Origin of the sequence: Flavobacterium sp. CAU 1735, from assembly GCF_039888695.1 — a bacterium.
Taxonomy (GTDB): domain Bacteria; phylum Bacteroidota; class Bacteroidia; order Flavobacteriales; family Flavobacteriaceae; genus Flavobacterium.
In genome coordinates, this window is the sequence record NZ_JBDQQQ010000001.1 from 801,682 (window position 1) to 917,024 (window position 115,343).

111 protein-coding genes and 2 tRNA genes (2 of these 113 only partly in view) are annotated in these 115,343 nt (G+C 39.1%); 44 read left to right on the forward strand and 69 right to left on the reverse strand.

Features of this window, described 5'->3' with window-relative positions:
- Positions 1–1,178: the 3' portion of a B12-binding domain-containing radical SAM protein gene (locus AAFN64_RS03735; protein ID WP_347759319.1), read on the forward strand. Its footprint begins 1,024 nt before the window's first position; the window shows 1,178 of its 2,202 coding nt (coding positions 1,025–2,202); its start codon lies off the left edge, out of view; it ends in the stop codon at positions 1,176–1,178.
- 4 nt (positions 1,179–1,182) lie between these two features.
- Here the strand turns inward: AAFN64_RS03735 and AAFN64_RS03740 are convergent, their stop codons facing one another.
- Both AAFN64_RS03740 and AAFN64_RS03745 read right to left on the reverse strand, forming a co-directional pair.
- A complete protein-coding gene (locus AAFN64_RS03740) occupies positions 1,183–1,872 on the reverse strand; it encodes a response regulator transcription factor (protein WP_347759320.1) in 690 nt (229 codons plus the stop codon).
- Entirely contained in the window at positions 1,872–3,131 is a 1,260-nt protein-coding gene (locus AAFN64_RS03745) for a HAMP domain-containing sensor histidine kinase (RefSeq protein ID WP_347759321.1), read from the reverse strand. The genes AAFN64_RS03740 and AAFN64_RS03745 overlap by 1 nt, the downstream gene beginning before the upstream one ends.
- Positions 3,132–3,302: 171 nt before the next feature.
- Here AAFN64_RS03745 and AAFN64_RS03750 point away from each other — a divergent pair, with 171 nt between their 5' ends.
- The gene (locus AAFN64_RS03750) at positions 3,303–3,713 is read left to right on the forward strand and encodes a DUF1573 domain-containing protein (protein WP_300489747.1); all 411 of its coding nucleotides are present in this window, start codon (positions 3,303–3,305) and stop codon (positions 3,711–3,713) included.
- A 347-nt stretch (positions 3,714–4,060) separates the two neighbouring features.
- Positions 4,061–5,524 (forward strand): FG-GAP-like repeat-containing protein, encoded by a 1,464-nt coding sequence (locus tag AAFN64_RS03755; protein WP_347759322.1) that lies wholly within the window; start codon positions 4,061–4,063, stop codon positions 5,522–5,524.
- A gap of 88 nt (positions 5,525–5,612) precedes the next feature.
- Here AAFN64_RS03755 and rimO read toward each other — a convergent pair whose 3' ends face one another.
- Positions 5,613–6,932, reverse strand: coding sequence for a 30S ribosomal protein S12 methylthiotransferase RimO (gene rimO, locus AAFN64_RS03760; RefSeq protein WP_347759323.1), 1,320 nt, complete (start codon positions 6,930–6,932; stop codon positions 5,613–5,615).
- A gap of 578 nt (positions 6,933–7,510) precedes the next feature.
- Between rimO and AAFN64_RS03765 the strand changes: the two genes are divergently transcribed.
- The gene (locus tag AAFN64_RS03765; RefSeq protein ID WP_347759324.1) at positions 7,511–9,940 is read left to right on the forward strand and encodes a hypothetical protein; all 2,430 of its coding nucleotides are present in this window, start codon (positions 7,511–7,513) and stop codon (positions 9,938–9,940) included.
- A 340-nt stretch (positions 9,941–10,280) separates the two neighbouring features.
- Here the strand turns inward: AAFN64_RS03765 and AAFN64_RS03770 are convergent, their stop codons facing one another.
- The 3 genes from AAFN64_RS03770 to AAFN64_RS03780 all read right to left on the reverse strand — a co-directional run bounded on the left by AAFN64_RS03770 (position 10,281) and on the right by AAFN64_RS03780 (position 11,185).
- Entirely contained in the window at positions 10,281–10,472 is a 192-nt protein-coding gene (locus AAFN64_RS03770; RefSeq protein ID WP_347759325.1) for a hypothetical protein, read from the reverse strand.
- A gap of 187 nt (positions 10,473–10,659) precedes the next feature.
- Positions 10,660–10,878 carry a hypothetical protein gene (locus tag AAFN64_RS03775; RefSeq protein ID WP_347759326.1) on the reverse strand — a complete coding sequence of 73 codons (219 nt, stop codon included), beginning with the start codon at positions 10,876–10,878 and terminating at the stop codon, positions 10,660–10,662.
- A 58-nt stretch (positions 10,879–10,936) separates the two neighbouring features.
- The gene (locus AAFN64_RS03780) at positions 10,937–11,185 is read right to left on the reverse strand and encodes a helix-turn-helix transcriptional regulator (RefSeq protein ID WP_347759327.1); all 249 of its coding nucleotides are present in this window, start codon (positions 11,183–11,185) and stop codon (positions 10,937–10,939) included.
- An 80-nt stretch (positions 11,186–11,265) separates the two neighbouring features.
- On the opposite strand from AAFN64_RS03780, the gene AAFN64_RS03785 reads away from it, so the two are divergent.
- Entirely contained in the window at positions 11,266–12,042 is a 777-nt protein-coding gene (locus AAFN64_RS03785; protein WP_347759328.1) for a hypothetical protein, read from the forward strand.
- 100 nt (positions 12,043–12,142) lie between these two features.
- The gene (locus AAFN64_RS03790) at positions 12,143–12,481 is read left to right on the forward strand and encodes a hypothetical protein (RefSeq protein WP_347759329.1); all 339 of its coding nucleotides are present in this window, start codon (positions 12,143–12,145) and stop codon (positions 12,479–12,481) included.
- On the opposite strand, the gene AAFN64_RS03795 is transcribed toward AAFN64_RS03790, so the two are convergent.
- From AAFN64_RS03795 to AAFN64_RS03810, 4 genes are all read right to left on the reverse strand, one after another.
- Entirely contained in the window at positions 12,470–13,435 is a 966-nt protein-coding gene (locus tag AAFN64_RS03795) for an IS1595 family transposase (RefSeq protein WP_347759330.1), read from the reverse strand. The two genes, AAFN64_RS03790 and AAFN64_RS03795, sit on opposite strands and share 12 nt — an antisense overlap.
- Positions 13,436–13,580: 145 nt before the next feature.
- Positions 13,581–13,928 carry a hypothetical protein gene (locus AAFN64_RS03800; RefSeq protein ID WP_347759331.1) on the reverse strand — a complete coding sequence of 116 codons (348 nt, stop codon included), beginning with the start codon at positions 13,926–13,928 and terminating at the stop codon, positions 13,581–13,583.
- Between the two features lie 762 nt (positions 13,929–14,690).
- A complete protein-coding gene (locus AAFN64_RS03805) occupies positions 14,691–16,226 on the reverse strand; it encodes an outer membrane protein transport protein (RefSeq protein WP_300489757.1) in 1,536 nt (511 codons plus the stop codon).
- A gap of 34 nt (positions 16,227–16,260) precedes the next feature.
- Complete coding sequence (locus AAFN64_RS03810; protein ID WP_347759332.1) at positions 16,261–17,349, reverse strand: hypothetical protein; 1,089 nt, start codon at positions 17,347–17,349, stop codon at positions 16,261–16,263.
- Between the two features lie 101 nt (positions 17,350–17,450).
- On the opposite strand from AAFN64_RS03810, the gene proS reads away from it, so the two are divergent.
- From proS to typA, 5 genes are all read left to right on the forward strand, one after another.
- Entirely contained in the window at positions 17,451–18,929 is a 1,479-nt protein-coding gene (gene proS / locus AAFN64_RS03815; RefSeq protein WP_347759333.1) for a proline--tRNA ligase, read from the forward strand.
- A gap of 80 nt (positions 18,930–19,009) precedes the next feature.
- A tRNA-Glu gene (locus AAFN64_RS03820) sits at positions 19,010–19,081 on the forward strand.
- Between the two features lie 43 nt (positions 19,082–19,124).
- A tRNA-Glu gene (locus AAFN64_RS03825) sits at positions 19,125–19,196 on the forward strand.
- A 42-nt stretch (positions 19,197–19,238) separates the two neighbouring features.
- Positions 19,239–19,493: a 30S ribosomal protein S20 gene (gene rpsT / locus AAFN64_RS03830; protein ID WP_300491897.1), complete on the forward strand. Its 255-nt coding sequence runs from the start codon at positions 19,239–19,241 to the stop codon at positions 19,491–19,493.
- A gap of 148 nt (positions 19,494–19,641) precedes the next feature.
- Positions 19,642–21,441 (forward strand): translational GTPase TypA, encoded by a 1,800-nt coding sequence (typA, locus tag AAFN64_RS03835; RefSeq protein ID WP_300491899.1) that lies wholly within the window; start codon positions 19,642–19,644, stop codon positions 21,439–21,441.
- Positions 21,442–21,539: 98 nt separating this feature from the next.
- On the opposite strand, the gene AAFN64_RS03840 is transcribed toward typA, so the two are convergent.
- The 19 genes from AAFN64_RS03840 to AAFN64_RS03930 form a co-directional block, all read right to left on the reverse strand.
- Complete coding sequence (locus tag AAFN64_RS03840) at positions 21,540–22,115, reverse strand: alpha-ketoglutarate-dependent dioxygenase AlkB (protein ID WP_347759334.1); 576 nt, start codon at positions 22,113–22,115, stop codon at positions 21,540–21,542.
- Positions 22,066–22,566 (reverse strand): hypothetical protein, encoded by a 501-nt coding sequence (locus AAFN64_RS03845; protein ID WP_347759335.1) that lies wholly within the window; start codon positions 22,564–22,566, stop codon positions 22,066–22,068. The genes AAFN64_RS03840 and AAFN64_RS03845 overlap by 50 nt, the downstream gene beginning before the upstream one ends.
- A gap of 62 nt (positions 22,567–22,628) precedes the next feature.
- Complete coding sequence (locus AAFN64_RS03850; RefSeq protein WP_347759336.1) at positions 22,629–24,521, reverse strand: DUF349 domain-containing protein; 1,893 nt, start codon at positions 24,519–24,521, stop codon at positions 22,629–22,631.
- A 187-nt stretch (positions 24,522–24,708) separates the two neighbouring features.
- A complete protein-coding gene (locus tag AAFN64_RS03855) occupies positions 24,709–25,467 on the reverse strand; it encodes a shikimate dehydrogenase (protein WP_300490157.1) in 759 nt (252 codons plus the stop codon).
- Positions 25,468–25,539: 72 nt separating this feature from the next.
- Complete coding sequence (locus AAFN64_RS03860; protein WP_300490154.1) at positions 25,540–26,943, reverse strand: tetratricopeptide repeat protein; 1,404 nt, start codon at positions 26,941–26,943, stop codon at positions 25,540–25,542.
- A gap of 117 nt (positions 26,944–27,060) precedes the next feature.
- Entirely contained in the window at positions 27,061–28,248 is a 1,188-nt protein-coding gene (locus tag AAFN64_RS03865) for an aspartate aminotransferase family protein (protein WP_347759337.1), read from the reverse strand.
- On the reverse strand, positions 28,245–29,846 hold the full coding sequence (locus AAFN64_RS03870) for an OstA-like protein (RefSeq protein ID WP_300490148.1): 1,602 nt from the start codon (positions 29,844–29,846) through the stop codon (positions 28,245–28,247). The genes AAFN64_RS03865 and AAFN64_RS03870 overlap by 4 nt, the downstream gene beginning before the upstream one ends.
- 183 nt (positions 29,847–30,029) lie before the next feature.
- The gene (locus AAFN64_RS03875) at positions 30,030–31,301 is read right to left on the reverse strand and encodes an adenylosuccinate synthase (RefSeq protein WP_347759338.1); all 1,272 of its coding nucleotides are present in this window, start codon (positions 31,299–31,301) and stop codon (positions 30,030–30,032) included.
- A gap of 56 nt (positions 31,302–31,357) precedes the next feature.
- Positions 31,358–31,807: a transcriptional repressor gene (locus AAFN64_RS03880; protein ID WP_300490142.1), complete on the reverse strand. Its 450-nt coding sequence runs from the start codon at positions 31,805–31,807 to the stop codon at positions 31,358–31,360.
- 186 nt (positions 31,808–31,993) lie between these two features.
- The gene (locus AAFN64_RS03885; protein ID WP_300490138.1) at positions 31,994–34,213 is read right to left on the reverse strand and encodes a RelA/SpoT family protein; all 2,220 of its coding nucleotides are present in this window, start codon (positions 34,211–34,213) and stop codon (positions 31,994–31,996) included.
- A 127-nt stretch (positions 34,214–34,340) separates the two neighbouring features.
- Positions 34,341–35,885, reverse strand: coding sequence for a serine hydrolase (locus AAFN64_RS03890; protein WP_300490135.1), 1,545 nt, complete (start codon positions 35,883–35,885; stop codon positions 34,341–34,343).
- 23 nt (positions 35,886–35,908) lie between these two features.
- The gene (locus AAFN64_RS03895; protein ID WP_347759339.1) at positions 35,909–36,697 is read right to left on the reverse strand and encodes an RNA methyltransferase; all 789 of its coding nucleotides are present in this window, start codon (positions 36,695–36,697) and stop codon (positions 35,909–35,911) included.
- 110 nt (positions 36,698–36,807) lie between these two features.
- Positions 36,808–38,022, reverse strand: a complete 1,215-nt coding sequence (locus AAFN64_RS03900) for an outer membrane beta-barrel protein (RefSeq protein WP_347759340.1) — start codon at positions 38,020–38,022, stop codon at positions 36,808–36,810.
- An 11-nt stretch (positions 38,023–38,033) separates the two neighbouring features.
- Positions 38,034–39,365: a DUF58 domain-containing protein gene (locus tag AAFN64_RS03905; RefSeq protein ID WP_300490125.1), complete on the reverse strand. Its 1,332-nt coding sequence runs from the start codon at positions 39,363–39,365 to the stop codon at positions 38,034–38,036.
- Positions 39,366–39,397: 32 nt separating this feature from the next.
- The gene (locus AAFN64_RS03910) at positions 39,398–40,411 is read right to left on the reverse strand and encodes a MoxR family ATPase (protein WP_347759341.1); all 1,014 of its coding nucleotides are present in this window, start codon (positions 40,409–40,411) and stop codon (positions 39,398–39,400) included.
- Between the two features lies 1 nt (position 40,412).
- Positions 40,413–41,603 carry a DUF4350 domain-containing protein gene (locus AAFN64_RS03915; protein ID WP_347759342.1) on the reverse strand — a complete coding sequence of 397 codons (1,191 nt, stop codon included), beginning with the start codon at positions 41,601–41,603 and terminating at the stop codon, positions 40,413–40,415.
- Positions 41,604–42,362 (reverse strand): DUF4129 domain-containing protein, encoded by a 759-nt coding sequence (locus AAFN64_RS03920; RefSeq protein WP_347759343.1) that lies wholly within the window; start codon positions 42,360–42,362, stop codon positions 41,604–41,606.
- Positions 42,355–43,305, reverse strand: a complete 951-nt coding sequence (locus AAFN64_RS03925) for a hypothetical protein (RefSeq protein ID WP_347759344.1) — start codon at positions 43,303–43,305, stop codon at positions 42,355–42,357. The genes AAFN64_RS03920 and AAFN64_RS03925 overlap by 8 nt, the downstream gene beginning before the upstream one ends.
- On the reverse strand, positions 43,289–44,269 hold the full coding sequence (locus tag AAFN64_RS03930; protein WP_300490111.1) for a stage II sporulation protein M: 981 nt from the start codon (positions 44,267–44,269) through the stop codon (positions 43,289–43,291). Before AAFN64_RS03930 ends, AAFN64_RS03925 begins: the two co-directional genes overlap by 17 nt.
- A 28-nt stretch (positions 44,270–44,297) precedes the next feature.
- On the opposite strand from AAFN64_RS03930, the gene AAFN64_RS03935 reads away from it, so the two are divergent.
- Both AAFN64_RS03935 and AAFN64_RS03940 read left to right on the forward strand, forming a co-directional pair.
- Positions 44,298–45,041: an RDD family protein gene (locus AAFN64_RS03935; protein WP_300490108.1), complete on the forward strand. Its 744-nt coding sequence runs from the start codon at positions 44,298–44,300 to the stop codon at positions 45,039–45,041.
- Between the two features lie 25 nt (positions 45,042–45,066).
- A complete protein-coding gene (locus AAFN64_RS03940; protein WP_347759345.1) occupies positions 45,067–45,684 on the forward strand; it encodes a trimeric intracellular cation channel family protein in 618 nt (205 codons plus the stop codon).
- Here AAFN64_RS03940 and AAFN64_RS03945 read toward each other — a convergent pair.
- On the reverse strand, positions 45,674–47,458 hold the full coding sequence (locus AAFN64_RS03945; protein WP_347759346.1) for a gliding motility-associated C-terminal domain-containing protein: 1,785 nt from the start codon (positions 47,456–47,458) through the stop codon (positions 45,674–45,676). The genes AAFN64_RS03940 and AAFN64_RS03945 overlap by 11 nt on opposite strands.
- Before the next feature lie 139 nt (positions 47,459–47,597).
- On the opposite strand from AAFN64_RS03945, the gene AAFN64_RS03950 reads away from it, so the two are divergent.
- Genes AAFN64_RS03950 through AAFN64_RS03965 form a run of 4 tightly spaced genes read left to right on the forward strand, consistent with a single transcriptional unit; the run spans position 47,598 to position 51,895 of the window.
- Positions 47,598–48,545, forward strand: a complete 948-nt coding sequence (locus AAFN64_RS03950; RefSeq protein WP_347759347.1) for a FemAB family protein — start codon at positions 47,598–47,600, stop codon at positions 48,543–48,545.
- Positions 48,542–49,642 carry a DegT/DnrJ/EryC1/StrS family aminotransferase gene (locus AAFN64_RS03955; protein ID WP_347759348.1) on the forward strand — a complete coding sequence of 367 codons (1,101 nt, stop codon included), beginning with the start codon at positions 48,542–48,544 and terminating at the stop codon, positions 49,640–49,642. Before AAFN64_RS03950 ends, AAFN64_RS03955 begins: the two co-directional genes overlap by 4 nt.
- A 16-nt stretch (positions 49,643–49,658) precedes the next feature.
- Positions 49,659–51,140, forward strand: a complete 1,482-nt coding sequence (locus tag AAFN64_RS03960; RefSeq protein WP_347759349.1) for an O-antigen translocase — start codon at positions 49,659–49,661, stop codon at positions 51,138–51,140.
- Between the two features lie 38 nt (positions 51,141–51,178).
- The gene (locus AAFN64_RS03965) at positions 51,179–51,895 is read left to right on the forward strand and encodes a transferase (RefSeq protein WP_300491982.1); all 717 of its coding nucleotides are present in this window, start codon (positions 51,179–51,181) and stop codon (positions 51,893–51,895) included.
- A 9-nt stretch (positions 51,896–51,904) separates the two neighbouring features.
- Here the strand turns inward: AAFN64_RS03965 and AAFN64_RS03970 are convergent, their stop codons facing one another.
- Both AAFN64_RS03970 and AAFN64_RS03975 read right to left on the reverse strand, forming a co-directional pair.
- On the reverse strand, positions 51,905–52,396 hold the full coding sequence (locus AAFN64_RS03970; RefSeq protein ID WP_347759350.1) for a DapH/DapD/GlmU-related protein: 492 nt from the start codon (positions 52,394–52,396) through the stop codon (positions 51,905–51,907).
- Positions 52,397–52,612: 216 nt separating this feature from the next.
- Complete coding sequence (locus AAFN64_RS03975) at positions 52,613–53,767, reverse strand: glycosyltransferase (protein ID WP_347759351.1); 1,155 nt, start codon at positions 53,765–53,767, stop codon at positions 52,613–52,615.
- Positions 53,768–53,811: 44 nt separating this feature from the next.
- On the opposite strand from AAFN64_RS03975, the gene AAFN64_RS03980 reads away from it, so the two are divergent.
- Entirely contained in the window at positions 53,812–54,657 is an 846-nt protein-coding gene (locus AAFN64_RS03980) for a glycosyltransferase (protein ID WP_347759352.1), read from the forward strand.
- The gene (locus AAFN64_RS03985; protein ID WP_347759353.1) at positions 54,650–55,060 is read left to right on the forward strand and encodes an FdtA/QdtA family cupin domain-containing protein; all 411 of its coding nucleotides are present in this window, start codon (positions 54,650–54,652) and stop codon (positions 55,058–55,060) included. The genes AAFN64_RS03980 and AAFN64_RS03985 overlap by 8 nt, the downstream gene beginning before the upstream one ends.
- Here the strand turns inward: AAFN64_RS03985 and AAFN64_RS03990 are convergent.
- The 4 genes from AAFN64_RS03990 to AAFN64_RS04005 all read right to left on the reverse strand — a co-directional run bounded on the left by AAFN64_RS03990 (position 55,046) and on the right by AAFN64_RS04005 (position 59,135).
- The gene (locus AAFN64_RS03990; RefSeq protein ID WP_347759354.1) at positions 55,046–55,969 is read right to left on the reverse strand and encodes a glycosyltransferase family A protein; all 924 of its coding nucleotides are present in this window, start codon (positions 55,967–55,969) and stop codon (positions 55,046–55,048) included. The two genes, AAFN64_RS03985 and AAFN64_RS03990, sit on opposite strands and share 15 nt — an antisense overlap.
- Positions 55,970–55,975: 6 nt before the next feature.
- A complete protein-coding gene (locus AAFN64_RS03995) occupies positions 55,976–56,860 on the reverse strand; it encodes a glycosyltransferase family 2 protein (RefSeq protein ID WP_347759355.1) in 885 nt (294 codons plus the stop codon).
- 64 nt (positions 56,861–56,924) lie between these two features.
- Positions 56,925–58,241 carry a hypothetical protein gene (locus AAFN64_RS04000; protein WP_347759356.1) on the reverse strand — a complete coding sequence of 439 codons (1,317 nt, stop codon included), beginning with the start codon at positions 58,239–58,241 and terminating at the stop codon, positions 56,925–56,927.
- Between the two features lie 210 nt (positions 58,242–58,451).
- Entirely contained in the window at positions 58,452–59,135 is a 684-nt protein-coding gene (locus AAFN64_RS04005; RefSeq protein ID WP_300487202.1) for an ATP-binding cassette domain-containing protein, read from the reverse strand.
- 194 nt (positions 59,136–59,329) lie between these two features.
- On the opposite strand from AAFN64_RS04005, the gene AAFN64_RS04010 reads away from it, so the two are divergent.
- The 12 genes from AAFN64_RS04010 to AAFN64_RS04065 all read left to right on the forward strand — a co-directional run bounded on the left by AAFN64_RS04010 (position 59,330) and on the right by AAFN64_RS04065 (position 76,816).
- Positions 59,330–62,344, forward strand: coding sequence for a tetratricopeptide repeat protein (locus tag AAFN64_RS04010; RefSeq protein WP_347759357.1), 3,015 nt, complete (start codon positions 59,330–59,332; stop codon positions 62,342–62,344).
- 36 nt (positions 62,345–62,380) lie between these two features.
- Positions 62,381–64,138 carry a TonB-dependent receptor gene (locus AAFN64_RS04015; protein ID WP_347759358.1) on the forward strand — a complete coding sequence of 586 codons (1,758 nt, stop codon included), beginning with the start codon at positions 62,381–62,383 and terminating at the stop codon, positions 64,136–64,138.
- A 92-nt stretch (positions 64,139–64,230) separates the two neighbouring features.
- Complete coding sequence (locus tag AAFN64_RS04020; protein WP_347759359.1) at positions 64,231–64,680, forward strand: hypothetical protein; 450 nt, start codon at positions 64,231–64,233, stop codon at positions 64,678–64,680.
- An 11-nt stretch (positions 64,681–64,691) separates the two neighbouring features.
- Positions 64,692–66,323 carry an amidohydrolase gene (locus tag AAFN64_RS04025; protein WP_347759360.1) on the forward strand — a complete coding sequence of 544 codons (1,632 nt, stop codon included), beginning with the start codon at positions 64,692–64,694 and terminating at the stop codon, positions 66,321–66,323.
- Positions 66,324–66,329: 6 nt separating this feature from the next.
- Positions 66,330–66,572 (forward strand): DUF6576 domain-containing protein, encoded by a 243-nt coding sequence (locus tag AAFN64_RS04030; protein ID WP_347759361.1) that lies wholly within the window; start codon positions 66,330–66,332, stop codon positions 66,570–66,572.
- 227 nt (positions 66,573–66,799) lie between these two features.
- Positions 66,800–68,419: an asparagine synthase B gene (gene asnB / locus AAFN64_RS04035; protein WP_347759362.1), complete on the forward strand. Its 1,620-nt coding sequence runs from the start codon at positions 66,800–66,802 to the stop codon at positions 68,417–68,419.
- A gap of 230 nt (positions 68,420–68,649) precedes the next feature.
- Positions 68,650–70,590 carry a DNA topoisomerase (ATP-hydrolyzing) subunit B gene (gyrB, locus tag AAFN64_RS04040; protein ID WP_347759363.1) on the forward strand — a complete coding sequence of 647 codons (1,941 nt, stop codon included), beginning with the start codon at positions 68,650–68,652 and terminating at the stop codon, positions 70,588–70,590.
- A 163-nt stretch (positions 70,591–70,753) separates the two neighbouring features.
- Entirely contained in the window at positions 70,754–71,689 is a 936-nt protein-coding gene (mdh, locus tag AAFN64_RS04045) for a malate dehydrogenase (RefSeq protein ID WP_300487227.1), read from the forward strand.
- 139 nt (positions 71,690–71,828) lie between these two features.
- Entirely contained in the window at positions 71,829–74,786 is a 2,958-nt protein-coding gene (secDF, locus tag AAFN64_RS04050; RefSeq protein WP_300487230.1) for a protein translocase subunit SecDF, read from the forward strand.
- Positions 74,787–74,959: 173 nt separating this feature from the next.
- Positions 74,960–75,667, forward strand: a complete 708-nt coding sequence (locus AAFN64_RS04055; protein ID WP_347759364.1) for a MotA/TolQ/ExbB proton channel family protein — start codon at positions 74,960–74,962, stop codon at positions 75,665–75,667.
- A gap of 5 nt (positions 75,668–75,672) precedes the next feature.
- Entirely contained in the window at positions 75,673–76,068 is a 396-nt protein-coding gene (locus AAFN64_RS04060; RefSeq protein ID WP_300487233.1) for a biopolymer transporter ExbD, read from the forward strand.
- 61 nt (positions 76,069–76,129) lie between these two features.
- Complete coding sequence (locus AAFN64_RS04065) at positions 76,130–76,816, forward strand: hypothetical protein (RefSeq protein ID WP_347759365.1); 687 nt, start codon at positions 76,130–76,132, stop codon at positions 76,814–76,816.
- Between the two features lie 49 nt (positions 76,817–76,865).
- Here the strand turns inward: AAFN64_RS04065 and AAFN64_RS04070 are convergent, their stop codons facing one another.
- The 7 genes from AAFN64_RS04070 to AAFN64_RS04100 form a co-directional block, all read right to left on the reverse strand.
- Entirely contained in the window at positions 76,866–78,311 is a 1,446-nt protein-coding gene (locus tag AAFN64_RS04070) for a hypothetical protein (protein WP_347759366.1), read from the reverse strand.
- Positions 78,312–78,454: 143 nt separating this feature from the next.
- A complete protein-coding gene (locus AAFN64_RS04075) occupies positions 78,455–79,462 on the reverse strand; it encodes a hypothetical protein (protein WP_347759367.1) in 1,008 nt (335 codons plus the stop codon).
- 476 nt (positions 79,463–79,938) lie between these two features.
- Entirely contained in the window at positions 79,939–80,691 is a 753-nt protein-coding gene (gene tpiA / locus AAFN64_RS04080; RefSeq protein ID WP_300487242.1) for a triose-phosphate isomerase, read from the reverse strand.
- Entirely contained in the window at positions 80,691–81,191 is a 501-nt protein-coding gene (locus tag AAFN64_RS04085; protein WP_347759368.1) for a TlpA disulfide reductase family protein, read from the reverse strand. Before AAFN64_RS04085 ends, tpiA begins: the two co-directional genes overlap by 1 nt.
- A 59-nt stretch (positions 81,192–81,250) precedes the next feature.
- The gene (locus AAFN64_RS04090) at positions 81,251–82,327 is read right to left on the reverse strand and encodes an ABC transporter permease (protein WP_347759369.1); all 1,077 of its coding nucleotides are present in this window, start codon (positions 82,325–82,327) and stop codon (positions 81,251–81,253) included.
- Between the two features lie 13 nt (positions 82,328–82,340).
- A complete protein-coding gene (locus AAFN64_RS04095; protein ID WP_300487252.1) occupies positions 82,341–83,444 on the reverse strand; it encodes a BT_3928 family protein in 1,104 nt (367 codons plus the stop codon).
- 80 nt (positions 83,445–83,524) lie between these two features.
- Positions 83,525–84,067: a DUF1599 domain-containing protein gene (locus tag AAFN64_RS04100; protein WP_347759370.1), complete on the reverse strand. Its 543-nt coding sequence runs from the start codon at positions 84,065–84,067 to the stop codon at positions 83,525–83,527.
- A gap of 110 nt (positions 84,068–84,177) precedes the next feature.
- On the opposite strand from AAFN64_RS04100, the gene folP reads away from it, so the two are divergent.
- Together folP and AAFN64_RS04110 are read left to right on the forward strand one after the other, a co-directional pair.
- The gene (folP, locus tag AAFN64_RS04105) at positions 84,178–85,005 is read left to right on the forward strand and encodes a dihydropteroate synthase (RefSeq protein WP_347759371.1); all 828 of its coding nucleotides are present in this window, start codon (positions 84,178–84,180) and stop codon (positions 85,003–85,005) included.
- The gene (locus AAFN64_RS04110) at positions 85,002–85,643 is read left to right on the forward strand and encodes a hypothetical protein (protein WP_300487259.1); all 642 of its coding nucleotides are present in this window, start codon (positions 85,002–85,004) and stop codon (positions 85,641–85,643) included. Before folP ends, AAFN64_RS04110 begins: the two co-directional genes overlap by 4 nt.
- Here AAFN64_RS04110 and rlmH read toward each other — a convergent pair.
- The 9 genes from rlmH to AAFN64_RS04155 form a co-directional block, all read right to left on the reverse strand.
- A complete protein-coding gene (gene rlmH / locus AAFN64_RS04115) occupies positions 85,637–86,110 on the reverse strand; it encodes a 23S rRNA (pseudouridine(1915)-N(3))-methyltransferase RlmH (RefSeq protein WP_300487261.1) in 474 nt (157 codons plus the stop codon). The genes AAFN64_RS04110 and rlmH overlap by 7 nt on opposite strands.
- Before the next feature lie 45 nt (positions 86,111–86,155).
- Positions 86,156–86,527: a response regulator gene (locus AAFN64_RS04120; RefSeq protein WP_347759372.1), complete on the reverse strand. Its 372-nt coding sequence runs from the start codon at positions 86,525–86,527 to the stop codon at positions 86,156–86,158.
- A gap of 101 nt (positions 86,528–86,628) precedes the next feature.
- Positions 86,629–87,891, reverse strand: a complete 1,263-nt coding sequence (locus AAFN64_RS04125) for a YaiO family outer membrane beta-barrel protein (RefSeq protein ID WP_347759373.1) — start codon at positions 87,889–87,891, stop codon at positions 86,629–86,631.
- Positions 87,878–89,332, reverse strand: coding sequence for a glycosyltransferase (locus AAFN64_RS04130; protein ID WP_300487271.1), 1,455 nt, complete (start codon positions 89,330–89,332; stop codon positions 87,878–87,880). The genes AAFN64_RS04125 and AAFN64_RS04130 overlap by 14 nt, the downstream gene beginning before the upstream one ends.
- Positions 89,329–90,384: a HEAT repeat domain-containing protein gene (locus AAFN64_RS04135; protein ID WP_347759374.1), complete on the reverse strand. Its 1,056-nt coding sequence runs from the start codon at positions 90,382–90,384 to the stop codon at positions 89,329–89,331. The genes AAFN64_RS04130 and AAFN64_RS04135 overlap by 4 nt, the downstream gene beginning before the upstream one ends.
- A 215-nt stretch (positions 90,385–90,599) precedes the next feature.
- Positions 90,600–91,097, reverse strand: coding sequence for a helix-turn-helix transcriptional regulator (locus AAFN64_RS04140; protein ID WP_347759375.1), 498 nt, complete (start codon positions 91,095–91,097; stop codon positions 90,600–90,602).
- Positions 91,098–91,253: 156 nt separating this feature from the next.
- Positions 91,254–91,841 (reverse strand): hypothetical protein, encoded by a 588-nt coding sequence (locus AAFN64_RS04145; RefSeq protein ID WP_347759376.1) that lies wholly within the window; start codon positions 91,839–91,841, stop codon positions 91,254–91,256.
- A 154-nt stretch (positions 91,842–91,995) separates the two neighbouring features.
- On the reverse strand, positions 91,996–92,763 hold the full coding sequence (locus tag AAFN64_RS04150; protein WP_347759896.1) for a TIGR02757 family protein: 768 nt from the start codon (positions 92,761–92,763) through the stop codon (positions 91,996–91,998).
- A 20-nt stretch (positions 92,764–92,783) separates the two neighbouring features.
- A complete protein-coding gene (locus AAFN64_RS04155) occupies positions 92,784–93,455 on the reverse strand; it encodes an ABC transporter ATP-binding protein (RefSeq protein ID WP_347759377.1) in 672 nt (223 codons plus the stop codon).
- 140 nt (positions 93,456–93,595) lie between these two features.
- Between AAFN64_RS04155 and msrA the strand changes: the two genes are divergently transcribed.
- Positions 93,596–94,240, forward strand: coding sequence for a peptide-methionine (S)-S-oxide reductase MsrA (gene msrA, locus AAFN64_RS04160; protein ID WP_300487286.1), 645 nt, complete (start codon positions 93,596–93,598; stop codon positions 94,238–94,240).
- 45 nt (positions 94,241–94,285) lie between these two features.
- Complete coding sequence (locus AAFN64_RS04165) at positions 94,286–94,579, forward strand: hypothetical protein (protein WP_300487289.1); 294 nt, start codon at positions 94,286–94,288, stop codon at positions 94,577–94,579.
- Between the two features lie 114 nt (positions 94,580–94,693).
- Here AAFN64_RS04165 and AAFN64_RS04170 read toward each other — a convergent pair whose 3' ends face one another.
- The 7 genes from AAFN64_RS04170 to AAFN64_RS04200 all read right to left on the reverse strand — a co-directional run bounded on the left by AAFN64_RS04170 (position 94,694) and on the right by AAFN64_RS04200 (position 99,788).
- Positions 94,694–95,005 carry a DUF6787 family protein gene (locus AAFN64_RS04170; RefSeq protein WP_136402476.1) on the reverse strand — a complete coding sequence of 104 codons (312 nt, stop codon included), beginning with the start codon at positions 95,003–95,005 and terminating at the stop codon, positions 94,694–94,696.
- Positions 95,006–95,036: 31 nt separating this feature from the next.
- Positions 95,037–95,483, reverse strand: coding sequence for a DUF6146 family protein (locus AAFN64_RS04175; protein WP_347759378.1), 447 nt, complete (start codon positions 95,481–95,483; stop codon positions 95,037–95,039).
- Between the two features lie 104 nt (positions 95,484–95,587).
- Entirely contained in the window at positions 95,588–96,145 is a 558-nt protein-coding gene (locus AAFN64_RS04180; RefSeq protein ID WP_347759379.1) for a DUF937 domain-containing protein, read from the reverse strand.
- Positions 96,146–96,199: 54 nt separating this feature from the next.
- Positions 96,200–97,159, reverse strand: a complete 960-nt coding sequence (locus tag AAFN64_RS04185) for a D-2-hydroxyacid dehydrogenase (RefSeq protein WP_300487302.1) — start codon at positions 97,157–97,159, stop codon at positions 96,200–96,202.
- Positions 97,160–97,181: 22 nt separating this feature from the next.
- Positions 97,182–98,252, reverse strand: coding sequence for a 3-phosphoserine/phosphohydroxythreonine transaminase (gene serC, locus AAFN64_RS04190; RefSeq protein ID WP_347759380.1), 1,071 nt, complete (start codon positions 98,250–98,252; stop codon positions 97,182–97,184).
- Between the two features lie 8 nt (positions 98,253–98,260).
- Positions 98,261–98,662 (reverse strand): phosphoheptose isomerase, encoded by a 402-nt coding sequence (locus tag AAFN64_RS04195; protein ID WP_347759381.1) that lies wholly within the window; start codon positions 98,660–98,662, stop codon positions 98,261–98,263.
- A gap of 67 nt (positions 98,663–98,729) precedes the next feature.
- Complete coding sequence (locus tag AAFN64_RS04200; RefSeq protein ID WP_347759382.1) at positions 98,730–99,788, reverse strand: acyl-CoA reductase; 1,059 nt, start codon at positions 99,786–99,788, stop codon at positions 98,730–98,732.
- Between the two features lie 60 nt (positions 99,789–99,848).
- Here AAFN64_RS04200 and AAFN64_RS04205 point away from each other — a divergent pair, with 60 nt between their 5' ends.
- The gene (locus AAFN64_RS04205; protein ID WP_300487314.1) at positions 99,849–100,199 is read left to right on the forward strand and encodes a 4Fe-4S dicluster domain-containing protein; all 351 of its coding nucleotides are present in this window, start codon (positions 99,849–99,851) and stop codon (positions 100,197–100,199) included.
- A gap of 50 nt (positions 100,200–100,249) precedes the next feature.
- On the opposite strand, the gene AAFN64_RS04210 is transcribed toward AAFN64_RS04205, so the two are convergent.
- On the reverse strand, positions 100,250–100,792 hold the full coding sequence (locus AAFN64_RS04210) for a hypothetical protein (protein ID WP_300487317.1): 543 nt from the start codon (positions 100,790–100,792) through the stop codon (positions 100,250–100,252).
- 180 nt (positions 100,793–100,972) lie between these two features.
- Here AAFN64_RS04210 and ychF point away from each other — a divergent pair, with 180 nt between their 5' ends.
- The 6 genes from ychF to AAFN64_RS04240 all read left to right on the forward strand — a co-directional run bounded on the left by ychF (position 100,973) and on the right by AAFN64_RS04240 (position 108,407).
- Positions 100,973–102,067: a redox-regulated ATPase YchF gene (gene ychF, locus AAFN64_RS04215; RefSeq protein ID WP_347759383.1), complete on the forward strand. Its 1,095-nt coding sequence runs from the start codon at positions 100,973–100,975 to the stop codon at positions 102,065–102,067.
- Positions 102,068–102,175: 108 nt separating this feature from the next.
- Entirely contained in the window at positions 102,176–102,703 is a 528-nt protein-coding gene (locus AAFN64_RS04220; protein WP_300487321.1) for an NAD(P)H-dependent oxidoreductase, read from the forward strand.
- A gap of 51 nt (positions 102,704–102,754) precedes the next feature.
- Positions 102,755–103,447 (forward strand): TIGR02117 family protein, encoded by a 693-nt coding sequence (locus AAFN64_RS04225; protein ID WP_347759384.1) that lies wholly within the window; start codon positions 102,755–102,757, stop codon positions 103,445–103,447.
- Positions 103,447–103,752 carry a hypothetical protein gene (locus AAFN64_RS04230; RefSeq protein ID WP_347759385.1) on the forward strand — a complete coding sequence of 102 codons (306 nt, stop codon included), beginning with the start codon at positions 103,447–103,449 and terminating at the stop codon, positions 103,750–103,752. Before AAFN64_RS04225 ends, AAFN64_RS04230 begins: the two co-directional genes overlap by 1 nt.
- A gap of 107 nt (positions 103,753–103,859) precedes the next feature.
- Complete coding sequence (locus tag AAFN64_RS04235) at positions 103,860–105,716, forward strand: DNA topoisomerase IV subunit B (RefSeq protein ID WP_300487329.1); 1,857 nt, start codon at positions 103,860–103,862, stop codon at positions 105,714–105,716.
- A gap of 36 nt (positions 105,717–105,752) precedes the next feature.
- Complete coding sequence (locus tag AAFN64_RS04240; RefSeq protein WP_300487332.1) at positions 105,753–108,407, forward strand: DNA gyrase/topoisomerase IV subunit A; 2,655 nt, start codon at positions 105,753–105,755, stop codon at positions 108,405–108,407.
- 104 nt (positions 108,408–108,511) lie between these two features.
- On the opposite strand, the gene AAFN64_RS04245 is transcribed toward AAFN64_RS04240, so the two are convergent.
- Genes AAFN64_RS04245 through AAFN64_RS04275 form a run of 7 tightly spaced genes read right to left on the reverse strand, consistent with a single transcriptional unit; the run spans position 108,512 to position 112,806 of the window.
- On the reverse strand, positions 108,512–109,282 hold the full coding sequence (locus AAFN64_RS04245; RefSeq protein WP_136402491.1) for a TerC family protein: 771 nt from the start codon (positions 109,280–109,282) through the stop codon (positions 108,512–108,514).
- A gap of 51 nt (positions 109,283–109,333) precedes the next feature.
- Positions 109,334–109,705, reverse strand: coding sequence for a DNA topoisomerase IV (locus AAFN64_RS04250; RefSeq protein WP_347759386.1), 372 nt, complete (start codon positions 109,703–109,705; stop codon positions 109,334–109,336).
- Positions 109,702–110,277 (reverse strand): DUF1572 family protein, encoded by a 576-nt coding sequence (locus AAFN64_RS04255; protein ID WP_347759387.1) that lies wholly within the window; start codon positions 110,275–110,277, stop codon positions 109,702–109,704. Before AAFN64_RS04255 ends, AAFN64_RS04250 begins: the two co-directional genes overlap by 4 nt.
- Positions 110,278–110,283: 6 nt before the next feature.
- Complete coding sequence (locus AAFN64_RS04260; protein ID WP_136402494.1) at positions 110,284–110,502, reverse strand: DUF6095 family protein; 219 nt, start codon at positions 110,500–110,502, stop codon at positions 110,284–110,286.
- 2 nt (positions 110,503–110,504) lie between these two features.
- Complete coding sequence (gene murQ, locus AAFN64_RS04265; RefSeq protein ID WP_347759388.1) at positions 110,505–111,329, reverse strand: N-acetylmuramic acid 6-phosphate etherase; 825 nt, start codon at positions 111,327–111,329, stop codon at positions 110,505–110,507.
- 39 nt (positions 111,330–111,368) lie between these two features.
- On the reverse strand, positions 111,369–112,070 hold the full coding sequence (locus AAFN64_RS04270; protein ID WP_300487413.1) for a ZIP family metal transporter: 702 nt from the start codon (positions 112,068–112,070) through the stop codon (positions 111,369–111,371).
- A gap of 4 nt (positions 112,071–112,074) precedes the next feature.
- Positions 112,075–112,806: a class I SAM-dependent methyltransferase gene (locus AAFN64_RS04275; protein ID WP_300487345.1), complete on the reverse strand. Its 732-nt coding sequence runs from the start codon at positions 112,804–112,806 to the stop codon at positions 112,075–112,077.
- 185 nt (positions 112,807–112,991) lie between these two features.
- On the opposite strand from AAFN64_RS04275, the gene AAFN64_RS04280 reads away from it, so the two are divergent.
- Positions 112,992–114,158 (forward strand): THUMP domain-containing protein, encoded by a 1,167-nt coding sequence (locus AAFN64_RS04280; protein WP_136402497.1) that lies wholly within the window; start codon positions 112,992–112,994, stop codon positions 114,156–114,158.
- A gap of 17 nt (positions 114,159–114,175) precedes the next feature.
- Positions 114,176–114,409 carry a hypothetical protein gene (locus AAFN64_RS04285; RefSeq protein ID WP_300487415.1) on the forward strand — a complete coding sequence of 78 codons (234 nt, stop codon included), beginning with the start codon at positions 114,176–114,178 and terminating at the stop codon, positions 114,407–114,409.
- A gap of 86 nt (positions 114,410–114,495) precedes the next feature.
- Here the strand turns inward: AAFN64_RS04285 and AAFN64_RS04290 are convergent, their stop codons facing one another.
- On the reverse strand, positions 114,496–114,993 hold the full coding sequence (locus AAFN64_RS04290) for a hypothetical protein (RefSeq protein ID WP_347759389.1): 498 nt from the start codon (positions 114,991–114,993) through the stop codon (positions 114,496–114,498).
- 29 nt (positions 114,994–115,022) lie between these two features.
- Positions 115,023–115,343: the 3' portion of a hypothetical protein gene (locus tag AAFN64_RS04295; RefSeq protein ID WP_347759390.1), read on the reverse strand. The gene runs 279 nt beyond the window's last position; 321 of the gene's 600 nt are visible here — the last part of the coding sequence; its start codon lies beyond the right edge, outside the window — the gene reads right to left on this strand; it ends in the stop codon at positions 115,023–115,025.

Genomic DNA, 115,343 nt, shown 5'->3' on the forward strand with positions numbered 1-115,343 from the left:
GAATGTGGAGCGACGGACGCTGGAATAAACTAACAATGGCACATGGATGCTATTGGGGTAAATGCACTTTTTGCGATATTTCGTTGGATTATATTAAAGTTTACGAACCTGTCGCGGCCAAAATGTTAGTGGACAGAATGGAGGAGCTGATTGCACAAACCGGGCAAAACGGCTTCCATTTTGTAGACGAAGCAGCACCACCTGCCTTGATGCGTGCGGTAGCGCTGGAAATATTAAAACGAAAATTGGCGGTGACCTGGTGGACCAACATCCGGTTTGAAAAAAGCTTTACAAAAGACCTGTGTTTGCTGTTAAAAGCATCCGGTTGTATTGCTGTTTCCGGCGGATTGGAAGTGGCTTCCGACCGTTTACTGGAGTTGATTCAGAAAGGAGTAACGGTAGCTCAGGTAGCGCGGGTAAACCGCAATTTCACCGAAGCCGGAATTATGGTACATGCGTACCTGATGTATGGTTTTCCAACGCAAACGGCACAGGAAACTATTGATAGTCTGGAAATGGTACGGCAATTATTCGAACTCGGAATTTTACAATCCGGATTTTGGCATCAATTTGCGATGACGGCTCATAGCCCGGTAGGAATGTACCCCGAAAAATTTGGCGTACTAAAAGAAACGGAGGCAATCGGATCTTTTGCGAACAATGATATTGTCCATGTTGATAAAACTGGTACGAATCACGATAAATTCAGTTTTGGATTAAAAAAATCCTTGTTTAATTATATGCATGGAATCTGTTTTGATTATCCTTTGCAGGATTGGTTCGATTTTAAAGTACCGCGAACAAAAGTTTCGCCGGATTATATTTATAATGCTTTACAGGATGAAGATACTTTTACCGTAAAACCAACGGCTAAAATTGTCTGGACAGGTGGCAAACCGGCTGTATCGTATTTTACCAAAAACAAAAAAGGAAGACAGTTCGAAATGGCGAGTCTGACTTTTCACGATAAAAAAGAAAGTTTTGCGATTCAGGTCAATAAAGATGATGCGGATTGGCTAACAGCAGTTTTGCCAAAAATTTCGGTTACTCAAAATAAAATACTGACATTTAACGAGGTAAAAGCCGATTATGAAAATGCAGCTCGTGAAGATTTTGAATTGTTTTGGTATTCAAAACCAATTAATACCTTACGAAGCTCCGGTCTTCTGGCATTGTAGTACGTTAGGCTTTTATATTAAACTTAAAACCGATACCGTGTAGGTTTTCAATTTGTATACCGTCTTCTTCCGATAGCAATTTGCGAAGTCTGGAGATAAAAACATCAAGACTACGCCCCATAAAATAATCATCGGTACCCCATAAGGCCGTGAGTATCTGTTCCCGTTTTAGTACGGTATTTTTATTATCCAGAAATAATTTTAAAAGCTCCGCTTCGCGTTGTGTCAGTACTGTTTTAGACGAACCTTTACTCAAGGTATAATTTTCAGCGTCAAACTGGAAAGCGCCAACAGTATAGCTGTTTTTTTCGGGTACCACTTTCTTTTGCGAGCGTTTTAGGAAAATCTCAATTTTTAGCAACAATTCCTCGATACTAAAAGGCTTTACAAGATAATCATCGGCACCCAGTCGTAATCCTTTAATCCGATCTTCTTTTAGTGTTTTAGCCGAAAGGAAAATGATCGGGATTTCCGTATCGATTTGCCGAATGGCAGTAGCCAGTTCAAAACCGTCGATTTTCGGCATCATAATATCCAAAATACAAATGTCAAAGGAACCGGCTTTGAATTGTTCCAGACAATTTTCCCCGTTTGGACAATGAAAAACGTCATAACCGTTCAGTTCCAAATTATCTTTGGTTAGAAAAGCCAGGGTTTCATCGTCTTCAGCGTATAGGATTTTATATTTTGACATTATTTTTCAGGTATTATCAGGGTTATGGTTGTTCCTTTTCCAAGGTGACTTTTGGCTGTTATTTTCCAGTTATGAAGCTTACAGATTTTATGTACATAGTACAATCCTAGTCCAAAACCGGTCACTTCATTACTTTTCGTACTCGGAATCCGGTAGAATTTGTCAAATATAAAAGAAATATTTTTTTGAGAAATACCAATTCCGTTATCGGTAAATACCAGTCGGATGCGATGTGCTTCCCGACTAACCGTAATATGAATTTCCGGAGAGATTTCGCAATATTTTACCGCATTATCAATCAGATTGTACACGATATTGGTAAAATGGAATTCATCGCCATAAATCTGTAGTGATTCATCCGGATTTGTCACTGTAATATGGGCTTCCGGATAACGTAATTGTATGTTTTCGGTGACATCCTGTAATACGGAAGCCAACAAAATGTCATTTTTTTGAAGTCTTAATGGCGTATCGTCCGACTTCGCAATATTCAATATTTTTTCGATATGATGGTTCAGTTTTTTACTCTGTTCAATAATGATAGCAGCATATTTATCCAGTTTTGGATCCTTTTGTATCGGTTCCTGTTTGCTGAGATAATTTGAGGCAATCAAAATCGAAGAAAGCGGCGTTTTAAACTCATGCGTCATATTATTGATGAAATCGCGCTGCAACTCCGAATATTTTTTCTGCTGTAATAAGGTGAAAATAGAATATACATAGACAATCAGGATCACAATCAAGGCAAAAGAAAGCATAAACCAAAATTTCAGGGAACTGAAGAGATAGGAAGTTTCATTAGGAAAGCGAACCGCAAAATAATAAACCAGGTTTTTGTGTTTTGGAAAATAAACCGAATTTTCCTTTTTGGAAGTATCGCTAATCGCGACATAATTTCCATAAACCATCTCATCACTTTCGCAATTGTACATGGCATATTCGAAATCGGTGGTAATATTAAACTTTTTAAAAACCGTTTTTAAATAATATTCGAGTATTTCCGGTTCAAAATCATTGTCGACATTAACGATATAATAATCGTTTGAGACTTTATTAATCGGACTATTGGCCGGAAGTTCGTGATTCTTCCCTTCGTAAAGTTTTTTAGCGACTTCCAGTAATGCGATATGCACTTTCTGCGTGAACTTCTTCTCTTCCAGATTAAAAGCCTCTTTGGTCCAAAGCAATTGTGCGATGATAATCCCCACAATGGCTACCAATCCGAGAATAATAATACTGTTAAGTCGGTTAATTTTCAAAATCTGTACTGTTGAGTAGTGTAATATTACTGAAAAATATACTTTTTTTGCTCTGTTAACAAGTCATTAACAAACTTTTAAAAACGGTTAACAGCAACCTTGGCAAGACTGAGATACTTTTGAACTATCACAATGAACCAACAAAATAATAATAATTTAAAATACAAAATTATGAAAATGATCAAACTTTCAGTTTTAGCACTAGCATTAGGATTAATGTCATTTGCCGGAAACCCGGTTAAAACAAACGAAACGGTAGCTGTTTCTGTAAACGCAGGATCACCAATCCAATGGAAAAGTGAAACAATCGATTTAGGAGAAATTCCTCAGGGAAAACCAGCTAAAATCGACTTCGAATTTAAAAACACTGGTAAAACTGCAGTGATCATCACAAATGTTAAAGCGTCTTGCGGATGTACGGCAACCGATTATACTAAAACGCCAATTGCACCAAACGGAAACGCAAAAATCACAGCTACTTTTAACGCTGCTGCAAAAGGGGTGTTTACCAAAACGGTAACGGTTACAACCAATGCAGAAGAAGCACCAAAAGTGCTTGTATTCAAAGGAACAGTTATTTAGTTCATAATTATTAGATTGAAATGCGAAAACCGCCTTGGAATTTCCAGGGCGGTTTTTTTATGCCCGATTGTTCCGGTAATTTATTTTCTCGACGCTGTGATATAATAAAATTGATTTGAAATTTTATTGCTGCTTATTTTAATTTTGTTATAATTAAATAATTTTAATTGTTAAAAAAATGAATATAGTTTAGTTTTTGGCTTTTTTGGTTACATTTGGAGGCGTACGCATAATTGTTTTTTTAATAATGTAGTGGATGGAATAGAGGAGGTGAGCGGAAATAAAGCAATTATAGGGTATCCGAAAATAACCCATTGAAAATTGCGAATCCCTAACCAAAATACCCTATGAAAAAAACACTACTTGCCATAATGCTATTAGGTTCCTTTAGTGCTTTTACCCAAAATTTCACACTGGTTTCAAACTCGGGAATTGTTCCGGTTCAATATAGCACCTGTAAGTTTGCCGATATTGACGGCGATGGCGATCTGGATTTATTTGCCATGGGCGGAAGTCCGAATGCCGGTAGTAGTCGGATGTATAAAAACGACGGAACCGGTCATTTTACGCTTCACGATGATCAAACGTTTATCAAATGCCGTGAAGGCGGTGCCGCTTTTGGCGATGTTAACGGCGATGGATTTCCGGATTTGATCGTTGCGGGAAGTGCAAATGGCGTTAATGCAAAATTATATCTGAATGACGGTGCCGGCAACTTTAGTTTGTCGCCAAATTCGAACTTTATCGGGACAATGAACGGTGATGTGAATATGGCCGATTTTGATAACGACGGCGATCAGGATATTCTGATAACCGGAATGTATACCAGTAATGGTTTTGCGATGGCATTATATACGAATGACGGAACCGGAATATTTACACGTAATCTTCAAAGCGGACTGGAATCGTACGGTATGTATCTGGCTTCTGTGGTGGTGGCTGATGTGAATGGTGATGGGAAACCGGATATTGTAACATCGGGAAAAGTAGGTATTAATGCTACGGCTACTAATATCAGAATATTTCTAAATCAGGGTGGTGGCGTTTTTGCGCATCATCCGCAACCGGCTATAACGGCTTTATTGGGAAAGGTGGCTTTGGCGGATGTGGATAACGATGGCGATCAGGATTTACTGATAGCCGGGAATATGCCTTCATCGTCCGGAAATCCGGCACTTTGGTTCCGTATGCAATTGTATTATAATGACGGAAATGCGAATTTTACAATGGCCGAAGGAATGCCATTTGTAGGGATAGGTGATAATTTAGCGATCGCTTTTGCGGATGTCAATAATGATGGTTACCAGGATATTCTTTCGATGGGGCGGAAATATTCCGAAACCACAACAGGAAACAATATACAGGAGGCGAATTTATATTTGAATGATGGAACGGGTGGCTATATAAAAATGGAAGATATGCCATTTACCTCGCATTCTACCGGAAATATTGTATTTGCCGATGTGGATAATGATGGTGATAAGGATGTTTTGATCACCGGTATTGGTACCGGAACGACAGCGGTAGCCAAATTATACCGTAATGGTCAGGTTTTAAATATTGATGATCATAATACAAAAACGATAGCGGTTTATCCGAATCCGGTTCGTGATAACGTATATCTGACATTGCCAGATCAGGTTATTCAGGAAATTCAGGTATATACGCTTAGTGGTGCCTTGGTGGGAACCGAAAAACCAAATGCAACAATGGCTTCTTTAGACTGTAGTCGTTTGAGTAGTGGGGTGTATTTGGTAGCGGTAACAACAGTCGATGGAAATAAAAGCTGGACTAAAATCGTAAAGCAATAAAAAAACACACCTGACAGGTTTTTAAAACCTGTCAGGTGTTATAATTATAATTAAAAAAGCTGTCTAATTTTAGACAGCCTTTTGATTTTTATGCTTGTACCGGTTCCCCGTATAAGTCGAATTCTGTGGCATCCGTGATTTTGATCATTGTGAAATCACCGGTTTTTAAATAATGTTGCGTTGCATCGATCAACACTTCGTTATCCACGTCCGGACTGTCAAATTCGGTACGTCCGATAAAGTAACCACCTTCTTTACGATCGATGATACAACGGAACGTTTGTCCGATTTTTTCCTGATTCAGATCCCATGAAATTTGCGCCTGAATATCCATAATTTCAGCAGCACGTTGTTGTTTTACTTCTTCCGGCACATCGTCTTCCAACAAATACGCATGGGTATTCTCTTCGTGTGAATAGGCAAAACAACCCAAACGCTCAAAACGCATTTCTTCGACCCAGTTTTTCAGGATTTGGAAATCTTCTTCGGTTTCACCCGGATAACCTACGATTAGCGTAGTACGGATAGCCATTCCCGGAACCGCTTCGCGGAAATCTTTTAGCAGTTTGGTCGTTTTTTCATACGTTGTTCCACGACGCATCGATTTTAGAATATTATCCGAAATATGCTGTAATGGAATATCGATATAATTACAGATTTTAGGCTCGCGTTTCATCAGGTCCAACACGTCCATCGGGAATCCGGAAGGGAAGGCATAATGCAAACGGATCCATTCGATTCCTTCTACTTTTACCAGATTTTCCAGTAACTCGGCTAAATTTCGTTTTTTATATAAATCCAACCCGTAATAGGTTAAATCCTGAGCGATTAAAATCAGTTCTTTTACACCTTTGGCGGCTAAACCTTCGGCTTCTTTTACCAGTTTTTCAATCGGTTGCGAAACGTGTTTTCCGCGCATTAGCGGAATCGCGCAAAAACTACACGGACGGTCACAACCTTCGGCAATTTTCAGATAAGCATAATTTTTAGGCGTTGTCGTTAGACGTTCTCCTAAAAGTTCGTGCTTATAATCGGCTCCCAAAGCTTTTAAAAGCAAGGGTAATTCGGTAGTTCCGAAATAACGATCCACATCCGGGATTTCTTTTTCAAGATCCGGGCGGTACCGTTCCGATAAACATCCGGTTACAAAAACCTTATCTACGATACCCTGTTCTTTTTTGTCGACATACTCCAGAATCGTATTAACAGACTCTTCTTTGGCATTATTGATAAACCCACAAGTGTTGATCACAATAATGTTTCCTTCATCATTTTTAGGGGCTTCGTGTTGCACGTCCTTACCGCTGGCTTTTAACTGACCCATCAGTACTTCGCTGTCGTAAACATTTTTAGAACAACCTAAAGTGATGACATTGATTTTGTTTTTCTTTAAAGACTTGGTTCTCATAGAATTGAAAAATTGGAGTGCAAAATTACGTTTTTTATAATTAGCATCACTATGGTTTGCTAAAATTTATGATTTTTTAATGGTAAAGTGTTGATTAATAGGTGGTAAGGGGTGAGAGGCGCAACATTAGTAGTTTTCTTTTTTTAGGAAGGTTTTTATTGTTGAAATCCTTCAAAAATCAAAAATAAAACAGACAATATAAGACAACTCGGGTTAATGTGTATGAAATTTTGAAAAAAAGATTTAAACGGTTTGATAACCGTTTTTTTAGATTTTATATTTATAGGTATAGATCGTTTGTTTTTTGAACAATGGTTTTTGTTTGTGCTAATTTAAACAGCAAATGACTTTTTTAAATAAGACACTTCTACTTTTATCGATTACCTCCTATGTTACGCCAATTGAATACCTCCTTTTTAGATATTGGTTTGGTGTATCGGTTGTATAAAGAAACAGTTGTACAACATATTGATTTTGAAACTTTCCCCGGAAAATAGAATACTACAAAATAGCAAGATAGGCATTTAGATGCTTGTTCTATTTATGGTAACGGAATATTAATCATAAAAAATAAAATCATGAAAAACAAAATCACATTATCGGAGAAATTATGGATAATAGTTTTCTTTTTTACAGGGAATCTTTTATTGTTAGCGCAGCAAGCCCCTCGAATTGAATGGCAAAAAACATTGGGCGGAACTCAAAATGATAGGGCACAATCAATACAAAATACTTTTGATGGTGGGTATATTACGGTTGGCAGTACCCGTTCTACAGATGGAGAGGTCACGGGGAACCATGGGGAAGCCGATTTTTGGGTTGTAAAATTGAATAAAAATGGGGAGCTGGAATGGGAATACGCCTTTGGAGGTTCTGAAGATGATATAGCAAACTATGTTCAACCAACTTCAGACGGAGGATATGTTATCGTCGGTTATACCCGTTCTGATGACGGAGATGTTACCAAAAATCATGGAGGAGCCGATGTTTGGGTGGTAAAACTGGATCGTAACGGTAGTCCGGAATGGGAGAAAACATATGGAGGTACTAAAGATGATGTTGCAACTCACGTTGCTCCTACGTTTGGCTCTGGATTGATACTGGCAGGTTATACTTTTTCTAATGATGGCGATGTGGCAAAAAACCAGGGAAAATCAGATTTCTGGATTTTACAATTGGATAGCGATGGTGAGATAGAATGGGAAAAAACATACGGCGGATCCGGTTATGATGAAGCAAGTTTTATTAAGCAGACTCCCTATGGGCAATATATTGTAGCAGGAACTACGAATTCCAACAATGGCGATGTTACAGGAAATCATGGTAAGGACGACTTTTGGGTGTTAAAACTAAATGGTTCCGGAAATAAAATTTGGCAAAAAACATTTGGAGGCTCTCAGGACGACCAGGCAACAGCTCTTTGGGAAACTTTTGATGAAGGCTATATTATATGTGGGAGTACTGACTCAAGTGATGGAGATATTACATATAATCACGGTATGCGCGATTTTTGGGTAGTGAAATTAGATGACGAGAGCAATCTGGAATGGCAGAAAACCTATGGAGGAACACATAGTGAAGAAGCAAACGGGATACAGCAATTACCCGGAGGAGGGTATATTGTTACAGGCGCAACGATGTCTGATGATGATGATGTGCATGGTAATCACGGAAATTGGGACTTTTGGACGATACAGTTGGATAGCAAAGGAAAAATAGAATGGAGTTCTACGTATGGGGGAACTGGTTATGATGGTGCAAACCATATCGAACAGGTAGTGACCGGAGGGTATGTTATAGCAGGTGTTACGTTTTCCAATAATGGAGATGTCACGGGGAATCATGGTAAATCGGACTTTTGGGTGGTAAAGTTAAAAAGTGATATTAACCTGGTATGGGAAAATACTTTTGGCGGATTAGAAAATGAACAGGCGAAATCAGTATCGGCTACCTTGGATGGAGGAAGTATAACTGCGGGCTATACCGAGTCGAATGATGGTGAAGTTACAGGGAATCATGGTAAAACGGATTTTTGGATTACCAAACAAGGGGAAGAGGGTAATCTGGAATGGCAAAAAGCTTTAGGAGGAACACAGGACGATCAGGCCAATGCGACTGAATTGGTTGGTACAGGATCTGTGGCGGTGGGCTATACAGAATCAAACGATGGAGATGTTTCAGGGAACCATGGTAAAGCAGATTTTTGGGTGGTCAAACAAGATGCAAAAGGAAATTTAGAATGGCAAAGAACATTTGGAGGAACCGATGTCGACAAAGCTTATTCTGTCGAGCATACGTCTGATGGAGGTTATATAGTAGTTGGCCTTACTTTTTCCAATGATGGTGATGTTACTAGAAATCAGGGGAAATCAGATTGTTGGGCTGTAAAATTAAACTCCAAAGGGAATTTAGTCTGGCAAAAAACATTTGGCGGAACTAATTTTGATTATGCAGTTTCTGTAAGAGAAACAACAGAAGGCGGATATGTAGTCGTGGGATATACTTATTCTGATGATGGTGATGTTACCAAAAATAGAGGCGATGCAGATGTTTGGGTTGTAATGCTAACTAAAGCGGGAACCATAGCGTGGCAACAAACATATGGAGGTTCAAGTAATGATTTCGGATCAGCTATTTATGAAACGGGTGATGGAGGATTTGTGGTAATAGGGACAACAATGTCTAATAGTGGCGATGTTTCGGGAAACCACGGCTATTCCGATGTGTGGATGCTGAAAATAAGCGGAACCGGTAATCTGGAATGGCAAAAATGTTTCGGAGGAACGGATTATGACTATGGAAGAGATGTTTTACAAACAAGAGAAGGGAACTATATTTTTGTAGGAGAATCGCGATCAAATGATGGTGATATTATTGGTAATCATGGCGACTGGGATAGTTGGGTTGTAAAAACGAGTAATAATGGAAGTTTACTATGGCAAAGGGCATTAGGAGGAACTCGTGTAGATGAGTCAAAATCGATCTTTAAAAATTTAGCGTTGTCCTAAAGTAATGTGTAAAATTTAGTAACAAATATGGGAGGTAATTTTTTGTAGAAAAGGTGATTAAACAAATTTAAATTTCATCATATAATAATTATGATGAAATTTAAATTATATTTATATAGATTTTTAGGTAAATTTATTCCATACTTTAAACATAAAATTATGGTCATTGATTATTACACTAATAATTGGGTGTTTTTAACATGTAAAACATATAATCACACTGCTGTTCCAAGAAAGGATGAAAGTGTTGTGCTTTTTGTAAATGGACAAAATATAATATATACTGTTATCACTGTTCGTTATGAAAGTGATAATATTAAAATATTACTACAATAATTAATTACATATCCTTCTGTATATCAGATAATACTTTTATAAACTCATCTACATCTAATTTATCTAATACAATATATCTTTTTTCGTATATTTCTGAATTAGATATACCTATCTGAATAAATACTAACCCTTCATCATTTAAATAACAATCCATTTCATTGTCATGTTGATCCATAAATACTTTTCTTGTTGCCATAATTTCTATAATTTAATTTTCATAAAAATAATATCTTTTTGAATCGTTTAAAAAATATGTTATTAACATGGTGTTGTTGAATTTTGATATTCACTTTTTACATTCTTATACACATTACTTGCTTATTTTTTTTAATATATTACATTTCTGTAAATAGTATATAAAGAAATAAAGTCCTTTTGAGACTTTATTTCTTTGCTTTAAAATAATTATCCGATCTTACTCTTAAACCATCATCACCTTCTGCTTTTGTTTTGAAATTCTCTATTTCTTTTATATATTTTTCAATATATTCTACTTCATAAATTCCTTCTTTTTTTAAGTTTTCTAAATGTTTTAAAATGTCCCTACATTTAGTTTTTATTACATTTATTTCAATATTAATTTGTCCTTGAGTCTTTGCCATAATTAAACTTTTTAATAATTAGATATTCTAAAGGTAGGGTTTTACTTTTAAGATAGGTTTAAAAATCTAATAATTCACTTATACTTATTTCTAAACCATCACATATTTCAAGAAGGTATAAATAAGTTGGATTAAATTCACCAGTTTCTACCTTATGTATAGATTGTTGATCTTTCAATATTTTCACACCTAATTTTGCCTGTGATAACCCCTTGTCAATACGTAATTTCCTTATCCTCATACCTAATCTTATCAATTCTTTTGATTTATCCATATCACATATTTTTTCAGCAATGTGGAGTTTCAAAACAATATTTTTAACATACTATAATATGTTATTTTGATTTTTTTATTATGTTTGTCTGTATAATCTTAAACTATTTAATTATGAAAAAATTAATAATTATTGGTATTACCCTATTTACAAGCATATTTTACTATGGATGTAAAAAAACATCTGATAAAGAAGCTACTAATCTTAGTAATGAATCAAAAGAATCAAGTTTGGTAATTCCATTAAAAGGGAATGAATATTTTAAAAAAACGACAAATTACTTTTTAGGAAAGTCTTGGTTAACTTTTAAAGATCAATCAGTTGAGTTTATGATTTGTTCTTTAGATGGTTGGGGTAATACAATCAATAAACGTAATATAATGGGAAAATATAAAGTAACAGGTAATACAATTGAAATTGATTTTGGACGTGAATCTGTTAATATTGAATATTTAACAGGTGGATTCAATCCAATTAGAAAAGATGTAGATTATCCTTTACCATCTATACTATCTTTTTCGATTAATAATGGTAAAGTAATTATTGATGACTGGAGATTGCTTGAACCAGAACCTACTAAACCGGTTGTAGTTGAAAAAGTTGATACTAAGGATGATATTAAAGTTAATAATACAGATATAGAAGATAATACTAATATAAGTAATGATGTAGAAAATCGGGAAGTTACAGCAATAAAAGATAAAGTTTATTTTTATAAGGATTTTGATTATGAAACAAAAACAACATCTTATTTTGTCAAAGGTCAAAAAGCAGAATATACAGAATTAAATGATGATAATTTTTCAGGAGATTTTATACATGTTAAATTTGAACATAACGGAAAAGTAACAACCGGATATGTTTTAAAAAATGATGTAGATTTTGAATAATTTTTAAACTTAATCATAAACATTACATATAATGTTTATGATTAAGTTGTTTGTATACAAGTTTTTAAGTAAGTTTATAAAATCGTATAAACAAAAATATATGCTTGAAGTAATAGGTAAGATTATAAATATAATCAAAATAAATTTATCTAATAATGGATATACTGTTGAACATAGTCTTGCATTAAATGATAATGATATAGCTTATGTAATTAAGCTAACCATTCCATTAAACACACAGCACTATATCTTAAGTGTTAAAATTATTAATGATGATGGAAATCCTAATGTTTTATATAGACTATATGTTGATGACAATGTAAACTTAGGATATTTTGATTCACAACATTATGAAAATCTTAATAATGAAAGAAAAAATATAAATACTATTCTTTATTCAATAATTGAGAATAATAAATTTTTATTTTTAGGAACATAGAATTTTATAATTATTTTCAATTTTTCTAAAATTATAATTAGCACTTGATGATTTCATTAAATAGTCCCACATTATATCCTCTGAATTATTTTTATCTTTCAATATTTCAATCATCATAAACCAATTAAGGTAGTTATGTAAATATTTTGTTGATACATTATTGAAATTAAATTTAATCCAATCCTTTAATCTTCTTGTCAAATTATTTACATTTTGAACATGTACATTACCATTATATTTTTCTTTTGCTATAAATGTTTCATGTTGGATATCTAAATCACGAAAGAAGTTTTTAATAATCCTTGAATTATCAGAGTAAATAATATTTGATTTATTGAACCTGTCCAAATTCAATTTCTTTTCCAATGCAGATGTTGTAATTCTGCCTAATTTAATCACTTTTAAATCAATTGATTTATATCTATCAGCAGTTACCATTACAGAAACTTGTTGATTGCTTATACCTCTTAATTTTCTATCATATTTGACAACTCCACGTTTACCCTTCTCATTAAAACGAAAGTAAGTATCATCTGTTTCAACAACACCTTTAAACTGTTTTGTATATAAATCATTAAATGCTGATAGCACTTTGTGTCTCCAATCTAATGCTGTTTGTTTTGAAATTTTCAATTCAACACAAATCTCACGAATTGTCTTAGATTCAAGCATCAAACGAATAAATCCATCCCATAATTCTTTTTTATGAACTCTATGTAAGCTTGTTCCTGTAAATTCATTGAATGTTTTACCACATTCAACACATTTAAAACGGGTGCCACCACCAGCATAATTTGCATGTTTATATAATTTATTAGACTGACAATAAGGGCAATTGTTTACATGTCTATGTTCCAGGATTGGACGTGATGAAGATAATACAGATTGTAGTTGATTTAATAAATCACGTTGCTGTTTATAACTCAAAGATCTGAATTGATTAATTATATTCATTTTGGCGGGTAATTGATGTTAAACATGGCTAACATACGGAATATCATGATGTTAAACAAAAAAAAATACTTAAAATTCCATGAAAAATATGAATTCTAAGTATTTTAAAGCTTATAGTAAAAAGTGATAAGTATAATTTCAATAATTACTCATCTTCATCAATTGTTTCTTCTCTATTTGTATCAAGTTCAGGATTATCGTATCGAGGATTATTTGTAATATTGATTGTTACATTAAGACGTTCAAGAACGTTATCAACTGTAAGGTCGATATTAGGATACACTCTAACTAAAACTTCATTTTCAGCAGTGCTTTCCTCGTTATCCCTACATATCAATGTTACACTTATTTTTCTAGTTCCATAAAGAGAAACTCCAATTATTGTATATTTTCTGCCAAGATTACAACGTTGAGCAATTGCTTCGTAATCTATTCCAGCAATGTCAGCAGATGCATGACCAATTCTATCATTGTATTGAGTTGATGGTTTCATTTTTTTATTTTTTTTAATTGAAAAATAAATATAAATAAAAAACAATAAGAAATACCAGTAAAATATTCTGACTATTTGTTAAAATATCACTTTATAATCTTTGTGTTCTATTTCTTTTAGAAAAACCAATGGTAATTTACATTTAATTACACACTATTTTAGGACATCACTAAAAATTTAAAAGGAGAATATCTGGTTTCGGGTTTTACATCGTCTACTGACGGAGATGTTACAGGTAATCATGGTAAGGAAGATTTTTGGTTAATAAAATTAAAAAGCGAAGTTAATTTAACAAACAATGAATCGTCTGGTGGCGGTGGAGTACCTAATGCAATTTATGCTCGACCTGATTTTTATGGAGGCAATACGGCAACATGTGTTGTTACACCGAATAATAAGGATACAAGGGAGAATTATGGTTTGGATTACTTTCGAAATGGAAATGATAAAATAGAAAAGATGGATGATTTGGAATCGTTACAATTTAGTATGTACCCTAATCCATTTCAGGATGTATTATATAGTAAAGATGCTTGTCGGATAGAAAATCTGAGTATAAGGAATCTTTTAGGTGAAGTGATAAAAGAGGTAAACGGGATTAATAAAAAAGAATATATATTGGATACTGATGATGTGCCTAAGGGAATTTACATTCTTATGGTAACTACGGGTAATAAAAGGCATATCCAAAAAATAATAAAAAATTTAAAAAAAAGAGCGACTTCCGTGAGAAGCCGCTCTTTTTTCTTGTGTCATATTTTTTTAGAAACCAACCGTATAGGTAAGTGTAAAGGAATCTATTTTACTATTAATTCTTGCAGAATCGGTCATGCTGGATAATAATGGAACGTCCATTTCTCTTTGTGAATGACCATAGGCAAAATCCAATCGGGCAGAGCCAAAGTTATAACCAATACCGGCAGAATATCCTTTTAAGTCACCTACGATTTTTTCGTCTTTATACGGACTTTCTTCAAAACGGTATCCGCCGCGAAGGCTTACCTGTTTGATTTTGTATTCGGCACCCACGCGGAATTCCTGTGCGGTGGTTAGTGTATTTTTATAAACATCGTTTAAAGAGCTATTATACGAATTGTTTGGTTTGAATTTGATATTGCTGTAATCTTTAACGCCATAATCAAAGCTGATCAAGCCGGATTTTCCGAAGATATACGCCAAACTTCCTGTGAATTTACCCGGTGTTTGAAGCGTATAAGTTGGATATACGTTTACGATATTCGGATTAAGCGAAGCCGATCGCGTAGCACCCGGACTTGTTGGTGAATTGGCCGGAGCAACATAAGTAGTGTATAAACTTTGTGACAATTCGTCTGTTAAACGATACCATGTTGGCGATTCGTAAGCCGCACCTAAACGTAATTCATCGGTAATTTTAGCGATAGCACCAATGTTAAACGAGAAACCACTTCCGTAGGTGTGTGTATCGTTGTTAAATTGAATCTGACGAATCGTAGCGTAATTCGGATCGGTGTTTACCGGGCCGTTATTGGATTCGTAAACCGTTGAATTTTTGGTATAATCGGTAAAATGGGCATTCAGATTAAGTCCGATGTAAAGGCGGTCTTTATAGGAACTAGCAAAGTTAAAAGCCAGTTTTCCGTTATAGCCGTTTGTGTTAACATAATTCTGATGCGCATAACTTCCGGTTTGCGGAACATTGGAAACATAGTTCGGGTTGTCCGGATTAAACGGATACGTGCTGGTGTCGATAAGATAGGTCTGGTAAGCTAAATAAGCCTGTTGATCCTGAAAGCTCAGTTCGTCATATCGGTAATTGTTATCGATTACACCAACCGGTAAGCCATTAGCCTGATTTAAGAAAAACTGATCGATTGAACGGGTGCCGGTTCCTCTGTAATTAAAACTATTGTCAAAGTTATTGGCATTGTCATAGGCAATCCCGAAAGTGAATTTGGTCCATCCGCTACTAAGATCCTGATTGTGGAAAACAAAGATACCACCGGCCTGATTCAGGTCGAATGAAGTATCACGGTCATTTGTAGTTGTCCCGAAATAACGGGAATTACTTTTGGTACTTAACAAATTTAAAGTAGCCGCAGCAGTATTGTAGTTAAAGATAGCACCACCGGCCGGGTTAACATGTATGGCCGACATATCGCCACCAACGGCTCCAAAGGCACCGCTCATACCGCGGAATCGGGCAGTTCCGTTTAAATTGTCCATAGCATACCGCAGTCCGTCAGATGGAGCCAGCTCCTGTGCGGAGGCTATTACTGCGGATAGGGCAGTAATAGCTGTAAATATATATTTTTTCATGAGGATGTACTTTTTTAAAACTTACAGGATTTGATTAACGTCTTCCGCCACCGCCGGATCTTCCACCTCCGCCACCGCCGCCGAAGCTTCCGCCACCACGGGAACCACCAAAATTACCTCCGGAATTATTATAGCTTCGCGTAGGAGCAGAATAGTTACTGTTGCTACGGGTTCCGCTATTGTTGGAGTTGTTGTAATTGTAATTACGGGTTCCGGAGTTGTTGTTATTGTTGTTGTAATTATAATTACGGGTTCCGGAACTGTTAGTGTTGTTGTAATCCCGTGTAGCGCCATTGTTATAATTTCGCGTTCCGTTATTATAGTTACGGGTTCCGTTGTTGTAATTGTTGTAATCTCTTGTTCCGGTACCATAAGTTCGGTTGAAGTCAACATCTCTGCGGCTGTTGTAATTACGGGTTCCGGTGTTATTGTATCCGTATACGGAGTTGTTGTATCGTCCGTTATAGTAGGCCGATCCGCCTCTTGGTCCGCCATTATAAACACGGTTGTTGTAGTAACCATTGTACCATCCTGGGCCATACCAGTTGTTCCAACCCCATCCCGGTCCGTACCAGTTATTCCAGCCCCATCCGTAGTTTGGTCCATACCAGGAATTCCATCCCCATCCCAGACCAATGCTCCATCCGGAACCGTAGTAACCGCCATTCCATCCCCATCCATAATAAGGAGTGTACCAGGAATTCCAATAACCTCTGTTCCAGTACCATGGGTCGTTGTTGTATACGTTAACGGTAATATTACTTGAATTGTCACCCCATCCGGCATATCCGGTAGTACCGGCATACTGATCGCGGTTGGTGGTTACATTTGAAATAGAATCCTGCTGATCTTGAGAAGAGTAATTGTCCACATCTGTAAAAACACCGTTATTAGCATCTTTCTGAAGGTCGCTGAAGTAGTCTTTGTAATTATTGGCTTGCGCCATGTTCTGTTCGCTGTATCTGTTGTTGTAATCGCTTCGCGGTCTTTCAGAACCGTAAACACCGTCATGATCGTAGTAAGACGCGTTTTGGTAAGAACCACAGGAGGATACCACAAGTCCGAAGAATCCAATTACGGAGTAAATGGATAGTTTTCTGCTGGATAGGTAATAAGTTTTCATATCTCTGGGTATTTTTATTGTTGGACAACACAAAAATAGTTAGTTTTGTCAAACTATTTAGTTAAAATAAGTAAAACAATATTTGTGCCAAACTAATCAAAATGAGTAAGAACTTAACAAAACGATCAGAGGATTATTCGAAATGGTATAACGAACTGGTTGTCAAAGCAGACCTGGCTGAGAATTCAGGAGTTAGAGGTTGTATGGTTATTAAACCATACGGTTATGCTATTTGGGAAAAAATGCAAGCCGAATTGGATAGAATGTTTAAAGAAACAGGACATCAGAACGCATATTTTCCGTTGTTTGTTCCCAAAAGCATGTTTGAAGCCGAAGAGAAAAATGCAGAAGGGTTTGCGAAAGAATGTGCGATTGTAACTCATTATAGACTGACAAATGATCCTGAAAATAAAGGGAAATTAATAGTAGATCCGAATGCGAAGCTGGAAGAGGAATTGATTGTTCGTCCAACCAGTGAAGCAATTATCTGGAGTACGTATAAAGGATGGGTGCAATCCTATCGCGATTTACCGTTGTTAATTAACCAATGGGCGAATGTAGTGCGTTGGGAAATGAGAACGCGTTTGTTTTTAAGAACGGCCGAATTTTTATGGCAGGAAGGACATACGGCACATGCTACCAAACAGGAAGCATTGTCGGAATCGGTACAGATGATGAATGTATATGCCGATTTCGCGGAAAACTTTATGGCTATTCCGGTAGTAAAAGGAATTAAAACGGAAACCGAGCGTTTTGCAGGAGCGGATGAAACCTATTGTATTGAAGCATTAATGCAGGATGGAAAAGCGTTACAGGCAGGTACGTCACACTTTTTAGGGCAAAACTTTGCGAAAGCGTTTGATGTGAAATTTTCGAATGCCGAAGGAAAACTGGAACATGTATGGGGAACGTCATGGGGAGTATCTACCCGTTTGATGGGAGCCTTGGTCATGACACATTCCGATGACAATGGTTTGGTATTACCGCCAAACTTAGCGCCAATCCAGGTAGTTATTGTTCCAATTCATAGAAACGACGAGCAACTGGAAGCGATTTCGGCTCAGGTAAACGAATTGGTAAAACAATTGCGTAAACTGAAAATTTCCGTAAAATACGACGACCGTACGACGCATAAACCGGGATGGAAGTTTAATGAATATGAATTAAAAGGAGTGCCGGTGCGAATTGCTATTGGTCCGAACGATTTGGAGAATGGAACCTATGAAATTGCCAGACGTGACACGTTGACAAAAGAAGTGGTTGCCAAAGACGGTGTTGTGATGTATATTCAGGACTTATTAGAGACGATTCAGGAAGAAATGTTTGCACGTTCGTTAGAGTTCCGAAACGCGCATATAACCGAGGTAAATACGTTTGAGGAGTTTAAAGACGTGCTTGAAAATAAAACCGGATTTGTTTCGGCGCATTGGGATGGAACGGCAGAAACCGAAGAAAAGATTAAAGACCTTACCAAAGCTACGATTCGTTGTATTCCATTGGATAGAAAAGAGGAAGAAGGCAAGTGTGTGCTAACTGGTTCTTTATCAAAAGGAAGAGTGCTTTTTGCGAAAGCGTACTAAAAAAAAATCGAAAAAAAATAGAGTTGTTCTTGCGAGATTGAAAAAATGTTGTACTTTTGCATCCGCAATAAAGCAATAAAGGTCCGTTCGTCTAGGGGTTAGGACGCCAGGTTTTCATCCTGGTAACAGGGGTTCGATTCCCCTACGGACTACAAAAAAGTATTACGCGGTTAATACGAAATTTATTGGAATAATGGTCCGTTCGTCTAGGGGTTAGGACGCCAGGTTTTCATCCTGGTAACAGGGGTTCGATTCCCCTACGGACTACGAAAAAAAGAAATGTAAAAAGACTTAATCAATTTTAAGAAAATGGCAAATCATAAGTCGGCTTTAAAAAGAATCAGAAGCAACGAAAAAAAGAGAGTATTAAACAGATACCAACATAAAACTACACGTAACGCTATCAAGGCTCTACGTTTAGCAACTGATAAAGCAGAAGCGTCAGCTAAATTGTCTGCTGTTATCGCTATGATCGATAAGTTAGCGAAGAAAAATGTTATCCACGATAACAAAGCTTCTAACTTAAAATCAAAACTAACGAAGCACGTAGCTAAATTAGCATAAGCTAATTGAAACACGATATAAAAAACCAAGCTCTCTTTGACGAGAGCTTTTTTTGTTGTTATTATTTTGTTATTTTTTGCTAACTACTTAAAAATTAGCGTGTTTATATAAAAAATAAATTGTAATTTCGCACCCTCAAAAATTATTTATGACTTCTATCAGAAACATTGCGATTATCGCTCACGTTGACCACGGTAAGACTACTTTGGTTGACAAAATCATGTATCACTGTCAGCTATTCCGTGAAAACGAGAATACTGGAGACTTAATTCTTGACAACAACGATTTGGAACGTGAAAGAGGGATCACAATTACCTCTAAAAACGTATCGGTAACCTACAAAGGGACAAAGATTAACATTATCGATACTCCGGGCCACGCCGATTTTGGTGGAGAAGTAGAACGTGTATTAAACATGGCTGATGGTGTGTTGTTGTTGGTGGATGCCTTCGAAGGACCAATGCCACAAACACGTTTCGTATTACAGAAAGCGATCGACTTAGGATTAAAACCATGTGTGGTAGTAAACAAAGTGGATAAGGAAAACTGTACTCCGGAAGAAGTTCATGAAAAAGTATTTGATTTAATGTTTGAATTAGGAGCAGAAGAATGGCAGTTGGATTTCCCAACCGTTTATGGTTCTGCTAAAAATAACTGGATGTCGACTGACTGGAAAAATCAGACGGAAAACATCGAGCCTTTATTGGATATGGTGTTGGAACACATTCCGGCTCCAAAAGTATCAGAAGGAACGCCACAGATGTTGATCACTTCTTTGGATTTCTCCAACTTTACAGGACGTATCGCTATCGGACGTTTACAAAGAGGAGAATTAAAAGAAGGTATGAATATCTCTTTGGTAAAACGTGATGGTAAGATTATCAAATCTAAAATCAAAGAATTACACGTTTTTGAAGGAATCGGAAGACGTAAAATTGAGCAGGTTGTTGCCGGAGATATTTGTGCGATCGTAGGATTGGAAGGATTTGAAATTGGGGATACTGTTGCCGATTTTGAAAATCCGGAAGCATTGGCAACCATCGCAATCGATGAGCCAACAATGAGTATGTTGTTTACGATCAACGATTCACCATTCTTTGGAAAAGAAGGAAAATTTGTGACTTCCCGTCACATTAAAGATAGATTAACGAAAGAGCTAGAGAAAAACTTAGCTTTACGTGTGAATGAAACCAATAGTGCCGATAAATTTTTGGTTTTCGGACGTGGTGTACTTCACTTGTCAGTATTAATCGAAACCATGCGTCGTGAAGGATACGAATTGCAAATCGGACAGCCACAGGTAATCATCAAAGAAATTGATGGTGTTAAATGTGAGCCGGTTGAGGAATTAACGATCGACTTACCAGAAAACCTTTCCGGTAGAGCGGTAGAATTCGTTACTTTACGTAAAGGTGAAATGTTGAGTATGGAGCCAAAAGGTGACCGTATGATCATTAAATTCTATATTCCGTCACGAGGAATTATCGGATTGCGTAACCAATTGCTAACGGCTACGGCTGGTGAAGCGATTATGGCACACCGATTCTTAGAATACCAACCGTTTAAAGGTGAAATCGCAGGACGTATCAACGGATCGTTAATTTCGATGGAAAACGGTAAAGCAATTCCATATTCAATCGATAAATTACAGGATCGTGGTAAGTTCTTCGTAGATCCGAATGAGGATATCTATGAAGGTCAGGTGATCGGTGAGAACTCACGTGGTGATGATATGGTTGTGAACGTAACCAAAACGAAAAAATTAACCAACGTACGTTCTTCCGGAGCAGATGATAAAGCCAGAATTATTCCGGCAATCAAATTCTCTTTAGAGGAAGCGTTAGAATACATCCAAAAAGACGAGTATGTAGAGGTAACACCAAAATCATTACGTCTTCGTAAGATCTATTTGAATGAAAATGACAGAAAACGATTTAAAATCGACTAATCATAAAAATAAAAAACCGCTTTTAAAGCGGTTTTTTTTATAGCTATAAAATGACCGGATTTCCGGTCTTTTTTGTAGTGTGTTATTTTTGCCGTTGTTTACTTATCGATGATCTTTCGGAAGGTAATGGAAACTCTTCTCTGACGCAGGATAATTTCGTCATTTATTCCGCGATCTTTTTTTACGGCTTTAATACCGTGTTTCCATTCGTATCGACTCTCTCCGGATAATAATAATAATAATATACTTCTTGGTTCCAATAAAAGCGGCACTTTAGTATCGTCTTTGGTAAATTCCATCACACAAGCCGAATGTAGGCTTACCGATAGTATGATGTCGTCAAACGATGCGGTGGAATCGATGTGTGACGCAATTCCCTGGCCGGGTTCGTATTCATTAATGATCACTTGATTAAAAGAATAATCCAAATCGAAATACTTCTGAATCTTTTTCTTTAGATTTTCGAGCCAGTCGGGTAATTTTTCAAATAGAGAATTGTCAATGACTTTGCTTTTGTAATTATACCGGTAGCCATAGTGTTGTACGCGTCTTTTAAGACTGGTATCCCATGGACTGGAATCAATATGATCAAGTAAAAGATTCTCTTCGGAAACGGTTAGAAAATCATTTTTCAGGAGTAAGCCATTGATGTTTGTTTTGTTCAAATTCGCCACTTGAAATACTTTTTAAGAAATGTAAAAAATCGTTGTATACGGGTTTAAATCCCGAATCTAAATTGTTTGATACCCAAATTCTGTTCGCGTTTGCGTCTTCATTTGAATTGTATGCAAAAAAAAGCATTTCATCTCCGCTATCGGCATAATCGGCTAAAACATAGATGCCGTTCGAATCAAGAAGCGGATAGTCGGTAATGGCCATTCCTTCCCAATAGCCAAAGCCAAATATACTGATACTTCCGCCATCGTTAAAAGTTAGTATTGCGTCTCCAAATTGGCTTAAAAAGTAAAAATAGCCTTCATCAGTAATGAAGGTTGCCTGGTTTTGCAATTCTTTAGTGTCTTCAAGGTATTTGTTTTTTTTAAGTTTTGGATTGGCAGTTTCCAAATAGATGGTGGTGGTTAATGAAGCAACGACTTCGCTAATGGTATCTTGTATGTTGATCATGCTTTATTTTTTATGCGATACTATAAAAAAAGACCGGAATTTCCGGTCTTTTTTGTGTTATGTTATTCCTGTTGTTTTAAACTACGGATTTGTTTTAGTTTTTCTTTCCAGGTTTTTAATTCTTCTTTATGACGATCAATGTTTTTGTTGATCTCTTTGATAAACGGATTGTCCGGCTTAGCATTAGAAATAAACTGAATGTTGTTTTCCAATTGGAAGATTTCGCCTTGTACTTCATCAATCTTACGCATGATAAAGATTTGCTCGTTTTCCAGTTTTCGGGAATCATCACTGTCGGCAAGTTGCTCCAAACGGTTGTTGAATTTCACCATTTCAGCTTCTTTTTTCGATAAGCTTAACTTGTCAAACAAAGCGTCCAGTATTTTATTGAATTTTCCTTCGATATGACGACGGGCGTGTGGTACGCGTCCAAAACCTTTCCAGTTCTCGATATGCTGTTTAATGGCATCAAGGTCGGCTTTGTGTTCGCCGGTCAACTGGAAGTCTTTTAATTGCTCCAGGTAGTCCTTTTTCTTTTCAAAGGCATCAATTTCTTCCGAATTGGCTTCGTTGCGTTTGGCGTGTAATCGATCGAAATAATGATTACAGGCGTCTTTAAAGTCTTTCCAGATGCTATCGGAATATTTACGCGGCACATGTCCGATCTTCTTCCAGTCTTCCTGGATTTGCTTCATGATCGGTGTTGTGGCATTAAAATCTTCGTTATCTTTTAAAGAATTGGCTTTTTCAACCAAAGCCAGTTTTTTATTCAGGTTGTCCTGTTGGTCTTTTTTAATGTCTTTGTAGAACGAGTTCTTCTGAGCGTTAAAATTACGAACAGCGTTCTTAAAAGCAGTCCAGGTGTCTTCGTTTACTTCTTGTGGCACTTTTCCGGTTTGGAAAAAAGCCGTTCGTAAAGCTTCTATTTTTTCAATCTGACCTTGCCATGCGCTATGAGCAGTAATGGTTTCGTTGGAAACAGCCTCAATTTGTGCAATGATTTCTTTTTTCTTAGCCAGATTTTCTTCTTCTTTTTCTTTGGCTTTAGCAACAAGTGCTTCGCGTTTGTCGTGTAACTGACGCGTTAGTTCGCTAAATTTATTCCATAATTCCTCACGGTGTTCGCGGGATACAGGGCCGATTTCTTCTTTCCAGATTTTGTGTAACGACTGTAATTCGCGGAACGCTTTGGTGACATCACTTTCGTTGACCAATTCTTCCACACGGGCAATGATTTTTTGTTTTTGCTCCAGATTGTGTTTAAAGTCTAAATCACGCGCTTCGCGATCCAAATGCAGATGATCGTAAAAACGCTCGATATGAAAATGGAAATTATTCCATACGTGGTTGTATTTGTCACGAGGGATAGGGCCGGCATTTTTCCAGCGCTCACGCAATTCATTTACGCTTTTTAACGTATCCTGAATGCTTTCTCCCGGATTGTCGATCAGACTTTTCAGTTCTTCAATAATCGCCTGACGAACATCCAGATTGTGTTTCAGGTTGTTTTGAAGCTGTTTGAAGTGCTGATTTTTTAAGTCTTTATAGTGATTGTAAATAGAGTCGAATTTGTTCTTTAGCGGATAGTGATAGTCAAAACCGGTCACATCACCGTTATTTTCATGGCTGTACTCATCTCTTTTCTCATCGATAAAGTGATGGTATTTGTCCATAAAATCTTTTCTGATTTCCTCTACGTGGTTTCGGATGGATACCGCCTTCTGATTGGCAACCAGTTTTTCAAGTTCGGCAACCAATTCCTCCATAGACATGGCTTCATAGTGAAGCATCGGGATATCATGACCTTCGGAAATGGCATCGTCTTCGCCTTCCTCGGCATTGGAATTCTCGATGGCTTCTATGGCAGATTGTTCTGCTGTTGGAACGGTTTCTTCGCCTTTAATTTGTTCCTGTCCGTCTGCCTCTGGCAGGTTATCATTCTTTTCTTCTAACATTGTTGAAATGCTTAAGTTTAACATTAATTGAGTGGAAAGATACTAAAAGCATACGGAAAAGGCAAAAGAAAAATGGGATAAAGTGCGTATTTTTTGCTATAAACCGATAATTGACGTCAGTTTTTTTTGCACTTTTGGAATTGCTGTAACCAAAAGCGAAAAAATAAAGACGGTGTAAAAGCCGTCTTTATTTTTGTTTTTCTGTCCAGATGTCCCAGGCTTTTTCCGCCTGAAAAACGAGCATTTCGTAACCGTTTTTAATTTTGGCTCCTTGTGATCGCGCTCGTTTTAAAAATTCGGTTTCTTCGGGATTATAAACCAGATCAAACGCAATGTGTTTGTCGGTAAAAAGGGAGTAATCCAGTTCCGGGCAATCCTGTATATTTGGAAATGTACCTAGTGGCGTGGTATTGATAATGATTTGATATTCGTTAAAAAGAGTATCGTTCAGTTCGCTATACGAATATTCACATTCGGTAGCATTCCGGGAAACGAAATCGTATTCAATTTTTAATTTCTGAAGCGCATAGGCTACGGCTTTGCTGGCACCGCCGGTACCGAGAATCAAGGCTTTCTGATGGTGCTTTTTAAGCATCGGTTTCAATGCTTTTTTAAAACCGTAAAAATCGGTGTTATAGCCTTTGGTTTCGCCTTTTTTGGTGATACGAATGGTATTTACGGCGCCAATTACGGCTGCATTTTTAGAAAGTTTACCTAAAAACGGAATGATAGCTTCTTTATACGGAATGGTAACGTTCATTCCTTTTAGGTTTTTAGTTTCGGAAAGGATAGTAGGAAACGCTTCGATAGTATCGATATCAAAATTGACATAACTATGGTTGTTAAGTCCGAGGTTTTCGAATTTTTCGGTAAAATATTTTTTCGAAAATGAATAACTGATGTTTTTTCCGACTAAGCCGAACTTCCTTTTCTTAACTTTTTTCATAATAAAAAACGGTTAATTAAATGAATCAATTAACCGTAAAGATACTGGTAAAATATGGTATTTGGATGCGTCTTATTCGTTTAATTTCTGGTACTTTTCAATCTGTGTTCGAATCGCTTTCTGATTCCAGATTACCGGGAATAATTCTTCCAATAGTGTATGATTGTTAAAGTTTAATCGCAATCCGTTGCTTAGGTGGACTTTGCCTTTTTCTTCGTCGTGAAGCATATAGTACAATCCGGCCAATCGGTATTCGATTTCATATTCTTCTGGGAAAAACTCCGAAGCCTGTAATAAGGTTTGTACGGCACTGTCGAATTCACCTAAAAATTGTAATAAGTCAACCCAGAACAACCAGGTGTCTAATTGATAATCGCCAAACTCTACGGCTTTGCGGTAGCCATATTCGGCTTCCTCAAAAAAGCTCAACTGTTTGTTGATCGCGCCATAGCGTTTCCAATACAGTTTGTTTTCATTGTCGATACCGATCGCTTTGTTAACATAGTACAAGGCTTTCTGGAAATTGCGCTGACGGATATAGAAATCGGTAATGGCAATCCAGGCTTTGTCCAACAACGGATCTTCGTGTACCGTTTTTAGATAAAACTGTAAGGCAACATCGGTTCTTCCAAGACGTTCGTGGCATTTTCCGATGCGTAAAAGTGCAAAAGACGTCGGATCGTCCAACTCCATAGTGATGTTGTAACAATCGATCGCTTCCTGGTATTTTTTTAGTTTTTCAAGTGCTTTTGCTTTTTCAAGATACGCACCTAAAAAACTTTCGTCAATCAGTGTAGCATAATCGAAAGCGCGAACCGCCTGCTCGTAATTTTTTACCGTATAATACTGGCGACCTAACTGATGCCAGGCGACTTCGCTATACGGATTACGGTCGATAAAACCGTTTAAGAAAAGAATCGCATCGTCGTTTTGATCCAGAAAATCGAAACAGTAGACTACGTTGTATAAAGCGGAATGATCTTCGGTATCGTTTTCCAGACACTTGATGAAATTTTCCTTGGCTAGTTCCAGATTGTCCATAAAAAGGTACTCCATGCCGATAAGCGAATATACGTCGGCATAATCGTCGGTATAGCGTAAAGCGATCTGTAAAAGTTCCACCGCTTTGTCGTGCTGATCTTTTTTGGAATAAATATTGGCTTTCTGGATATAGATTTCTTCGTTGGTTGGTTCGATAGCGTATAAATCATTTAATAATTTTTCGGCTATGTCCAGTTTGTCGTCAAAAACCAGAAGCTCCACCTGAACCAGTTTTAAACCGGTTGATTTTGGGTGCTGTTCCAGTCCAAGTTTTAGGGCTTTTTTGGCTAAATTAATTTTACCCGTATCGAGATAATGAAGAATGATATCTTCAAACTCTTCGGAGTCAAAGAAGAATACCTTGTTGGTTTTCAACATCGATTCGAACTTTGATAAGGATAAACTATTATCTTCTTCCTCGTGACTCAAATTCATACTCCAGTTGTTTAAAATTATCCTTATTAAAATTAGGAAAGGTTTGTTATTTTTTCAGAAATCGAAATGCTATGTTGTGAACAATTTAATTAACAATTTTAGTTTATTCACAAGGGGTTACATCTCGTTCATGACTTCATTCATAGCTTCAATAATGATGCCACATCCTTCTTCGATTTCTTCGTTGGAAAGCGTCAGGGGAGGCGTAATACGTATGGCACGGCCTTCAAACAGCAACCAGAACAAAATCAACCCTTTTTCCTGACATTTAAAAATGACTTTATTGGTAATTTCAGGACTTTCTGTCATGGGAGCGAGCATTAAACCTTCGCCGCGGATTTCAGTGATCAACGGATGTACCAGTAATTTACGGAATAATTTTTCTTTTTCCAACGCCTGTTGCATCAGATCCGTTTCAACTAATTCCTGTAAGGTCGCTAAACACGCTGCTGCGATCACTGGATGACCACCAAAAGTTGTAATGTGTCCTAGTTTAGGATCGTGGCTTAAAAGATCCATATGCTTTTCGTTGGCCGTAAAAGCGCCAACCGGCATACCGCCACCCATTCCTTTGCCCATAACCACAATATCCGGAACGACATCGTAATTCTGGAAACCGAATAATTTTCCGGTACGTCCGAAACCGGGCTGGATTTCGTCCAAAATCATCATGGCACCCACTTCGTCGCAACGTTGGCGTACTTTCGTAAGAAAGCCGTCAAACGGTTGTACAAAACCGGCACCACCCTGAATGGTTTCCAAAATGATTCCGGCGGTTTTGGATGTTATTTTTTGTAAGTCTTCTTCGTTGTTAAAAGTGATAAAATCCACGTCGGGAATCAAAGGGCGGAATACTTGTTTGCGCTCTTCAAAACCCATTACGCTCATCGATCCCATAGTATTGCCGTGATAGGCGTTAAAACAGGAAATCAGCTGACTTCTGCCGGTCACACGACGGGCTAATTTTAGTGCGCCTTCCGTGGCTTCCGTTCCGGAATTAACCAGGTAGGTCTTGTTTAGTTCGGTCGGCATATTTTCAGCCAACAATTTACAAAGAAGAACCGACGGATCCTGGGCATATTCACCATATACCATTACATGGGCGTATTTGTCCAGTTGATCTTTGATCGCATTGGTTACACGCGGATGTTGATGGCCTAGTGTACAAGCCGAAACTCCGGCAACAAAATCGAGGTATTTTTTTCCTGTAGTATCGTAAATATAAGAACCTTTGGCGTGCGAAACTTCCATGGCTAACGGGTGCGGGGAAGTTTGCGCCTGGTATTTATAGAAATCCTGAATCATTTTTTCTTGGTGTTTTTCGCTTTCGCTTTTTCTTTTTTGGGAGGTTTACCGTATTCTAATGTCTCTTTCGTGGCCTCCATTGGTTTTTCATTTTCGAGATCTTTTGCAAGACTCTCTTTTAATATTTGTGCGTCCAAAGCGAGTTCTTCCGGAGGGAAAATGTCATCTTTGGATTTGATGCGTTCGTCGCCACGCCAGACAAAGCCACGCAGTTTTCGTGCGTTTTCCGGAAACTGATCCGGTGGATAACTGTCGCTTTTCGGGTCGACAAAGGCGGTCATGGTTTGAATTTTATTGTCTTCCAGTTCAAGATGTATCCGACTACTAACGCCTTTATCGATCATTTCCAGCTCGTTTTTGTCGTTATACATATAGTAGATCTTTTCGGTATTTTTAACCAAATCGACAGTGGAAAGTTTATTGTCTTTGAATTTACCAAATAAGTCCTGTCCTTTTACTTGATTAAAGCCGGTTCCTAATGTATCTTTCTGTACGATAAAAGCATTGTTGAGTACTTTTAAAGAATCCAGTTTTTCCGTTTTATTATTACCGATAAGATGAATGACGTCGCCGGTCATTTGGCTTTCGTTGTTCCAGAGTACCGGTTTTCCGATAAGTTGCGTCAATCCTTTTTTCTGATCGGAATGGATCGAATCGCATTTCCCGCTCATATCGATTTTGTAGATACGGGCGTTGTTAAAACCACGGATAATCCGTTCGCCCTGTTTTCCGGTAACCAGTAGTTTTTTGGCATGGATATACACCGAATCGTTTTCGACCAGACTGGAAAGTAAGGCCTTTTTGGTGATAAACATGGAATCCTGTTTTTTATACACTTCGGCATAATGTCCCCGGACAATCATTTTGTTGATGGTGTCGGTGATTTTGACATTGTCAGTGGCGGATGAGAAATCCCGCTTCCGGTCGTAAAATATTTTATCGCCCTTTATGAGTCTGTTGTCGTATTTAATCGTGGAGTTTTTGGTTAGAGTCGCCAGATCCTTTTTGGTGTCGTAAAATCCTCTTTCGGTATAAATGACATTGTCTTTACTCGTAATTGTAGACGGGCCGAAAACATAGGCATGTCCCGAATTGTCGTAAAAATCCAGGTGATTGGATTTGATCACACATTGCGGATTGGTTACGGTGACTGCGGTAAGGAACTGATACTTTTTTTCGTTCAGGTAATAGCGCCCGGATTTACTTTTCAGGGTATTGTCTTTGTTGATAATGGTACCGTTGGAATTGTAGTATGCCTGTTGGATATTCCGATCAAAATTTAACGTATCGGTGGTTAAGGTCGATTCGGGAGAACGCAAAACAACCTCGCCGGAGGCATAGGCAAACTTTTCATTACCGTTGTATTCGGCATAACGGCTGTTCATGAAAATAGTATCGCCCTGGTTCATAATTACATTACCAAAGGCTTTGGCATAATTTTCTTTTTCGAAAAAGTACAGTTTGTTACAGTTGATCAATACACCATCGTGTTCGATCTGAACATTACCGGTAAGAATAGATGCTCCCGGGATTTCATTTTGATTACTGTCGGTGAAATCCGTATGGATGATCTGGATTGTTTTTTTTTGTTGTGCCACTGCCGAAGTAGTACACCAAATAGTGAAACTTATAAGAAAAAGAAAGAATTGCTTCAAAGTCTGAAATTTTGTGCCAAATTTAAGTAAAATCTACGAACGGGATTTTTAATTAAGAATAATTTATTAAATAATTAAAATATGCGAAAAATAAAAAAACGCCTCCGTTTGGAAGCGTTTTTCAGATTATTTCAGAATCGTTTGTGTTCTGTCGGGACCAACCGAAATCACTTTGATTGGCACTTCCACTTCACTTTCGATAAATTCAATGTATTCTTTTAATTCGGCCGGAAGTTGTTCGTATGTTGTCATTCCGGTAAGGTCGGCTTTCCAGCCTTTTTTCTCCACATAAACCGGAGTTACGTTTTCCGGTTCGATGTTATACGGTAAATGGTTGATGGTTTCGCCGTTATAGTTGTAACCGGTACATACTTTTAGGGTATCAAAACCGGAAAGTACATCACCTTTCATCATGTATAATTGTGTAACACCATTAACCTGAATCGCATATTTCAGGGCTACAAGGTCTAGCCATCCGCAACGGCGGGCTCTTCCTGTGACTGATCCAAATTCGTTTCCAACGCGTGCCATGGTCTGTCCGATCTCATCGTGAAGCTCGGTTGGGAATGGTCCGCTTCCTACACGGGTTGTATACGCTTTAAAAATACCGAAAACATCTTTTACCTTGTTCGGAGCGATACCCAAACCGGTACAAGCACCGGCAGCAGTAGTATTAGAAGACGTTACAAACGGATAGGTTCCGAAATCGATGTCAAGAAGGGAACCCTGAGCACCTTCGGCAAGGATTGATTTTCCGTCTTTCATCGCCTGATTCAGGAATGCTTCGCTGTCGATAAACGTAAGTGTTTTTAAAACCTCGATGGCAGCAAAAAACTCATCTTCCAGTTCTTTTAGGTTGTATTGCATGTCTACGTCATAAAACGAGATCATGGCTTCGTGTTTGTCGGCCAAAGTACGGTAACGTTCTTCGAAATCGGCAAGTTCGATATCACCTACACGCAAACCGTTTCTTCCGGTTTTGTCCATATAAGTCGGTCCGATTCCTTTAAGGGTGGATCCAATTTTGGCTTTCCCTTTTGAAGCTTCCGAAGCGGCGTCTAATAAACGGTGTGTTGGTAAAATCAAATGTGCTTTTCTGGAAATAAGCAAACGGGATTTGATATCCATGTTGAATTTTTCCAGGCCTTCCAATTCTTTCTGGAAAACCACCGGGTCGATCACGACACCGTTTCCGATGATATTAACGGAGTTTTTGTGGAAAATACCGGAAGGAATGGTTCGCAGTACGTGTTTAATTCCATCAAATTCTAAAGTGTGTCCGGCGTTTGGTCCGCCTTGAAAACGAGCAATAATGTCGTATTTTGAAGTGAGTACGTCAACGATTTTTCCTTTTCCTTCGTCTCCCCACTGTAATCCTAGTAGCAAATCTACGGTCATTCTGTTGTTGTTTGTTGTTTTGTGTTTAATATAGTTATTTGTCGTATGCGTAGTTGTTAATTCTCTTTGTGCTGTTTTTTCTGTCCGTACAGGTATAACGAGTGGTTGTGAATTTCGATATCGAAAATCTCCTCAATCGTTTTTTTAATGGTCTGTATTCTCGGATCACAAAATTCGATCACTTCGCCAGTATCGGTCATGATAATGTGATCGTGTTGTTTGTCAAAATAAGACTTTTCATAATGCGCCTGATTTTGTCCAAACTGATGTCTTCTAACCAAACCGCATTCCAATAATAATTCTATCGTGTTGTAAAGCGTTGCACGGCTCACACGATAGTTTTTGTTTTTCATTTTGATATATAGGGATTCGATGTCGAAATGCTCGGCGCTATCATAAATTTCCTGAAGAATAGCATAACGTTCCGGTGTTTTACGGTGTCCTTTTTCTTCCAGATATTTAGTGAATACGCTTTTTACAATTTCTTGATTCTTATTATTTTCCATAGTAGGTTTGGTATGAAATACCCGCAAAGATAAGCTTTATTTTTTGGAGTGTAAAGTTTTAATCTGGTAATGTTCCGGAATCGGAAAATTTTAGTTTTTTATTAACGAAAAGTGAGAACATCTTAAAAACAAATAAGTACTTAACGGGAATTAAGTACTTATTTGAAGTATAAATAAAAAGCTTTTTTAGTTTTTATGAACGCGGGTGACTTTGTCGATACCGTCAATTTTTTTGATGTTGTCGATCAGTTTTTTCAGGATCGTATTGTTTTGAACGACCACGGTTACCTGTCCGTTAAAAATTCCGGCTTCACCGCTAAGGGCGATGCTCTGAATGTTTACGTGCATCTGATTGGAAATAACCTTGGTTAGCTCGTTGGTTAAACCTAAGGTGTCCATTCCGGTAATTTTAAGGATGGCTTTAAATTCTTCCTGAGACGAATCGATCCATTTGGCCGGAATGATCCGGTAGGCATAATTCGACTGTAAACTAATGGCATTCGGACAGTCTTTACGGTGCACTTTAATCCCTTCGTTGATCGTGATAAACCCGAAAACATCATCACCCGGAATCGGATTACAGCAGCTGGATAGTTTGTAATCCAGTTTTTCCTGTTCCTTGCCGAAAACGAGTAAGTCGTAATTTTTTATAATCTCATTACGGTGCAGCTGTTCCGGTGCGACATTAGGAGAACGTTTGATCTTGTTTTTAAAGAAGTTGATCAAGGTATTGTTTTTCTGCGCGGCAAAATCTTTTAATTGCTGGTTGTCGATCAGACCGGCTCCGACACGGTAAAACAAATCCAGACTGGTTTGCAGTTTGAAATAGTTCACCAGTTCGTTAACGGTGGTCTCGTTAAGCGTAATTTTTAAATGTTTTAATTTACGCGTTAGCAACTCTTTACCATCTTCGGCGATTTTCTTGGTGCTTTCGTTAAGCACGCTTTTAATTTTATTGCGCGCACGCGATGTGGTTACGTAATCCAGCCAGCTTGCCGTAGGCTTTTGGTTTTGTGAGGTGATTATTTCAACCTGATCACCGCTATTTAGGACATGATTAAGCGGTACGAGTTTTCCGTTAACCCGTGTTCCGCGGGTATGCATTCCGATTTCGGAGTGAATACTAAAGGCAAAATCCAGTGAAGTGGCACCTTTTGGCAGCGATTTGATTTCGCCTTTTGGTGTAAACACATAGATTTCTTTGGAATACAGGTTTAATTTAAAATCCTCTACAAAATCGACGGCATTGGTTTCTGCATTTTCCAACGCTTCGCGCAATTGGTTTAACCATACGTCAAGACCATTTTCCTCAGTGGCACCTTGTTTGTATTTGTAGTGCGCGGCATATCCTTTTTCGGCAATTTCGTCCATACGTTCGCTACGCACCTGAATTTCCACCCAACGTCCTTTTGGTCCCATAACGGTAATGTGCAGGGCTTCATAACCGGTTGATTTTGGCGATGAAATCCAGTCACGCAAACGGCTCGGACTCGGACGGTAATGATCGGTTACGATTGAATAGATTTTCCAGGCCAGAAATTTTTCTTCCTGAGGCTTGGATCTATAGATAATCCGCAGGGCAAATTTGTCGTAAACTTCATCAAAGGTCACTCCCTGAACCAACATTTTACGTCGGATGGAGTAGATGGATTTAGGACGTCCTTTCATCGTATATTCGATACCTTCTTCGTCCAGGGAATTTTTAAGAACATCGGAAATGGATTTAATGTAAGCTTCCTGTTCTTCTTTGGTCTCTTTCATTTTGCTTACAATATCCTGGTATACATCCGGTTCGGTGTATTTTAGTCCAAGATCTTCCAGTTGTGTTTTGATGTTGTACAACCCCAAACGATGCGCCAGCGGAGCATAAATATACAGGGTTTCCGAGGCGATTTTAGCCTGCTTATAATCAGCCATGCTTTCCATCGTCTGCATATTGTGTAAACGATCGGCAATTTTGATTAGAATTACGCGTACGTCGTCGTTTAATGTCAATAACATTTTTCGGAAATTCTCGGCTTGCATCGAGATTTCCTGATCGGTTTTTACCTTGGCTATTTTGGTTAACCCATCGACAATTTGCGCGATTTTAGGATTGAACATTTTTTCGATGTCTTCAATCGTGATATCGGTATCTTCGACCACATCGTGCATTAGTGCTGCGGCAATGGAAGTGGCGCCAAGTCCGATTTCGGAGGCGACAATTTTAGCCACGGCAATAGGATGGAAGATATAGGCTTCTCCGGATTTACGACGTTGATCTTTGTGTGCATCGACAGCAACATCAAAAGCTTTACGGATCAGTTTTTTATCTTCTTCGGTAAGGGTTTGGTAACTAATGCGAAGTAGTTCTTTGTATTCTCGCGCAATTGCTTTGTTTTCTTGTTCTAAATCAATCTCAGTCATAACAATTCATTCAATTCCTAAATTTAGTGTAAAGAAATAACTTTTGCAAGTACAGTGCCCCGAATAGCTGCTAAATAATGTTAAAATTTGAGCCATAAAAAAACGCTCTATAGAGCGTTTTGAGAATTTATTTGACCCGATTGAAATCCAGATCCTGAAAATCATAACTGAAATCCGTTAGTGGTGAAATGGCATCCATTTTAATATTCTGTAAGTTACCGTCATTATCATAGGTCAGGTACATAAAAGCATCGGCATTAAAATAGCGGTTAAACCATTTTACGGCGTAAATATTGTCTTTGTAAAAGAATATCTCTCCGGATAACTGCGGTGACCGTTTGGAAATAAAATGCAATTTTTTTCCTTTTGTTACAATGGATACTTCGCCAAGCCAGTTGTCTTTAAAAACACCGGTCAGTTTGTCGTAATTGTGTTTGAGCTTGCGATTCTTCAAATTCGATGCGACAGTTTCCCATACTTCGTTGGTTACTTTATCGGCTTCGGCTTCCCGTGATATTTTTTGATGACTGTATTTGGATACATAATCGGTATACGGGATATCCAGATAGCTGTCTTTTATGGTATTGGTAATGGCATTAAAAGCGGCACCCGACTGTTGGTTGGTAAAAACAATAATACCCAGTTCCAGTTCCGGAAGCAGGGTTACCTGTGTTACGATACCTTCCAGTCCGCCGGTATGCGAAACCTGTAGTTTTCCTTTAACATCGTTTAATTGCCATCCGAGACCGTAGGCTGTAAACAATGTATAATAAGGAGGCGTGGTACTGTTTGGTAAAATGGTTTGTGGTGTCCACATTTCGTCGTGTTGCTGTTCGCTAAACAACTGTTTCTCCTTGTTTGGACCATATTTTCCCTGTTGTAACTGCACTAAAGCCCATTTGCTCATGTCGTTAACGCTGGAGTAAATTCCTCCGGCAGCATCGAGAATGGTACTTTTATACCGTTTGATAACTTGTAACTTACCGTCTATCGGTACATGAGGAACGATGGTATTGGTGGTGTCTTTTAAGCGCGACCAGGTTCCCACACTATTCTTCATTTCCAACGGTTTCATGATACGTTGTTCGATAAAGGCAGCCCAACTTTGCCCGCTTACTTTTTCGATCACCTCGCCGGCAATTACATAAAGCAGGTTGTCGTAATCGTATTTGGTTCGGAATCCGGAAACCGGTTTGAGATATTGAATGTTTTTTACAATATCCTTAGCGGTAAAATCATGACCGTCCGGCCAGATCATTAAATCGCCGGCACCAAGACCCAAACCGCTACGGTGTGTTAGTAAATCCAGAATGGTAAATTCGTTGGTGACATAGTCGTTATACATCCGGAATTCCGGGATGTATTTTTTTACCTTATCATTCCAGTCGAGTTTGTGCTCGTCTACCAGTATGGCTAATGCGGCAGTGGTAAAAGCCTTACTATTGGATGCAATTCCGAATAATGTATTTTCGTCTACTTTTTCTTTTGTTTTGATCGATTTTACTCCATAACCTTTGGAATGGATCACTTTTCCGTTTTTAACAACGGCAACAGCAATTCCCGGAACGTCAAAAGTCGTCAGGGTTTTTTCTACCAGTTCGTCTATTTCGGGAGAACTGATTTGGGCATAAATTGAAAAACTGGACAAGAATAAAAAGAAAAACTTTTTCATAATCATGCAATAATTAATTTTGGTTATGTGAGACGTTGTCTTTTGGCTTCAAAGATTAGAATTGCAGCGGCAACGGAAACATTCATGGAATCGATCTCACCTTCCATAGGGATGATAATATTCTGTTTACTGGCGGTACGCCATGCTTCGGTAAGTCCGGTAGCCTCGGTACCGACTACAAGCGCGGTGGCACCGGTATAGTCTTGTGTATGATAGTGTGTTGAATCTTGTAATGTTGCGCAGTAAATAGCGATTTCCTGTGCTTTAAGATAAGCGATAACGTCTTCGGTCGATCCGGTTGCTATGGGTCTTGTAAAAAGACAGCCCACGCTGGAACGGATGATGTTCGGATTGTAAAGGTCGCTTTTGGGATTGGCAATAATAACGGCATCCAGATTGGCGGCATCGGCAGTTCGTAATAAAGCACCGATATTTCCCGGTTTTTCCGGAGCTTCTGCTACCAGAATAAGCGGATTTTTCCGAAGTTTTAAATCGGATAGCAACAAGGATTTCGATTCGGCAATGGCCAGAACACCTTCGGTGGTATCGCGATAGGCCAGTTTTTGGTAGACTTCTTTGCTGATTTCGATAATTTCAGTATCCGGTTCTGTTAGTTCATGAACTGCAGAAAGTGAAATTATTTCCGGAGAAAATAAAACAGTAATAAGTCGGTAGCCACCTTTTTGTGCCAGCATTATTTCCCGCTGACCTTCAATAAGGAAAGTGCCGGATTGTTTCCGGTTTTTGGCTTTGTCCTGTAACTGGAGCAACGATTTTATAAAAGGATTTTGGACACTACTGATCTGCTTCATTGGTATGCGGTGAAAAATGCGTTATTTTTTTAGGGTAAAAATAAACTTAAATTTATAAATATAACAAGGATAGCCGGAGGAATAACAGCTATCCTTGTTATTTTTGTTTTTTAGAATAATCGATATCCTAAGATAAATGAAGTGGTATTGTATTTACTGTCGTATTTTGTTTCATTGTTAACAAGACTACGATTCGTTGCATAACGCAATTCAAAACTGAAACGCTCTAAGAAACGGAAACCGGCACCGATACCAAAATTATAAACAGGATCTACATTAACTTCAGTAGGTTGCGTGTAAACGGTGTAGACCAGTTTGGATCCCAAATCAATATTATAGCTAAAGATACCGTTGATAAATAAAGCGGATTTGTCGTTTAAGTGCATATAATAACGAACACCTACCGGAATGTCAAGTGATTTATAATCAAGTGAATGCGTGAAACCATCCTGAACGATTTCAGATTTGTAAGACTGGAAACTTGGTTCCAGAATCAGACTCCATTTATTTCCGTATAACGGTAAAATATATTCTAATTCAGCGCCAATTCGGAATGTCATTTTGTTACCAAAATCAACATACGGCTCGCCAAAGTTTTTAGAATTACTGTCAAAAGAAGCTGACGTAGTGTTTAAACCGATTCTCGCACTAAGGTGTAAAGCGCTTTTTCGAACAATCTCCTGTTTAAAAGTAGAAGCGGCTCCGGATGGATTTTTACATGTATTGTAGGCTTCAAAAATATCAATCAGGTCGTTGTCACGGTAGCGAAGTTTACGCAATATCTCACGAGTGATAGATTCGCACTTTAAGTTGGTTAGGATCTGATTTTTATAGTCTTCATTGGCTCTGATTTGAATATTTTCATCCAAATACGATTTGAAAATAAGCGGTTCGATTTCGGAACCATTATAAGAATAGAAGAATTTATACGAATTCTCGTCTTCAAATAGGTAAAGTGATGCATCACCTTCAACCAAAACTCTTAGGAATTGTCCTTCTTCATTGAAAATAGGTTCCGGAGATCGGCTTAAAGAAGCCATTTTTTCAGAGGAGCGATCCAGTTTGATCCAGGCGCTGATAAACTTAACTTTTTGATTGGTAAAACCAAATGCTTTAATATTGGACCAATTGGCCGTTTCTACTGTACCGTTTTCGTCTCGTTTGTATTCGATTTCTTTAGGATTGTTACGCCAGTCAAGATTTTTAATCCAACAAGTTACACGTTCATTACCGTTTTTAATAATATATCCTTCTTCAAATTTGATTTGTGCCTGCGTGGTAAGAGTAGTAATCAGTAATAAGGCAAATAGTAAAATTTTTTTCATTAATGTTTGTTTTAAAGTATTCCTCTTGATTTAATTTCTAAATATTTATTGATAGTGTCGAGTGTTAAGTGTTCGGGTTGGGTTAATACGGAATAGATACCGTATTTTTTAAGTTCATTTACAATCAGGCGTTTTTCGAAGGCAAATTTTTCGGCAATAGTCTGGTCGTATACATCCTGTACGGTGGTTATTTTTTTATCGATCAGTTGGTTGAGTTCGGTGTTGTTAAAAAAGATCACAACCAGTAAATGGTTTTTGGCAATGCCTTTTAAATAGGGAAGCTGGCGGTAAAGTCCGTCGAGCGTCTCAAAATTGGTATACAAAAGAATAAGACTTCGCTGGTTGATATTTTTTTTGATGTCCACATACAACCGACTAAAGTCACTTTCGAAAAAATCCGTTCGGATATTATAAAGGGCTTCCATGATGAGGTGCATTTGCGATTGACGTCGTTCGGCCACTACGCGGTTTTCAATTTTTTTAGAAAACGTCATCATCCCGGCTTTGTCCTGTTTTTTCAGGATTACATTCGACAACGCAAGCGAGGCATTAATCGAATAGTCTAACAAACTTAATCCGTTAAAAGGCATTTTCATCGTACGCCCTTTATCAATGATCATATAGATATTCTGCGATTTTTCGTCCTGATACTGGTTGACCATCAGCTGGTTTCTTTTGGCTGTGGCTTTCCAGTTTAGCGTACGAATATCGTCGCCCGGCACATATTCTTTGATTTGTTCAAATTCCATCGTATGACCGATCCGTCTTATTTTTTTTACCCCATATTGAAACAGGTTATTCGAAAAAGCCATCAGATCGTATTTACGCAACTGAATAAACGACGGATAGGTGGGAAGGGTTTGATTGTGATCAAAAGTGAATCGTCTGGAAACAAGACGTAATGGTGAGGCAACATAGACATTCAGATTGCCAAAGGAATATTCGCCCCGTTCGGTTGGACGGAGGAAATATTGGAAATCATCTTTCTCGTGTCGGTTTAATTTACGTCTGACATCAAAATTACGTACCTGAAACTGGAACGGAATTTCATCGATAATCTTTAGCCAGATATCAAAAGAATACGCACTTTTCAGTTTGATCGTAACGGGATTCTCATCGCCATTGGACAATTTTTCCGGAAGTACACGCGAGGCTTTTATCCCTTGCTTTGCGGTGAAGAGCAACAGGATGTCAATACCAGTAAAGGCGAGTAACAACCAGAACAACAACCAGCTTACACGATACAGTTCTTCGAAAAAATAAGCCAGCACAAAGCTTGCTATAATCCCGAGGAGCGTATAGAAAAAGAAGTTGTTGAGGTATAATCGTTTAAAGAAATTCAAAGCTATAATGATAAAAAATGAACAGTAACGACCTATCTTGGAATCTCAACCGTATCGACGATTTGTTTGATAATTTCGGCACTGGTGATGCCTTCCATTTCGCGTTCCGGACTCACCACCACACGGTGTTGTAATACCGGTATCGCCGCTTCCTTGATATCTTCCGGGCTTACAAAATCACGACCGCGTAAGGCGGCAAATGCTTTTGAAGCATTTAAAATGGCAATCGAAGCCCTTGGAGAAGCGCCCAGATAGAGGAACGCATTTTCACGGGAATTCAGTACAATTTTAGCAATATATTCGATCAGATTCGGTTCAATACGGATTTGTTTGACCAGACTTTGGTAGTTCAGGATATCGCTTTGCGCAATGATTTGCTGTACCGATTCCAGTTTGTTACGGTCTTGCAAGGCATTTTCACGTTGAATAATCGCGATTTCCTCTTCCAGATTCGGATAGTTGATGTTGATTTTAAAAAGGAAACGATCGAGTTGCGCCTCCGGTAAACGATAGGTACCTTCCTGTTCGATCGGGTTTTGAGTCGCGATTACCAGAAAAGGTGTGTCCAACACATAGGTTTTACCGTCAATGGTAATTTGGCGTTCTTCCATCACCTCAAAAAGTGCCGCCTGCGTTTTAGCTGGGGCGCGGTTGATCTCATCGATTAATATGAAATTGGAAAAAATAGGCCCTTTTTTAAATTCAAAAGCCGATTTGGATAAGTCGAAAACAGAGGTTCCCAGAATATCCGAAGGCATCAGATCGGGTGTAAACTGAATCCGGTTAAACTGTAAGGCCAGTGTTTTTGAAAGGAGTTTGGCGGTAATGGTTTTGGCAACGCCGGGAACACCTTCCAATAATACGTGGCCGTTGGAAAGGATCGCCGCTAAAAGCTGATCAATCATTTTCTCCTGACCTACGATTACGGTAGCCAGTTCCTGTTTGATTCGGGTTACACTTTCTAAAAGTGCCGAAAGATCCAGACGGGTTTCAAAATTTACATTTTCGGTTTGTGCTTCGATTGGGGTATTTTCAAAAGTATCCATATTACTTTAATTTTTCTATTGCTTTACTAATTTCAATGACATCGGCCTGAGTACTCACAAGCTCATTCCGGTGTTTTTGGATCAGGCGTACTACATTTTCGATCAGTACGGGATCTTTTCCGGTTTTCTGATGTAGCCTTTTAACAAAGGTTTCGTCCAGTTGGAACGTATCGATCAGGTATTCCGATCGTATTTTTTCGAGAAAATAAATGATCTTTTTTTCAATTATCAGATGATGACTACCTTCCTGAAGGTATAGATTTCCGATTGTTTTGGTAAAATCGACGGTCGTATTCGGTACCGGTTCTTTTATCGGAATGATCCGTTGACGGCGTTTAGCATTAAAAAACATAAATACCAGCATGCCGATCAGGAAAAGATACCAGGCCCATTTTAATGCCGGCTGACTCAGGATATAGCGCATCGGCGAACCGGAAATATTCTGATCGTTATAACTAAACGACTGCCAAAACAGTTCTCCTTTTGGGATATACGATAAAATCGCACTACAATATTCGGCATTTTTATCTTTTAACAATACATAATTTGAAAAAGCAGCCGGCTGTGTATGCAACAGAAAATAACCGGTACCGTAAGGAACCCGGATAAAATTGGCGTGCTTAATGCTATCCGTTTGCTGATAGCCTAAAACATCGGTTGTAGTCGAATCGATCGACTGAAAACTCACATTTCCGCTACCTTTTCCAAAATTATAGTGTTGATTCTTAACGTTATTCGCGCTTAGTTTTTGTCGCATATTGTCCTGTAAAGACATATTTGTGGAGCAATCAAATTTTAGGGAATCCATTAATTTTTTCGGAAACGATTGCATACTTAAAAAAGCCGTATTACCATGATCAACGAAATACAACAATTCGTCTGCCGATGTATCGTCGAGCGTATTATCGTCGGAAATCATCAGTAGCGTTCCTTTAACGACATAAGTCGAATCGGAATAACGGTATTTCGGATCCAGAAATTCATAAACCGTAGTGCCGAAACGAGTTATTTTTTGGTTCGGAAAAAGGCTTGGGATTTCCTTATTAAATACATAAAGTCCAAACGGTATTTTATCCTGAATCGTATAACTTGGCGTCCAGTTAATCGGCTTTGGTCGGCCGGAATCAATAACAATAATTCCAACAATGATCAAAACCAGAAAAGCGATATATAGTTTTAAAGTCCGATTCATTTACAGGGAATTAAAAGTGTTTATAAACGCCTTTTCCGATTGATTAAAAGTCGTTTCGTTGAGTTCGAATTCGCCATACCAGCTATAGTCGTATATATACGAAAGGTAGGAAAAATCGTGCCGTAATTTCGGATTGCCGATTTCATACAGATAATCGGAATTGGTTTTTTCAATATCCCATTCGATAAGCGATTTGTCGGATAAACGTTTGAGCAACCACAGGTAATAATAACGAATCGCTAGTCGGTAATCGTTATTGTTTTTGGAATCCCGTATCGCTTTTTCGAAATTAATAGAATGTATGTCTTCGTCGATCGTATCGGAAGTCGTGATTTTCTTTTGTGATGATTTTCCGAAAATCCAGTTGCCTTCCTTATTCAGTATTGTTTTAACAATCATATAGACCACAAATAGTACGATTAATATGGCTATAACTTTTAGAACAATCTCAAGTGCTGTCGGATTGGCACCGTCTACTCCAAACGAAAAAATACGTCCCAGCCAATATTGCAACCAGGCTTTAAACGAACTCCAGGCACTGGTGTCGGGCGCTACGGTTTCGTATTGAAAATCCGTTCCGGAATAGTTTTCCTTAAAATTAGAATGGAAGGGTAACGGTTGAATAGCCGTTGTGTCCGACAATGTTTGTATCTGCCGGTTTTGCCGGGTAATAACAGTCGGATCCTCTAGTTCGTCCACTTGTGAATAAGTGGCAAACGAGGATAAAAACAGGATGATATAAAGGAGCAACTTATTCACTTTGTGTACCAATCAAATCAATGTCGCTTTTTGGAGTATTGTTTTCCAATTCTTCGCGGATGCTGTAATAGATCACTCCATTGTTGATCAGTAGCAGATTCTGCATAAAGAAATTTAAGATTACCGACAGCACAAATGTCAATAACATCATAATAATAAAAAACGAAAACGGACTGGAAGATTCCGAATTAATAGTCCCCGGGTCTTCAAGAGTGGTAAATACCGAAGCTACTCCGATAATATACGGAATCATTGAGATCGTCCCTACGATAGCCTGTACGATCAGGTACATAACAAAAGTAGAACCGATTATAGGCCAGAATTTGCTTTTCATCATCTGGAACGCTTTGCTTAGCGAAACAAAATAATCGTCGTCGGTTGAAATATAATTATAAAAACTCAGCGATAACCAGGAACCTGCTGCCGGAATCAGAATAAGTATCATCGGAATTCCGATCAGGATAAAAACCAAAGCGAACGATAACATAAAAGCCAGCACGATTAACGGTATAGCAGTAAACATCGAAAGGATGAAAAAAAGAAGCACTTTTCCAATTTTAGATTTGACTACCTGAGTGATTTCTGCCGTGTCAAAATCTTTTTTTCGGGATAACAAATCGAGATAGACTACCGGATAGAGATAGCTGATCAAGCTGATAATTAGTAGCAAAAGAGCCGACAATCCGCCGAATCCCAAAAACAGCGAAAAGTTTTCTGCAATAAAACTGTCGAACTGATTCCCGGGCCCACCATTACTCAAACCGGAAAGCGTTCCTTCGTAAAATACTTTGAAAAGGAAAAATACCAGAACCAGTAAAATCAGCACAAAACCACCGTTTACAATCAGGTAGTTTCGGAAATAATGTCTTCCGTATAATTTAAAAAAACTAAAAGTATCGCCGACTAATTCGTTGAAATTTCTTTTTTTATAAAGTTGAAACATGTTTTCGAGTTAATTTTTTATGGAGAATATATGGATAAATCAGATAGTAAAAAGAAATAAGTGCCAGTGTACCGAGAATGATCAGAACATTTAGCGCTCGCGGCATATCAATCGAATACCGGGTGATAAAACCTTCGAGAAAACCAGCGGCAATGGTAAACGGCATCGTGCTTAAAAATATTTTAAGACTGTTTTTTAGTCCGGTCTTAAACGAAGTAAGTCTCGAAAATGTTTTTGGAAACAATATGCTGGCACCAAGGATAAAACCGGCAGCCGATTCGATTACAATGGCAAAAATTTCCATGGAACCGTGAATCCAGATCCCGCGTACACTTTCCCAAAATACCTTTTCCTGATAAAAAAAGTACTGGAATGATCCGAGCATAATCGAATTCTGAATCAGTACAAAAAAAGTACCGATTCCGGCAAAGATTCCATAGATATAGCAACGCATACCGACCATCAGGTTGTTAATTGTGATGCCGATAAAACTACCCCAGTTGCTTCCGCTTTTATAAATCGCGACCGGATTGCCTTCCTTAATGTTTTCGAGTGTCATGTTCACATAACCGTCGCCTAAAATAAGCCGCACAAAAGTAGCGTCATTATGCGCCGAAAGTACGCCAATACCGGTACAGGCAAAGAATAAAATAAAGGCATAAAGCAGGTAACGACGGTATTCGTATACCAAAAGCGGGACTTCGGTTTTAAAAAAATGAACCAGCCTGTTGGTTTCTTCTCTTTTGGTTTTATAAACTTTCTGATAGGTTTGTGAAGCGAGATAATTAAGGTAAACTACCGTCTTACTTTTGGGATAGTAGGTCTGTGCATATGCCAAATCATTCATCAGATGGATATACAAACTCGCCAGATCATCAGGATTTTTCTTAGATTTACCGAAAATTGCTTGCTCAAATTCAAGCCATTTTTCTTTATTTTGTTTAATAAATGCAACTTCTCTCATACATTCGCAAAAAGCTAAAGTATAAAATATGTCAGAATTATCAATAGTAACAACGCAAAATGTTAATATAAGTTTTAAAACAGCCTCAGTTGGTACAAGAATTGTGTCCGAACTTTTGGATATGCTGGTAAAAATTGCCTATGTTGTGGTGGTAATCTACGTGTTTTTCTATTTGCTGAACATTCAAAAATTCTTTGAAGGCGCTGATCCGTGGACGTCGGGAGCGATTATGATGTTGTTTGGATTGCCGGTAATGTTGTATTCGCTATTGCAGGAAAGCCTGATGGAAGGACAAACGGTAGGGAAAAAGATAATGAAAATAAAGGTGATTAAAATTGACGGTTATCAGGCCGGTTTTGGCGATTACCTGATTCGCTGGATATTCCGGATCGTGGAATTTGGTATCGGAAGCGGTGTAATCGGAATGGTAGCAATTCTGGCGAGTAATAAAAGTCAGCGGTTGGGCGATATGGCCGCGGGAACTGCAGTGATTAGTCTAAAACGGAATATTAATATCGATCATACCATTCTTCAGGAAATAGACGAAGGGTATGTGCCAATTTATCCATTGGTGATTAAACTTTCGGATAATGATGTCCGGATTATCAAGGAAACATTCGAATCGGCATTACGTGTCGACGATTTCAAACTGATCTATCAGCTACGGGAAAAAATCGAATCGGTAACGGGCATTAAAAATCAGTCCGGGAATGACAGTGATTTTATCAGGACAGTTTTAAAAGATTACAACTACTATACACGCAATATGTAGCGTTAGAATTACTAAAAACAATACTATGTTTCATTTATTGGATATTTTGGGGACGATGGCCTTCGCATTGTCGGGTGCCTTGACGGCGATGAATAAAAAAATGGATCCGTTTGGCGTGTTTATCATTGCCTTTGTAACGGCTGTTGGTGGTGGTACCGTACGCGATGTATTGATTGGCTGGACACCGGTTGGCTGGATGCAAAATCTCGATTATGTCTATATGATTACGATCGGTTATTTTCTGGCCTTGGTTTTTCGCAAAAGTCTCGATAAACTGCGAACCTCTTTGTTTTTGTTTGATACGGTAGGTTTGGGCGTTTTTACATTGATTGGTCTTGAAAAGGGAATCGCGATCCACCTGCATCCGATCATTTGTATCGCATTAGGTACCATGACAGCTTGTTTTGGTGGTGTTATCCGTGATATTTTATGTAACGATATACCGGTAATTTTTCGAAAAGAAATTTATGCGACCATCTGTATCATAGGTGGAATTGTCTTTTTTCTGCTGCGCAAATGGAACGTACAGGAAGATGTGTTGTATTTGACAACATCGGTAGTGATCATCGTAATTCGTTTGATGGCCGTCAAGTTCGAATGGTACTTACCAACGCTGGAACACCGGAATCCACCTAACGAGTAAGGTATACAAAACCGGTCAGATCGTTCGGATAATCGGGATCGTTTAGTTTTAAAATATAAAAATAAGTGCCTTCCGGAGCGAGTTCGTGACCCACGCCGTCCTTTATAAGTCCGTTCCAGTCTTCTGTATACTGATCACCTCGCCATACCAGTTTGCCCCATCGGTTGTAAATATAAATTTCGAAGTTTAGGAAAATGGTTCGCAATCCTTCAATAAAAAAGGTGTCATTAAGACCGTCTCCGTTGGCCGAAACAGCGTTATAAACCGTAGGCGGACAATTATAGGTCAGTAGCATAAACGACGTTACTGTATAGCAGTTCGCATCGCCAACACGTACAAACACTTCTTTTGGCGATTGCTCCGACAGATAATGATGACTATTATATATCGGGTTCGTATTCTGATTGGCATCTTCGGCTGTTTCGTGGAAACTTACGGTTTGCGAAGGATCGGTTTTAACCAGCTCATCATAACCCGAAAAATCGTAGTAACCCGATCCGTAGCCTTTGTTGCAAACTTTTAAAGCCGGTAACGGATTGACTTGTGGCGATATGTTAAGGGTGGCTGTAGTGGAAGCTTCATTGTTGTTTTCGTCGATTTCGACTACCGTATTATCCGGGTCTACTACAATTTTTAAGGTAAAAGGAGAAACAATAGCTTCCGGTAAAACGACTGTAACCGAACGGGTTTCGTGTCCGTCTATAGGAATCGTTGTCAATGTCTGATAAGTGCCGACAAGTGTCTCGTTGGCATATATTTTTATCCGAGTGCCCTGCGGTAATGGATTGGTGCTTTCCCGGTTATAAACGGTAAAATCGACGGAAATGGTTTTGGAATTACAACGAACACCGATGTTGTCGATACTTACGGAAGCATCGGGTAACTGACTGTTTAGTTTGGTTACAATAGCATTAATCATCACAAAATCCTGACCGGATGTCAATTGTATTGTGGCTGAGGTATCGCCAATGTCAATATGATCCTGAATATCGTAAACGTCCAGATCCATATTGTACAAGGTTGAACTTCCGGTGATACTATTGGAGCCATTAAAAGCATTGTTAGCCGGATTTAATGGCGGATTGCTTAGGATGTTCCCATTAATGCGAAGCGTTTCGTTAACCAAAATGTTTTTGTCGCCTTCCCAGGCCAGAAAACCGATTTTAGCATTTTGATTATCGATAACATTCAAATTTGAAAGCGTAATGTTAACCACATCCGGAACCGCCTGCATTCCGTCGTATATATTTAACTGGTTTAGAGGTAAAGCCTCATTTTTGTAAATGATGATAATAGCCCAACCTGCAAAATTGGTTCTACTGAGAAAATGTTGCGCGATATAAGGAGTAACATCAAGATCGGAGATGGTATATTGACCGTTACCAAATTCTTGTACCAGGTCGGTAATGTCTTTAAAAGCGCTGAAATTGTCCAGGAGAATTCCGTTTGCATAGTGCTGATAACTAAACGTACGGTCGGGACGAATAGGCGTATTGTTGAGTTTAATGTCGAAATCACCTGGTCCGGAACCTGCCCAATATAGATAGGCTTTTTCGATGGTATTACCGGATGCGAGATTTAATGTAGCCGATGAACTGGTGAAAATAGCGGGCACCACCTGAAAGGAATTTTCCTCCGGATTAAGCGTGTTTCCTATAAAAGTAAAATCATAACGTCCGTTAAACTGATTGTAAAGACTAATGTCCTGTGCTATTATCACGGGTGAAAATAGTACAGAAAACAAGAATATAAGACCGCGTAATTTTTGATTCAAGGACATTAATTTTAAAATTGACGGTTCTAAATTTAGTAATTATTTGAATGCCAAAAAACTAATGGATGCCAAAATGAATGAAATCAAAAACAAAAAATTGGCAAAAAAGTAGTAAATTTCCAAAGTTTATGCAGCTTGCGTGGAAAATTTTAAGATAAGAAAATATAGCGAAAAAGATTATAATTTATGGAATGATTTTGTAAATCAGTCCGAAAATGGTACATTTCTTTTCCTTCGTGATTTTATGGAATACCATAAAGATCGGTTTGAAGATGGCTCTTTAATGATCTTCGAAAAGGAAACGGTAGTGGCCTTATTACCGGCTAATCGAAAAGGGAATGAATTGCATTCGCATGGCGGACTAACCTATGGCGGATTACTCGTTCAAGAAAACCGCGGACATGCTTATCTTGAAAGTCTGTTTACCGCATTATGCGATTATCTTAAAGCGGCATCGCTGGAACAGTTGGTGTTCAAATCAAGACCCTCTTTTTATACGGCAGGTTCGAATCGCGAATGGCACAATTTCCTGATTCGAAATGGTGCTGCGCTTTATCGTAGCGATATAAGTATGGCGATCGATTATCAGCGACCGTTACAAATTGGAAAAAGCAAATTAAAACGGTACCGAAAACCGGAAAATGAACTGCTTGAAGTAGTACAGGAACAGGATTTTGCCCCTTTCTGGAATGAGGTTCTCGAACCGCGACTATCCGAAAAATATGAGGCTAAACCGGTGCATACATTAGATGAAATTACGCTTTTGCATCACAAGTTTCCGGAAAATATCCAACAGTACTCGGTATATCGGGACGGTCGGATTGTAGCGGGAATTACGCTGTTTGTCGATACGTATGTGGTGAAATCACAATACGGCGCCACTACGGCAGAAGGCGAACAACTGCGCGCACTGGATTACCTTTTTATCACACTGATTTTAAAATTTAAAGCAGAAGGGAAATACTTTTTCGATATGGGAACCGTTAGTCAGAAGGAAGGGAAAACCTATAATCCCGGATTGTTAAAACAAAAGGAAGAGCTGGGATGCGCTATGTATACCCAGGATTTTTACAGTTTACCGTTATGAAAATACCTTTTTTAGATTTAAAAAAACTGAATAAACCGTATGAAACCCGGTTTCAGGAAAAGTTTAGTACTTTTCTGGACAGTGGCTGGTATATATTAGGAAACGAAGTTCGGACATTTGAAGCCGGTTTTGCGGACTATTGTGGCGTAAAACACTGTATCGGTGTTGGCAACGGACTTGATGCTTTGATACTTATTTTTAAAGCCTATATTGAACTGGGAAAATTGCAAAAAGGCGATGCCGTACTCGTGCCGGCCAATACCTATATTGCAAGTATTCTGGCAATTTTACAGGCCGAATTGGTTCCGATTCTGGTCGAACCGGAGCTGGAAACCTATAATATTGATCCGACGGAAGCCGAAAAACTGCGAACCGAAACTACCAAAGCTATTTTGGCGGTGCATTTATACGGACAATTATCGGACATGGTGCCGATCCACAAATTGGCAGAAAAATACAATTTGCTGGTTATCGAAGATGCGGCTCAGGCACACGGAGCGGTTTTAAACGGACGAAAAGCCGGTAATTGGGGACATGCCGCGGGGTTTAGTTTTTATCCGGGTAAAAATCTGGGTGCTTTGGGCGATGCAGGAGCGATTACAACCAACGATTCCGAATTAGCAAAAATGCTATATTCCCTACGGAATTATGGATCGGAGATCAAATATGTAAATGATCATATAGGCTATAACAGCCGTTTGGACGAATTTCAGGCGGGGATATTAAATGTCAAATTACCGGACGCCGATGTGGAAGCAACGGAAAGAAGGAGCATTGTAAAACGCTATCTGTCGGAAATTCAAAATCCGAAATTGGCATTGCCGTATTATGATTTTTCAGAAAACCATGTTTTTCATCTGTTTGTGATCCGTACCGAAAATAGGGAAGCACTGGCCGAATATTTAAAAGAAAAAGGAATCGGAACGTTAATTCATTATCCGGTTCCGCCGCATCAGCAAAAAGCATTGCCGCAATTTCACGGTTTGTCGTTTCCGATAACCGAAAAAATCCATCGGGAAGTGCTGAGTTTGCCGTTAAATTCGACTTTAACAACCGCAGAGGTCGATGCGATCATCCTTGCGTTAAACAACTATTAAGAGCGGAAAACCGTTTATGTCCGAAAGCCAATCTGCATATCGTCATATCTTAAAAGCGACTTCTATTTTTGGAGGCGTTCAGGTATTCAATATATTGGTTTCGGTAATCCGGTCAAAAATTATTGCCGTACTGATTGGTCCGGCCGGAATGGGAATCGCAGGATTATTAAATGCAACACTTAATTTGATCAGCGGATTTACCAACCTCGGACTGGAGACCAGTGCGGTAAAAGATATTTCCCAGGCAGGAACTGAAAACAATACTCCTAAAATAAGCCGGACAGTTAGTGTTTTGTCCCGGTTGATTTGGCTCACAGGAACGCTTGGGTTTGTGGTAACGTTATTGTTATCGCCCTGGTTGAGTTATCTGTCTTTTGGGAATTACGATTTTACCTGGGCTTTTGCCTGGACGGCCATCGTTTTGCTTTTTAAACAATTAACCAGCGGTAATATTGCAGTATTACAGGGACTTCGGAAGCATAAATATTTAGCGCAAGCCAACTTATATGGTAGTGGCGTAGGACTTGTGATCAGTGTTCCGTTGTATTATTACTGGAAGTTGGACGCAATTGTCCCTTCGATTCTATTGTCGGCAGTGATCAGCTTTGTGTTTTCAATGCTGTATTGTAAGAAACTGGCAATTCCTTCGGAGGTGGTAAAGAGCCGTGAAGCCTTACGCGAAGGGAAAGAGATGTTGAAATTGGGCTATGCCTTAAGTTTTATGGGCTTATTGGTTATAGCGGCGTCCTATATTGTCCAGATATTTATCAGTCATTCGGGCGATGTGGAAGAAGTAGGACTGTTTAATGCCGGAATTACAATTATTAATTCCTATGTTGGAATTATTTTTAATGCGATGGGAACGGACTATTATCCGAGACTGGCGGTGATTGCAAACGATAATGCGAAAGTTAGAGAAAGTGTTAATCAGCAGGCATTGATAGGTGTTTTATTGCTAACTCCGGTGATTCTGATTTTTATTATGCTGATGCCACAGTTGATTCATCTGTTGTATTCTACAAAATTTACACCGATTATAGCAATGGTCGGCTGGGGAATATTTGGGATGTTTTTTAAAGCAGTCTCCTGGTCGGTAGGCTATATTTTAATTGCAAAAGGGGATACCGGTATTTTTATTAAAACGGCAATCGGATTTAATACTTTTTCGGTTCTATTGAATATTGCCGGTTACTATTACTATGGTTTGGAAGGCTTGGGAGTGAGCCTTTTAATTTATTATGTACTACACCTGATCATTGTAACAGGGATTGCGAAATACCGTTATAATTTTTATTTCGAACGGGAGTTTTATAAAATCGGAACCTGTTGTTTCGCATGGATACTCCTGATCTATTTTGCGATGTATCTGGAAGATGGTATATTGCGGTATGTAATAATGGGGATCTTGGTACTGATTTCCGGACTGTATTCCCTGTACCAACTGGACAAAAAGATAAAAATACTTGGGCTACTAAGACAATATATAACAAAAAAATGAGCGTGTTAAAGACTATAAAGAAGCAATATAAAAGGAAGATGGGTAAGTTGCGCTTTCTTTATTCCGTTAACTGGACCAAAACACTTTATTTCAATTTTAAAAAATTTCCGTTTGATGTAGCGAAAAAACTACCGGTCTTTTTTTACGGAAAAGTACATTTTCATACCATCGAAGGTCAGATAGAGATTAAAGGACCAATTACCAGAGCGATGATTGGCTTTGGACAACGTTTTGAAAAAGCTAAAAAAGAAAAAGGCATTGCAGAGTTCTGGCTGGAAGGGCAATTAGTGTTTAACGGACCGGCGCATATGGGAAAAGATGTCCTGTTTTATATCGGGAAAGAGGCCTATTGCGAATTTGGCTATATGGCTTGTCTCGGATCCGATGTTAAACTGGTTTGTACCGAACGGATTACGCTTGGCGACTGGTCGGGTATAGGCTACGAATCGCAGGTTATCGATACCAATTCTCATCCAATGATCAATACACTAACCGGTGCTTTATATCCAATGACGGGTGCGATTGCCATCGGAACGCACAATGCGGTTTCGAACCGGGTTTCGATTATGGCGTTTACCCGTACACCTGATTTTTGCGTCATCGCTTCCAATTCATTATGTACCAAAGACTACACGGATTTGGGAAGTAATGTACTGATTGGCGGTGTACCGGCCAAATTGATTAAAAACAATTATAGTCGTGACTGGGACAACGAAAAAGAGCTTTTAAAGCAATATAAAATCATCAAACTATAACAGGAAAACTTATAGGTTTTTTTTCTGAAAACGCGCCGGATTACCAAACCAGACTTCGTTTTCGGGAATATCCTTATTGACAAACGACATCGAGCCTAACACACTATTGTCGCCTATGGTTATTCCGTGTTGCAATACACTGTTCGTGCCAATAAAGACATTGGCACCGATAGCCGCGCCACCAATTTGCTGCATATTATTGTCCAGATTGTTGGTCATCATTTTGGGACAGATATACGTATTGTCTCCAATTGTAACGCCACGGGCAATAATACTGTCATAGCGCACCGTTACATTATTACCAATTGTACAATTTCCGGAAGAAGAAACCCGGGAATCGATATAACAGTTCGCACCAATTACGGTACCTTCTCTTAATTCTACATAACTTTTGATAACGGTATTGTCTCCAATAATCACATGGTCTTCAATAATACAAAAATGGCCAATAGTTACATTTTTGCCTATTTGCGCTTTGTCGGAGATGATGTTTGTATTCATGTATGAGGAAGAATTAACGTTCTGTTTTTTTGGAATCTTTAAAAAGCTAATATAAACAATATGATCAGAATTTGAAACAGCTTTTAAAGGATTCTTACTGAACTGATACTGTATTTTTTAGAAGAAAAAAAACGATTTTTTATGGGATTCAGATCTGGAAAACAGGAAAAATAGCAGTTATTACCAACAGAATACTACAGAATAGTGCTTTCCTGGTTAGGATTTGCTTTTAGTCCACGTATCTAAATATCGGTTTGCAATTGTGGTATAATAATGCTCCTTTTCGATAAACTGTCGGGCGCGTTGTCCGATGGCGGTAATTTCCTGCGGATTTTCGATTAGAAAAGACAATTCCGAAACAAGTGCTGCTACATCGGGAATAGCATTAATAGCTACTTTTTCGGACAATTTATAGTGTTCGGTAAACTCCGTTTCGGCACCGGTAAAAACCACTTTTCCCTTAGCCATCGCTTCGAGCGCGTTATAACCCTGATCAAAACCATACACCTGATCCAGTAGGATATGGGCTTTGTTATAGGAGTTGATATAAACAGCATACGGAACATTTTCGGTCACAATAACCTCAATTTGTTCCGGGTATTTTTTTTGAATGATTTCCAATGCGGCTTCAAAATAAGAAATCCCTTTTTTGGTATAACTCAGTCGATTGATACCCAAAAAAATAACAATCTTGTTGGTAATTGCGCTGGAAGTAAAGGGGATTGCATCACTATTAATCGGATTGGGAATAAATGCAACGGTATAGCCCATGGCTTCCATTGGGATTTTATAGTCCAGATCGGAAACAATCAGTGTTTTACAGTTTTTCGAAACCCAATTAAAAAGTTTCCGGTAATTGGGATAGGTATATTTTAATGAATATTCAAATTCCGGTTGTAACGACCGATCTTTTAGATACGGCGTTAAAACGGAGTATTTCAGTTTGTCCTGTAGCAGATAATCGTTTACCGGTGTTTCGTCTCCGCAAATCAATAACGAAGGATTGGCTTTCGGATTTTGATCAAATAACTTTTTATAAAGCTTCCGACTCCAATTCGGATGGGTTTCAAGCGCATCGGAATTGATTAATTGGATATGATCAAAGCCTTTTAATTGGGGGAGAAGCCGGTAAAAACGAATAGCTTTTTCGGTCATTTCCAGATCCAGACCAGTAAAACGGTAAATCGCATTTTTAATTTTTCGGGCTAACCAGTATTGTGTCGTCCATTTCGTACGAATCGAGTAATCAACAGCATAATTTTTAAAGTGATCACCGGAACCCACCAGGACTACCTGATGTCCCAAAGTCATAAGGCCTTCCTTTAATGAATTATGGAGTCGGCTGTATTCCCCTACTAAAAGTATTTTCATTACCGATGCAGAAATTTTTATATTTGTGTAAATATAAAAACAAATTGGAGAACGCATTTAAAAATGATGATTTAGAGATCCTGATTTCGACCATGAATAGAGATTCGCTGGATTTTCTGGATCGTATTTTTACTGCTTCGCCTTTTTATTCGTTTCGGATTCTCATTGTTAACCAGACCACAGCCGCACACCAACTGTATTCGGATTATCCCAATGTAAAGGTGATCAATGTTTTTGAAAAAGGACTTTCCAAAAGCAGGAATATAGCTCTTCATCAGGCAACCGGAAAAATTGTACTGATAGCCGATGATGATGTATGCTATCCGGAAGGATTCCGCGAAATAATTGTGAATGCGTATAACCAAAACCAATCGGTTCCGTTAATTTGTTTTCAGACACTTACGACGGACGGAAAGCCATTTAGTCGTTATCCGAAGCGCCCCGTTTTTTTAGGAAAAAATGATCTGGATAAAGTATTATCGATTGAAGTGACGGCTCAAACGGAAGCACTTCGGGAAAAGAATTGTGTTTATAACGAATGGTTTGGACTCGGCGCCCGATTTCAGGATGCGGAAACGTTATTTTTTCTCCGGAGTGCGTTGTATAAGGGACTGAAAGTTTTATTTTACCCCGAAAATATTGTCATTCACGAAAGCTATTCCTCGAGTGATGACGTGGCTTCCGATCGGTTGATTTATGCAAAAATGGCTGGTTTTTACAAGCGTTTCGAAACCGGAGCCTACTATTACCTTTTAAAATACCTATTTTTTTTAGGTCGGAAAAAATATGTACCATTGTCCGGAATCTATCCAAAATTTAGAATCGGATTACAGGGAATCAGGGATTACAGGGAAATTTTAAAAAAGAAAGAAGACACTTTATATGACTGAAATACTAGCGATAGGAGAATTTATCGATATCCCGAGGATAGCAGATCAGAGAGGGAATTTGGCGGTAGTGGAAAAAGATACGATCCCTTTTGAGATCAAACGAGTTTATTATTTATATGATGTTCCGAGTGGAGCTTACCGCGGAGGTCACGCCCATATTGCTCAAAAAGAATTTCTGATTGCATTGAGTGGTAGTTTTGATGTGTTGCTGGACAATGGCGACAAAAAGGAAAAAGTAACACTGAACCGTCCCAATAAAGGCTTATTGATCAAAGAAGGAATCTGGCGGGAACTGGATAATTTTTCTTCCGGAGCCATATGTCTGGTGGTTTCTTCCGATGTTTATTCAGAAGAAGATTATATTCGGGAATATGCCGATTTTACAGCGTCAAAACGCACTTAAACGGATATTTTTCTTTTCCAGGTAATTTTTAAACCGATGTAGCAGTATTAAAGTCGGAGCCGGAAGTTGTAGTAACAACCGTTGTTTAAAAACTAAATTACTTTGGTCTATGGACTGAACCAGTTGGTTGTAATTTGTCCGGTCACCATAGATTTTACACTTAATGGCTAAGGAAAACCGATTGAGGTCGATTACCTTTTTGGCCGTAGGATTGCTTTTTTCGATTTCGGAAAACTGCTCAAAATCGCAATAACGTTCCCTTTGGAATGCCCGATTGGACAAACTTCCGCTCACAAAAGCATAGCGTGACGTAATACCGTTATACAATCCTATTTTATAACGAAATCCGATACGGATAAAATAGTCCGTATCCTCTCCATTGGAAATCGTTTCATTAAAAAAACCGACGGTTTCTATGACGTTCCGGTGTATGGCGAGAGATGATATAGCCAATATACTTCGGGTGAGACTGGTTTCAAAAAGATCGACTTCCTGTAGCAAATCCGTTGTTAGATTACTATGACTAGCCAGGAAAACTCCGTTGGCCGTTTCAATTTCCTGTAAAGTACTAAAAACACTCAGATGATCAAACGCGATAATGGTATCGTATAACTTTTCGAGATGTTGCGGATACCAGAAATCATCGGCATCGATAAAAGCAAAATAGGAACCGGATGCTTTTTGCATAGCCAGATTCCGTGCGGCAGAAACACCACGGTTTTCAGTTGTAAATAACTGAATCCGTTTATCGGTATAAGACTCTACTATTTCCAGACTGCGATCCGTTGAACCATCATTTATAATAACGACTTCAAAATCAGTAAACGTCTGGTTCAGAATACTGTTTAAAGTGCTTTGAATATGCGCTTCTTTGTTGTATAAAGGGATGATGACGGAAAAAAAAGCCATACGACACTATTTGATCACACAAATATATCCCAATCGATACAAATCCAGGCAAAACAAACTTCTGTTTTTTCCCAGAATCATTTTTCGTAAAACGGGTTCGGACAAATTAAAGAACAGGCCAACAACACTGTCGAGATGCAAACGTCTTAGTCGGTTGTAGTTTTTTAGCAGCGAATTAATATTTTCGATACCGGGTAATTCCGGAAACATATTTTTTCGGAGTTTAACGGCTTCAAGTGATTTTTGAAAAAAGATTTCGTTTTTGTCCAGGCCAAGATGCAGAATCGGATTGTCGATATGCAGTACCGGAATGGCTTTCTGATACAACTGATACGAAAAAAAACTATCCATACCGTAAATGTTTTTTTCGGGGAATTTGATACTTAGAAAAGTATTTTTATCCGTTAGAAAATTACTGGAAAAGATATAATGATACGGTTTTTGATTTCGGGATTCGGCCGTTTGTGATTCGCGCGAATGGCCAAAAGTCCATCGTAACATGGTCGTCTGATTATCATGATGATCGGTATATTGGCATCCGCCAAAAATAACCGGGTTTTGCGAAGCGATGAGTGCAACGTATTTTTGTAAAAAGGTTTCCGAACCGGGTAATACGTCCGAGTCAACAAACAAAAGCCAATCGTATTTTGCTTTTAAAGCCAATGACGTCCGGGTTTGAGTATCGCCCATATTGGCGTCACTTCTAAAATAGGAATAGTTGTCAAATTCGTCACATAAGGCTTTGTTATTCTGTGAAGCCACATTATCAGAAGAACAATCGTCCCAGCAGATGATCTCAAAAGGCAATTGTAATGCATTTCCCTGTTTTATAAGGGAGCGGGTTAAATCGCTTACATCATCGTTATATGTAGGTATCAGTATGGAAAGCATATCGGATTAGTGGTCTTTCAAATAAAATAGAACTTTACAAAGTAACGTTTTTTTTAGTAATGTTTTAATGATTCAACAAACCTTTCCTTTTGAAAAACAGCATAACGGTAATTACCATTAAAAATTCGAACGGATAGCTAAATCTGGAATTATTACCATAGGTAACCATAGCCTGAAGTAAGGCTGTAGTATGGATGATCACACTAAAAAACAGATCCTTAGTGATAGTTTTCCGAATAAAAAAATCATGCAGCTGTATTGGAAATAAAAGAACAAAAACCAGTTTTAGGTACTGTAGTATTGCCGACTGGAGGCACCATAGTCCAATAAAACACTTGTTAAAAAGAGGGAATTTAAAATCAGGGTAATTCCAATAGATACCTGTTTTCCAGAAATCGATCCAGGAAATACAGATCTGATATAAATAATCGATCGGATTGTTACGGATGGCGGTTTTACTAAATTCACTTAACTGAAAAGACAAGTCGGCAAAAGAGAGCCCGGTTGCGGTTCGCAATTCATCATAGGATAACCAGATACTCATGGCTACGTCTTTAGTTTCTTTTTTTGCCATTTCCCGGTTTTTTACATAAATATCCCTGATAATATGGAATGTATCCGGTGTTTTTTCGGCAAAAGAAACACAATTCTGAGCAATGTTATAACCATAAAAAGTAGTGGAAACAAAATACCCGGTATTCATTTTGGTGACATAAGACCAACCGAAAAAACTGATTACAGGAAAAATAAAGATGACCATTCGTTTGTTTAGAATCGTAGGAATGGAAAATTTTTTAAAAAGGGGAAAGACATAAAAAATAAAAGGAAGGAAAAAATAAAAAGGTTTGATCAAGACTAAAAAACCAAACGCCAAGCTAAGAACAAACATTTTTTTAAAGGAATAATTACCATAAAAAAAGCATTTCAGATACAGCGTGATAATAAGTGAGATCATAAAAAGCGTCAGCGATTCGGTAAGTATGGCTGTTTCGTAAAAAATAACATGCAGCCAATTGTTTAAAATTAGCGCGGTAAAAAAAGCGACCACAGTAGTAAATCGCAATAGTAACATACTCTTATAAATCAGAACAGTTGTACAGATACCAAGTGTAAATTGCAATAAAAGGGTTACCGATAAATTATTTCCGGATAGCAATAATAACAACGGATAACCGGGGCTTCGTTGGCCATTGTATCCGGACAAATCAAAGGTGGCGAGTTGATTCCCTAAGGCAATGTAACCTTCAGAATCCGGAAATAGCGTAACATGCCGGTACAGATAGAAGATGACAAGACGAATTAATATACCCGATAATACTAATAAAAGTACCGGTTTGCTTTTAATGCATTTTAAGAAATAGCCCTCATTATTGATAGTCATTTTGCACGGAATTAAAGAGGGGAAGCGATAAAAACGGATTAATGGTTAAACCGCGATCTAAAGTTGGAGTGTTTTTTTATTTTTTGAATACAATTTGAATAAAATGAGATAGTAGTGGCTCGTATTGTCCTGGTTGTTTGCGATTTTATGCAAAAAAAATGCCCTTTTGATAAAAAGGGCACTGATCTTATATTTTGCAATTGTTGGTGTTTATACCGTTCGTTGTACTACTTCAAACAACGTTTTGTCCTCACATTTTAGTGTTTTGGATGGATATTTCATTAACAGCGCATAATCATGCGTAGCCATTAAAATGGTTTTTCCGTTTTGATTGATTTTTTTCAAAACCTCCATAACTTCCACACTGGTTTGCGGATCCAGATTTCCGGTTGGTTCATCGGCTAAGATCAACTCCGGATCGTTTAATAAAGCCCGTGCAATCGCGATACGCTGTTGTTCACCGCCCGAAAGCTGATGCGGCATTTTATTTACAAAATTACGCATGCCCACTTTGTCTAGTACTTCCTCAATCTGTACCTGCATTTCTTCTTTTTCGGCCCATCCGGTTGCTTTTAAAACAAACTCCAGATTGTCGTGAACATTGCGATCCGGAAGCAATTTAAAATCCTGAAAAACAATACCCAGTTTACGTCTCAGATACGGGATTTCCTTTTCTTTAAGCGCCTTTAAATCATAATCGACTATGGTGCCTTCGCCTTCCGTTAGCGGTAAATCGGCATACAATGTCTTCATAAAACTACTTTTTCCGGAACCCGTTTTTCCAATGATATAAATAAAATCACCGTTTTTAACCTCAAGGTTTACATGGGTTAAAACAGCATTATTTTCCTGGTAAATGGTTACATCGGTAAGGGAGAGAATAGTTTGTGACATAAGTCTGTATGTTTTATTTTGGTAAAAATAAGAAGTTAAGGGAGTCCTACAAAATTAAAAACGAAATTTACGACAAATTATTTCCGTAAGAAATTATTTGGTTTGGTTTTTGAGGGAACTCCTGCAATAAACAAAACCGGACAAACGTTAATACCAGTATATTTTGATATATTTGGTTTTTAAAAAAAGGAACAATGCGAAAATTAGATAGGCTATTATTTATTTCCCTAACGCTGGGTGCGATGAACCTCGCGGCACAACAATCGAACATCTATACGCACGATTTAGTGGACTACCAAAAAGCGTTGTCGCTTTACAAAGACAAACAATACCAGGCGGCTCAAATCCTTTTTGATAAGGTGAAAAGCGCCAACAACAGTTCGGAAGTAAAAGCCGATTGTGCCTATTATAGTGCCAATTGTGCGATTCGCCTGGAGCAATCGGGAGCCGATCAGATGATGGAAAATTTTGTCGAAAATTACCCGACCAGTACGAAGCAAAATCAGGCCTATATCGAAGTGGCGCATTATTACTTTGAACAGGGAAACTACGTTCAGGCGCTGAAATGGTTCGATAAAGTCGATGAAAATGCCATGACCTTAAGCGATAAGGAACGCTATAATTTCCAAAAAGGCTATTGTTACTTTACCGCAAAAAATAAAAAAGAAGCCGAAAAATATTTTAATAAAGTCGTTAATTCCAAAGAATACGGCTCGCAGGCCAAATACTATCTGGGTTATATGGCCTATGAAACCGATAACTACAAAGACGCTACGCAGTTTTTTGATCAGGTAGCGGATAAGGACAAATACAAAGAAAAAATGTCCTATTTCCAGGCGGATATGAACTTTAAGCTGGGGAGTTTTCAAAAAGCAATCGACGTGGGAGTTCCGCAATTGTCCAAATCCGATGCCAACGAAAAATCCGAATTGTCCAAAATTATCGGGGAAAGCTATTTTAACCTGAAACAATACGACAAAGCCTTACCGTATTTATTGGAGTACAAAGGCAAAAAAGGCAAATGGAACAACACCGATTTTTACCAGTTGGGTTATGCCTATTATAAAGCCGGCGATTATGAAAATGCAATCGCTCAGTTCAATAAAATTATCAACGGACAGGATGCGGTAGCGCAGAATGCCTATTATCATTTGGCGGAGAGTTACCTGAAAACCGATAAAAAACAACAGGCTTTAAATGCATTCAAAAATGCCTCTGAAATGGATTTTGACGCCAAAATCCAGGAAGATGCCTATCTGAATTATGCCAAACTGAGCTACGAAATCGGAAACCCGTACCAAAGTGTACCGGAAGTTTTGATGGGCTATCTGAACAAATATCCGAACACCGCTTATAAAGCCGAGATTGAATCATTGTTGATCAACTCGTATATCACGTCAAAAAATTACAAAGAAGCCTTGGTATTGCTGGAAAAAAGCAAAACACCGGAAAACAAACTGGCCTATCAAAAAGTTACGTTTTACCGCGGACTGGAATTGTATACCGACGGGAATTATAACGAGGCATTGGCTTTGTTTAAAAAATCGATTGCCGAACAGCGCGATGCGAAGTTTACCACGCGTGCTACGTTCTGGAAAGCCGAAACCGAGTATGTGTTAGGGCAATTCAATGATGCATTGATCAGCTTTAAACAATTTTTGGGTAGCGCGGAAGCGAAAAACACACCCGAATATAAAAATGCCAATTACGACCTGGCGTATACCTATTTTAAACAAAAAGAATACGAACAGGCGGCAAAATATTTTCAGGAGTATATCAATAGTGCAAAAGACGACAAAGTACGTCTTAACGATGCCTACCTGAGAATGGCCGACAGTTATTTCGTGACAACCAAATACTGGCCGGCGATGGAAGCTTATAATAAAGCGATCGAGTTAAAAAGTGTCGACGCGGATTATGCCTACTTCCAAAAGGCGATTTCTTATGGATTTGTATCCCGAAACGATAAAAAAGTAGAGGAGTTAAACGGATTCCTAAAAGCCTATCCGAAATCAAAATATGCGGATGATGCTTTATATGAAATGGGAAATACCTATGTAACGTTAAACAATACCGAAAAAGCCTTACAGGCCTACGACCGACTGATTACGGATTATAAAGACAGTTCGTATGCGGCAAAAGCCATTTTAAGACAAGGGTTGATTTATTATAATGCGGAAAAAGACCAACAGGCATTAACCAAACTGAAAAAAGTGGTAGCCGATTATCCGAGAAGTCAGGAGGCGATGGAAGCGGTTTCGACGGCACGTCTGATTTATGTCGATCTCGGAAAAGTAGACGAATACGCAAGTTGGGTAAGAACCCTGGATTTTGTAGAAGTTACGGATGCCGATCTGGATAAAACAACCTACGAAGCTGCCGAAAAACAATACCTGCAAAATAATTTAAAACCGGCGATTTCCGGATTTACAGGCTACTTGGCAAACTTCCCGAATGGAATTTCGGCTTTAAAAGCCAATTTCTATCTGGCGCAGGCCTATTTTGCCGAAGGTCTTGGAAATAATGCCATTCCGAATTACGAATTCGTGATCGGAAAATCCCGAAATGAATTTACCGAACAGTCATTGGCGCGTTTATCGGAAATTCATCTGAAGAAAAACGATTATGCTAAAGCGATTCCGGTTTTAAAACGATTGGAAACAGAAGCCGATTTCCCGCAAAACGTAACCTTCGCGCAATCCAATCTGATGAAATCGTATTACGAACAGAAAGATTATCCGAATGCGGTGGTTTATGCAGATAAAGTACTGGCAAATACTAAAATTGAAGACCGTATTAAAAGTGATGCACAGATTATTGTAGCGCGTTCGGCTATTAAATCGAACGATGAGGCAAAAGCCAAAACGGCCTACGCAAAACTACTCACCATAGCCAAAGGTGAGCTGGCGGCAGAGGCGTTATACTACGATGCGTACTTTAAAAACAAGGATGGTAAATTTGAAGCATCGAATACCGCCGTTCAGAAACTGGCTAAAGATTATTCCGGATACAAGTATTTCGGAGCCAAAGGTCTGGTGATCATGGCGAAAAACTTTTACGGCTTAAAAGACAGTTTTCAGGCGACCTATATTCTGGAAAGCGTAATCAAAAACTTTAGCACGTATCAGGATGTGGTAGAAGAAGCCAAAAAAGAATTAGACTTTATTAAATCGGAAGAAGCCAAACGCAATTCCTCAATAACCAATTAAAAGGAGCGTACTTTTTCTTACTAATAAATACAGCATATGACAAAGACCATTCAATATAAAATCGCATTCGTACTACTTTTAGCAGGAAGTCAGACACTTTTTGCACAAAAGAAAGACGAAAATCTGGGAACAGAAGTAGTAAACGTAGTAAAACCGTATACGCCAACCATTTCCGATGCTTTTAAAGTAAAAGAAACGCCAACGATAGACGACGAAGACAATACGCAGAAAAAAGAAATACAATACAATATTTTCTCCTTTCCGGTAGCGTCGACTTTCACGCCATCCAAAGGAAAAGCCGCCGGAGTAGACAAAGCCCAAAAGGAAAAATTGTATAACAATTATGCTACCTTGGGATTTGGAAATTATGCCGCGATAAACGGCGAATTGTTTGTAACCAAAAACCTAAGCAATAACGAATATGTAGCCGGAATGTTCCGCCATATGTCGTCACAGGGTGGTATAAAAGACGTGTTATTGGACGATAAATATTATAACACTTCGGTAGACCTGACCTATGGAAGTAAACAACGTGATTTCGACTGGAATGTCGATTTAGGATACCAACATCAATTGTACAATTGGTACGGATTACCAACCGATTACCTGACCTTTGACGATCCGAATATGTTGGCGGCCATCAATCCGCAGCAAACCTATCAAACCTTAAAATTAGGCGGGCGATTGGGAATGAAAGACAGTTATTTTAACGAAGCTACATTGCAATTCAAACGTTTTTGGGATGCGAAAGGAAGCGCTGAAAACCGTTTCTTTATCAAGCCTTCGATCGATTTCGAATTCAAAGACAATAAATTTAAAACCGATTTCGTAGTCGATTATCTGGGTGGAAATTTTGAAAAAGATTACTACAATCTGCCGGATAGCGAAATGAAATACAGTTACCTGAATTTTGGAGTGCAACCGAGTGTTTTATTAAAAGAAGGGGATCTTTCGGTTCAGCTTGGAGCGGGACTTTTTTACAACATGGGGAAATTGAATAACGAAAGTGAAGGGAAATTCTACGTATATCCAAATGTAAAAGCATCCTATAAAGTGGTGGGCGATGTGATGATTGCTTATGCCGGTGCCGAAGGTGGATTAAAACAAAATACCTATGCCGATTTTGTTGGCGAAAACCAGTTTGTAGCACCTAATTTAGTGATCGCACCAACCAGTGAACAATACGATATCTATGTCGGATTAAAAGGAAAACTGGCGAATAACGTAGCCTACAACGTTAGAGGTTCCTACAAAAGTGACGACGATAAAGCGTTCTTTAAAAGCAATATATACGATACGGCCAATACTAATACCGAAGGTTATGTTTACGGAAACTCGTTTGGTGTGGTGTACGACAAGTTAAAAACGATCAGCTTTTTTGGAGAATTAAAAATGGACTTCTCTAAAAATGTAAGCTTCGGAATTAACGGTACGTTTAACAGCTTTACAACCGATCTGGAACAGGCTTGGAATATGCCAACGGTAAAAATTGGTGCCGATTTCGACTTTAACATCACCGAAAAATGGTATGCCGGAACAAATATCTTCTTTGTAGGCGATCGTAAAGATCAGTTTATGTATACCGATGTTTCGTTAACCGAACCGATGTTTAAAACCGTAACTTTAGACAGTTATTTTGATCTGAATGCGCATGTGGGTTACAAACACAACGAACGCCTTACAGCCTATCTGAAAGCCAACAACCTGGCAAGTCAGAACTACCAACGCTGGCTGAATTATCCGGTACAGGGATTCCAGTTCCTGATTGGAGCCAGTTATAAATTCGACTTTTAATTAAAGTGTTCAAATAAAAAGGGAAAGCCTGCAAAGCAACTGTTTTTGCAGGCTTTTATTTTGTTTCTTTGTAAATCATTACAGGAAGAGAAATGACATTTAAGCAAAAAATTGTACAACATCATCTTGTTTTATTACAAGACAAAATTGATGTTTTTAGAGATATGATTTCCGGATTGGCAGAAGATGCGCAAAACGATGCAAAAGGATCGGCTGGCGATAAGCATGAAACGGCGCTGTCGATGATGCATTTGGAACAGGAAAAATTAAGTGCCAAGTTACAGGAAGCACTTCAGATGAAAGCCATATTGGAAAAGATCGATGCCGCAGCAACAACCTCAAAAATTGCCGTAGGAAGCGTGATCAAAACCAATGGGATGTATTTGTTTATGAGTGCGGCTTTACCCAAAATCGCTATCGACGGTGTCAATGTAATCGCACTTTCGCCCCAATCGCCATTGGGAGTAAAGTTAATGGGTGGCGGAATAGGTGAAACCTTCGAAATCAACAGTTCAAAATATACGATCGAAACTATCGATTAGATCTACCAAAAATGAAAGTGAAAAATATACTTCTGGCCGCATGTTGTCTTACTTCGGCCTTGATAAATGCTCAGAAAAAACAGGAAGCCGATTTGATTGTTTCCGATGCGAAAATCTATACGGTTAATAAAACGTTTCAAACCGCGGAAGCCTTAGCGGTTAAAGACGGAAAAATTATCGGGATTGGAAGTAAAGCGGACATGCTGAAAAAGTTTTCCGCTAAAAAAACGCTGATCGCCAAGGGTAAATATATGTATCCCGGATTCTACGATGCGCATGCCCATTTTTACGGACTGGGCATGAATATGCAGGCGGTAAATCTTAGAGGTACCAAGAGTTTTCAGGAAGTGATCGAAAGAATTCAGGCATTCCAAAAAGTCAAAAATCATACGTTTATCGTAGGCCGCGGATGGGATCAGAACGATTGGAAGGACAAAGAATTTCCAACAAAAGAATTATTGGATCAGTACTTTCCAACTATTCCGGTAGTGCTAACCCGTATTGACGGACATGCGATGTTGGTCAATACAAAAGCCCTGGAGCTGGCCGGAATTACAACCAAAACCAAAACATCAGGTGGACAGATTGAAGTCAAAGATGGAAAGTTAACCGGTATTTTGGTTGATAATCCAATGGAATTGGTATCGGCTATTATTCCAAAACCGACGCGTCAGACGCAAATTACGGCCTTACAGGAGGCGCAAAAAGAAATGTTTCACTACGGACTGACGACGATCAACGAAGCCGGTTTGGAGCGCGATGTTATTGATCTTATCGATAGTTTGCAACAGGAAAACAAACTGGATATCAACATCTATGCAATGGTTATGGCGACCCGCGAAAATGTGGATCATTATACGCAATTGGGAATTTATAAAACCGATAAATTAAATGTTCGTTCCTTCAAATTTATGGGTGACGGTGCTTTGGGGTCGCGTGGTGCCTGTTTGCATCAGGTGTATTCCGATAAGCCAAAACAATTCGGAGCCTTGTTGTCGCCAATTCCAACGATTCGGGAAATCGCCAAACAGATCGCCGAATCGGAGTATCAGATGAATTCCCACGCGATAGGCGATTCGACGAATACCGTATTATTGAAAATTTACAAAGAGGTCTTGGATGGAAAACCGGATCGTAGATGGAAGATCGAACACGCTCAGATTATGCGCGAACAAGACTTCGATTACTTTAAGCTGGGAATCATACCATCGGTACAACCTACGCATGCGACATCGGATATGTATTGGGCCGAAGACCGATTGGGTAAAAAAAGACTACAGTATTCGTATGCCTATAAAACCATGTTACAAAAGGCTGGATTAATCGCGTTGGGAACCGACTTTCCGATTGAGGAAGTAAACCCGATGTATACGTTTTATGCAGCTGTAGCACGAAAAGATCTTAAAAATTATCCGGAAAACGGATTCCAGTCGGAAAATGCATTAACCCGTGAGGAAACCCTAAAGGGAATGACCATCTGGGCGGCGTATTCTAATTTTGAAGAAAACGAAAAAGGAAGTTTGGAAGTAGGTAAATGGGCGGATTTTGTTATTTTCGATGCGGATATTATGACGATGGATATCGACGGTGTGCCTTATGTCGTACCGGTAAATACATTTGTAAAAGGGAAACAGGTAAAATAAGAAACCATGATGATGTTAGTTGCAATAGTGCTTTTTGTCGCCGGACTTGTATATGCTGTGATTCGTATTACGAGTCCGAAGTCGACACATACTAAAGAACAAAATTATACGCTTGATGAAAAGTATAACGCGGCCAAAATCGAAAAACAAAAGGAGATCGACCGTATACTGGAAAAAATAAATAAAAACGGCGTACAGTCGCTAAACAGTAGGGAAAAGCAACTGCTGGATGACTATTCTAAAAACTAAATAAAACCGGGCATTTGTCCGGTTTTTTGTTTTAAATACCTTGATATAAGGTCGGAACTTATAGATTTCAACCCAAACGCTACAAATCGGATGCTTTAGGTTATATTTTGTTTTTGAATTGCTTATTTTGATTTTAATTTTAAACCAAAATAAAGTTTTTACTTTTTAATTAAAACTGATATAGGCAATTTTGTGACGTAATAATAACCATTTAAAGCAAGAATAGTATGTGCGGGATAGTAGCAGTTATAGGAAAAGGAGTCGATGCGGAATTGGTACAACAATTGTCCAAAAGAATGTCGCATCGCGGTCCGGATGAAAGTGATTTGCATATCACGGAAAAAGGACATTTTTTAAGCCATGAACGTTTGTCGATCGTCGATTTACAAACCGGAAAACAACCAATTCAGGGAACCAATTCGGCCTGGATGGTACACAATGGCGAAATATATAACCATAAAAAACTACGTGATACCGTACTAAAAAACCATACGTTTCGCACTACATCCGATTCGGAAGTGATCGTGCATTTATATGAAGAATACGGCTATGAATTTTGTGATATGCTCGACGGGATCTTTGCCTTTGTTGTGATTGACGGTGATGATTTTATTGCAGGCCGGGATCCGTTGGGCGTAAAACCACTGTATTACGGAATCGACAGTCACGGAGCGGTTTATTTTGCCTCCGAAATGAAAGCCATAGCCGACCAGTGTAAGTCGTTTGCTGCCTTTCCGCCAGGACATTATTACTCCCCCAAAACAGGATTTGTAAAATACTACCAACCGCAATGGGAAGATGCCGCAAAAGCCGTAGAACCGCTTGATTTAAAAGCGATACGGGAAACGCTTACCGAAGCGGTACGCAAACGATTGATGAGCGATGTGCCCATTGGTGTTTTACTATCCGGTGGATTGGATTCGTCATTAACATCGGCTATTGCGTCCCGATTAATGACAGAAGCCGGAAGTCCGAAACTGCATTCGTTTTCGATAGGATTGGATGGAAATGCACCCGATGTGGTTGCGGCTCGTGCCGTAGCCGAATACCTGGGAACAGAACACCACGAAATTTACTTTTCGGTGGAGCAGGGAATCGCCATTCTGGATAAACTGATCTGGCATCTGGAAACCTACGATGTTACCTCGATTCGCGCCAGTACGCCGATGTATTTCCTGTCGAAAGCCATCACCGAAAAAGGAATAAAAGTAGTATTGTCCGGAGAAGGAGCCGATGAGATTTTTGGAGGGTATCTGTATTTTAGAAATGCGCCATCTGTAGCCGATTTTCAAAAAGAAACGATCGAACGCGTACAGAAATTAGCGACTGCCGATTTACTACGTGCGGATAAATCGACAATGGCACACGGATTGGAAGCGCGGGTTCCGTTTTTGGATAAAGCCTTTTTAAACCTGGCGATTAAAATCAGACCGGAAGAAAAACAACCGGCAACCTATGGCGGTGTGGAAAAATACATCCTTAGAAAAGCATTTGATACCCCGGAAAAACCGTATCTGCCGGATAGCGTTTTATGGCGCCAAAAAGAGCAGTTTTCGGACGGTGTTGGTTACAACTGGATCGATGCGTTAATCGAATATGGTACGGCACAGGTTACGGATGAGCAGTTGGCCAAAGCAGCCGACGTGTTTCTGCACAATACGCCAACCACAAAAGAAGCGTATTACTACCGAACCATTTTTCATAAACATTTCCCACAAGCCAGTGCGGCCAAAACCGTACGCAAATGGATTCCGAAATGGCAGGAAAACCAGGATCCAAGCGGAAGAGCCAATAAGGCTCACCTTAAGGCCGATACGAGTATCGCCACCCTGAAAGCGACATTATGATCTTTCATATGTGATTAGTTTGTTTGTTTGAAAAGCACCGGGAATTTACCGGTGCTTTTTTTGTTTTTTTATAGGGAATGAGAAATGTTAAAAAGTAAGAAAATTACGGGCTAATTAAAAGATTTTGTTGATAACTTACGCCTATTACGGGTTATTTTTAGTGTATTATCCTTTGCGTTTTCATATATTTGCCTGTTAGACGAAAAAATACATTTTTTAGAATATAAATTATGAGCGAAGAAGTTAAGAAAAACAATTATTCGGCAGACAGTATTCAGGCGCTTGAGGGAATGGAGCACGTTAGAATGCGTCCTTCCATGTATATTGGAGATGTAGGAACACGTGGACTTCACCATTTGGTTTATGAGGTTGTGGATAACTCGATCGATGAAGCTTTGGCCGGACATTGTGATACCATATCTGTAACGATTAATGAGGATAATTCCATTACGGTTGAAGATAACGGTCGTGGTATTCCGGTAGATATTCATAAAAAAGAAGGCGTTTCCGCATTGGAGGTTGTAATGACCAAAATTGGTGCGGGAGGTAAATTTGATAAAGATTCCTATAAAGTATCCGGAGGTTTACACGGGGTTGGGGTATCGTGTGTTAATGCACTATCCGACCATTTGCGTGCAACGGTTCACAGAGAAGGAAAAGTATACGAACAGGAATATGAAAGAGGTAAAGCGATTTACCCGGTAAAACAGATTGGTGAAACCGAAAAAAGAGGTACGATTGTAACCTTTAAACCGGATAATACAATCTTTACACAAACAACGGAATATTCTTATGATACCTTAGCGGCACGTATGCGCGAATTGTCATTCCTTAATAAAGGAATTACAATTACGCTTACTGATCGCAGAGAAACGGATAAAGAAGGGAACTTTGTGGGTGAAGTCTTCCATTCGAAAGAAGGATTAAAAGAGTTCGTTAAATTCCTGGATGGAAACCGTGAGCCAATTATCGGACACGTGATCAGTATGGAAAGCGATAAAGGAGAAGTGCCGGTTGAGGTGGCGTTAATTTATAACAGCAGCTATTCCGAAAATATCTTTTCCTATGTAAATAATATCAATACCCACGAAGGGGGAACGCACTTACAGGGATTCCGTAGTGGATTGACCCGTACGCTTAAAAAATATGCGGATGCTTCCGGATTGTTGGAAAAACTGAAGTTTGAAATTTCAGGAGATGACTTCCGTGAAGGATTAACAGCGATTGTGTCGGTAAAAGTATCCGAACCACAATTCGAAGGACAAACCAAAACAAAATTAGGTAACCGTGAGGTAGTATCACCGGTAAGTCAGGCGGTAGCCGAAATGTTGGAAAACTACCTGGAAGAAAACCCGAACGATGCCAAGATAATTGTTCAGAAAGTAATTTTGGCAGCGCAGGCGCGTCATGCGGCTAAAAAAGCCCGTGAAATGGTACAGCGTAAAACCGTTATGGGTGGCGGTGGACTACCAGGGAAATTATCCGATTGTTCTGAGCAGGATCCGGCAAAATGTGAGGTATTCCTTGTCGAGGGGGATTCCGCAGGTGGAACGGCCAAACAAGGGCGTGACCGTGCCTTTCAGGCGATTCTTCCGTTGCGAGGTAAAATCCTGAACGTAGAAAAAGCCATGCATCATAAAGTATTCGAAAACGAAGAGATTCGAAATATTTTTACCGCATTGGGTGTTACGATCGGAACAGCAGAAGATAGTAAAGCTTTAAACCTTGAAAAACTTCGTTATCATAAAGTGGTGATCATGTGTGATGCCGACGTGGATGGTAGCCACATTTCAACGCTTATCCTGACGTTCTTCTTCAGATATATGAAAGAATTGATCGAAAACGGATACGTGTATATTGCAACACCACCATTATATATGGTGAAAAAAGGTAATAAAAAAGAATACGCGTGGACCGATGTACAGCGGGATCAGATCTCGGAAAAAATGGGTGGCGGAACCGGTATTCAGCGTTATAAAGGTCTTGGAGAGATGAACGCGGAACAGTTGTGGGAAACGACCATGAATCCGGAATTCCGAACGTTACGCCAGGTTTCTATTGATAGTCTGGCCGAGGCCGACCGTATTTTTTCCATGTTAATGGGGGATGAGGTACCGCCGCGTAGAGAGTTTATCGAGAAAAACGCAGCATACGCTAAAATTGATGCATAAATTACAAATAGAAAAAGGATGTCAGAAAACGGCATCCTTTTTTATTTGACGGAAGTTTAAAAAAGTGTGATTTTTTTTAACCGTGTATTTTGCGTACATAAAATTTGTATATTGGGTAACTCAATAAATCAAAAATTAATTTAATACTTATTTTACGAATATTATGAAAGTAACAATAGTTGGCGCAGGAAATGTAGGAGCAACTTGTGCAGATGTTATCTCTTATAGAGGAATTGCAAGCGAAGTGGTATTGTTGGATATCAAAGAAGGATTTGCAGAAGGTAAGGCGATGGACATTATGCAGTGCGCAACAACAACAGGATTTAATACAAGAGTTTCAGGAAGTACGAACGATTATTCCAAAACAGCCGGAAGCGATGTGGTGGTGATCACCTCAGGTATTCCGAGAAAACCGGGCATGACCCGCGAGGAATTAATCGGAATCAATGCCGGAATTGTAAAATCGGTAGCGGAAAACGTATTAAAATATTCTCCGGATACCATTATAGTAGTAGTGTCGAATCCTATGGACACGATGACGTACTTAACCTTAAAAGCAACCGGATTACCGAAAAACAGAATTATCGGTATGGGGGGTGCTTTGGATAGTTCCCGTTTTAAATATTATTTGTCAAAAGCATTGGATAAACCGTCTAACGATGTTCAGGGGATGGTAATTGGAGGGCATGGTGATACCACTATGATTCCGTTAACGCGCTTGGCATCTTATAACGGAAGTCCGGTTTCAAACTTTTTAGCGCAGGACGTACTGGATAAAGTAGCGGCCGATACAATGGTTGGAGGAGCGACATTAACCGGATTGTTGGGAACATCGGCCTGGTATGCACCGGGAGCATCCGTTGCTTTCCTTGTGGATAGCATTTTAAACGACCAAAAACGTATGATTCCATGTTCGGTTTATTTGGAAGGCGAATACGGTCAAAATGATATTTGTATCGGTGTGCCATGTATTATCGGTAAAAACGGAATTGAAGAAATTGTAGATATCGCCTTAAACGATGCCGAAAAAGCCCTTTTTGCGAAGAGTGCCGATGCGGTTAGAGCTATGAATGGCGATCTTAAATCTGTTTTGGCATAGTCATTATGGAAGAAATAAAGAAAGGCTGCGTAGGGCAGTCTTTTTTTTTGATAATATTGGCAAATTAATTGGTTAATCTTTTGGTAAATTATATATTTGCTCGTTTTTGAAAAAAATGAATAATTAATATTTAGTAATAATGCAGAATAAAGGACTCATTAAATTTTTTGCAATACTTTTTGCACTGGTAAGTATTTACCAGCTATCCTTCACATTTGTTACCAATAATATCGAGAAAAAGGCGAAAACCTTTGCGAACGGAGACTCTAAAAAAGAGTTGTTCTATCTGGACTCTATTGGTAAAGAAAAAGTTTTTTTAGGTCATACTTTTAACGAAGTACGCGCTAAACAAATTAATAAAGGTCTTGACTTAGAAGGAGGAATCAACGTGATTCTTCAGATTTCGGTTAAAGACGTGTTGAAAGGACTAGCGAATAATTCTAAAAATCCAGTTTTCAATAAAGCGCTTGCAGAAGCAACCAAAAACAGAGAAGGTAACCAAAGTTATTTGGACGCTTTCTTTATCGCTTTTGACAAAGAATCAAACGGAACAACGAAATTGGCATCACCTGAAATCTATGGAAACAGAAATTTAAGTGATGTAATCAAATTCGATATGTCCGATGCACAAGTGAAAGCTGTGCTACGAAAAAAAGTTGAAGAGTCTGTAGAAAGTGCTTTCCGTGTATTAAGAGAGCGTATCGACAAATTCGGGGTTACACAACCAAACATCCAAAAATTAGGAGAATCAGGAAGAATCTTAGTTGAGCTTCCAGGTGCTAAGGATGTAGACCGTATTACAAAATTATTACAAAGTACAGCGCAGTTAGAATTCTGGGAAACGTATAAAACAGACGAAATCGGAAACTTCCTTTTGGCGGCTAACGAGACGTTAAAGAAAACAGAAAAAGCAACAGTTGAGACAAAAGAAGCTGCTAAAAAGACAGATATTGACTCATTGTTAACGAACAAAGCAACCGATTCGGCTGCGGCAAAAAAAGGAAACAATCCGTTATTGGATTTAGTAGTAGGTGGCGGACAACAAGGAAGTCCGGTATTGGCTTATTTTAATCCAAAAGATACTGCAAAAGTTAATTCGTATTTAAAAAGAGACGATATCCGTTCTTTATTACCGGCAGAACAGCGTTATGTACGTTTTGCATGGGGTAAATTAAATCCGAAAGCACCAAACGTAGTTGAATTATATGCGTTAAAAGCAAACAGAGAAGGCATTCCACCAATGAGTGGAGGTGTTATTACCGATGCAAGAGAATCATTTGACCAAATGGGACGTCCGTCTGTAACGATGCAGATGAACGCAACAGGAGCGAAGAAATGGGAAGAGTTAACCGGGAAAGCGTATACGCAACAAAGTAACATCGCTATCGTATTGGATAACATCGTATATTCTGCACCGGGAGTATCTTCAGGACCAATTGCAGGAGGACGTTCTGAAATTTCAGGAGTATTCGACGTAGCGGAAACAAAAGACTTAGCGAACATCTTAAGAGCAGGTAAATTACCGGCATCTGCAGAAATCGTACAATCAGAGGTAGTAGGTCCGTCATTAGGGCAACAAGCTATCGATAACGGTATTACATCATCATTAGTAGGTTTATTATTAGTATCCCTATGGATGGTATTCTATTATGGTAAAGCAGGTTGGTATGCCAACATCGCTTTAGCAGTGAACTTATTATTCCTTTTCGGAATCTTAGCAAGCTTAGGTGCGGTATTAACCTTACCAGGTATCGCGGGTATCGTATTAACTATGGGTACTGCGGTGGATGCGAACATCATTATCTATGAAAGAGCAAAAGAAGAATTGCGATTAGGGAAGTCGTTAGACGAAGCAGTACGTTTCTCATTTACATGGAGAGGTGCGATGTCGTCGATTACCGATGCGAACGTAACACACGTATTAACCGGTTTGGTATTATTGATCTTCGGAACAGGACCAATCAAAGGTTTCGCAACAACATTATTGATCGGTATCTTTACTTCATTGTTTACATCAATTTTCATTACCAGAATGTTATTAGACTGGGGTGTAAGCAGAGGAGCTAAATTACAATTCTCAACATCTGTTACGAAAAACTGGTTTACAAACTTCCATTTCGATTTCTTGAAAATTAAAAAATGGACGTATTTATTCTCCGGATTAGTAGTAGTAGTGAGCTGTATCTCTTTTGCAATTAACGGATTGGACGAAGGTGTGGATTTCGTTGGAGGTAGAACCTTCCAGGTGAAATTCGAAAAAGCTATTGAGCCATCTGAAATTGCGGATGCTTTATCAAAAGAAGACGTATTCGGAAGTGCTGAAGCAAAAGTATTTGGTGATGCAAATCAGTTAAAAATTACAACGAAATACAAAGTTCAGGAGACAAGTTCTGAAGTGGATAAAGAAGTAAACGAGAAGTTATATAATGCTTTAAAACATTATTACTCTAATGATATTTCGTATGACAAGTTTGTAAATACATTCGACGGTAAGAAAATCGGGGTATTACAGGCTTCAAAAGTAAGTGCAGCGGTATCAGACGATATCAAAACCAACTCCTATTGGGCGGTATTGGGATCTATGGCAATTGTATTCGTGTACTTAATGATCTCATTCCGTAAATGGCAGTATTCATTAGGAGCGATTGCAGCGGTAGCACACGACGTTATCTTCGTATTGGGTATTTACTCATTATGTTACAAATTCATGCCATTCCACATGGAAATGGACCAGCACTTTATCGCAGCGATCCTAACGGTTATCGGTTACTCGATGAATGATACCGTAATTGTATTCGACAGGGTACGTGAATACCTTGCCGGTAATACAAAAGGACACTTTAACGATATCGTAAACAAATCGATTAATACAACCTTATCAAGAACAATCAATACATCGTTAACTTTACTATTGGTATTGTTAATCATGTTCATCTTCGGTGGTGAGTCAATCCGTGGATTTATCTTCGCGATGTTGGTTGGTATTACAGTGGGAACTTACTCTTCTTTATTTATCGCTACACCGGTTCTTTGTGATACGGTTACAAGAAAAGAAAGAGAAGAAATCGAAGTGCGTCACAACAAGACAGAAGAATAACATTTTTTCAAAATACAGAAAAGGTCCGCTACTAGCGGACCTTTTTTTATGCGGTAATTTTTTTATATTTAAAATACGCTTTCCGCCGAAATTTCGTTATTTATGGTATGGTAGTTGCTATTTTAAAAAGCAAATACTTATATTTAACCCCTATAAAAACGAATTTGTAAAACATGATTTTTAATTTTTTGTTGCAAGCGAACCCGGTTCCGGCAGAACCAGTTGTAAATGAACCAGTAGTGGCCAATACAGCAATCGAATCCGTTAATTTTTTCCAGTTGATCATGAAAGGTGGGGTTATGGTAATCCCAATCTTTATCCTGTTTTTTCTTACGGTTTATATCATTGTGGAACGGTACCTGTATATCAAAAAACAAACAAAATTGGATAACTCGTTGATCAACGAATTAAAATACCAGTTAAATTCCGGAAATATCCAGTCGGCGGCAATGATTTGCGACAAATCGAATACGGCCTATGGAACAGTGTTGCGCAATGGTGTAAACACTATTGGCCGACCAATTAACGAGATTGACCTGGCTTTGGAAAAAAGCGCCAATATCGAAATGGGATTAATGGAAAAGAAATTGGGTTATTTGGGAATCGTTGCCGGTATTGCGCCAATCTTAGGGTTTATCGGAACCATTTCCGGGGTAATCAAGATTTTCTATACGATTTCGATCACCGAAAATATCAGTATCGGTAATATCTCCGGTGGTTTGTATGAAAAAATGATCAGTAGTGGTTTGGGGTTAATTGTAGGGGTAATTGCCTATGCAGCCTATCACTTTTTTAATATGATGATTGATCATTTTGCACTAAATATGCAGCGTCAGGGATTAGAATTTATCAATGTTATTCAACAGCCAAATACGAAATAAACACAATGAGAATCAAAAGAAATAGACGTTTTCACGCCGAAGTAGCAACCTCTGCTTTGAGTGATATTATGTTCTTTTTATTGCTGTTTTTCCTGATTATTTCCACGTTGGCGAATCCAAATGTGATCAATCTGATGTTGCCAAAGGCAGAGGCTAAGGAAACCACCAACAAGCAATTTATCAGCCTTTCCGTTACGGAAGATAAACACTATTTTGTTGACAAACAGGAAGTGCCTTTTGACGAACTGGAAACCAAATTGCTGGAAAAACTGGGTACACAAAAAGAACAAACCATAGTAGTGCGAATCCCGTATAACCTTCAGGTACAGGATTTGGTCGACCTATTGCAGATTGGTGTTCGAAACAAACTGAAATTTGTAATCGCAACCGCGAAGAGTTAATATAAAAAGTAAAGAAAGTGGCGAGAGTCACTTTTTTTATGCCTTTACCGATCAATACTTTATGAAACAATTTGTGTTATGGATGCTGCTTTTGGGAGGTGTATCAGGACCTAAAGCAGATTTTAAAATAGTTTTTGAAGAAGCGTTTACCAATGCCCGTTTAAAGCAATGGAATCAGGTTAATGGCAATTGGGAAGTCGATAGCAAAGAAAAGCTTGTAAAAGGCAGTAAAAACAGTGATTGGGCGATTCTGACAGCAAAGAAAGAAATGCCGGATAATTATGTATTGACCTTTTCGACTCTGGTTGAACCATCGGCTTATTTGTTTGAAGTGATGTTGAATCTGCAAAAAGAAAAATACCTCGGAATTTTGTACAACCAGTTGGAAGGAAGAGTAGCAATAGAAGATCGTTCGTTTTTTGTCAATCCGGAAAAGGAGCGTGGTTATATCCGAACAACCGGACATATCGGAAAATTGCCAAAAGTAAAAATCCCGATGTCGAAACAATGGTTGGACTGGAAGATTCAGAAAACCGGGACTACTTATTTTGTCTGGATCAATAACGAAGAGATTCTAAAATTTACGGAACCTACCGAAATGATCAAAAGCAACGGGAAGTTTGGTTTTGCCATAAATGGTTCGGCACAGCTAAAAAATGTCATTCTGTATAAGCAAAAGAAAGTGAAAGTACCGGAAGGATTCACCGGGAAGCCTTATGAACAGCCGTTTTTCCTGTTTTCAGAATAAAAAAAGCCCGTTGTAGTACAACGGGCTTTTTTAATGGGGATGTTAATTTTTATTTGCAATCATTATATTCGTTAACAATATTAATGAGATTTTCTGAGTTTTTCAAATCAAAAGCTCCTTTTTTTATCTCAGATGCTAAATTTTTACATCCGGATAGGTATTCTGCCAGTTGAATCGACAGTTTGTCGTTGTTTCTTTTGTCGACCATCTGTCCTTCCGATTTCGATTTTAATTTGATCACAAAGCGATCGTCTTCTACCGGATCAACCAAAACCGAATTGTCTTTGCTGGTATAGATAACCCGATAAAAATAGGCATTGTTAAAGCCCAGTGACATCGCATTGGATAGTTTTTTCATCGCATCGCCTTTTACTTTCATACCCTCGAAAGCTGTCTCGGTTCCGTCGCTGTTTTTAACGTAGAATTTGATATTGTCTTTTGCCTGTAACGTTATCGTGCGTTCTCTTCCTTTTTCGTTTTTGTATTTGATCGAAACATTTTTACCGTAATTATCGATCGCGTCCACAACCTGAGTATCTCCGGTCTGATTAATGTCCAGTTTCTCAAATTGCGCCGTGATAATTCCGTCATAACGCACGCCTTTTTCGTCAAAGGCATATCCGTTTACATTATAAATATTACGGCTGCGTTCTTTGGCTAATTTGATCTTTTCTTTTAATAAATTCTGGTTATAACTTTTAGCCTGGCGTCCCAGCGTAATATCGCGGTAAACCAGTTCGCCGACTAACTCTTTTACAAACGAACTGTTATCCGGTCCGGCAAAACGTTTTTCGGCATTGTAGCTAAACTTACTGTCGTTAAACAACGTTACTTCCACCTCGTTATTCATATTGCCTGTGGCGCGTGCTGTAGCGACCTGAATATTGTCCAGATCGTAAATACTAACGGTGTTATTATTACCAAAAGCAGTATAATTGGATGACATGGCCTTTCCTACGATATTCGTTCCGGCTGTTCCGCCAAACATAATCGTTCCGTCCATTTTGACAAAAGGACGGTAGCGGGCTATTTTTTCTTCCTTGTCTTTTTTGGAAGCGACAACCTCCATTTTGGTTTTTAATGTTTTGTCGCCAATGCTTTCCCGTTCGGTATTGAAAAAGGTTTCGATTTTAGCGGCATTAAATCCGTTTTTATCAAACAATCCGTATTTGGCAGATATAAGATGCAACATAATCCGTGTAGGACTTAATGAGTTGATCAATACTTCATACGGGATTTCTGTTTTTTTGGCTTCGTCGGCCGAGGTTAGTAATAACCATTGATTCAATATGGTTTTACCTTCGGACATGCCTTTGTATTCTACGGTAAATTGTTTGTTTCCGGCCAGGTCGAACAATTGATATTGATCGCGAACCGGTTCTTTAAAGATCGCTACTTCTTTTTCGTCTATCAATACCCGATCTTTTTTGGTTGTGATCTTTTGGGAGAATGAAAGAAATGGAAGTAATAGGAGAATAAGTGTAATTTTTTTCATGCAAATTTTTAATTATATGTTATTTTGTTGGTTGGTCGTTAAATATACTATAAATAATGTAATATATTGTGTTTTGCATGTTATGATAAAAAAAAGAGCCTGTTATGCATAACAGGCTCTTTTTAAGAACTTATAGTCATTCGTTAATTTCGGATGCTAGAATCGGGCTTTTTTGTTTTTCCATTGGCTAATAGACTTTGTTTAATGCAAAGATCAATTAAGCTTTTTCCGTTTTTAGACGTAACAAAGTTGGCAAATAGAAAACCGAATCTTTTGGGTATAGGAGGAGGTGCAGCGTTGGTTGCTGTAGAAGTGAGCATATGTTGTTCGATATATTGGATAGTTTTCGGGAGTATGTTGTCGGCTACTTCTTTTGGGCTGGTAGTTGATGACCAACCACTGGTATATGTAATAAAAAATAGATTTTTAAAAAAATCGTTTCGAGCGGTATTAATTCCTTCTTTTATCCGATACATTTTCCAGTCGAAGTCCCCAAAATTTTTTTTATTCCAGTCTGTCTTGATTGGTCGTATTGGATTGCCTGTAAAGAGATTAATTTCCCATTTTACGATCTGCCTTGATACGCTTTGATATACGGAACGCCATACCCGTTCGTTGCTGTGCTTCAGATACGTATTTCCATTCTTGTCATAAAGTTGCATGATAAGGACTTGGTTACGTACTGTACCAAGTGTAGTACCTGGTCCAAATACATTATGTGTACGTACTCTTCTTCGGATTATCTTTTTCATGATTTCATCAAACTTTTGTGCATTGGTACTGCAAGATTTATGGACATAAAGAAATAGGACTTCCGTTTGATGCTTGGCTACAAAACTTTCGAGAACCGGGAGTATATGTTTATAAAAATAGAAAGGTTCTCCATATTTTGGGAAAATCATTAATTGTGCATAAGCCGGTGCATACTGTTTAAACAAGATAGGGATATCATGATCACTAACGATAAGATCGTCATTGGTTTTATCTGAATATTTTAATTCAAAATCGAACATTCGCACGCCGGCTTCCAATTGTTTTTCAAGTCCTTCGTCTTGTCGCTGTAAGGAATTAGAACTGCCGGTAGTAAGAGAGCCTTCACTACCGACCAAAGTGATGTCTTTTAAAAGTGTTTTATTGTCCAACATTGACATCCAGTCGGTTTTAGGGACTTTAGTCAGCGCTTTTTTAAGAGTCTCATTATTTTCAGTTTCGGAACCCAATATTGGATTTGAAAAGTCCTCTGTGTCACATGAATAGAATAATAATGGCAATACCCAAAAAAAGAAAGAGTGTCTTAAACGAAAAAATGATGTGTATCTATACCTCATGATAATAATTTATATTGTTTAGAAAATGAACCAGAATCAGTATTTATTAAATGTGCGGTTATGACCACTTGGTGCTGTAATTCTAAATAAGGTTACTATCGATTGGGGTAAGTGAAAATTATAAAAGCAATATATGCAAAAATACTTTTTGGGAAAGTGTATGGTATTGAATACTAGTATTGTAGTCTCGAATTGGCTTAGTTTGGGTAGTTATAAAAAAAGTTCAGACATCTATTAGATGTCTGAATTTTTATAGGATCAAAAATAGTTAACCTATTGTATTGACTTAGAAAAAGGAATTAAACAGCATTGACAATAGCAGCAAAATCATCCGCTTTTAAAGCCGCACCGCCAATTAGTCCACCGTCTACATCGGGTTTCGAAAAGATTTCTTTGGCATTATCCGGTTTTACGCTGCCACCATATAAAATGGAAACGTTTTCGGCTACTTCGCGACCGTATTTGTCTTCTACCGTCTGACGAATAAATTGGTGCATTTCCTGCGCCTGATCCGGAGTGGCAGTTTCGCCGGTTCCGATCGCCCAAACAGGTTCGTAAGCCAATACGATGTTTTCCCAGGCCTGCGCATTCAAATGGAATAATCCGTCTTTTAACTGATTTTCCACGATGTTAAAATGTTGTTGGTTCTGACGGTCTTTTAACTCCTCACCAAAACAGAAAATCACGCGTAGTTCGTGTTTTAAAGCCGTATCGACTTTATTAGCCAGTAAAGCATCCGTTTCATGAAAATAAGAACGTCTTTCGGAATGTCCCAGAATTACGATGTCCACACCGATATTTTTTAGCATATCAGCCGAAATCTCGCCAGTAAAGGCACCGCTTTCAGCCTGGTGCATGTTTTGTGCCGCCACACCGATATTGGTAAATTCCAAATGTTGTACCGCAGAAGACAGATTTACAAACGTAGGCGCTACGATAATTTCCACCTCTTTATCGGAAGGCAATTTTTCGATCAGATCGTTTAATAAATCCTCGGTTTCATGTGCATTTTTATGCATTTTCCAGTTTCCTGCAACAATACTGTGTCTCATTATTTTAAAGTTTTTAAAGTCGTAATCAGGTTTTCGTCGTCGGCTTCAATAGCTTTGAACAACGCAATTTTTCCTTTTTTGTCCACTACCATATAACGTGGAATCCAGTCCAGTTTAATCGATTTTCCGAAAGCACCTTTCATACCGTCGGTCAATAGGTAATGTTCGCCGTTTACATTGTATTTTTCAATTCCTTTTTTCCAGGCTTCCGGTGTTTTATCGGCCGAAATAAACAAATATACCACATCGGTAAACTCTTTTTGCAGGTTGACCACTTTTGGCATTCCTTTGATACAATCCGGACACCAGGATGCCCAAACATCGATCACAACGGTTTTGCCTTTGTATTTTTTTAGCACGTCTTTAAATGTAATTTCCTGACCTTCCAGGCTAACCATTTTATAGTCCAGACTCTCTTTTGAGAATTCTTTCGGGGTTTGTGCATTTGTACAGGCGATCGATAAAACCAACATCAATGCCATAGCCACTATGTTTTTCATAAAAAGTTTTTTTAGTTTATTACGGATATAAAAATATAAAATCTTCTGTGAAGAAAATGTTATTGTAATTTGATTTTCGGATCCAGATACGCATAAATCAGATCCACCAATATATTGATCACTACAAAAGTAGTCGCGATCACCAAAACAGCGCCCATAATTACCGGAAGATCAAGGGTATTTAAGGCATCTACGATTTCTTTGCCGAGTCCGTTCCAGCCAAAAATATATTCCACAAAAACAGCACCGGCCAACATCGAGGCAAACCAACCGGAAACGGCTGTTACAACCGGATTTAAGGCGTTTTTCAGGGCGTGACGTTTAATCACCTGCAATTCGCTTAAACCTTTGGCTCTTGCGGTTCGGATATAATCCTGACTCATCACTTCCAGTAATGAATTTCGCATTAATTGAATAACAACCCCTAACGGTCGGATTCCGAGTACGACAGCCGGAAGAATAATATTTTTCCACTGAATATAGGTTCCGTTTCCAAAATCGTCCACTTCATATAGGCTACCGGTCATATTCAGATGCGTATAACGGTGTAACAGGAATCCGAAAAACCAGGCAAACAGGATCGCGCTAAAAAACGAAGGTACACTCATTCCAAGCGTACTCACCAAAGCGATTAACCGGTCGAGCCAGCTGTCTTTATAAACCGCCGAAACAATTCCGAGTACGATTCCGATCATGATGGCGATTACAATGGCAAAAAAGGCCAGAATTACTGTATTCGGTAGGGTGTCGCCAATAACCTGAGTGACTTTTTTTCCGCTTTTCTGAAAGCTTTCCCGTAAATAGGGCGTTTTTAAAACAACTTCGGAATTTCCAACCGAAAATAACGGTAAGACGTTGTATTTTCCTTCAGAAAGGAAGGTATAATCATCGCTGTTTTTGCTGTGGAAGGAAATCGGAGAAAGATCATTCAGGTAATACAAATACTGCGTTCCTATAGGCTTGTCGAAACCGTATTTCTTTTTGACCAACGCCAGCTGTTCGGAATTTTCATTCTGATCGAGCATCATTCGCGCCGGATCGCCGGGAAGGACATTAAATAAAAAGAAAATCACTGTTATCACTCCGAAAAGTGTTAACAGTGCATATCCGGTTTTATGAAGCAGGTAACGAAGCATCCGATATAGGGACTTATTTTAATACAACATCGTCGATATCGTTCCAGTGTGCTTTCTGAACAATCGTTCCTTTTTCCAATACTACGATACTAGGATTGGCTCTTTCGATGGTTTTTAAAGTTGTCCCGTCGCAGAAATAATAATCGAAAGTCAGTTTGTTGTCTGCTTTTACTTTTTGAATTACTTCTTCGTTAGAAGCCGTCATTCCAATTACTTTATAGCCTTTGGCGGTTGCTTTTTTATAGAATTCCTCGGCTTTTTGTAAGCCTTTGGTGTTCGCTTTATTCAGATCGTACGAAACCAGTATGATTAATTTTGGTTCGTTAAGCATGGCTTCCGTATAACTTTCACCGTCCTTTTCGATGCTAAAATCGTGGATAGGCGGTTCGTATCCTTTTGAAATTAATTTATCGTCACGACGAACAAACTCAGCACCTTCCGGTAGGTTCATCAATTGTTTTTCGTTGAAATTCTGTTCTTGTCCGTTTACTTTATACACAAAATTCATTTCATATACCGAACGCGGTGCGCCATCGGGAATTTCCATTCCTTTCTGAATGTTGGTTCCGACTTTATAAGCTCTGAAATCTTTTAACGGTAAATGATTCAAGACATAATAGCCCATAAAAAGACATAGCGAATAACTTACGAAAACGGTTAGGGCATTTACGGTACTGTTAAATAACGGCTGAATCAGTTTTTGATTAAAGAATAAAATCAGGATAAAAAACAATAATACGACGTCTTTCGTGAAGGATTCCCACGGTGTGAGTTTTAGCGCGTCACCAAAACAACCACAATCGGTTACTTTGTTGAAATAAGCCGAATAGAAGGTAAGGAACGTAAAGAAAACGATCATTAGTAGTAAACTCCACATGGTGAATTTTGGTTTAAACCCAATCAGGAGTGCGACTCCCAAAACCACTTCGAATACCACTACAAAAACGGCAATAATCAGCGCGTAGGGAATCAAAAAGGGAAGGTTTAAAACATTTTCGGCGAAATATTCTTCCAGTTTAAACGAAAAACCCATCGGGTCATTCAATTTGATCAAACCAGATATAATGAACAGTACGCCAACAAACAGACGTGAAAAGTGAACTAAAAATTTCTTCATAACGGTAATTTCTTTTTTCGTTTTTGTAAATATAAGTAAGAACCCAAGGAATTGGTTGTTAATATTTCCTAATTAACAGGCTATACGGCTTTTCCCAAATGTATCAGGGCAAAAACGGCATAGTTGAGCATATCCTGATAATTGGCGTCGATTCCTTCGGATACCAGGGTTTTTCCTTTGTTGTCTTCGATTTGCTTTACGCGTAATAATTTCTGTAAAATCAGATCGGTTAGGGAGCTTACGCGCAAGTCGCGCCAGGCTTCTCCGTAGTCGTGATTTTTGGCTTCCATCAGGTCTTTGCAGACTTTTACTTTTTCGTCGTATAAAGCCACAGCTTTCTCCACATCAAGATCGGGCTGATCGGCAACACCAAGATCCAACTGAATCAGTGCCATAATGGAATAATTAATGATACCAATAAATTCACCGGTTTCATCTTCGTCGATTTTACGGATATCATTTTCCTGTAGGCTGCGAATGCGTTGTGCTTTGATAAAAATCTGATCAGTTAGGGAAGGCAAACGCAAAATGCGCCAGGCACTTCCGTAGTCTTTCATTTTATTGCTATAGAGGTTGCGGCAAATAGAAATAACCTTGTCAAATTCCTGTGAGGTATTGCTCATTTTCTATGTATCTTTGTGTGATAATTTTTTCAAAAGTAAGGATTTTTCCGGATAAAAAGAGAAAGACCAGTCTACCCCGGGATTTCTTCCGGATTTCAAAAGTGAATCAGATGACAATCAATTGCAAAGGCCAACTGGTTAGTTTGGATACGCCACAATGTATGGGGATTTTAAATGTAACCCCGGATTCGTTTTACGATGGCGGAAAATATAAAAGCGACACGGCTTTTCTACAGCAAACCGAAAAAATGCTGACCGAAGGCGCAACTTTTATCGACATCGGAGCCTATTCGTCCCGACCGAATGCGGCATTTGTCACGGAAGAAGAGGAAGTAAGTCGTATTGTTCCGGTGATTCGTCTTATCGCCGATCGGTTTCCCGAAGCGCTTTTGTCGGTGGATACCTTTCGTGCAAAAGTAGCGGCCGAAGCGATAGGCGCCGGAGCAGCACTGATTAACGATATCGCTGCCGGATTACTCGACCCGGAAATGCTTCCCACAGTTGGCGCCTTGCGAGTACCTTATATTATGATGCACATGCGGGGCACGCCGCAAACCATGAATACGCTTACCGATTATACAGATATTGTAAAAGAAATGCTTTTTTATTTTTCGGAGCGTATCCGGGAAGCACGACGTTATGGAATTCATGATATTATAGTCGATCCGGGCTTTGGTTTTGCGAAAACTACAGCACAAAACTACGAAGTGTTGCAAAAACTGGAATTATTCCAAAATTTAGAAGTACCTTTATTATCGGCTGTTTCCCGGAAATCGATGATTTATAAAGTATTGGAAAACACCGCCGGTGAAGCCTTAAACGGAACAACCGTATTGAATACGATTTCGTTGTTAAAAGGCGCCCGATTGCTTCGGGTACACGACGTAAAGGAAGCGATGGAATGCATTCGTCTCGTACAAAAAACACAAGGATTATGATCAGATACAGTATTATTTTAGCAGCTTTTTTGCTGTTCGGTTGTGGAAAAGACAAGCAGATTTTATTGCCGAAATCGGGTAGGACCATTGTAAAAGAGGTAGCCGATATTTCGCCGATTTATATGTTGTTTCAGGTTAACGGAAACGATACGCTGCTTGAAGTGGATAAGCAAACGATTATTTCTACGACCAATTGGGTTTTTAATATCGACAAACGATTTCCGTTAAAAAAGATTATGCCTGAAGTGATCAAACTTCAAAACCGCAAGGGAAGTCATAAAGGGGAAGCGCAGGTTGAGAATTATTATTCCTATGCGGATAGTATCGGTAAAAACATGGCTTTTATTCCGTTTACGGATGTGGTATATACGTTAGGAACGCAAAAAGATTTTGCCGAGGACGGAAAAGCATCGTTGGTTTTAAAGTTTGATAAGCAGAACCAACTTACGGTTAACGGTATTGCTGTAAAACCGGAAGAATTTCATCGTACCGTAGAAAAAATGTATACCAAACCAACCGTTTTATTTCTACACTTCGACAAAGAGCTGTCGTATGATAATTATATTGCGGATAAGATATTGTTGTCGTGGTGGAAACAACCCAATGTAACCATTTCGAACAAGGAATATATTTATTGATGGTGATACGGTTCGTTTCTCAGAATCGTAAAACCGCGGTATAGCTGCTCAATAAAAAACAAACGCACCATTTGATGGGAAAAGGTCATCAGGGATAACGAAATTTTTCCCTGTGCTTTTTTGTATACGGCTTCCGAAAAACCATAGGGTCCGCCAATAACAAATACCAGCGTTTTAACACCGGAATTCATCTTTTTCTGTAATTCTTCTGAAAAACCAACACTGGAAAAGGATTTTCCGTTTTCGTCCAATAAAATCAATTGGTCGGTTGCTGATAATTTGGACAGGATTAATTCGCCTTCTTTTTCTTTCTGCTGACTTTCGGACAGGTTTTTGACGTTTTTGATGTCCGGAATGATTTCCAGATCAAATTTGATATAAAACGACAAACGTTTGGTATAATCGTCGATTAAAGTCTGCAAAGCCTTGTTGTCGGTTTTACCGATGGCCAGAAGTTTGATATTCATGGAAGGGGAATTTGCTGCAAAAATAAGCCGTAAACCTGAAAAAGGCTATTTTTCGATCAATCTTTTCACGCGTAAGATCAGTTCTTTCGGATTAAAAGGCTTGGCAATAAAGTCATCGGCTCCCAATTTAAAACCATTGGTCACCGTATTTTCTTCTTCACCCAAAGCCGAAAGAATAATCACCGGTGTATTTTTATAGTTTTCTTTTACGAAATTGGTGATCTCCAAACCGGATTTAAAAGGCAGCATGACATCCGTAATAACCAAATCCGGATTCACTTCCGGAATTTTTTCAATGGCTTCGGAACCATCTCTGGCGATCGTTAACACATATCCTTCTTTTTTTAAAATAAATTCAAGAATGTTCATGGTAAGGTTATCGTCTTCAACAATAAGAATTTTCTTTCCGTCGCTCATGGTAATCGGTTAAAAATAATTTTTTGTTTACTTTTTACAAAAATAAGGTTAATTCGTGTGAATACTGTATTACTGGTGTTAATTAACATAGTAAAACAGGGCTAAAATCGATAATGTAAGCTAAAGTTAAGTTCGGTTTCGTTCTGTTTTAAACCCGGTAGGTATTCCTGATTGTTATAATTAACCTGAATACCGGCCAGATAATTTTTCCACAATACGCGGTAGTAACCGGCACCAATACGGTAGGAATTCATCGCGATTCGCTGTTCCAACTGACCTAATACCGATCGTTCGTCCGGTGAAGTTCCATAACCCATTATCACAGTTGCATAATCAAAACGGGAATCGAAATAATAACGGGATGTTAGTGTAAAAGCAGGATATACCTTACTATTCTGATTTTGCAGGAACGTACGAAGGTTAAGCCAGTAGGAACCAATATACTTTCCGACACCAGCCACAACAGCGGTAAGGTTTTCGTCTACGGTTTTGGTATAACGCCCACCTAAATCAGCTTCCCAACCGTCGTTAAAATTGTAATAAAAGGAATAACCCACACGCCATTTCGGGAAAACCAAGTCGTCGCTATAAGCCGCTCCGACATACGAATAGGCTTTTTTCCCGGTAAAGAAATAGGATTCGGCTTCATACTGAAGTCCGCTGGCAATCGATGTTTTAAAAGACAAACGGTTGGCATAATTCACACGTGCGATCAATGAACCCCATTTGCGTTCGCGAATATATTGTGCGCTTCCCAGATTCCACGGGCCTACGCCATTCCTGTCGAAAAACGTAATACTGTAGTTGAGACCCACACGGTCGTTGTTGTTCTTTTTGTCCAACAGGAACAAACGCTGTTTGATATCCGTATCATTCGGGAACTGTTTGTCCATTGTTTTTAGATAATCGTAGGCTTTATCGTCTTCCTTTTGCAATTCGTAAATCGCAAGTTTTCTAAAATGAAAAGCCTTGTTTTCCGGATACAAAGCAAGCGCCTGATCGGTTACATTGGTCGCTTCCGGATAATTTTTAGCATTAACTTCCAATTGCGACCAATAGATATAGGCATCCTCATATTTCGGATTCTTTTCAACCACTCTTTTATAATAATAGCGCGCACTGTCGATACTTTCCGAAAGCTGGTAAGCGCGACCTAAAAACAATTGAAAATCGAGATAATCCGGAGCGGCTTTTATTCCGACATGTGCTTTTTTGATCGCTTCCGGATAGTTTTTTCGAATATTAATGTCTTTGATCACCTCGGTTAGAAGACTGTCGGTATTGATTTTTTGACCTAGCATACTGTTTGAGGCCAATACTACTATAGCAAAAAGGAATATTTTGGTATAATTATGCTGTTTCATTTTCTTTTTTATTTTGGCTGTTAAAACCCAATCGGGGCATGTCTCCCCATTTTTGTTCTTTCTGTCTGAAAAATTGCCAGTATCCTTTTAGAGAGGCATATATATTTACCGGATGATACGCAAATGGCTCAATAAACGCCATTCCGGTCAGGATCAGTATTTCTTTCAGATTGGCATAATTGCGATATAAAATCTCGTCCAGAAATATCGAAACCAACGTTAAGATCAGGTAGAATAAATATACGAATAAAGAAACGTAAAATAGAAAAACATAATCAATATCCAGTATATAAAAACCGATCAGTAATGAGAAAACACCTAGTAATTCGAGAATCGGAACCATAAATTCGAACGAAAAGAAATAGGGTAGGATTAAAAAGGCAGTCTTACCGTATTTCGGATTAAAAAACATCGTTCGGTGGATATATAAGGTCTGTACGAGTCCTCTTGCCCAACGGCTTCGTTGTCGGATTAAAACCTGTGCATTGGCCGGAACTTCGGTCCAGCATAGCGATTCCGGAATATATTTGATCAAAAATTTCTGCTTGGTATCGTACATATGCTTCCGCATCCGGGTAATCAGCTCCATGTCTTCGCCTAGCGATTTGTGCCAGTAACCGCCGGCTGCAATGGCGACTTCCTTATCGAACATTCCCAATCCGCCGGAAACCAGTAACAGTCCGTTAATCTGACTCCAGGCCATTCGTCCGAAAAGAAACGCCCGTACATATTCCAGTTCCTGAAAACGCGCATACCAATTGGTTGGAAAGTGGACTTTTACGAGAAAACCATCCTTTACCTCACAGGAATTGGATATCCGGATTCCGGCTCCGGTGGCAATTACCTTCCGCTTGCTTTCCATAAACGGTTTGGCCAGCTTGATAATCGTATCTTTTTTTAAAATGCAATCCACATCCGTACAAAGGAACAGCGGATGCTTGGCAGAATTGATTCCGGCATTGGAAGCATCGGCCTTACTTTTTCCATTTTCTTTATCAACCACCAATAATTTGGCATAAATAGGGTTGGTTGATTTATAATGTCCGCGTACTTTCCGCGTTTTGATCTTTTCTTTGTAATAGAAATCCACCTGAACCAGCTGAAATTCCCGGATTAGTTTTTCGAGCGTATCGTCCACACTACCGTCATTTACGATGATCACTTCAAAATTCGGATACGTAAGTGAAAGCAGGGATTTTACGTTGGAAACAATAGTCGCCCCCTCGTTATAAGCCGGAGCGATTACCGAAACCCCGATCATATTATTGGACTTTACCAATAAATCATCATGGATAAAATACTTGGCATTCAGGTGTTTTTTGATCGCCAGATACGAAAGCACGGCGAGAAACAGATAGAATAAAATATAACTGGAAGAGAAAATCGCTACAAATGTCTCGTAGAACCTTTCGAAAGCCTCCAAATAGTATCTCGAAATCATAAGTAAGGATTTTTAACGTGTTTTTTAATTTTAATAATTTCGAAATCTTCTTTGAAATTGGATTTCAGATAGGAAGAATCGAGGGTGTCGAGCGTTCGTACCGCTTCGAGTTTGGTCGCCGGATTAACGGATCGGTGTAAATAATCATCGATAAAGGCAATAGATTGTTGATTTCCGATAACGGCCAGTGTTTGCAAAATAGCGATTTTATTTTCAATTTCCTCAGACGCGAACATATCGATTAACAACGGTTCGGCTTCAAAAAGAAAGAGATCCTGTAAGGCAATGATCACCTCTTTTCGAATCATTTTATTATCCGATTGTAACAGCGATAATAAAGTGTCTTTTTCGACTGTATAATTGTAATACACCATAAAACGAATGCCAAGTTTTACGATCGACGGGTTTTGCGCGGTGATCCAATCTTTGATGTTTTTTGGAATCGGAAATTTTTTATGGTGCAGTAAGTCCATTACTTTTAATTCGTCGATAAGTGAAATCTCATACGGATAATCACTTAAAAAATCCAGTTTTTTCGAGGTTAACGATATAAACGCGATAAAAGCATTCGAACGCAGAATCCTGTTTTTATGATTCATGTATTTTTTGACCAGACTTTCACCTTCTTCGTATTCGAGTACCTGGAAATGGTAAATCCCTTTGCATTTAATATACCAACGACGACTGTTGATCAACTTTTCACTAAAATTAGGTAGTCCGAAACTCTTGTAGATATCCAGGATAGGCGCAGTAACTTCTCCTTTAATGTTTTGTTTGAGTTCGATAATACAGCTGGTAACCATACTCTTACACCACATACTGCCATACGGAATCTGTTTTTTAAAATCACGGATACGATTTTGGTAATCTTCGGCATCGGTAAAAAGCAATTCGGTAAGGAAAGCGGTAATTTTCTGGCGTACCGTCAAACGGTATTGTTTGCTGTATTCATACACGATACGATCGCTTATTGTGACAAGAATGACCACGATAAGGAAAATAACCAAAAAAGGTACGATAAAGTTAATTAAATAGTACTTAAATACTTCCAAACGAATGATTTAGGATGAGCGGCAAAGGTAGTAAATTTTACGAGGTCTTGACGTTAAATTTTTCTAAAACCAAGGCGAAATGTGATTTAAGTTGTTGATTTTTAGTAGTGTTATGGCTTTTTTTGTCTGGTCAGAAATTTCTGAAAATGATATAATAAGTTTCGTTTTTTAGCTAAAGCTGCTTTAAACGCCATCTTTCTACACCTGACAGGTTTTTAAAACCCGTCAGGTATGTAGTTCTCCAAACTATTTAATTTATCAAGTAGCTTTTCGAGTAAAGCCACTTTTTCTTTTTCGGACACGACCAATTGCTTTTCAGTTTCCAATAAACGTTCATAAAGCTTTTTGTTTTCATCGAGCGCTTCCAGCCATTTTTCAACAGGATTGATATTAAACGTTGGATAATTATTGTACAGTGAATTACCAGTAGCTGTATCACTATTGTTTACGGTATTGGAAATAATAGTGATTGCCGATTCTTCGTCAAAACTTTCGATAGCGTTAATCGGAATCTTTAAAATTTCGGAAAGCCTTTGTAGTATTTCTTTCTCTATGGTTTCTTTTTGTTCCAAAAGTGATATTTTTTGCTGATTCCAATCCTCGCCCATTTCAAATGCCAAGACTTCTTGCTTTATTTCAAGCATTTCACGAAAGCGTTTGAGATTACGTCCCTGATGAATTTTATTCTCTTTGTCTTTTGTCGTAGTAGTCATAGCATATAAGTTTAGAGTTTAGAGCGTGAATTAAAGATACACCCAAATAATGACGTATTAGAATTATCGGAGCGAATGGCCTAGAGATGGGGTTTGTTGTCTTGCTACTTGCTACACCTGACAGGTTTTGAAAACCTGTCAGGTGTAATAACTGTTTTATTTTTCCGGAACCAAAGGTTCTGCATTTTGATAATATTCAAAACCATTCCAGGTAAAATCGGTAGCATCGGTTCCGATATCCCAGGCAAAAATATCTTCCTGATAGGTTTGCACGCTTGTGATCATAAAACAACTACTATCGGGATAATACTCAAAATCATAAATATTGACGTTGTCTTTGTAGTAACTTTTATCGGTAAGGACACAGGTTAACACGCCCTCTTTCGGTTCGTATTTTTTATAACAAATGATATTGGCATTCGCATCTGTAACCGTAATCCTTTTGTCGGTTAGGATATGGTCGGTATATGTTAAATCTTCAGTGACCTGATAGGCGTTTTGTGTATAAATAAAAGTAATGGATGCCGTTCCGTTTTGTTCGTTTACAAGACGATCGATGTCCGCTTCTGAATAGGCATAAAAGGCAATATTTGACAATTCGCCATTGATATAGTTTTTTTTGTGGATAATGGTGTCATTTTCGGAATAGGTTTCAAAAAGATAGTCCGGAAGGTAATCGGATTTCGTTTTCTCGATCGTTATTTTGGTTCCGTTTGCGTTGGTATAGTGGTGAATGTCTTCCATAATTGCGATTTGGATTATGCTTTGAATAGCTTTTTCGATTCAAAAACTATTCCGGAATTTCTAAAAATACGGATTTAAAAAACGTACTTAAAAATTTGAATCTGCTACACCTGACAGGTTTTTAAAACGGAGGTATGAAGAGGTATTTAAAATCCTACTTAAACCCTTCAAAAACACCCAGTCCAAACAGTGCAAAGTCGTATTTTACAGGATCATTCGGATCCATAAGGCGTAGCTTTTTATCTAATTCGGCCAATGCTTTACCGTCGTTTTGTTTACGGGTTAAAAGTCCGAGTTTGCGGGCGACATTCCCGGAATGTACATCCAGCGGACAGGATAAGGTGGCTGGTGAAATCGATTTCCAGATTCCCAAATCCACACCTTTGTTATCTTTTCGGGCCATCCAACGCAGAAACATATTGATCCGCTTGGCAGCCGAACCATTTGCCGGATCGGAAACATGTTTTTGCGTTCGATTTTGGTGTTCAATTTCAAAAAAGACACGTTTAAATTCCGAAATTCCGGATTGCATGGAATCCGGTTGCTGATGTTGTGCGAACACCGCTTCGAGTCCGTTATGATTGTGGTAGATGTTTTGCAGGCTTTTGATAAAAAATACCATATCGGTACCATTAAACGTCCGGTGTACAAAACTTTCCATCCGTTCCAACTGATCGTCGGTATGCGACATTACAAAATCGTAAGGCGAATTGCCCATAAGCTCCATCATCCGCTGTGCGTTTTTGATAATCATCTTACGGTTTCCCCATGCAATCGTCGCACTTAGAAAACCTGCAATTTCAATATCTTCTTTTTGCGAATACAAATGCGGAATTTGTATCGGATCGGATTCGATAAAATCGGGATGGTTGTATAATTCAACCTTTTCGTTTAAAAACGATTGCAATTCGTCGAGTGCCAGTTCCGGATGTGTGGTTTTCATTATAGTGGTTGTCTACTAATTTGTCCGTCGACCATAACCAACTTACGATCGGCCATATTGGCCAATTCTTCGTTATGGGTTACGATGACAAATGTTTGTCCGAATTCGTCCCGTAATTTAAAAAACAACTGGTGCAGGTTTTCAGCCGAATGCGTATCCAGATTCCCGGACGGTTCATCGGCAAAAATCACAGCAGGTTTGTTGATCAGTGAACGGGCTACGGCTACACGTTGTTGTTCACCGCCAGAAAGTTCACCCGGTTTGTGATGCATACGATGGTATAAACCCAGATAATTCAATAATTTGATGGCTTCGTCTTCGACTTCCTTTTTCTCCTTACCGGCGATAAAAGCGGGAATACAAACATTTTCAAGTGCCGTAAACTCCGGTAAAAGCTGGTGGAACTGAAAAATAAAACCCAGTTGCTGGTTTCGGAATTTGGACAACGCTTTATCATTCATTTTCAGAATATCATCATTGTTGATGAGCAACGAAGTGCCGTTTTCCACTGTCGGTTTGTCCAGCGTACCCAGAATTTGCAATAGCGTCGTTTTTCCGGCTCCGGAGGCACCCACAATCGAAACGATTTCGCCCTTTTGGATATGCAGATCAACTCCTTTCAACACATGAAGTTTGTCGTAATATTTATGAATATTCTTAGCCTGTATCATTTTAGTGAATTTCTACAAAGAAACGAAGATTTTGAGTAAAATGAAATCCGTAGCCGATATAATTCCGTATAGATATAAAGTTTCGTTAACAACAAAATATCTCCTTTCGGATTTGATTAATTTTGATAAAAACTAAAGCTATGAAAAGTATTTTTGTATTACTCATTTCACTTGGCGCGTTGTCGTGCCAGTCCAGTGATAAAAAAATAAGTGCCGAAAAAAACAAAGCGATAAATACAATGAACGAACAAAAAGGATTGCAAGTGGCCACTGTGGCCGGAGGTTGCTTTTGGTGTACGGAAGCCCTGTTTTTGGAATTAAAAGGTGTTAAAAAAGTAGTATCCGGTTATACGGGCGGAACGGTTAAAAATCCAACGTATAAAGAGGTGTGTACCGGAACGACCGGTCATGCGGAAGCAATTGAGATCACGTTTGATCCGGGGCAGATTTCCTATGAGGATATTTTAGAAGTCTTTTTTGCGACACACGACCCGACGACTTTAAACCGTCAGGGTGCCGATGTGGGAACACAATATCGCAGCGAAATCTTTTATCATGATGAAGCGCAGAAAAAAGCAGCTGAAAATTTTATCAAGCTTCTAAATGATCAAAATATTTACGGTAAAAATGTGGTGACAAAAGTAAGTCAGGCGGTAACTTTTTATCCGGCCGAAGATTACCATCAGGATTATTACAATCAGAATAAATCACAACCGTATTGTATGGCGGTGATCAATCCAAAACTAGACAAGCTGCGTAAAAACTATAAATCCATGCTCAAATAATTTTGGCACTGATTTTGCGTTATATAGTCTTAAAAAAGTAGTAAAATGACTGAAATTCAGGTAAAAGCAGCCGCGGCAGACAAACAGCGGAAATTGATGTTGAGCATACTCTTCGACCTGATCGGGTGTATGACCTACCTGCTTCCGTTTTTAGGGGAGTTTCTGGACATTGCCTGGGCTCCGATAGCCGGTTTTATTCTGGCGCGGATGTATAAAGGGACGATCGGTACGGTAGGTGGTATTTTTGCCTTTGTGGAAGAGTTAATGCCGGGACTGGATTTTATTCCAACGTTTACCCTGACTTGGATTTATACGTATGTGATCCGAAAACAGGAATAGCGAAAAGAACATAGAATATAAAAAAAAGAGAGAAGAGGCTTATCAGAGCCTCTTTTTTATATATATACCTGACAGATTTTTAAACCTGTCAGGTGTTATTATTTGCTGTTATAATTACTCTTTCTTTTTAAAAAGGAATCCCAATCCCATATGACGAAGCATTTTTTTTACGAAATTCCAGAAAAAGGTAAATTGTCCGAAAATGGTTCCGATAATCACCAAAAGTACTTTATACACCGGAAGGATGATCACAATTCGCAAGGGCCAATAGAGCCACGGCGTAAGGTTGTCTTTGGTGATGCCAAGCCATTCCACTAGCGGTTTCGACAGGTAAGAAGCTGTTGATCCGGTTATGGCAAATACGGTAAAAATGATGACTAACTGGAAGTTGGAAGAAACGCCCCAACGTCGTTTTAATTTTTCCATTGCTTTTGAAATAGGCTCAAAAATACAATTTTTATGGTCGCGGCGCAAAGCCTCCGAGGCGAATATTGTTTTTTAATTGGAAATAGACTAAATAATTATAGAGTAAATAGTTCACTTCATAACCATAATCGGTGCCACTGTTATAATCGATGGTCATGGTAAATAAATTTTCCTGTCCCGGCTTTAAACCAGTAACGTGGGTATTCCATCCGGTTACCCACTGAATATTCCGGCTTTCGAGATAATTCTGATCGTAAAAACCTCTTGGTTTGGCTCTGGCGATTAACCAGGAATTGAAACCGGGATCGATAATGATAATCTCGTATTGTAGTTCGTCATTAGCGATACGAATGGTGTCATTTGTTGTAGCTGTCGGATCAATTTCGGCACGATCAGCCGCGGTAACGGGTCTGGGGCTATTACAGCTCCAAAGAACAATCAGGAAAAACAAAATTCCGGGGTAAAGTAGCTTTTTCATAGGATTGTTTTCCTATAAAAATACTAAAAATGCGTAGGATAACCATTGTTTTTAACAAAAAAAAGCCGGGCGATTCCCCGGCTTTCTATAAAATGATATGGTTTTTATCTTCCGAAAAGTTTTCCAAAAATCCCGCCAATTCCGCCTTTTTTAGTTACGGCTGCCATGGCATCACTCATGTCTACTTTTCCGTCGTTGTTCTGATCCAGGCCAAATTGACCGCCATATTTGGAAATGGCATCCATAAGTCCGGAGCTACCGTTTCCACCGGAAATAGCACTTACAATGTCGGAAATATCAAAGCCTTTTTGGTTCGGGTCTTTTGCTTTATTGATCAACGATCCTAATACATTTGGAATCAAACTGCCGGCCACACCCGATGCGGTTTCCGTGCTTAATCCGAATTTTTGTCCCAGATCACCGGTAAGTTGCTCGGATAATTGTTGTACGACCGGATTGGAACCCGATACGGCATTATTACCCTGAAACAGCCCGGCTAATTGCTCCATATTTCCTTCGGAAGCTATTTTCTGAAGCCCGGTAAAGATGGAACTTCCGGCTTGTTGCATAACGTCCTGGTTTAATTCGTTCGGGATGGCCTCGTTTTTAACAATGGCATCACCGCTGTATTGCTGCACTAATTGCGTTAATTGTTCGAGCATAGCGTTTGATTTAGAGTTGCTTATCAAATGTACGCAAAAAAACAATTGTTCGTATTAAGCATCATTTTTTAATAAACTGATAATCTGTTCGGCCAGTTCGATTCCGATGCGCTCCTGTGCTTCCAGTGTGGCTGCTCCAATATGCGGCGTTAGTGAAATCTTCGGATTCATCAATACCTGAATAGCCGGTGTGGGTTCTTCTTCAAAAACATCAAGCCCCGCAAAGAGTACTTTTTCATCTTCCAAAGCATCAATCAGTGCCACTTCGTCGATCACACCGCCACGGGCGCAATTGATAATGCCGACATCCTGTTTCATCAGATCAAATTCGGCTTTCCCGATAATGTAACCGTCCTGAGCCGGAACGTGTAGACTGATAAAATCCGAATGACGTAAAACATCTTCCATCGGTTCCGTTTCGATATCGACATTGATAAACTGACCATTGTAGAAATCGACTTTAATGGTCGCTTCTTCCACATAGGTATCGGTTGCGATTACTTTCATTCCCAATCCCAAGGCCATTCGGGCCACTTCACGTCCAATACGTCCGAAACCGATAATTCCGATCGTTTTGCCGCGTAATTCGATTCCGTTGGCATAGGCTTTTTTCAGGCTGTTAAACTGCGTATCGCCATCCAAAGGCATATTCCGATTGGCATCGTGCAAAAAGCGCGCTCCGGAAAACAGATGGGCAAAAACAAGTTCGGCCACCGATTCGGAAGAGGCGGCTGGTGTATTGATCACATGTAATCCTTTTTCACGGGCATAGGCCACGTCGATATTGTCCATTCCAACACCGCCACGACCAATCACTTTTAAGGTCGGACAACTGTCGATGATATCTTTTCGTATTTTAGTGGCACTGCGCACTAATACTACGTCGATTTGATGTTTGTTGATATAATTGGCAACCTGTTCCTGGGCTACTTTGGTAGTGATTACTTCAAAACCGCCTGCTTCCAAAGCCTTGATACCGCTTTGAGACAGACCGTCGTTCGCTAATACTTTCATATGTTGGGTGTCATTAAATTCGTTAGGCAATTCGTTCTAATTCTTTCATGGCGTCGACTAAAACCTGTACGCTTTCCAATGGTAAAGCATTGTACATCGATGCGCGGTAACCACCCACAGAACGGTGCCCGTTGAGTCCGGATACGCGGGCATTTTTCCATAAATTGTCGAAAAGGGCTGTATGGGCTTCGTTTTCGAGTAAAAAAGTCGCATTCATTTTCGAACGATCCTCTGTCGCAGCCGTTCCTTTAAACAACGGATTACGGTCGATTTCGTTATATAACAATGCGGCTTTGGCTTCGTTTACTTTTTCGATAGCCGGAATTCCGCCCAGATTTTGCAACCATTTTAGCGTTAGCAAAGAGGTGTAAACCGCAAAAACAGGCGGTGTGTTGTACATACTCTCTTTGTCGATATGTTGCTGGTAGTTTAGGATATTGGGAATGGTTCGCCCGGTTTTATTTAGCAAACCTTCTTTGATCACGACTAAGGTTGTTCCGGCAGGCCCCATGTTTTTTTGCGCTCCGGCATAAATCAGATCAAATTTTGAAAAATCCAGCGTACGGGAAAAGATATCGGAACTCATATCGCAAACCAGTGGGACATTCGTTTCCGGAAACTGACTCATTTGCGTACCGTATATCGTATTGTTGCTCGTACAGTGAAAATAATCGGCATCGGCCGGAATTTCGAATGTTTTCGGGATGTGATTATAATTTTCCGGTTTGGAGGAAGCGACTACCAGCGTATCACCAAAAGCTTTGGCTTCTTTAATCGCACCGCTCGCCCAGGTTCCGGTGTCGAGATAGGCCGCTTTGCCGTTTACGGTCATCAGATTATACGGAACGCGTAGGAATTCCATACTGGCGCCACCTTGTAAAAATACGGCGTGATAGCCTTTTCCGCTAAGTCCTAAAAGATCGAGTGCCAACGCACGGGCTTCTTCCATTACGGCGACAAATTCTTTGCTGCGATGTGAAATTTCTAATATGGATAAACCGGTACCGTTAAAATCTAAAACGGCTTCGGAGGCTTTTTGAAATACTTCTTGTGGTAAAATGCAGGGACCTGCACTGAAATTGTGTTTTTTCATTTGTAGTATTAATCTTTGAAAACCTGAATTACAACCTCTTTATCCACAAGATCGGTGAACTTACCGTTGTAGCGGGTTGCTTTAACTAAATGATTGTCGATCCAGTGGTAGTTGCCGCCACGCGGTTTACCCATCAGGATACTGTGATACCGGAAGCCGTGTTGCTGGAGCCATTGTTCGGTAACCTCACGGTGTGCTTCGGTTCGCGAGGTAAAAAAGCAAATTATATGACCTTCGTCATACCATTTGTTGATGGTTTCCAGCGCATCGGGAAAAGGAAGGCAAGTGGCCATTCGTTCCGGTTCCTCGTTTGGAATATCGTCGGTTATCGTACCATCGATATCAATGAGGTAGTTTTTAATCCCGTCTTTTAAAACAGGACTAACATTGTCTTTGTGTTCTAGTTGCATTGAAGTGTGTTTAGGAGCGTAAATTTCCTAAAAAAAATGCTCTTAATCACAAAAACATTGCTAAAAGTTAGATCTTTATCAGGAAATCGATAGTGTCTACGTTATCGGCATAGTCCCAAAGCTTTGGTTTCTGGGTCTGACCGAAAGAAATACTGTCGGAAATGATACCGTTTGAAACGATACATTGCAACTGGTCTTTGTCAGCTTCCAGTCGGGATTTCAGGTTTTCGGCCGAATTGTAATATTCATAAAAAACAGACGAAATAGGCGAGGCATAGCTGCTATCTTCCTTCAGTGTCAGAAACTCGTTGTCGAGCAGTTCAAACCGACTCATCAGGAATACCGCTTTGTTATAATCGTAGTTATTGGCGTATTTTTCGTAGTGGATGATGTCGCCGTATTCGAACATGGCTTCAAAAAACAATTTAAAATCATATCCTTTTGGCAGAAATAGTTTTGAGACGTTACGACATCCCAAACCAAAATAACGGAAAATATCCTCACCAAGATTGATCAGGTCTTCTTTGGTTTCGTTTCCGTTTAGTACGGCTACGGAATTTCTGTTTTTACGGATGATATTCGGTTTGTCTTTAAAATAATATTCGAAATAGCGTGCGGTATTATTGCTTCCGGTAGCGATTACAGCGTCGAAATGCTCCAGTTTGCCTTCGGTAAAGGTGATATAGGCTTCCAGTTCCGGATTAACGGCAATCAGGTATTGCGCCAGAAACGGTAATAATTTCTGATCGTTGGATGACGTCTTTACCAGTACTTTATGACCGGAAATCAGTACAGATAAAAAATCGTGAAATCCAACCAACGGGATATTTCCGGCCAGAATTAATCCTACGGTTTTGGGTTGGTTATCTGGAAAATCATAGCGGGACAACCACTGATCCATATTGGTTTTGGTTAGTGCTTCGGCCCAGGATTGTACCGCAAAATAAACCTGTTCAGGTGTAAACCATCCGTTATGGGATTGCGACAGATTGATCAAGTCGATAAAAGCGTCATAAAAACGATCGTTGTGTTTTACCGCCGGGTTGGGCGTGTTGCCGTTTGCGGTGAATTGGCTTAAAAAGGTGCCTAATTCAATAAAACTTGCTTTTTTATCGCTTTGTGTCATGTCTGATTTGTTTATGAATGGTTTTGATTGTAATTTTGTGCAAAAATAATAAAATTAGCTATGGCAATCATTATAACAGACGAATGTATCAATTGCGGGGCTTGCGAACCGGAATGCCCCAATACTGCAATCTATGAAGGAGCCGACGATTGGCGCTATAAAGACGGTACAAAACTAACCGGAAAAATTGTACTTCCGGACGGAACGGAAATGGATGCGGAAGCAGCTCAGACACCGATTTCAGATGATATTTATTATATCGTTCCCGGGAAATGTACCGAATGTAAAGGGTTTCACGAAGAACCACAATGTGCGGCCGTTTGTCCGGTTGACTGTTGTGTTCCGGACGATAATCATGTGGAAAGCGAAGAGTTGCTTTTACAGCGACAGTCGTTTTTACATAACGAATAAAAATACAAAACCCTCTGAATGTTCAGAGGGTTTTGCTTTTTTTGAGAGTATTAATTCCGAATGATTTCGGCTTTTTCAATAATCATAGTGTCTGTTTTCGGATCGTAGGTTTCCATGATCAGGTTTCCGTTCCCATCAAAATATCCGGATGAAATTTTATTTTTAGCTTTCATGATATAGTGGTTGGTCAGGGATGTTTCACGTAAAATACCCAATTGTTTTTTAGTATCGGGATTCATGATAACATAGCCTACTTTATCCAGCATAACCTGATAACGTTGACCGTTATAGTTATAATATGCTGAACGGTCTACATCTACATAACGGGTTACCCCGTCTACAGTAACCTGAACTTTAGACATCACCTGAGTTGGTCCCAGTTTCATTTCTTTGTTTAACGATTTGGAATTGGCATCTTTTAATTCAACGTCCTGAACTTTATCCAGCTCTTCCGTTTTTACAATTTTGCGCTCTCCGTCGGAATCTTTAACAGTACGAACCGTTGTTTTTACTTCCGATTGTACATTGGTATTCTGAGCGTATAGGCACGCAGAGAATGCTAGTAATATCAAACTTAAAATCGATTTTTTCATATTATTTTTTATTTTAAGGTTACTATTTAACAAATATAAGCTATTGCGACATAAAAATTAAACAAATTGTATTAAAATTTTTATAAAAATCTAAAAATTAGATGATCAAATGTTCAAAAGGAAATAGGTTGACTTTTAGGTAATAATCAATATATTTGCAGACTTTTTAAAACGCACATTATGAAAGCCGGAATTGTAGGATTACCAAATGTAGGAAAATCAACCTTGTTCAATTGTTTGTCAAATGCCAAAGCGCAAAGTGCTAACTTTCCGTTTTGTACAATCGAACCTAATATCGGAGTGGTAAACGTACCGGATCCGCGATTGGAAAAACTGGAAGAACTGGTACAACCGGAGCGCGTACAGCCGGCTACTGTAGATATCGTAGACATCGCTGGTCTGGTAAAAGGAGCGAGTAAAGGAGAAGGATTGGGGAACCAGTTCTTAGGAAATATCCGCGAGTGTAATGCGATTATTCACGTATTGCGTTGTTTTGATAATGATAACATTGTTCACGTAGACGGAAGTGTAAACCCGATCCGCGATAAAGAGACGATTGATATCGAATTACAGTTAAAAGATCTTGATACCGTTGAAAAAAGACTTGAAAAAGTAAAAAAAGCGGCTAAAACAGGAAATAAAGAAGCACAGGTGGAAGAAGGATTGCTAAACCGCATCCGCGAAGCCTTATTGGCAGCGAAATCAGCGCGTACCGTTGTACCGCAAACAAACGACGAAGAGGTTTTGATGGAAGGTTTTCAATTGATCACGGCCAAACCGGTATTGTATGTTTGTAATGTTGACGAAGGTGCTGCAGCAACCGGAAATGCCTATGTGGATCAGGTTCGCGAATTGGTAAAAGACGAAAACGCTGAGGTAATCGTTTTGGCGGTTGGAACCGAAGCCGATATTACCGAGTTGGAGACGTATGAAGAGCGTAAAATGTTTTTGGAAGATTTAGGATTAAAAGAACCGGGATCGTCTGTACTAATCCGTGCGGCTTATAAATTATTAAATCAACAGACGTATTTTACGGCGGGTGTAAAAGAAGTACGTGCGTGGACGATCAATATCGGAGATACGGCGCCAAAAGCAGCAGGTGTGATCCATACGGATTTCGAAAAAGGATTTATCCGTGCCGAAGTAATCGCGTATGACGATTATGTAAATTTTGGATCGGAAGCCAAAGTAAAAGAAGCGGGTAAATTACGCGTTGAAGGAAAAGAATATATTGTAAAAGACGGTGATGTAATGCACTTCCGTTTTAACGTATAAGTTTTTATTCCGATATAATATATAAGGTGCTGTTTTTATAGCACCTTTTTTTGTGGACTTCTGGCATTATTGTTACTTTTAACTTCTATATCAAAAAAACGACAACCTATGAAAATAATTGCTTTCGGCGGGAGTAACAGCCATAGCTCCATCAATAAGAAATTAGCAACCTATGTCGCGCATTTATTCGAAAACGCCGATATCGAGGTTCTGGATTTAAACGATTATGCTTTACCGGTTTTCAGTGTCGACCTGGAAAAGGAAATCGGACATCCGAAGCAGGCTGTCGATTTTTTGGAAAAAATAGGAAGTGCTCAGATTCTGGTCGTTTCGTTGGCCGAAAACAACGGGAATTATTCGGTTGCGTTTAAAAATATTTTCGACTGGTGTTCACGCAAACACAAAGATGTTTTTCAGGATAAACCATTATTATTGATGGCGACATCGCCCGGCGGACGAGGTGGTGCCAGTGTTTTGGAAATTGCAAAAAACAACCTGCCGCGATACGGTGCCAACATCATAGCAACTTTTTCATTACCGAGTTTTTATGAGAATTTTGATGTAGATAAAGATCAGATATCCAATCCGTTATATGACAATCAGGTAAAAGATGTTGTAAAGGAATTCGCATTCTGATAAAAGCGGCCTGTAATTTGAAGTGGTTTTTAAAACGTAATAGCGAACCGTATGAAAATCGTTCAAAAAAGCCTTCGAATTGTATTCCGATTCCTGCTTGGAATCCTCGCTTTTGTAATCGTGTATGTTGTGGCGGTACTGCTGTTATCAAGTATTTCCGTTAATTCGGATAGAGCGCATGATCAAGCCGAAATTCCCGTTTATATTATGACGAATGGCGTCCATACGGATATCGTTGTTCCGGTTAAAAACGCTATCGTCGACTGGACGCGGGAGATTCATTTCGAACATACCCGATCGCAAGACAGTATTGTGAATTATATCGCTTTTGGATGGGGGGATAAAGGGTTTTATCTCGATACGCCCGAATGGTCGGATTTAAAAGCAAGCACGGCTTTTAAGGCTGTTTCCGGACTCGGATCGTCGGCGATGCACACCACTTTTTACAGAAAAGTCAAGGAAGGAAACGACTGTCGGAAACTGCTGCTTTCGAAAGCGGAATACCAACAGTTAACCGCCTATATAGTTGGAAGTTTTAAGCGAAATTCCGACGGGAAATTACAATGGATAACGGGACATAGTTACGGTAAAAACGATGCTTTTTATGAAGCAAAAGGGGCTTATAATCTGTTTTATACCTGTAATACCTGGGCGAATAACGCCTTAAAAGCCGGACAGCAAAAAGCCTGTTTATGGACGGTTTACGACAAAGGAATTTTTTACCATTACGAAAAAGAAAAATAATGAAACTAAAGAAAAATACACTCTACCTGCTTTTGCTCTTTTTTGCCAGCTTTCTGGCCTATTTTGTCGGAAAGGACTTCCAGTTCGATTCGGAGTTAAAAGTGATTTATACCGTGATGAAATACCTGGCGGCGGCCTTGTTGTTTGTGTCGGTTTTTGCCTCGGTGTCAACGACGCGGGAAATGATTTCGACAACAGAATTAAAACCAAAAGCATTATGGATTATTCTGGCATTACTACCGATTTTATTTTGTATCGCCATTTTTATATTGTCGCTAACGGTATATAAACTTCAGCTATTTTGATGATCAGATAATCAAAAAGTTACCGAAATCGTTTGATAACTTTATCCGGGCGTACTTTCATTTTTTCGGTAGAAATGTTATATTAGCAGAAAATCCGAAATTTCTTTATGCTAGAGCAAAATCAGTACACCGAAGACAACATACGTTCACTCGATTGGAAAGAACATATCCGTATGCGTCCCGGAATGTATATCGGGAAACTTGGAGACGGATCTTCGCCGGACGACGGTATTTATATCCTTCTGAAAGAAGTCCTGGATAACTGTATCGACGAGTTTGTAATGGGCGCCGGAAAAACCATTGAAGTCACGGTAAAAGACAAAATGGTGACCGTTCGCGATTACGGACGTGGAATCCCGTTGGGAAAAGTGATCGATGTGGTTTCCAAAATGAACACAGGAGGGAAGTACGACTCCAAAGCATTTAAAAAATCGGTCGGATTAAACGGGGTGGGAACCAAGGCGGTTAATGCCTTGTCGACCTATTTTCGTGTGGAATCCGTTCGGGACAACCAACAAAAAGCCGCCGAATTTTCCGGTGGTAATCTGACCTTGGAAGAAGATGTTGTAGAAACAACAAAACGCAAAGGAACCAAGGTTAGCTTTGTAGCCGACGAAACCATTTTTAAGCATTACAAATACCGTAACGAGTATATCGTAAAAATGCTTAAAAACTATTGCTATCTGAATACCGGACTTACGATCGTATACAATGGCGAAAAGTTTTATTCCGATAATGGATTAAAAGATTTGTTGGAGGAAAATATTTCCGAAGAAGACATGATCTATCCAATTATCCACCTGAAAGGAGAGGATATCGAAGTTGCCATAACCCATAGCAAAACACAATATTCCGAAGAATACTATTCGTTTGTCAACGGACAAAATACCACGCAGGGAGGAACCCATTTAGGGGCTTTCCGGGAAGCAATTGTCCGCACGATAAAGGAATTTTACAATAAAAACTTTGAAGCATCCGATGTTCGGAAATCCATTGTTTCGGCCATTTCCGTAAAAGTAGAGGAGCCGGTTTTCGAATCGCAGACCAAAACCAAACTGGGATCAACCGATATGGGACCGGATATGCCAACCGTTCGAACTTATGTAAACGATTTTGTAAAAAACAAACTCGATAATTTCCTACATAAAAACCCGGAAATTGCCGATGCGTTACTGCGCAAAATTTTACAGGCCGAACGCGAGCGGAAAGAACTGTCCGGTATCCGAAAACTGGCCAAAGAAAGAGCTAAAAAAGCCAGTTTGCACAACCGTAAACTACGCGATTGCCGGGTGCATTTAACCGATATCAAAAACGCGCGCTACCTCGAAAGTACGCTGTTTATTACCGAGGGAGACTCGGCTTCCGGATCGATTACCAAATCCAGGGATGTCAACACGCAGGCCGTATTCAGTTTACGAGGGAAACCGTTAAATTCCTACGGGATGACGAAAAAGATCGTATACGAAAACGAAGAGTTTAACCTGTTGCAGGCTGCTTTAAACATTGAAGAAGATATGGGCGATTTGCGTTACAACAACATTGTAATCGCAACCGATGCCGATGTCGACGGAATGCACATCCGCCTGTTATTGATCACATTCTTTTTACAATTTTTCCCCGAACTGATCAAAGAAGGGCATTTATACATACTGCAAACACCATTATTCCGGGTGCGAAACAAAAAAGAGACGATCTATTGTTATAGCGAGGAGGAGCGGGTAGCAGCCATAGAAAAACTAAAACCAAAACCCGAAATAACCCGATTCAAAGGATTAGGGGAGATTTCGCCGGACGAGTTTAAATATTTTATCGGAGAAGATATCCGTTTGGATCCGGTAATGTTAGACAAAGCAACCTCGATCGAGCGTTTACTCGAATTCTATATGGGAAAAAACACACCCGACCGTCAGGAGTTTATCATCAAAAACCTGAAAGTGGAATTGGATGTGGTAGCAGATAAATAAAGTGAATTTCAAATTTCAATTGCTGAAAAAAAATAAATGGACGAAGAAAATTTAGATCCTATAGAAGAAGGTCAGTTTCAGGGCGAACATTTTTACGAAAATCAGGAGTCGGCAGACAGTAATGATACGATTACCAAGGTAACCGGAATGTATAAAGACTGGTTTCTGGATTATGCATCCTATGTAATCCTGGAACGTGCGGTTCCGGCTATTGAAGACGGATTCAAACCCGTACAGCGCCGTATCATGCACTCGATGAAAGAGCTGGACGACGGACGCTATAACAAAGTAGCCAATGTAGTTGGACATACGATGCAGTACCATCCGCATGGTGACGCCAGTATCGGTGATGCGATGGTGCAGATTGGTCAGAAAGAGTTGCTAATCGATACGCAAGGAAACTGGGGTAATATACTTACCGGCGATGGAGCAGCGGCTTCCCGTTATATCGAGGCACGATTGAGTAAATTTGCGTTGGAAGTACTCTATTCGCCTAAAATTACCCATTGGCAATCCTCGTATGATGGAAGACGGAACGAACCGATCAACCTTCCGGTTAAATTCCCGTTGCTTTTGGCGCAGGGAGGAGAAGGAATTGCTGTAGGACTTTCGACCAAAGTATTACCACACAACTTTAACGAACTGATCGATGCATCGGTTAAAATATTAAAAGGAAAACCGTTTACCCTGTATCCGGATTTTCCGACCGCCGGTATTGCTGATATTTCGGGCTATAACGACGGTATGCGCGGTGGACGCGTACGTGTTCGCGCGAAAATAGCACAACTGGACAAGCAAACGCTTGTGATTACACAGATTCCGTTTTCGACCAATACCACATCGTTGATTGATAGTATACTAAAAGCCAACGATAAAGGAAAAATCAAAATCAAGAAAATCGAGGACAATACCGCTGCCGAAGTGGAAATTTTGATTCATCTTCCGCCGGGCGTATCGCCGGATAAAATGATTGATGCCTTATATGCGTTTACCGGTTGTGAAACCTCACTGGCGCCGTTAGGATGTGTGATTCAGGATAATAAACCGTTGTTTACAGGAGTTTCCGATATGTTACGTGTTTCAACGGCACGGACGGTCGATTTGCTGAAAAGAGAATTGGAAATTCAGTTGGAAGAACTTGAAGAACAATGGCATTTTGCGTCGTTGGAACGAATCTTTATCGAAAACAGAATTTACCGCCTTATCGAGGAAGAAGAAACCTGGGAAGGAGTGATCAAGGCTATCGATAAAGGATTGGCACCACACGTAACCCATCTGAAACGAGCGGTGACCGAAGAAGATATCGTTCGGCTGACGGAGATTCGAATCAAGCGTATTTCAAAATTCGACATTGAAAAAGCACAGGAAAAGATCGACGCACTGGAAGGTGAAATTGAACAGGTAAAACACGATTTGGCACACCTGATCGATTTTGCGATTGCTTATTTTACCCGTTTAAAAGAAAAATACGGAAAAGGAAGAGAGCGTCAGACGGAACTGCGTAGTTTCGACACCATCGAAGCCACTAAAGTGGTCTTGCGAAACACCAAATTATATGTAAACCGCGAAGAAGGATTTATAGGTACCAGTCTTAAAAAAGACGAATACGTTGGCGATTGCTCCGATATTGATGATGTGATTGTTTTCCTTCGCGATGGAAATATGATGATTACCAAAGTCGACGATAAAAAATTCGTTGGGAAAGATATTATCCATATTTCCGTTTTTGATAAAAACGACAAACGGACGATATACAATATGATTTACCGTGACGGAAAATCAGGGCCGTCTTATATAAAACGCTTTAATGTTTCGGGCGTAACCCGCGACAAATTATACGATCTGACCAATGGAGCCAAAGGTTCGCAGGTGCTCTATTTTTCGCACAATCCGAACGGAGAAGCCGAAGTGGTAACCGTATTATTGCGTCAGGTTGGAAGTGTTAAAAAATTGAAATTCGACCTTGATTTTGCTACGTTAGCCATTAAAGGACGGGCGAGTAAAGGAAATACCGTTACCAAATATCCGATTAAAAAGATCGAGTTAAAAGAGAAGGGAATTTCAACCTTAAAGCCGCGCCGTATTTGGTTTGACGATACGGTACAACGTTTAAATGTAGACGGAAGAGGGGAATTACTGGGTGAATTCCGACCAAACGACAGATTGTTGATCATTAACCAGTCCGGAAAACTAAAAACCATTATACCGGAATTGACAACCCATTTTGAAGAAGATATGGTTGTGTTGGAAAAATGGATTCCTAAAAAACCGATTTCCGCGATTTATTTCGACGGTGAAAAAGAACGGTACTATATAAAACGTTTCCTGATTGAAAACGAGAATAAAGAGGAGATTTTTATTTCCGAACATCCGAATTCACAATTGGAAATTGTTTCGACCGACTACCGACCGGTAGCTGAAATCGTGTTTGCGAAAGTAAAAGGAGTACAAAAAGAGAATCAGACCATCGATCTGGAACAATTTATCGCCGTAAAAGGAATCAAAGCCTTAGGGAATCAACTAACGACCGACAAGCTAAAACAGGTGAACTTACTCGAATCCTTACCGTATGAGCCACCGGTTGAAGAAATTCCGGAGGAAATCGAAGTGAAAGAAGAAGAGAATGTTTCGCTTGAAGAAGGAAGCGTACAGCTGGACGACGACGGACAGATTACGCTAAGTCTGGATTAATATAAATACTTAGCAACACCTGACAGGTTTCCAAAACCTGTCAGGTGTGTGATTAGGTGTGATAAATACAGCAATAAAAAAGTCCTCAATTGAGGACTTTTTTATTATTTTCTTTTTCGGATTTTCATATTGATAAACTCCACGGCCAGTGAGAACGCAATGGCAAAGTAGAGGTAACCTTTTGGAACGGCACCGATATGTTGTCCGGCTAATGTCGCTTCAGACAAGTGCATACTTTCGGTCATTAGCATAAACCCGATCAGGATTAAGAACGCCAAACCTAAAATCTGTATCGACGGATTGGCATTTACAAAGTTACCTACCGGAACCGCAAATAACATCATTACACCAACTGATATTACTACAGCAGCGATCATAATCGTTAAAGCTCCGGTAATACCATTGGTCATTCCGACAGCCGTTAGAATACTATCTACTGAGAAAATCAGGTCAATTAACAGAATCTGAACGATAACACTTCCAAACGATTTGGCAGCAGCACTTTTTACATTGTGCTCTTCTTCGCCTTTATGGTCCACTTTTTCATGGATTTCTTTCGTACTCTTATAAATCAGGAACATACCTCCCAGGAATAAAATTAATGCCTGTCCGGTAAAATGCCCCTGGAACCATCCCCAATCCACGCTAAACAAAGGTTCTTTCATGGCAATTAGTAAAGTGATACCGAATAATAATCCGATTCGCATAAACATGGCCAGAAACAAACCGATTCGGGTTGCTTTTTTGCGTTTTTCTTCCGGTAGCTTACCGGTAACGATAGAGATAAAGATAATGTTGTCGATCCCCAGTACGATTTCAAGAAACGTTAGGGTTAACAGGGCTACCCATGCATCAGGGTTTAAGAATACTTCCATTTGTAGTTTTGATTTATTGTTTTTGGTTTAAATTCAGCTATTAAACGTAAACTAATCGATTTTTGTTACAGATCCTTTCTGTTTTTTTGTGTCGCCCACAAAAGAATATTCGAAGGAATAGCCTTTTGCATTGGTTGTCAGGATCTTCATGCTGATCGCTTTTTTGTCCTGCATATTTTTCGGATGTATTTTTTGCAATACAAATTCACAATTGTTAATCCAGCGGATCGAAGCCGTATCGGTTTCACCGTTAAAAGTCTCGATTTGCATCGTTTCGGTACGCTCAAAAACGGACTTCATTGGTTTTCCATTGATTTCCTGTGTGAATTCGAATTTTCCGGTTTTATAATCGTTACAGTTGCGTTCCTGATTATAGCAGGAAGTCAACACGAATGGTAATAGGGCTAAAGCAATTTTTTTCATTGTAATCGTTTTAATTCATCATCGGTAAAATTCCGGATGCTTTTATCTTTTGAAAATTTATCGGCGTTATAGTCGTTGGATTTGTTTTTAGGAATGGATAAACTGTTCCATTCTCCTTTTTTGAGTAGTTTTGCGTAGAACACAATTTGACCGACATGATACGGATAATGTGCCAGTTGGCGGTTGATGGCTTCCACAACCGTATGACCTTCATTTCGGATATAAATAACATTCGAAAGCTGATCGGGCGTAAGACTTTTTAAAGCTTCAAAAAGACAATTCCATCCTTTTTCCCAAATTTCAAGCAGCGTTTCTTTGTCTATGATGGTTTCTTCGAATTCGGAATCGCGGTTGCGCCCTTCTTTTTCACCGTCGGTAGTCAGGAAATCGGTCCACCTTGAAAGCATATTCCCGGAAAGGTGTTTTACAATCGTGGCAATCGAATTGGTATTGTCGTTTAGTGCAACGGACAATTGTTCCGGTTCGAGTTGTGCCATCGCTTTATCGGCAATGGTTTTGTAGTACAGAAATTGCTTCTGTACGCTTTCGAGGTATTGCTTATTGACTTCCATAGTGTACTATTTGTCGAAAATACTGTTGGTTACCGTTCGTAATCCTAAAAACATAAACCACATTGCGGTAAGGCATACTACGATTCCAAAACCTAAAACCGGATAAAACATCGGATTGTTTTGGTTTTTAAACGAACTGTGGATGATGACAGGACCTATAAATAACAAAGGAAGTGCCATTGCCAGATAGCGGATTCCTCTGTTTAATACTTTTTTGTTGGCCATGATTATTTTGTATTAGTATTGTGATAGCTTTCGATGGCTTTCCGTACGTTTTGATGTGTTTCGAGTAATTGTTGTGCCACGTCATACGGAACATCGATTTCACTCATGATCATACGGATACCGCGGTCTACCAGCTTGTGATTACTCAGTTGCATGTCGACCATTTTATTGCCTTTTACTTTATCTAATTGTATCATGGTAGCGGTAGAAAGCATATTTAAAACCAGTTTTTGCGCGGTTCCGGCTTTCATACGGGAACTACCCGTTACAAATTCCGGTCCTACGACCACTTCTATCGGGAAACGGGCGGTTTCGGCCAGCGGACTTCCCTGATTACAGGTGATACATCCGGTAGCAATACCGTTGGCATTACATTTTTTGAGGCCGCCAATTACATAAGGAGTCGTACCCGATGCGGCAATTCCCACGACCACATCATTCGAATTGATATCCCATTCCGAAAGGTCTTTCCAGGCCTGTTCGCGGTCGTCTTCGGCAAATTCGACGGCTTTGCGGATGGCCGTATCGCCACCGGCAATCAAACCGATTACCAAATCGAATGGAACACCAAAAGTAGGAGGACATTCCGAGGCGTCTACAATACCAAGTCTTCCGGAAGTACCGGCGCCAATATAAAACAATCGGCCACCCATTTTCATTTTGGAAACGATTTCCGAAACCAGGGCCTCAATTTGCGGCAGTGCCTTTTCGACCGCCAACGGTACGGTTTTGTCTTCGTTATTGATATTTGTCAACAGTTCCGAAACCGACATCTTTTCCAGATGTTCGTATTTTGAAGCTTGTTCGGTGGTACGTGTAAATGACATCGGTAACCTGATTTTTAGATACTATGAATTCGAGTAAAGTTACATAAAATAAGCCAGAATGATACCCAAAACGATAGCGGTAAGCTTCGCCAGGTTAAATTTATGGCCTTCGCTACTTTCAAAAATGATAGTAGAGGAAATATGAAATAGGATACCGATCACAATGGCTGAGATCTCGGTATAATATTGATTGACAAATGGTAGGTATTCGGACAAAAAGGTTCCTAGTGGCGTCATACAGGCAAATACCATCATAAAGACAAAAATGGCCTTACGATTTAAATGCGAATTGATAAAAAAGGTCGTCAGAATAATGGCAATCGGGAAGTGGTGGATGGCAATTCCCCAGGCCATATCGTTGTGATGACTCACCGGTAGTCCTTCGAGTAAGGCATGCAAACACAAACTGATAAACAACGACCAGGGAATATGGTGCATGGTTTCGTGACCGTGTACATGACCGTGTTCGGCTCCTTTGGAAAAATATTCCAGAATAATCTGAAACACAATTCCGACCATGATAAACAAGCCAACCGGGCTATGCGCATGATCGTGTCCGTCGTGATTATGACCCGCATCGGCCAAATAAACCTCCGGCAATAAATGCGATACGGTTAATGCCAACAGAAACGATCCGCTGAAAGCCAATAGCAGCTTCAGGTTCTTTTTGTTTTTCGGGCTAAAGAACGTAGCCGCTCCATAACCGAGGATTACCGAAAGCAGGGGGATAAGATAAGGCATCATATTATTTAAAGATCATTATCAGTCGTTCAGAATCGTTTTTTAAGAATTTACGGAGTTTATAATCGCCAAAAACATCCAGTAAAAAGATACCGGCTTCTTCCATCATGGCTTCAAAATCCTGTAGGGTTAATGCTTTTACTTTTTCCGTAAAGTGGAAATGCTCACCGTTATCGTCAAAATCAATTTCTTTAAAAATATGATTGTCTTTTACATAACGTTTAATGTGGAAATCAATACCGTCTACACTTTTAACTTCTTCCGGAACCAGATTGTCTATTACCTGGCTTACGTTCATAAAGTCAATCACGGCAAAACCATAGTCTGTTAAGCTCTCCTTAATTGCGTTTAAGGTCGTTAGATTATCCTCGTCACTTTCAAAATAACCAAAGCTGGTAAAAAGGTTAAAAATGGCGTCAAATTTTTGATCAAACGGAACTCGCATATCGTGAACTTCAAAGTGAAGTGTGTCATTCGCGTGTTCGGAAGCGGTTTTTATACTGTTTTCCGATAAATCGGCACCGGTCACATCATAGCCCAACTGGTTTAAATAAACCGAATGGCGCCCTTTTCCGCAGGCCAGATCCAGAATTTTGGCATTGTCCGGCAGGTTTAGGTATTGGGTTAAATTATCCATAAACAACTGGGCTTCGGTATAATCACGATCTTTATATAAAATATGATAATAAGGCGTATCGAACCAGGAAGCATACCAGGTGGTAGTATCTTTTTGCATTTCTTTTAATTTCAAAATAATTAATTTAAACCCGACTAAAAGTACTATTTATTCGGGTCGGATAAACGAAAGTAAGTTAACTTTTACTTAAGCCAACAAATTTAATGTATTTTTGCGGATGTAATTCCAAAATTGCACTGCAAGGATTGGAAATTATGATATATTTATAGGAATTTTAGTATCAAATGAAAGACTTTAAAATGGTAGCCAAAACTTTTTTTGGCTTCGAAGAAATATTAGCAAAAGAATTGCAGGTATTAGGCGCTCAAAAAGTAGAGCAGGGTACCCGTATGGTTAGTTTTGTAGGAGACACAGGATTTATGTATAAAGCCAATTTGTCCCTTCGTACAGCACTGAAAATTTTAAAACCAATCCACCATTTTAGAGCAGTCAACGAACTAAGTCTTTATAAAGGAATCCAGTCGATCGACTGGTCGCAGTACTTATCGGTACATCAGTCGTTTGTTGTGGATGTAACCTTACACTCCGATTATTTCAGTCATTCGCAGTTTGCGGCTTTAAAGACTAAAGATGCGATTGTAGATCAGTATCGCGACCGATTTGGAAAACGTCCGAACATCAATAAAGATTTCCCCGATCTACGGATCAATGTGCATATTCAGAATGATCAGTGTACGGTATCGTTAGACAGTTCCGGAGATTCGTTACACCACCGTGGTTATAAAACCGCTACGAATATTGCACCGATCAACGAAGTATTGGCTGCGGGAATGCTGTTATTGTCCGGATGGGATGGTCAGGGAGATTTCCTGGATCCGATGTGCGGAAGTGGTACGCTTCTGGCCGAAGCCGCGATGATAGCCTGTAATATTCCGGCGAACATCAACCGAAAAGAATTTGCTTTCGAACGTTGGAACGATTGGGACAATGAGCTGTTTGATCAGATCATGAATTCGCTGATGAAAAAGACCCGTGAATTTCATTATACGATAAAAGGATACGATAAAGCGCCGTCGGCTGTAATGAAAGCCAAAGACAATATCCGCAATGCGAACCTTGACGAATATGTGAGTATTTCGCAGGCTAACTTTTTTGAAACCGAAAAAGAAACCCGCGGACCGTTACATATGGTGTTTAATCCGCCGTATGGAGAACGACTTGATATCGAGATGGAACGTTTTTACCGCGAAATCGGAGATACGTTAAAACAACATTATCCGGGTACGAATGCCTGGTTTATCACAGCGAATATCGAAGCACTGAAGTTTGTCGGTTTAAAACCATCGCGTAAAATCAAACTGTTTAACGGTAAGCTGGAAACCCGATTTGTAAAGTACGAAATGTATGAAGGTAGTAAACGTACCAAATTTCAAAATAACGATAATCATTAAACGATACTAATATGGCCATGGCACCTAAAACCAAAGCATTTGTATATCAGTTAACGGCATTTGCAATCTTGTTTATTTTGTTCCGCTACCTGATTGGAACATATACTAATTTACAGGGATTCTGGATTCCGGTTACCGCTTTTGTAGTAGCGACGTTACTGGCACCGAAATTTCAGGCTGTAAAAACCAACGATGGCGAACGACTTTTTATGAAATGGATTTTTGTAAAAGGTATTAAAGAAATAAAGTAAAAAATCCCGGAGAACCGGGATTTTTTATATCCAATTCCGTCCTGAATTGTTAGGATGTAGTTGGAAAAGCCATATACGAAGCTGTTTTACCGTTGTGCTCTTTTGTTTTCCGGGATGTTAATAATTCCCGAACCATCGACCAGGGATTGTTTTCCATTTTGTATAACCCGCATAACCACTTCAAAATCTTTCCAGCTATCGGACGATACGGTGACAAAACCGGAAAGGGAATCGATTGCCGTTATCGTATAGTTGTTGTCCGGATAATCCTGTCCGTCAAAAACAGGATCAAACCCAAGACCTAATTCAGGATCTTCTTTCAATCCTTCTTCCATGATACGGGTATAGTTTTCTTTAAAACCGGATGTTAGGAGTTTGCTCTGTTGTATCCAGGAAAGCGTGGCTTTCGGATCGGTGGCAGTATTAATAAAATGGGCATAATCCGATATAAATTGTATAGCCACCTTATAATCAATAGTAGTTTTTGAGGCTTCGGGAATGTTGTTTTCGGTGGTATCTGTATCTTTTTTGGGTTGACAGGAGAACAGACTGATCATTAAAAGGAGTAGAATGCTATTTTTCATTTTAAAAATATTTATATATTGGTAAAGTCTTATTGGGGCATGAATTCATAGGTGCCCTCGGTAAAAAATAATTTAAAGCGAGGTAATGTGATGCCTTCGACAAAAATTTCGTTTAGCTTTCCTCTGAGACTAATGTATTTGCCTTCCAGTTCCGCTTCCGTTTCGGAAATACCGTTTTTGATCGTCACATATTCAAAAGAAAAAATCTGAGTTCCGGCAGTGTTGTTTACTCCGGAGAAAAAAGTGTCTTTTCTGTCTTTATCCAAATGAACACAATTGATATAACAATTACTGTTAAAAGGAAGTACGCGCAGGATCATCTCTTTCCCTTTTAAAGGTTTTATTTTTTC

Bases quoted from the DNA above. Each gene is read 5' to 3' on its own strand.
- AAFN64_RS03985 (WP_347759353.1), top strand. From the start codon at position 54,650: ATGACTGAAATACTAGCGATAGGAGAATTTATCGATATCCCGAGGATA.
- rlmH (WP_300487261.1), bottom strand. From the start codon at position 86,110: ATGAATATCAAACTTCTGGCCATCGGTAAAACCGACAACAAGGCTTTG.
- AAFN64_RS04280 (WP_136402497.1), top strand. From the start codon at position 112,992: ATGAAAGACTTTAAAATGGTAGCCAAAACTTTTTTTGGCTTCGAAGAA.
- AAFN64_RS04085 (WP_347759368.1), bottom strand. From the start codon at position 81,191: ATGAAAAACATAGTGGCTATGGCATTGATGTTGGTTTTATCGATCGCC.
- AAFN64_RS03935 (WP_300490108.1), top strand. From the start codon at position 44,298: ATGTCAGAATTATCAATAGTAACAACGCAAAATGTTAATATAAGTTTT.
- AAFN64_RS03910 (WP_347759341.1), bottom strand. From the start codon at position 40,411: ATGGATACTTTTGAAAATACCCCAATCGAAGCACAAACCGAAAATGTA.
- AAFN64_RS04090 (WP_347759369.1), bottom strand. From the start codon at position 82,327: ATGCTTCGTTACCTGCTTCATAAAACCGGATATGCACTGTTAACACTT.
- AAFN64_RS04070 (WP_347759366.1), bottom strand. From the start codon at position 78,311: ATGAAAAAAATTACACTTATTCTCCTATTACTTCCATTTCTTTCATTC.
- AAFN64_RS03750 (WP_300489747.1), top strand. From the start codon at position 3,303: ATGAAAATGATCAAACTTTCAGTTTTAGCACTAGCATTAGGATTAATG.
- AAFN64_RS04075 (WP_347759367.1), bottom strand. From the start codon at position 79,462: ATGTCAATGTTGGACAATAAAACACTTTTAAAAGACATCACTTTGGTC.
- AAFN64_RS04245 (WP_136402491.1), bottom strand. From the start codon at position 109,282: ATGGAAGTATTCTTAAACCCTGATGCATGGGTAGCCCTGTTAACCCTA.
- AAFN64_RS03770 (WP_347759325.1), bottom strand. From the start codon at position 10,472: ATGGCAACAAGAAAAGTATTTATGGATCAACATGACAATGAAATGGAT.
- AAFN64_RS03965 (WP_300491982.1), top strand. From the start codon at position 51,179: ATGGGTAAGTTGCGCTTTCTTTATTCCGTTAACTGGACCAAAACACTT.
- AAFN64_RS03845 (WP_347759335.1), bottom strand. From the start codon at position 22,566: ATGATCAACATACAAGATACCATTAGCGAAGTCGTTGCTTCATTAACC.
- AAFN64_RS03875 (WP_347759338.1), bottom strand. From the start codon at position 31,301: ATGACCGTAGATTTGCTACTAGGATTACAGTGGGGAGACGAAGGAAAA.
- msrA (WP_300487286.1), top strand. From the start codon at position 93,596: ATGAAAAGTATTTTTGTATTACTCATTTCACTTGGCGCGTTGTCGTGC.
- AAFN64_RS03850 (WP_347759336.1), bottom strand. From the start codon at position 24,521: ATGTTAGAAGAAAAGAATGATAACCTGCCAGAGGCAGACGGACAGGAA.
- AAFN64_RS04095 (WP_300487252.1), bottom strand. From the start codon at position 83,444: ATGAAGAAATTTTTAGTTCACTTTTCACGTCTGTTTGTTGGCGTACTG.
- AAFN64_RS04255 (WP_347759387.1), bottom strand. From the start codon at position 110,277: ATGGAAGTCAATAAGCAATACCTCGAAAGCGTACAGAAGCAATTTCTG.
- AAFN64_RS04065 (WP_347759365.1), top strand. From the start codon at position 76,130: ATGAAACAATTTGTGTTATGGATGCTGCTTTTGGGAGGTGTATCAGGA.
- serC (WP_347759380.1), bottom strand. From the start codon at position 98,252: ATGAAAAAACACAATTTCAGTGCAGGTCCCTGCATTTTACCACAAGAA.
- AAFN64_RS03890 (WP_300490135.1), bottom strand. From the start codon at position 35,885: ATGAAAAAGTTTTTCTTTTTATTCTTGTCCAGTTTTTCAATTTATGCC.
- AAFN64_RS04120 (WP_347759372.1), bottom strand. From the start codon at position 86,527: ATGAGCGACGGAAAGAAAATTCTTATTGTTGAAGACGATAACCTTACC.
- AAFN64_RS03765 (WP_347759324.1), top strand. From the start codon at position 7,511: ATGAAAAACAAAATCACATTATCGGAGAAATTATGGATAATAGTTTTC.
- rimO (WP_347759323.1), bottom strand. From the start codon at position 6,932: ATGAGAACCAAGTCTTTAAAGAAAAACAAAATCAATGTCATCACTTTA.
- secDF (WP_300487230.1), top strand. From the start codon at position 71,829: ATGCAGAATAAAGGACTCATTAAATTTTTTGCAATACTTTTTGCACTG.
- AAFN64_RS03900 (WP_347759340.1), bottom strand. From the start codon at position 38,022: ATGAAAAAAATTTTACTATTTGCCTTATTACTGATTACTACTCTTACC.
- AAFN64_RS03740 (WP_347759320.1), bottom strand. From the start codon at position 1,872: ATGTCAAAATATAAAATCCTATACGCTGAAGACGATGAAACCCTGGCT.
- AAFN64_RS04145 (WP_347759376.1), bottom strand. From the start codon at position 91,841: ATGGAAGACATTCACCACTATACCAACGCAAACGGAACCAAAATAACG.
- AAFN64_RS03895 (WP_347759339.1), bottom strand. From the start codon at position 36,697: ATGAAGCAGATCAGTAGTGTCCAAAATCCTTTTATAAAATCGTTGCTC.
- AAFN64_RS03995 (WP_347759355.1), bottom strand. From the start codon at position 56,860: ATGCTTTCCATACTGATACCTACATATAACGATGATGTAAGCGATTTA.
- AAFN64_RS03810 (WP_347759332.1), bottom strand. From the start codon at position 17,349: ATGAAAACTTATTACCTATCCAGCAGAAAACTATCCATTTACTCCGTA.
- proS (WP_347759333.1), top strand. From the start codon at position 17,451: ATGAGTAAGAACTTAACAAAACGATCAGAGGATTATTCGAAATGGTAT.
- AAFN64_RS03960 (WP_347759349.1), top strand. From the start codon at position 49,659: ATGTCCGAAAGCCAATCTGCATATCGTCATATCTTAAAAGCGACTTCT.
- AAFN64_RS03785 (WP_347759328.1), top strand. From the start codon at position 11,266: ATGAAAAAATTAATAATTATTGGTATTACCCTATTTACAAGCATATTT.
- AAFN64_RS04165 (WP_300487289.1), top strand. From the start codon at position 94,286: ATGACTGAAATTCAGGTAAAAGCAGCCGCGGCAGACAAACAGCGGAAA.
- AAFN64_RS03855 (WP_300490157.1), bottom strand. From the start codon at position 25,467: ATGAAAAAAGTTAAGAAAAGGAAGTTCGGCTTAGTCGGAAAAAACATC.
- AAFN64_RS03865 (WP_347759337.1), bottom strand. From the start codon at position 28,248: ATGATTCAGGATTTCTATAAATACCAGGCGCAAACTTCCCCGCACCCG.
- murQ (WP_347759388.1), bottom strand. From the start codon at position 111,329: ATGTCATTTACACGTACCACCGAACAAGCTTCAAAATACGAACATCTG.
- AAFN64_RS04260 (WP_136402494.1), bottom strand. From the start codon at position 110,502: ATGGCCAACAAAAAAGTATTAAACAGAGGAATCCGCTATCTGGCAATG.
- AAFN64_RS04030 (WP_347759361.1), top strand. From the start codon at position 66,330: ATGATGATGTTAGTTGCAATAGTGCTTTTTGTCGCCGGACTTGTATAT.
- ychF (WP_347759383.1), top strand. From the start codon at position 100,973: ATGAAAGCCGGAATTGTAGGATTACCAAATGTAGGAAAATCAACCTTG.
- folP (WP_347759371.1), top strand. From the start codon at position 84,178: ATGACAATCAATTGCAAAGGCCAACTGGTTAGTTTGGATACGCCACAA.
- AAFN64_RS04240 (WP_300487332.1), top strand. From the start codon at position 105,753: ATGGACGAAGAAAATTTAGATCCTATAGAAGAAGGTCAGTTTCAGGGC.
- gyrB (WP_347759363.1), top strand. From the start codon at position 68,650: ATGAGCGAAGAAGTTAAGAAAAACAATTATTCGGCAGACAGTATTCAG.
- AAFN64_RS04225 (WP_347759384.1), top strand. From the start codon at position 102,755: ATGAAAATCGTTCAAAAAAGCCTTCGAATTGTATTCCGATTCCTGCTT.
- AAFN64_RS04180 (WP_347759379.1), bottom strand. From the start codon at position 96,145: ATGCTCGAACAATTAACGCAATTAGTGCAGCAATACAGCGGTGATGCC.
- AAFN64_RS04015 (WP_347759358.1), top strand. From the start codon at position 62,381: ATGACAAAGACCATTCAATATAAAATCGCATTCGTACTACTTTTAGCA.
- AAFN64_RS03915 (WP_347759342.1), bottom strand. From the start codon at position 41,603: ATGAATCGGACTTTAAAACTATATATCGCTTTTCTGGTTTTGATCATT.
- AAFN64_RS04250 (WP_347759386.1), bottom strand. From the start codon at position 109,705: ATGAAAAAAATTGCTTTAGCCCTATTACCATTCGTGTTGACTTCCTGC.
- AAFN64_RS03885 (WP_300490138.1), bottom strand. From the start codon at position 34,213: ATGACTGAGATTGATTTAGAACAAGAAAACAAAGCAATTGCGCGAGAA.
- AAFN64_RS04025 (WP_347759360.1), top strand. From the start codon at position 64,692: ATGAAAGTGAAAAATATACTTCTGGCCGCATGTTGTCTTACTTCGGCC.
- AAFN64_RS03805 (WP_300489757.1), bottom strand. From the start codon at position 16,226: ATGAAAAAATATATATTTACAGCTATTACTGCCCTATCCGCAGTAATA.
- AAFN64_RS04200 (WP_347759382.1), bottom strand. From the start codon at position 99,788: ATGACACAAAGCGATAAAAAAGCAAGTTTTATTGAATTAGGCACCTTT.
- AAFN64_RS04100 (WP_347759370.1), bottom strand. From the start codon at position 84,067: ATGAGCAATACCTCACAGGAATTTGACAAGGTTATTTCTATTTGCCGC.
- AAFN64_RS04130 (WP_300487271.1), bottom strand. From the start codon at position 89,332: ATGATTTCGAGATACTATTTGGAGGCTTTCGAAAGGTTCTACGAGACA.
- AAFN64_RS04170 (WP_136402476.1), bottom strand. From the start codon at position 95,005: ATGGAAAAATTAAAACGACGTTGGGGCGTTTCTTCCAACTTCCAGTTA.
- AAFN64_RS04285 (WP_300487415.1), top strand. From the start codon at position 114,176: ATGGCACCTAAAACCAAAGCATTTGTATATCAGTTAACGGCATTTGCA.
- AAFN64_RS04275 (WP_300487345.1), bottom strand. From the start codon at position 112,806: ATGCAAAAAGATACTACCACCTGGTATGCTTCCTGGTTCGATACGCCT.
- AAFN64_RS03955 (WP_347759348.1), top strand. From the start codon at position 48,542: ATGAAAATACCTTTTTTAGATTTAAAAAAACTGAATAAACCGTATGAA.
- AAFN64_RS03880 (WP_300490142.1), bottom strand. From the start codon at position 31,807: ATGGAAAATAATAAGAATCAAGAAATTGTAAAAAGCGTATTCACTAAA.
- AAFN64_RS04235 (WP_300487329.1), top strand. From the start codon at position 103,860: ATGCTAGAGCAAAATCAGTACACCGAAGACAACATACGTTCACTCGAT.
- AAFN64_RS03800 (WP_347759331.1), bottom strand. From the start codon at position 13,928: ATGAAACCATCAACTCAATACAATGATAGAATTGGTCATGCATCTGCT.
- AAFN64_RS04175 (WP_347759378.1), bottom strand. From the start codon at position 95,483: ATGAAAAAGCTACTTTACCCCGGAATTTTGTTTTTCCTGATTGTTCTT.
- asnB (WP_347759362.1), top strand. From the start codon at position 66,800: ATGTGCGGGATAGTAGCAGTTATAGGAAAAGGAGTCGATGCGGAATTG.
- AAFN64_RS04005 (WP_300487202.1), bottom strand. From the start codon at position 59,135: ATGTCACAAACTATTCTCTCCCTTACCGATGTAACCATTTACCAGGAA.
- AAFN64_RS03975 (WP_347759351.1), bottom strand. From the start codon at position 53,767: ATGAAAATACTTTTAGTAGGGGAATACAGCCGACTCCATAATTCATTA.
- AAFN64_RS04290 (WP_347759389.1), bottom strand. From the start codon at position 114,993: ATGAAAAATAGCATTCTACTCCTTTTAATGATCAGTCTGTTCTCCTGT.
- AAFN64_RS03930 (WP_300490111.1), bottom strand. From the start codon at position 44,269: ATGAGAGAAGTTGCATTTATTAAACAAAATAAAGAAAAATGGCTTGAA.
- AAFN64_RS04205 (WP_300487314.1), top strand. From the start codon at position 99,849: ATGGCAATCATTATAACAGACGAATGTATCAATTGCGGGGCTTGCGAA.
- AAFN64_RS03970 (WP_347759350.1), bottom strand. From the start codon at position 52,396: ATGAATACAAACATCATCTCCGACAAAGCGCAAATAGGCAAAAATGTA.
- tpiA (WP_300487242.1), bottom strand. From the start codon at position 80,691: ATGAGACACAGTATTGTTGCAGGAAACTGGAAAATGCATAAAAATGCA.
- AAFN64_RS03775 (WP_347759326.1), bottom strand. From the start codon at position 10,878: ATGGCAAAGACTCAAGGACAAATTAATATTGAAATAAATGTAATAAAA.
- mdh (WP_300487227.1), top strand. From the start codon at position 70,754: ATGAAAGTAACAATAGTTGGCGCAGGAAATGTAGGAGCAACTTGTGCA.
- AAFN64_RS04125 (WP_347759373.1), bottom strand. From the start codon at position 87,891: ATGAAACAGCATAATTATACCAAAATATTCCTTTTTGCTATAGTAGTA.
- AAFN64_RS03755 (WP_347759322.1), top strand. From the start codon at position 4,061: ATGAAAAAAACACTACTTGCCATAATGCTATTAGGTTCCTTTAGTGCT.
- AAFN64_RS04270 (WP_300487413.1), bottom strand. From the start codon at position 112,070: ATGCCTTATCTTATCCCCCTGCTTTCGGTAATCCTCGGTTATGGAGCG.
- AAFN64_RS04010 (WP_347759357.1), top strand. From the start codon at position 59,330: ATGCGAAAATTAGATAGGCTATTATTTATTTCCCTAACGCTGGGTGCG.
- AAFN64_RS04140 (WP_347759375.1), bottom strand. From the start codon at position 91,097: ATGACTACTACGACAAAAGACAAAGAGAATAAAATTCATCAGGGACGT.
- AAFN64_RS04230 (WP_347759385.1), top strand. From the start codon at position 103,447: ATGAAACTAAAGAAAAATACACTCTACCTGCTTTTGCTCTTTTTTGCC.
- AAFN64_RS04220 (WP_300487321.1), top strand. From the start codon at position 102,176: ATGAAAATAATTGCTTTCGGCGGGAGTAACAGCCATAGCTCCATCAAT.
- AAFN64_RS04055 (WP_347759364.1), top strand. From the start codon at position 74,960: ATGATTTTTAATTTTTTGTTGCAAGCGAACCCGGTTCCGGCAGAACCA.
- AAFN64_RS03925 (WP_347759344.1), bottom strand. From the start codon at position 43,305: ATGTTTCAACTTTATAAAAAAAGAAATTTCAACGAATTAGTCGGCGAT.
- typA (WP_300491899.1), top strand. From the start codon at position 19,642: ATGACTTCTATCAGAAACATTGCGATTATCGCTCACGTTGACCACGGT.
- AAFN64_RS04210 (WP_300487317.1), bottom strand. From the start codon at position 100,792: ATGAAAAAATCGATTTTAAGTTTGATATTACTAGCATTCTCTGCGTGC.
- AAFN64_RS04110 (WP_300487259.1), top strand. From the start codon at position 85,002: ATGATCAGATACAGTATTATTTTAGCAGCTTTTTTGCTGTTCGGTTGT.
- AAFN64_RS03990 (WP_347759354.1), bottom strand. From the start codon at position 55,969: ATGGCTTTTTTTTCCGTCATCATCCCTTTATACAACAAAGAAGCGCAT.
- AAFN64_RS03940 (WP_347759345.1), top strand. From the start codon at position 45,067: ATGTTTCATTTATTGGATATTTTGGGGACGATGGCCTTCGCATTGTCG.
- AAFN64_RS04020 (WP_347759359.1), top strand. From the start codon at position 64,231: ATGACATTTAAGCAAAAAATTGTACAACATCATCTTGTTTTATTACAA.
- AAFN64_RS04155 (WP_347759377.1), bottom strand. From the start codon at position 93,455: ATGATACAGGCTAAGAATATTCATAAATATTACGACAAACTTCATGTG.
- AAFN64_RS04195 (WP_347759381.1), bottom strand. From the start codon at position 98,662: ATGCAACTAGAACACAAAGACAATGTTAGTCCTGTTTTAAAAGACGGG.
- AAFN64_RS04185 (WP_300487302.1), bottom strand. From the start codon at position 97,159: ATGAAAGTATTAGCGAACGACGGTCTGTCTCAAAGCGGTATCAAGGCT.
- AAFN64_RS04000 (WP_347759356.1), bottom strand. From the start codon at position 58,241: ATGACTATCAATAATGAGGGCTATTTCTTAAAATGCATTAAAAGCAAA.
- AAFN64_RS04060 (WP_300487233.1), top strand. From the start codon at position 75,673: ATGAGAATCAAAAGAAATAGACGTTTTCACGCCGAAGTAGCAACCTCT.
- AAFN64_RS03790 (WP_347759329.1), top strand. From the start codon at position 12,143: ATGCTTGAAGTAATAGGTAAGATTATAAATATAATCAAAATAAATTTA.
- AAFN64_RS03795 (WP_347759330.1), bottom strand. From the start codon at position 13,435: ATGAATATAATTAATCAATTCAGATCTTTGAGTTATAAACAGCAACGT.
- rpsT (WP_300491897.1), top strand. From the start codon at position 19,239: ATGGCAAATCATAAGTCGGCTTTAAAAAGAATCAGAAGCAACGAAAAA.
- AAFN64_RS03860 (WP_300490154.1), bottom strand. From the start codon at position 26,943: ATGAATTTGAGTCACGAGGAAGAAGATAATAGTTTATCCTTATCAAAG.